Source organism: Ferribacterium limneticum (assembly GCF_020510625.1).
GTDB lineage: Bacteria > Pseudomonadota > Gammaproteobacteria > Burkholderiales > Rhodocyclaceae > Azonexus > Azonexus limneticus_A.
Map to the genome: position 1 here is coordinate 1,292,830 of NZ_CP075191.1, position 114,726 is coordinate 1,407,555.

Below are 114,726 nucleotides of genomic sequence, written 5' to 3' on the forward strand. Positions count from 1 at the left end.
TCTCTGACCAGGATGCACATATTGCCGATTTCATCGTGCAAAGTGGCCGTGCGCTGGTGGTTGCCGTCAACAAGTGGGATGGCCTTGATGCCTATACCCGCGAGCAGACGCGACAGATATTGCAGCGCAAGCTGAAATTCCTGGAGTTTGCCAAATTCCATTTCATTTCAGCACGCGACAACATTGGTCTTGGCAACATGTTCCGCTCGGTCGATTCCGCCTATGCGGCAGCGATGGCAAAGATGACTACGCCACGCCTGACCCGGGTGCTGATTGATGCGGTAGCCAAGCAGGCGCCAGCCAAGCATGGCCTTTTCCGCCCGAAGCCGCGTTATGCCCACCAAGGTGGCTCAAACCCGCCGATCATCGTGATTCACGGTAACGCGGTTGATCAGATCACCGATAGCTACCGTCGTTTCCTTGAGCATACGTTCCGTGAAGCCTTCAAATTGCAGGGAACGCCATTGCGCATCCAGTTCGTCTCAGCAAAGAACCCATTTGCCGACAAAGACAAGAAATAATCTGCAAATTTTTTCGCATCACCCCCCAAATTTGGGTACATTAGGACCCTCATAACAACTACCACCATGGAGTCCACACCATGAGCAACAAAGGGCAACTTTTACAAGACCCCTTCCTCAACGCTCTTCGTCGCGAGCATGTTCCCGTCTCTATTTACCTGGTAAACGGGATCAAATTGCAGGGCCAGGTTGAATCGTTCGACCAGTACGTCGTTTTACTAAAAAATACGGTTACCCAGATGGTGTACAAGCACGCTATCTCGACCGTGGTTCCGGCCCGTCCGGTCAACCTTCAGCAGGAACAGGCGGCGGAATAATCGCCTACTGTCCACAGGCCCGCCCAATCGGCGGGCTGACTTCCCAACACTTCAGGAATCGCCCATGATTGAACGACCCGCCGCCGGTGAACGCGCGGTGATCGTTCAGATTGACTTCGGCCAGCTTGATCTTGAAGATCAGCTGGAAGAGGTCAGGTTGCTGGCTGAATCAGCGGGGGGGCTGGTCGTGGCAGAAGTCGGCGGTCGCCGACAGAGTCCCGATCCAAAAACCTACGCCGGTAAAGGCAAGGTCGATGAAATTGCAGCGATGATTGCTGCTGCCGAGGCGGACTTGGTGATTTTCAATCATGAACTCTCGCCGGCGCAGCAGCGTAATCTGGAACGGGCATTGCAATGTCGGGTGATCGACCGTACCAGTCTGATTCTTGATATTTTTGCCTTGCGCGCGTCCAGTGCAGAAGGCAAGTTGCAGGTCGAACTGGCTCAACTCGAACATCTTTCGACCCGACTGGTTCGTGGCTGGACTCACCTGGAACGGCAACGCGGCGGTATCGGTATGCGTGGTCCCGGTGAAAAGCAGCTGGAAACCGATCGGCGTTTGCTGGGCAATCGCGTCAAATTGCTGAAGGAGAGGCTGGCTAAACTTTCCAGGCAACGCGGTGTTCAGCGCAAGGCTAGGATGCGTGGCGATGTTCTCAGTGTTTCGATGGTTGGCTATACCAATGCCGGCAAGTCGACCTTGTTCAATGCGCTGACCCATGCTGGCGTTTATGCTGCCAATCAGTTGTTTGCAACGCTCGATACCACTTCACGAAAGTTGTGGATCGAAGGCGCCGGTAATATTGTGATTTCCGATACCGTGGGGTTCATACGGAATCTGCCGCATTCGCTGGTTGATGCGTTTCACGCGACGCTGGAAGCGGCGACCGATGCTGATATTCTTTTGCACGTGGTTGATAGTGCCAGTCATGCTCGTGAAGAGCAGATGAGCGAGGTCAACAAGGTGCTTGAGGAAATTGGAGCAGATTGTGTCAGGCAGGTTATCGCCTGGAACAAGATCGATCTCACCGATGCCTCGCCGGGAGTTGAGCGGGACGAGTATGGTAATATCGCGCGCGTTCGCGTCAGTGCGCGTTCTGGAGACGGCCTCGATTTGCTGCGTGAATCGTTGGCCGAATATGCCCGAGCCAAGGCCCAGGCCCGTAAAAAGGCGTTGGCTGAGGCCGAACAAGAAGCACAACACGACTATATAAACTGAATCCCCGACACCCATGATTCCGACCCTAGGTATTTTCATGTCGCTCAACGACCCGCAGTGGGGCAACCGTGGCAGCAACGACGGTGACAAGTCCAACGGCAACGGTCCGCGCCGCCCCAACGATGGCCCGCCGGATCTCGAAGAGCTTTGGCGTGACTTCAATCGCAAATTGTCCGGCATGTTCGGTAATAAAGGCGGTGGAGGCGGCAATGGCGGTGGCGATGGCCCACGCATGCCGAACATCGATTTCAACCCGAAATTTCTGGGGGGTGGCCTGGGGCTTTTGGTCGGTCTGGCGGCCATCGTCTGGCTGGCATCGGGCTTCTATATTGTGGACGCCTCGCAGCGTGGCCTTGTGCTGCAGTTTGGCAGTTACAAGGAGTCGACCGAACCGGGCCTGCGCTGGCGTTTTCCGTACCCCTTCCAGTCGCATGAACTGGTGAATCTGTCCGGGGTGCGTACCCTCGAAATAGGCTATCGTGGAACAGAACGGAACAAGGTGCTGAAAGAGGCGCTGATGCTGACGGATGACGAAAATATCGTAAATATCCAGTTTGCCGTTCAGTACATCTTGAAAGATCCGGTCGAGTATCTCTTCAACAATCGTTCTACGGATGAGGCAGTGATGGGCGCTGCCGAGTCGGCGGTTCGAGAGATTGTTGGCAAGAGCGCGATGAACTTCGTGCTTTATGAAGGCCGTGAGCAGATCGCGACTCAGGCTGCCAAGTTGATGCAGGACATTCTTGATCGTTACAAGAGCGGCATTCTGGTTTCCAAGGTAACCATGCAGAATGCCCAGCCGCCCGAGCAGGTTCAGTCTGCGTTTGACGATGCCGTCAAGGCAGGCCAGGATCGTGAGCGCCAGAAAAACGAAGGCCAGGCCTACGCTAATGACGTGATCCCGAAGGCCAAAGGTACGGCGGCTCGTTTGCTGGAGGAGGCCAACGGCCACAAGCAACGTGTTATTTCGACGGCGGAAGGTGATGCTTCGCGCTTCAGGCAGGTTCAGGTCGAATATGCCAAGGCTCCGGAGGTCACCCGTCAGCGCCTGTATCTGGAAACCATGCAGCAGGTTTATGCGAATACCAGCAAGGTTCTGGTCGATGCCAAGGGGCAGGGCAATCTGCTCTACCTGCCGCTCGACAAGCTGATGCAGTCTGCTGCGGGAATGTCCGCAGCGCAGGTCGGCCCGGTTGAAACGCAGGGAGCTACCGGCACAGTAAAACCGTCGTCACAGGTTTCGTCCGAAGTGCCGCCGCAACTGGAGCGTACACCGCAGGTTGGTGGTGGATCTTATTCTGGAAGTTCGCGCGAAGGTTCGTTGCGCTCGCGTGATCGGGAGGGACGTTGATGAGTCCGCGTAGCAATTTGATCGGTGCAATTGTCGCCACCCTGCTGGTGGTCCTTGCAATGTCCATATTTACTGTCGATCAGCGCCAGTACGCGCTGGTTTTCCAACTGGGTGAAGTCAAGCGGGTGATCACCGAGCCGGGGCTGAATTTTAAGATTCCGCTGGTCCAGAATGTGCGCTATTTCGAAAAGCGCATCATCACGCTCGACAATAATGAACCGGAACGTTTCATTACCTCCGAGAAGAAAAACGTTCTCGTCGACTCTTACATCAAGTGGCGGATCATCGATCCTAATCTCTACTACATTTCGGTGAGTGGCGATGAAGTTCGCGCCAAGACGCGCCTCAATCAGACGGTTAACGCCGGCCTGCGCGAGGAGTTCGGCAAGCGGACCGTGCATGACGTGGTGTCCGGTGAGCGCGACAAGATCATGGAGCAGATGCGCCAAAAGGCCGACACCGATGCGCGCAAGATTGGCGTGCAGATTGTCGATGTTCGCCTGAAGCGCGTCGAGCTACCGACTGAGGTCAGTGAAGCCGTCTATCGTCGTATGGAGGCTGAGCGCAAGCGCGTCGCCAACGAACTACGTTCCGAAGGCTCTGCCGAGGCTGAGAAAATCCGGGCCGATGCCGATCGCCAGCGCGAAATCATCATCGCCGATGCTTATCGCGACGCCCAGAAGATCAAGGGTGAAGGCGATGCCAAGGCTTCGGCAACCTATGCCAGTGCGTTCAGCGCAAATCCGGAGTTCTATGCCTTCTATCGCAGTCTTGAAGCGTACCGTGGCAGTTTCAAGAACAAGAACGATGTGATGGTTATCGAGCCGAGTTCAGACTTCTTCAAATACATGAAGAGCGTCGGGCGCGGTAACGACAAGGGCAAATGACATCGACCATTCTGCTGGCCTTCGCGCTGATGCTGGTGCTCGAAGGCCTTATGCCTTTTATCGCCCCGGCGGCCTGGCGTGAAACCTTTCGCCGCCTCACTCAATTTTCGGATGGGCAGATTCGCTTTGTCGGCCTGACGTCGATGCTGATCGGCTTGATCCTACTGATACTTTTCTCATGAACTGGTTGTTACCTGAATATCTGGCCGATGCGCTGCCCGCCGAGGCAGCACGCATCGAACGCCTGCGCCGCGCCGTTCTTGATCATTTTCGCAGCCAAGGCTTCGAGTTGGTCATGCCGCCTATGCTCGAATATCTGGAGTCGTTGCTGACCGGTGCAGGGCAGGACCTGAAACTGCGCACCTTCAAACTGGTCGATCAGCTTTCCGGTCGGACCATGGGGGTGCGGGCCGACATCACGCCGCAGGCTGCTCGTATCGATGCCCATCTGCTCAACCATCAAGGTGTAACCCGTCTCTGCTACTGCGGCAGCGTCCTGCATACCTTGCCGGCAACGATATCTGCCGGTCGCGAGCCGCTACAGATTGGCGCTGAACTCTACGGCTATGCCGGAATTGCCGCCGACCTTGACGTCATTCGTCTGATGGCCGGAGCTTTCGGGCAGGTCAAATTGCCGATCAGTCGCATTGATCTCGGGCATGTCGGCATCTTCCGCGCGCTGGCCGAAGCGGCCGGTTTGCCGCAGGAGGCCGAAGACAACGTATTGAGCCTGTTGCAGGCCAAGGACGTACCGGGCCTGATCGAAGCTTGTGCCGATGTACCGTCACCTTATCGCGAAGCGCTGCAGCGTTTGCCGCAACTTTATGGCGGCGTCGAAGTGCTGGAGCGTGCTGCCACAGAATTGCCGCAACTGCCAGCCATCACTGCTGCGCTGGAAGGCTTGCGCCACCTGTTGGCCAGCGCCCCCGAGTTGCCATTTTCGATCGACCTTTCCGATCTGCGCGGCTACCACTATCACAACGGCGTGGTATTTGCGGCCTACTGCGACGGCTACCCCGCAGCGATTGCGCTTGGTGGCCGCTACGATGGTGCGGGCAAGGCGTTCGGTCGGGCCCGTCCGGCTACCGGCTTCTCGATGGATTTGCGAGAAGTAGCGCGTCTGGCGCCGGCAGGCAAGTCGAATGGTGCGATTCTGGCCCCACATGCCGGACCGGACAAGCGCCTAGCAGTGCATATTGCTGCGTTGCGCGAACAGGGTGAGATTGTCGTTGAACTTCTGCCTGGCGAGACCGCCTGCGAAGGTCCGCTCTGCGATCGCAAGTTGGCGCTGGTCGGCGAACACTGGATTATTGAAGCAATACAAGAGGATTAAAAAATGGCCAAGAATGTCATCGTGGTGGGCACCCAGTGGGGCGACGAAGGTAAGGGCAAGATCGTCGACTGGCTGACCGATCACGCCAAAGGCGTGGTTCGTTTCCAGGGCGGCCATAACGCCGGCCATACGCTGGTCGTCGGTGAAAATGTCTACAAGCTGAATCTGGTGCCCTCCGGCATCGTGCGTGATGGTGTCGAGTGCTATATCGGCAACGGTGTCGTGCTCGATATCCATCACCTGATTTCTGAAATTGCCGAACTGGAGAAGGGCGGTATCGATGTCCGTTCCCGCCTGAAAATCAGCCCGGGATGCCCGCTCATCCTGCCTTATCACTCGGCCATCGACAAGGCGCGCGAGGCGGCCAAAGCCGGCGACAAGAAAATTGGCACGACCGGCAAGGGTATTGGTCCGACCTACGAGGACAAGGTTTCCCGCCGCGGTCTGCGCGTCTATGATCTGTTCCACCCGGAGCGCTTTGCCGAAAAGCTGAAGGAAGTTCTCGAATATCACAACTTCGTGCTGACCCAGTATTTCAAGGCTGAGGCCGTCGATTTCCAGACGGTCTACGATCAGGCGATGGCCGATGCCGAAGTGATCCGTCCAATGGTCGTCGATGTGTCAGCTGCGCTGTATGACGCCAACAAAGCTGGCCACAACATGCTGTTCGAGGGTGCCCAGGGAACGTTGCTCGACATCGACCACGGCACCTACCCGTTTGTGACCTCATCCAACTGCGTGGCTGGTCAGGCCGCTGCTGGCGCCGGTATCGGCCCGGGAATGCTTCACTACGTTCTGGGAATTACCAAGGCCTACTGTACGCGCGTGGGTGGCGGACCGTTCCCGAGCGAACTGGATATCGATACCGAAGGTACGCCAGGTCACCAGATGTTCAGCGTTGGCAAGGAATTTGGCACCGTTACTGGTCGCAAGCGCCGCTGTGGCTGGTTCGATGCAGCTTTGCTGCGCCGCTCCGCCCGTATCAACGGCCTGACCGGTTTGTGCATCACCAAGCTCGATGTTCTGGACGGTTTGAAGGAAATCAAGATCTGCACAGGCTACCAGCTTGGTGACAAGATCGTTGATCTGCTGCCGATCGGCGCTGATGATGTTGCACGTTGTGTGCCTATCTATGAAACCATGCCGGGCTGGGAGGGGACAACCTTCCGCGTCAAGCGCTGGGAGGATCTCCCGGTAGCGGCGCAAGCCTACCTGAATCGCCTGGAGCAACTGTGTGAAGTGCCGATCGCCATCGTGTCGACCGGTCCGGAGCGCGATGAGACCATTCTCAAGCAGCATCCCTTCAATTAATCCGCAGCGACGCAGGTAAGAAAAGAGAACGGGCCCAATGGGCCCGTTCTCCATTTCAGCGTGCAGGTACGGCCTGCCAGCCTTCCGGGCAGGCATTGGTGTACGGATAGTACTGGCCGGAAGATCCGCAGTAATACCAGGTGCCGTAGCCAGGTTGTGGCATTGGGCGGGGCGGGGGGCTATAGACAGGGGCTGGGGCGTAGTAACTCTGCGAAGCGACAGCGGCGCCAACGGCCAAGCCGGTGATGGCCAGCACAGCTGCCGGGCCAACCCAGCCGGAACCACCGCGGTGATGCTGATGCCCGCGGTGATGGTGGCCGCCATGGCGGCCCCAGTCAGCCTGGGCCGAAGTGGTGGTGCTCAGGGCCAGGAGTGCGGCGATGCAGAGGGCGGAAAACTTTTTCATGGTTCGACTCGTGTTTGTCGTTTGGACAAGCCGAATAACGCATTGCCCTGCGCAAGCGATTACCTGTGGTGTGTACGCAAGTGTTAGCAATTGTTGCAGCGGGCTAGCCGTGGGCTGCCTGAAAGGCAGGTGCAGCGTTTGGCAGATGGCTATCTTGAGCGGCAGACAAATCTGGCTGTAGAAATGAAAAAAGGCCTTGTTTGAACAAGGCCTTCTATCAAAATCGCTGGTGCCCAGGAAGGGACTCGAACCCCCACGGAGTTACCCGCTAGTACCTGAAACTAGTGCGTCTACCAATTCCGCCACCTGGGCACAGGTGCGAAGAGCGCGCATTTTACATGAATTCCGGCAGCTGTAAATAGTTTTTGTGCCGAGATTACATTCGGGCTTTTTCTTGGCGCTGTGAGACAATTCGCGCAGTCGTTCGGCGGATGCCGAAAAGAAAAAAGGCTTCGATTGCTCGAAGCCTCTGATCCGAATCTTTGGTGCCCAGAAAGGGACTCGAACCCCCACGGAGTTACCCGCTAGTACCTGAAACTAGTGCGTCTACCAATTCCGCCACCTGGGCACAGGTGCGAAGAGTGCGAATTTTAGAGGAAATAAAGTAAATGTCAAGAAAGAAGCTGTCCAAAATCCGACGAGCCGACCCCTTTTTCGAGCGTGAATTAGCCCGCTACGAATTCCCTTTGCCGTCACGTGAATATGTATCGCAGGTGCTGACTGATGAGGGGCGGCCGCTTGAGTTTGCCGAGTTGATTGAATTGCTCGATATCACCAGCAGTGAACGCGAGATGTTCCAGCGCCGGCTTGGCGCCATGGAGCGTGAAGGTCAGTTGTTACGCAACCGCAAAGGGGCCTACATCCTGCCCGAGCGGGCCAGTCTGACGCCGGGACGGGTACAGGGACATCCGGATGGTTACGGTTTTCTGGTTCCGGATGATGGCAGCGCGGATATCTTCCTCGACCAGCACCAGATGGGCAAAGTGTTGCATGGTGACCGGGCATTGGTCCGGGTGACCGGTATCGACCGCAAGGGGCGCCCGGAAGGCGGCATTGTCGAGGTGACCGAGCGGGTCAATACCCGGGTCGTTGGCCGGGTGTTCGTCGAGCACGGTGTCGTCTTCGTGGTGCCCGAAAACAAGCGTATTTCGCAGGATATTCTGGTGCCGCCCGAGAAGAAAGCGAAGTTCAAGCCGGAGTCGGGCCAGGTGGTGATGGTCGAGATCATCGAGCAGCCGAGCAAGTACTCCAAACCCATCGGGCAGATTATCGAGACGCTGGGTAACTATGCCGATCCGGGCATGGAAATCGAGATTGCGCTGCGCAAGCACGATTTGCCCTTCGAGTTTTCGAAGGCTGCGCTCGACGAGAACAAGGCGCTGCCGGACAAGGTCAAGAAAGCCGATTTCGCTGGCCGGGAGGATTTGCGCGAGTTGCCCTTGGTCACCATTGACGGTGAAACGGCGCGCGATTTCGACGATGCTGTGTTCTGCAAGAAGAGGGGGCGCGGCTGGCGGCTGGTGGTGGCGATTGCCGACGTGTCGCACTACGTCAAGCCTGGCATGGCACTCGATAAGGAGGCCCTGGAGCGCGGTAACTCGGTCTATTTCCCGCGTCGGGTGATTCCGATGCTGCCGGAGAAGCTGTCGAACGGCATCTGCTCGCTGAACCCGGATGTCGAGCGGATGGCCATGGTCTGCGACATGGAGATCAGTGCGAGCGGCAAGATTGGCAAATACCGTTTTTACCCTGCAGTTTTCCGCTCGCATGCGCGATTGACCTACAACCTCGTCTGGTCGTGGCTTTCCGGCGAGAAAAAGCCGGAAACCGAGGGTCATCTCAGCGTTCTGCCGCACGTACAGAATCTCTATAAGCTCTTCGGCGCTTTGCATAAGGCACGCGGTCAGCGGGGGGCCATCGATTTCGAAACGACCGAAACCCAGATGCTGTTCAATGAGCAGGGCAAGATCGAGAACATCGTGCCGGTGGTGCGCAACGACGCCCATCGCATCATCGAGGAATGCATGCTGGCCGCGAACGTCTGCGCTTCGGATTTCCTGGCCGAGCACAAGCAGACTTGTCTCTATCGCATCCATGAATCGCCGTCCGAAGACAAGTTGAAGAATCTCCGCGCCTTCCTTGGCGAATTCGGACTCGCCCTTGGCGGGGGGGATGAACCTCGGGCCAAGGATTACGGCATCCTGCTTGAAAAGGTCAAGCAGCGTCCGGATTTCCAGCTATTGCAGACGGTGATGTTGCGTTCGCTCCGGCAGGCGATGTATAGCCCCGATAACGTCGGCCATTTCGGGCTGGCCTATGATCACTACACCCACTTCACCTCGCCGATCCGGCGCTATCCCGATCTGCTGGTGCATCGCGCCATCAAGGCGGTGCTGGCCGGCGAGAAATATGTGCCGTCACGCGAGTGGGACGACATTGGCCTGCAATGTTCGTCGACCGAGCGGCGGGCTGACGAGGCGACGCGCGATGTCGAAAACTGGCTGAAGTGCTTCTTCATGAAGGAGCGCATCGGCGAAGAGTTCGAGGGGACGATTTCGGCGGTAACGGCCTTTGGTTTCTTCGTGGCGCTCGATACCATCTATATCGAAGGCTTGGTGCATGTCTCAGAGCTGGGTTCCGATTACTTCCAGTTCGACAACATCAAGCACCAGATGCTTGGTGAGCGGACCGGGCAGCGGTTCCGCCTCGGCGACCGGGTGAAGGTCAGGCTGGTGCGGGCCGATCTTGAGTCGAACCGGATCGATTTTGTGCTAGCCGGGGATGACAATGCGGTTCGGGGCAGAAGACCGGCCGGCAAGCCAGCCGTCAAGGTGGGCGGCAAGCCGTCTCTGGCCAAGGTTCAGGTCAAAGTGCCGGCAAGGGAACCGGCCAAATCTGCACGGTCGCCTGTAGCATCAGCCAAGGCGCCTGCCAAGAGGCCTGCCAAGGCTCCGGTCAAGGCTCCGGTCAAGGCGGCAAATACCTCGGCCAAGCCGGCAGGAAAGAAGCCGTCTTCTGCCAAGGCCAAGGCAGGCGTCGCCAAGCCACCGCGAAAAGCGGCTGCCAAGCGGCGCTAACCGCAGCATTCGTCCTCAATGGTGGGTGGGATCGAGCAGATCGCCTGCCTTGAGGGCGATGTTTGCAACCTGTGTTGCATCGAGGCCGGGCAATTGCTCGGCCAGCCACTCCAGCGAGGCGCCGGGGATGATGTGCTTGGCTTCGGCAATATCCGACGGCAAGGCAGGATCGTCTGGGCCGCCCGAAGCCAGATGTCGTGCGGTATCGACGCAAAGGCGGGAGAGATTGGCCCGCGGGTTGTCGACGCCGCGAATCAGCTGGGTGAGTAGCGAGGGCAGATGCCAGATCGTGGCGCACTTCAGCGTCAGATCCTTGAAACGGAAGCCGCAGGTATCTAGCTGGGCCTGAGCGGAGCGTGAAGCACGACCGGAGTGTAGGGCTGCCTGGGCGGCTTCAGGCAGTTCGTGGGCAAACAGCCAGAGCAGCAGTTCGCCCAGTTCCGAGAGCAAGGCGGCCATGGCGACTTCGTCCGGGGAAATGTCGGCTCGGGCCGATCCCCAACGCAGGGCAAGGTGTCGGGCCAGATAGGCGCTGGCTTCACAACTCGCGAGGCCGATGTTGGTTTCATCGGTTTCCTGGCTGTTGAGCAGCAGCTTGCGAAAGGTGTCCGTACCGATTTGCATCACTGCGGCAAGCGGCGTGGTGGTTTCATGTCCCAGGCGTTGGACGCGCCGGTTTTCAGCCTCGCGCAGTACGCGCAGGCAGAGGAAGGGGTCGCCGGCCGCGATGTCGGCGAGTTCCCGGGCGGCCAGCTGTTCGCCCTGGCAGGCTTCCAGGGCCAGCAACATGGCTTTGGAGCGTGGCATGCAAGGGAGTTCGCGGCTACTCAGGTGAGCTGCCCATTGATCGACACCCCAGCGTTTTTGATGGTCGGACAGCAAATTTTTTCCTGGAACTGAGTTGATACTTCTTTAACGTCAGTATCACTCAGAAATGAATATGCGTCGTTCAGTTCAACAAAATCGTAATAAAATGCGGGCTACTACTACCTTGGAGTGGCAATGACGACACAGCGGATGGCTTCAATCCCGATTCACAGGGATGAGTCCGCCGATGCATTGTCCGGTATTGCCGCCCATTGGCTGATGACCGGAGAGTTGCCTCCGGAACTGGTTACCGGTCACAAGCTGATCGATTTCGAGCATCGATTTCTGGTTTCCGCCATCGCGAATCTGCGCAGGGTGTGCATTGATCACGAAGCACTTGTGAATTGCAAGGCTTGCGGGCGTGGCATCCGGGAGGCTTGTGAGAGCCAGCTGATTGGCATGCTCGGTGACGTTTTTGCCTTCATTCTCGATCATTTCAAGACCGAGGAAAGCATCATGCGTGATTCGCTGATGATCATGGTCGATCGCGATGTCTGCCAGGCGCACATGGAAGATCATGCCGAGATTGCCGCCAAGGTGCAGGAAATCGTCTCGTCGCTTGATTCATTGCATATCGTCTCGCGGATCCGTGAGCTCGACGCATTGTTGTCCCGCTGGATCACCAATCACATTGCCTTGCATGATCTCCTGTTGTCCCGCTGGATTTCCCGCGAGGACTCCCTGATCCAGGGGTTTTGAGTCTTTTTCGCAGGCTTGCCCGGTCATGGCCGGTTTCCGGCGCTGTTCGCCGGCACGTTAGAATCCTCCATCCTGAATCACGAAAGCAGTCATGTCTTCCCGCCTGATCTACGGTTTTCACGCCATCACCGCCAAACTTCGTCACGATCCGGGCTCGGTCAAGGAAATCCTGATCGATGCCACGCGCCAGGATGCGCGCGCTCGTGATCTGCTCAGTCATGCCGAGTTGCAGGGTATCAACGTGGTGGCCAGCGATGGCAAGCGCCTCGACGGCATGGCGCCGGGCGCCAGTCATCAGGGAGTGATTGCGCGCATCGAAGGCGGCCGCAAGGTGGCGCATCTCGATGATGTGCTCGATACGCTCGAAGAGCCGGCTTTCCTGCTGGTGCTCGATGGCATTACCGATCCGCGTAATCTCGGTGCCTGCCTGCGCGTTGCTGACGCGGCCGGGGTGCATGCGGTGATCGCGCCCAAGGATCGGGCTGTCGGCTTGACCGATGTCGCGGCCAAGACGGCATGCGGTGCGGCAGAAACGATCCCTTACGTGATGGTGACCAATCTCGCTCGTACCTTGCGCGAACTGCAGGAACGCGAGATCTGGGTGATCGGTACGGCGGGCGAGGCCGAGAGCGATCTCTATGCCGCCGAGTGGCCAAAAGCGACTGCCTGGGTGATGGGGGCCGAAGGCGAGGGCATGCGCCGCCTGACTCGCGAAAACTGCGACCAGCTGGTCAAGATTCCCATGTTTGGCACCGTCGAAAGCCTGAATGTGTCTGTGGCGGCTGGCGTCTGTTTGTTCGAGGCGCGTCGGCGCCTGGGGTAACTCAGGCTTTTGCTGTAGGCCAAGCTTGGGGCGGCAGCCGCTTGCCCCGATTGCCGCAGTGATCTTCTGTGGCCCGGGTTTTTCTCGCGTTCAAACTGGGTGGTGCGCCCACCCAAAAAATGTCAGGGTCAGCGGGAGCGCGCCAGATCGAGGTCGGCGCGGTTTTTCTCGTCGACATAGATCCCGCTGGCAGCCGGCTGGCTGCTGGCAAAACAGCTGACTTCGACATTGGCCAGTGCTTTTGCCTTGTGCAGCACGTCGACCGCGCAACGCCCGAACACGCTTTCGATGGTGCTCAGCAGATTACGGGCGTAGGGCGTTTCCAGCTTGCCATCGAGGATCAGGTTGGCGAGCAGCACACCCTCCGGTTTCAGCACGCGGCGCGTGCCGGCCCAGAATTCGCGAGTGACCAGGTGACTGGGGATCGAGGTGTGCGAACTGTAAACGTCGACGACGACGGCATCGAAGCGACGCTCGCTGGTGGCGATAAAGCGGCGGGCATCATCGACGATGAATTCGCCGCGGGACGGCTCTTTCAGGAAATGCTTTTCGGCGATGTCACGGATGGCCGGGTCGATATCGACATAGGTGTAGCGATTCAGCGGCTCACGATGCGACAGCGTGAAGCCGCCGGCACCGAGGACGAGGATTTCCTTGCCCTTGAAGCCGAGATCGTCGAGCAGGATCTGGCGCAGGTGTCTGATGTAGCGGGTGTAGTTGGGAGGCTCGCTGTCGTCGATCAATGAGGCGAGCGACTTGTTGACCATGAAGGCCCGCGGATCTTTCTGGCCGGCCAGTTCGGCCGGGCCGACGATGTATTCGGCGTAGGCCGTGTCCGCCGTCACGGTGTGCTGGCCATTGAAGCCGGCGGCGACGGCGACGATAGTGAAAGCGAGCAGGGCAAACTTGAGATTCCGTCCGGCCAGCAGCAGCGCGCCAATGACCAGCCCCAGCGTGCAGGCGAAGACGGCGGCCGATACGCTCAGCCATTGCATGACGATCAGCGACAGCGTCAGCGAGCCGAGGAAGGAACCGAGCGTCGACCAATAGAGTGCCATGCCGCTGGCTTCGCCAGTGCGTTCGGCCTGCATCAGGTTGGTCAGGATGGGCACGGTCTGGCCAAGCAGCCAGGCGAGCGGGCAAAGCACGCCGCCGATGAAGAAAAGGTAGGCAACCAACACGGGCTGGAGATGGGCAAACATCCAGTCGACACTGAGGCCGGCCAGTCCGAGTCCGGCCAGGGCGGCAGAAATCAGGAAGTTGCGGGCGACGATTCGTTTGTAATCGGCGGCGACCCGGGCTCCCGAGGCGTAACCAAGGGCCAGCGCGAGCAGGAAGAAGCCGATGGTCGGCGCCGTGATGATGATCGAACTGCCGACATGCGGGACAAGGCGGCGCAGGGCGATGACTTCGGCACCGAGCGAACAGAAGCCTTCGATGAAGACGATGGCGTAGATGAGCAGGCGTGACATCCGCGCATTATCGGCCAGATGGCGGCTGCCTGTCCTGCCGCCAAATCACTCGATGGCGCGCAGGGCGGGCTGGTTTTCGAGGATTGCGTCGAGGGTGGCCAGCGCGGTGGCAAAATCGTAGTCATCCACTTCGAGACGCAGGCGGGCGCCTTTTTGATCGCCGCTGCCCAGGCTGTGGCGCAGTTTCTCCGGGGCATCCTGGTGCGAACTGACGAACAGCTTCAGCAGTTCAAGCAGCAGTTCCGGCTTGCCGAGGGTGGCGCGCAGGCCGGTCTTCGTCGAAGGCGTTGGCGGTCAGGGCGACGATAGGGGTGCTGGCGTAATGCGCCATCCGGCGAATCCGCCGGACTGCTTCTTGGCCGTCCATCCGGGGCATCATGATGGCAAGCAGAATCAGGTCGGGAATCGATAGGGGAGCGAAAGCGGGGCGGCGTTTGCCAGGCTACCGCGCCTCAGGCTCGCTGACCGAAGCGCAACCAGCTGGCGCTGGTGAAGATCAGCAGGCCGATCCAGATCAGCGCGAAGCTGACCAGACGGGCTGGCTGCAACGGCTCGCCGAACAGATAGACGGCCGTTACGAATTGCATGGTCGGATTGATGTACATCAGCATGCCGACCATGGCCAGGTCGAGGCGCTGCGTTGCTGCGGCAAAGGCCATCAGCGGCAGGGCGGTGAGAAGGCCGGAGGCGATCAGCAGCAGGGTGGTCGTGTCGCCGGCCAGCGTGAAGACCGCATGGCCGTGCCAGCCCTGCCACGCTGCATAGGCCAGGCAGATGGGCAGCATGGCGAGCGTTTCGAGGCACAGCCCGGAAATGGCATCGACCGGCACCTGCTTGCGCAACAGGCCATAGCAGCCGAAGGTGGCGGCCAGGAACAGCGAGATCCACGGCAGGCTGCCGAGGGCGACCAGTTCGTTGCCAACAGCGACCATAGCCAGGCCGATCGCCAGCCATTCCCGGCGTGACAGGCGTTCCTTGAGAACGAGCAGGCCGAGCAGCACGTTGACCAGCGGGGTCAGGAAATAGCCGAGGCTGGAGGCGACGACCTGCTGGTGATCGACGGCCCACAGAAAGCCGAGCCAGTTGCTGCCGAGCAGCAGGGCGGCGACGCTCAGGCGGATGATGTGGTGCGGTGTGGCGAACAGGCCGACGACCTTGTCCCAGCGTTGCCGCAGGGTGAGCAGAATGACGACGAAGACGAAGGCCCATAGCGTGCGGTTGGACAGGATGTCCATCGGCGAAACATGGCCGAGCTGCCGGAAGAAAAGCGGGAAGAAGCCCCAGATGACGTAGGCAAGCAGGCCGTAGCCGATCCCGGCCAGCGGGAGCTTGGCGTTCATGCCTCAGGCCGGATCGCGCAGGATATGCAAGGCCGGCGACCGGTAATCGCGCCGGAAGAGCACGACCAGCACAACGATCGACAACAGGCTCAGCGCCATCGAATTGAGTAGCCAGCCCGAGGCGGCCAGCCCGAAGTAATAGGCGCGGATGCCTCGGTTGAAGTCGTCGCCGGCCAGGTTGTTGGCCCCGGCGACACGCTGAGCATAGACGTCGATGCCGGGCTCGCCAGCCTTGCCGAAGGGGGCGCCGCCAACCAGGATGGAGAGCAGGTTGAACTGGCGCAGCGACCAGGTGAACTTGAAATAGGCATAAACGAAACTGGCCAGTACCAGCATCAGTTTGATTTCGAGCAGCTCGCGGTTACCGGTATTGCCGAAGGGCAGGTCGGCGGTGAAGCTGACCAGCTTGTCGGAGGCGCCGAGGGCCGCCACCAGGCCGGCGATGATGTAGATGGTGGTGTTGGCGTAGAACGAAACGCTGGTCACCAGATTGCCGATCAGCGTCGAATCGGTCACCCGCACGTCGCGTTCGAGCATGCGGTAGGCCCATTGCAGGCGAAATTGCTGGGTGGTGCGGATCAGGCCATTGGCACCCCACTGGCTGTGTTCCGAATACCAGGCATAACCGGCCCAGCAGGCGAAGAACACCGCCAGTGACAGCCAATCGACAGCGCTAAGGTGGGGCAGGGCATGCATTCCCGCATATTGCCATAGAGCCTGCGCTTCGGATATTGGGGAAGAACCTCGCCATGCATGGGGGGGCGTTGCCCGCGCCCATGGGATGGCGCTCGACCAGCTGAAGGTGGCCTGGAAAGGACGCCTGCGTGCTCGGGACGGAGCAGCGAAGCCATAAAAATTCAGCTGGCTGCACCGGGTATTTACTGCTGAAACCAATTATTGGCCCTCAGGGGGCATCGAGTTTGTGTCTGATTGGACCCAGCCACCCAATGCACGGCAGCCGGTGGCGAGCAAAGAGCCCGCATCTTCGCTGCGCTGGCAACTTGATCCAGTGAGTGTCGATGTTCTTTACATTGACTGTTATTGGATCCAAGACCATTTCTTCAAGTGCCTGATCAATCGAGTTTAATTTTTTCTGGCACGTTCGATGCGTGATTTCTGTTACCTAAGTAATAGGTGGTGTCATCACTAATTTATTGTTACAGGGGGTAATCATGAGCAACCTAAATAAGCTGGCCATTGCGCTTGCTCTGGCTGGAACAAGCCTGACCGCTCAGGCCACTGTCGTGACCGAATGGTCCTATTCAACGCTGGCATCGTTCACTTCTGCTTCCTTTTCTTCTGGATCGGATGGGACAACTTATAACAGTCCCGCAGTCCTCTCCTGGGGAAACGGCTCGGTGAGTGCAACCACTCCGTCAAGCGGAGTCGATAGAAGCTATCTCACCATCGGTAACGGAGTGGGAGCAAATGGTCTTTACAACGGGGCTGCTGCGACAGGTAGCGTTTCCACCGATGGCGTGGCCGTAAAGGGCGATATCTTCACGCACTGGAACAACGCGATCAGCGGTGACTACGGCACGCTGACGGGTGGCATCGTCCATGACACCTTGACGCTCACGCCACTTCTTCCTTCTTCATCGTCGGTTTCTGTCGATGCGCCGACGCTGGATTTTTCGTTCCACTTCATCGAGACGCTCAATGGCACGCCATGTCCTGGCGGCAACGCAGGTAGCAGCACGATTTGCGGCGATCTATTCGGATTCCAGGGAACCCCGAATTTCAATCTGCCGTTCAGCTATGGTGACGATGCCGACTACGGTGATGGTAAGGACGAGCAGTACTACGCCAGTGTGATCGTGTTCGACCCGCGTAGCGAGTCGTCAATTCCGATTTATTGGCTGAATGACGGGCAATGTGCTGCGCTGGGCTTTGCTGATGGCTATTCCACTTTGGCAACTACCCGACACAATCTCTGCCAGGGCTTCATCACCAATGAGGGGCAAATCAATCAGGTTCAGTTCGGATTTGCCATTACCTCCGTGCCGATCACGGTTCCCGAACCGTCAATGCCGGCCGTCATCGGTGTTGCACTGTTTGCTTTGGGTTTGAGCCGTCGCGCCCTCCGCAAGGGCTAATGCGCATCATCCCGCTTGCCCCTTGATGCCGGAAGCGGGGCTGAGAAGCCTCCTGGATACACCAGGAGGCTTTTTCTTGGGTGCGCTCGGCAAGGTAAGAGTTAGCTGAACGGCAAGGGTGTCGTGGGTATCTGCGAATCTGGAAGCCCCGAAACTACGGATTGGCCAAGCGGCCTGAAACGGCTGGAAGGCAAGATTCGAGAAGTGCATCGGAAAAAAACCTTATCGCCCACGGCGACAGGGTCTATGCTATTGGTCATAACCGAGGAGCACTCTTTGATAGCGCTCCCGCTCCCCTCAGAGTGAAGTTCCTTCAAGGCGCGTTGAAGATGAACAGGATGCACCCGCTGACGCTCAGCTTTCATGACTCCGCGACGGAGCGCGCCTTTGCCCGGCATCGGCTGCCTCGCCTTCGCCTGCAAGGCCGGGCGGCGATCATTGTGGGCATCGTCGTCTATGTTTCGTATGCGGCACTGGAGCATCTGTTCATTCTTCCTGAGCAGATCGGGCAGGTCTGGATGATTCGCGTGCTGGCCCTGCTGGTTCCGGTCGGCGTGCTGGCATTTACCTATTCTCCGTGGTTCGAAAAAACCAACCAGTTGCCGCTCTCGCTGGTCGGATTTACCGCAGCGTTGGGGCTGATCGGCATGCTCTGGCATTTGCCCGTTGCCAGCAGCAACTACTATTACCCGGGCTTGATGCTGGCAACGTTCTACACCTACAACCTGATCGGGGCGCGTTTCATCCAGGCCCTGGTGGTCAATGTCCTGGTCCTGTTGCTCTACAACATTCTATTTGGGTATCTGCGGCAGTTCCCTGAAGCGATGTTGCTCAGCCAGAACTTCTTTATCGTTTCTGCCAACCTGATCGGCGGTGCGGCCGGTTACCTGGCTGAGTACCAGGGGCGCCGGCTTTTCCTGCGCGAATTGCAACTCGAAGACGAACGGCAGCTTCACCTTGATCGTTCCCTGCATGACCGGCTGACCGGCCTGCCCAACCGTGAATTGCTCGACGACCGGATCAATCAGGCCCTGGCCCTGGCCCGCCGTGATTCGGCGCTCCATGCCGGGTTTTTTGTCGATCTCGATGGCTTCAAGGATGTCAATGATCAGCTCGGACATGACCGCGGAGACATCGCCTTGCGTGAGGTGGCAAGGCGCCTGGCCTTGTCGATGCGCGAGACCGATACCGTTTCCCGGCTCGGCGGGGATGAATTCTTTCTGCTTGTTCACGACATCGGTTCCTGCGATAGCGCCGCCCATCTGGCCGAAAAGTTGATCTCCCTGATCGAACAGCCGGTACCCGGCTTGCCGGATGACCAGGCGCTCAGCGCCAGCATCGGCATTTGCCTGTTTCCCTGCGACGGCGGGCCGGCGACGCCCGAGGCGATTATTCGCTGCGCCGATCTGGCCATGTATCAAGCCAAGGCCGAGGGCAAGCGGCGATTCTGCTTCGCCGGGGACTGAGTCCATCGCAACGCCGAGGGGAAAAACTCCTGTATCCTGCCAGCCTTTGAAAATTGTGGGGAACTGACATGGGACAAGCTAAAAACCGCGGCACGCTGGCACAGCGTGTGGCTCAGGCTCAGGCTCAAGAGAAAATCGAGGCGACACGCCCGGAAAAGCTGGTCTGCAACAGCTGCAAAGCCGATGTGACGGCCATTCATCCGGTCAGCACCCGCGGTCTGCGCGGTATCGATGCGATCTGGGTCGGCCAGTGCGACTGTGGCCACACCACCTTTGCCGCCTCGGGCGAACCGAAAGCCGTTGAAGCCTTCTTCTTCGCGCTCAGCGAAAACACCGAGCTGACGCTGGGCAGCCAGAGCAAGGATGGCGCAGCGCACGAAACGGCCTGATTCCGGGCGGTTGGTGAGTTGGATCGGCGGGCCGCTGTTGCGGCCCGTTCCTTTTGCGCTGATCCGCCTGCTTCAATGCCTTGATTCACCCGAGCAGACGGCGCAGACTGAGCCCATCGTCCAGCCTGCAGAAGGAGGTTCGTCATGACCGATGCACAACTCAAGGAAGCCGTCCTCGGGCCTTGGCCCTTTTTCGGTGTCAGTTCGCGCGGCGAGGTATTTGCCCGCTACGTGCCCAGCGGGCCGGTGTTCCGCTGGAGCTGGAACCAGATGATTCCGATGCCGGTGCAGGGCAGCGACCTGGTCTGGCTACTCCATGCGCAGGGTGAGGAAGATCAGTCAAGCGACACCGAGGCGGCCAAACGGCCTGCCGGCAAAGCTAAATAAGCGCCTGGCCGGTTCGGGCGATCAGCTCAGCCAGAGCTTCTTCCAGCCCTCGTGGCCGAGGCGCTCCATCGTTTCGATATTGCGCTCGAAAATCGCTTCAGCATCGGGAAACGCCGCCACGGCGCGGTCGATGCTGCTTTCGCGCAGCAGGTGTAGCGTCGGGTAGGGCGAGCGGTTGGTGAAGTTGGCGATGTCGTCCGGTTCGCTGCCGGCAAATTCGTATTGCGGGTGCAGGCTGGCAATCTGGAAGACGCCGTCGTAGCCGAGGTTGCGGATCAGGGCATCGACTTCGCCGAGGAAGAAATGGAAGTCGAGGAAGTCCGTCATCACCTGCGGATGAATCAGCAGCGTGGTGTCCAGTTCGGCCGGGTCGGTTTCGGCCAGCCGGGTCAGTTCATGTTCCAGTTCAGCCAGCAGTTCATCGGCCGTGGTTGCGCCGGTCAGGGCATAGCGCACCTGCTTCTTGACGAACACACTCTTGGCGAAGGGGCAAAGGTTCAGGCCGATTACGGCACGCTCCAGCCAGTTCTGGGTGTTGGCAATGATTTCCTCGGCGGCGGATGCGTCGGCGAAGGGGCTGAGAACCTGGGACATGGCGTGAGTCTCTGAAGTGCGGTGCTTCGGTAGATAGAGATCCGGCCTGAGCCTAGATCAGGTCGCCGGCCAGACCGACGGTCAGTCGGGTCGATACGGCGTTCAAGGCAATCTTGTGCAGGATTTCGCTGACCGTTGTGCAGCAGTCGGCCAGCAGGCTGACCTTGTACTTATCGGCTGCCTTGGAAATGGCGGTATGGGTCACGCAGTTCTGGGTCATCATGCCGCAGACCAGCAGTTCATCGACGCCGAGTTGGGCCAGCGTTTCTTCCAGCGTGGTTTTATGGAAGCTGTCGGCAAACGACTTGATGACGATGGGCGCTTCGGGGGCGGCAGTGAGGATGCGCGGGTGGATATCGACGCCCGGCGTGCCGGTGTTGAAGAACGGCGCCACGCCCTTGCTGGCATCGGCGACGTGCTGCACGAGAATGACCGGCATGCCCTTGGTGTGTGCCTGGCCGATGGCCTGCTCAACCTTGGCCAGCGTGGCTTCGGCATTCCACAACGGAAACCGGCCCTCCGGGAAGTAGTCGTTCTGCAGGTCGATGACGATCAGGGCGGACTTGGGCATGGCGCTTTCTCCGGTGGATGGGGACTATTGGGCGGTGGATTCGAGTTTGGCCCCGCCGGCCGCCGAGTTCGTCGCTGCCGGCGAAGAGGCCGGAGAAGTCAGGGCGCGGGCGCAGTGGGCGTTGGCTGGTCGGCTTTCGCGATAACACGGCGCGGCACCAGATTTTCATCGAGCAGGCGCTCGATCCGGAAAAAGATCTCGTAGCGCGAGAAGGGCTTCTTCATGAAATCGTCGGCGCCGATCCGGGTGCCGAAGAACTGCTCCATGGCTTGCTCGTTGCCGCTCATCATGATGACGGGGATGTCGCGCAACTGCGGGTCGCGGCGAATCGTGCGCAGGGCGGCAAAGCCGTTCATGCCGGGCAGCACGATGTCGAGAAAGACCAGTTCCGGTCGCTGCTCCTGCATCAGGGCCAGGCCTGATTCGGCATCGAAAGCTTCGAGTGTCTCGTAGCCGGCCGAACGCAGGAATTTCTTGAGGGCGACGACGATGGTTTTGGAGTCGTCAATGATCAGGACCTTGGTGCCTTCACGGGCATTGACGCGTGCCCGCTTGCGGCGTTCGGCGACGCCAGGTTCGGGCTGCAGCGGCTCTTGCTCAGGCGGTGCCGGGGGCTGTGTTTGTGCCTGAGCCTCGCCCCCAAACAGGGCCTTGATTTTGTCGAATAGTCCCACCTGTTTTCCCTTGTGATGTCGGCTGCAAGCTGGCAGAGCGTTGCGAGCCGGTGAGTCGTTCCTGCACGCATTATTTTTGGACCACTTTTCTGTGTCGCGAAAGCGTTCTTGCTGTTTGCATACGGTGCCGCAGGATTGTACGGGAATGGCGGCCGGTGTTGCTCAGTGTGTCGCTTATCGAGCGCAATTCTTGTTGTTCGGCGGGCACATGATGATCGACGGGGCGGGCGAGGTGGCGGCAGGTTTGGGTGGCGGGGCCGGGTAATGCTGGTGTGGCCGGGCGGGTACGCCATAGATCGGTACGTAGACCGGCTGCTGCGTGTTTTCGGGCGGTCTGACCAGTCCGCGACATTCGGCTTCGAGCTGGGCGCGCTGCGAAGCTTCCAGCGCTTGCTGGCTGAGATCGCGCAGGCAGGCAGCTGGGTCGCCGTAGGTGCGGGGCGGGTTGCTGGCGGTGGCTTGGCGCTGGCTCGTACGTTCCTGGCGTTCGGCTGCTTCTTCCGCCCGTTGGCTGGCTTCGCGTTTCTCGACGTAAGTGCGCATCCGTTCGAGGTCGCGTTCGGCCTGCAGGCGTCTCGCTTCCGGTACCGATTCGTCCGGGCGTGCCGTGACGGTAGTGCCGCTGGTGCAGGGTGCGTTGGAAATCTCCATCTTGCCGTCGGGCAGACGGCATTTGTAGATTTCCGCGGTGGCCGGCTGGGCGAGCAGGGCGACAGCGAGAAGGATGAAAGGCGTTTTGCGCATGCTGTATTTATAGCCTAACGCGGCCGAAAGCGCTTCCGTTGTCCGGTCAGTTTGCCGTTGCAGTTTCGGGCGGCAGTTTTGACTTGTCGGTAAAGCGGTCGAGATACAGGTAGATGACCGGCGTCAGGTACAAAGTGAGCAACTGCGACAGCATCAGCCCGCCAACCACGGCCAGGCCGAGCGGCTGGCGCACTTCGGCCCCGGCACCGATGCCCAGCGCGATGGGCAGCGTGCCGACCAGCGCGGCCATGGTCGTCATCATGATCGGCCGGAAGCGGACCAGACTGGCCTGGAAAATCGCCTCGAACGGCGGCGCGCCTTCCTTGCGCTGCTTGTCGAGGGCGAAGTCGATCATCATGATGGCGTTCTTCTTGACGATGCCGATCAGCATGATGACGCCGACGAAGGCGTAGAGGCTGAGGTCGACCTTGAAGATGAGCAGGGTGATCAGGGCGCCGAGGCCGGCCGAGGGCAGGCCGGAGAGGATGGTCAGCGGGTGGATGAAGCTCTCGTAGAGCACGCCGAGGACCAGGTAGACGACCAGCACGGCGACCAGCAGCAGGATGCCGAGACCCTGCAGCGAGGACTGGAAGGCCTGGGCCGTGCCTTGCAGGCTGGTGGTCAGCGACACCGGGACGCGGATTTCCTGCTCCAGCGCCTTGATGCGATCGACGGCATCGCCCAGCGAGACGCCGGGCAGCAGGTTGAAGGAGATGGTCACCGACGGCAGTTGGCCCTGGTGATTGACGGTCAGCGCCTGCGTCTTGCGGGTAAAGCGGGCCACCGTATCGAGCGGGATCAGCTTGCCGCCACCGCGCACGTAGATGCGGGACAGGGCCTGCGGATCGGCCTGGAATTCCGGGGCGACTTCGAGGATGACCTGATACTGCGCCGTCGAACCATAGATGGTCGATACCTGGCGGGCGCTGAAGGCGCTCTGCAGGGCGTCCTCGACCTGGCCGAAAGTGAGGCCGAGCGAGGACAGTTTGTCGCGGTCGATATCAAGGCCGACGACCGGGCTCAGGTTGCTCAGGTTATTGGTCACATCGACGAAGCCGGGTAGCTGGCGGATCTTCTGGGTCAGCGTCGCCGTCCATTCATACAGTTCATCGAGATCGGTGTCTTGTAGTGTGTATTGGTATTGGGCGGCGGTGATCTGGCCGCCGATACGGATCACTGGCGGGTTTTGCATGTAGACCTTGATGCCGGGCACGGCCGCCAGCTTGGGGCGCAGGCGCTGGATGATCTGGTCCGGCGTCGATTTGCGCTCACTGAGCGGCTTGAGGATCATGAACACCGTGCCGGTATTGGCCGTTGGCCGGATGCCGCCGGCGCCGACTGCGGACATGAAGGAAGCGATGTCCGGCTCCTGGGCGACGATCTCGGCCACCGCCCGCTGATGGGCAACCATTGAAGCAAACGAGGCATCCTGCGCGCCTTCGGTGAAGGCGATGATCTGGCCCGAATCGCCGCTCGGGATGAAGTCCTTGGGAACCTGGGTGAACAAATAGCCGGTGAGCAGCAGCGTGGCGAAGAAGCTGGCCAGGATGGTTCTCGGGTGGCCCATGGCCAGTTTGAGCGTCTTTTCATAGGCGCCGAGCACGGCCTCGAAAAAATGTTCAAACATCTGGAAAACGCGGCCATGCGAATCCGGATCAGCGTGCTTGACGTAGCGGCTGCACAGCATCGGTGTCAGGGTCAGGGAGACGAAGCCGGAAACCAGGATGGCGACGCAGATGGTGACGGCAAATTCATGCAGCAGGCGGCCGACGATGCCCTGCATGAAGAGCACCGGAATGAAGACGGCGATCAGCGAAATGGTCATCGAAATGATCGTGAAGCCGATTTCCTTGGCTCCCTTGATCGCCGCCTCAAAGGGCGGTTCGCCGGCCTCGACGTGGCGGACGATGTTTTCCAGCATGACGATGGCGTCATCGACGACGAAGCCGACCGACAGCGTAAGGGCGAGCAGCGACAGGTTGTCCAGGCTGTAGCCGAGCACCGACATCATGGCGAAGGTGCCGACCACCGAAATCGGTAGCGCCAGGCTGGGGATGATGGTCGCCGACAGGTTGCGCAGGAAAAGCAGGATAACCATGATGACCAGGAAGCCGGACAGGATCAGCGTGAACTGGACATCATCGATGGCGTGGCGGATCGAGTTGCTGCGGTCGAACAGCACCTTCATCGTCACTGCCGCCGGCAGCTTGGCCTGGAAGGAGGGCAGGATGCGCTTGATGGCATCGACCGTCTCGATGGTGTTGGCCCCCGGCTGACGCTGGACGGCGAGCACGATGGCGCGTTTGTCCACGTTCCAGCTGGCGATGCGGGTGTTTTCGACGCTGTCGATCGGCGTCGCGACGTCTTCCAGGCGAATTGGCGCGCCATTGCGCCAGGTGACGATGAGCGGGCGGTAGGCGGCGGCATTGCTGAGCTGGCCATTGTCCTTGAGGGCAAAGGTCTGGCGGCTACCGTCGAGCTGGCCGACCGGCTGGTTGACGTTGCCCTGGGCGATGGCCTGCTGCAGTTCATCGATGCCGATGCCGCGCGCGGCCAGCTGGTCCGGGTTGGCCTGGACGCGGACAGCGAATTTCTGTGAGCCGTAGATCTGCACCTGGGCAACGCCGGGAATGGTCGAAAGCCGTTGGGCTAGCTGGGTTTCAGCGTATTCGTGAACGAGCGATAGCGGCAGGGTCGGCGACGACATCGCAATGTAGAAAATCGGCGAATCAGCCGGGTTCACCTTGCGGAACGACGGCGGCGTCGGCATGTTGGGTGGCAGCTTTCGCTGCGCGGCGGCGATGGCCGACTGGACGTCCTGGGCGGCGGCGTCGATGTTGCGGTCGAGCGCGAACTGCAGGGTGATGGTGGTCGAACCTTGGGCGCTGGTCGAAGTCATCGAATCCAGGCCGGCGATGGTCGAGAACTGGCCTTCGAGCGGTGTGGCGACGGCGGCAGCCATGGTTTCCGGCGAGGCGCCGGGCAGGTTGGCGGTGACCGAAATAGTCGGGAAATCGACGGCCGGCAGTTCGGAAACCGGCAGAGCGCGATAGCCGATGATGCCGAAGATCAGTAGCGCCACCATCATCAGGGTGGTCATCACCGGGCGGCGGATGCAGAGCTCGGGGAGGTTCATCGCCAGACCCTTAGCGTGCCGGAGCAGCTTGTTCGGTGGCCTTGGGCTTGGCGGCCTCGGCATTCGCCGGTTTTGCGCTGATCCTGGCGCCTGGCGTCAGACGGAGCTGGCCATCGGTGACCACGGATTCGCCGACTGCGACCCCTTTGGCGATGGCAGAGTTGCCCTGATGGCTGGCGATGATTTCGATCTTTCTCACTTCGACCGTGTCGTCGGCCTTCACCGCGTAAAGGAAATTGCCATCGGCCCCCTGCTGGATGGCCTCGTTGGGCACCAGCACGGCATCGCTCACCTGATCGAGCACCATGCTGACATTCAGGAACTGGCCGGGGGTCAGCCTGGCGCCCTTGTTGTCGAGCAGGGCCTTCATCTGGATGGTACCGGTCGTCGCATCGACCGCGTTGTCGATGAATTTCGCCTTGCCTTCGAAGCGGATTTCCTTGTTGCCGGGCAGGGCAACCTGTACGGGCATCGGCCCCTTGCTGACCGTCTGGCGCAAGCGTTGCAGGTGACGCTCGGGTACCGAGAAAGTCACGTAAAGCGGATCAACACGGTTGACGACGACGAGGGCCGTGTCATTGATCTTGACCGAGGAACCGGGGAAAACCAGTCGGGCGCCGACCACGCCGGCGAAGGGAGCGCGCACCGTGGTGTAGGAAAGCTGCAGGCGGGCGAGCGCCAGCGTCGCCTCGTCGGCCTTCAGCGTAGCGGCAGCAGCAGCTTCGTTGGTGCGGACTTCATTGACCTTCTCGTCGGAGACAAAACCACGCGCCTTGAGCCCGGAATAGCGTTCGACATCGGCATGGGCCTTGGCCAGTTGCGCCTGATCCTTGGCAACGATGGCTTCGGCCTGCGCCACTCTGGTATTGAAATCGGCCGGATCGAGCCTGACCAGTACATCGCCCTGCTTGACCGCCTGCCCCTCGGTGTAGGCCACGGCCAGGACCTGTCCATCCAGCCTCGATTTGACGGTGACGCCTTCGTAGGCTTCTGCTCGACCGACGACGTTCAGGAATACCGGCATCTCGCCGCTCTGCGCCTTGGCGACGGTGACTGGCACCGGCCCCGCAGCTTTGCTCGGAGCCGTGGCCGGGTGACGATTGCCGCTCCATATCCATAAACCGCCGCCGGCCAGAATGACGATGCCGACGACAAGGAGCGTGCTTTTGGTTTTGTTCATGATGGGAAATTCGGGCCGGGAGCAGGATGGAGCCACTGAACGACGAAAACTGTTCCAGTTCTTGAACAAAAGTGGCCGAAAAACCAGAAAACAGAATCCTACCATTGTTGCGCAGATCGTTTTGCGGCTGGGACTCCGCCTGAATGTCGCTGCGGCGGCTATTTGTTTTTACCCGGAATGCAACGGCAGTCGATAAGGCTGGCAAAATTCACCCCTTTGACATTATTGTCGTCGCGAGTGCCTTGCCGGGATTTGAACCCAACGGCGAGCGAACATTCGTGCCAACCAGCCATGAGCCTTCATTTCATCCGCTCCGCCAGCCTGCGCCCCAAGCCGAAGAGGGCCAGACCTTGACCGCCCACCGCACCGGTAAAACGGCCTGCCGGCAGCGCCGGTTTGCCAGCCACCTGAAAACCTTGCCGCTGCTGCTATGTCTGGCTTTGTCGGGGCACTCGGCGCTGGCCGAAGAAGGCGACGACCTTGCCGTAGTGCCCTTCGAGCAACTGGTGAAGCGCGAGGTCGTTTCCGGCTCGAAACTGGTCCGCCAGATCAGCGATTCGCCCTCTGCCGTCGCCATCGTCACCGCCGAAGACATCCGGGCCTATGGCTACCGGACCATCGCCGACGTGATCAACAGCATGCGCGGCCTGTACACGACTTCCGATCGTCGCTACCAGTACATGGGTGGCCGTGGCTTCGGCGCGCCGGGCGACTACACCGGGCGCATCATGGTCCTGATCGACGGCTACGTGACGCAGGACAGCCTGTTCAACCAGGCCTACATCGACGAATCCGGCTTGCTCGACCTGGCGCTGGTCGAGCGTGTCGAGTACGTGCCGGGTACCGGTTCGGTGACTTACGGCAACAACGCCATGCTCGGCATCATCAACATCGTCACCCGCAAGGGCAGCGATTTCAACGGACTGCAGATTTCCGGCGAAGCGGGTAGCCACGATACCTACCGCCAGCGGGCCACCTTCGGCAAGCGTTTCGACAATGGCGCCGACCTGCTGCTTTCTGCCTCGGCGCTGGATTCCCAGGGGCAGAACCTCTATTTCCCGGCCTACGACACCCCCGCCACCAATCATGGCTGGGCCAACGGCATCGACGATGAACGCAACAAGCGTTTCTTCGGCAAGTTCTCGCTGGACGGATTCAGCGTCGAGGCTGGCTACGTCGATCGCAGCAAGACGGTGCCGACCAAGCCAACCGAATTTGCCATATTCAATACGCCGTTCTCGACCTCCGACGAGAGCGCCTACCTCAACGCCAGCTATGAGACCGATATTGGCCTTCATTTGTACTCGTCATCGCGCTTCTACTACGGCACCTACGACTATGAGAACCGACGGGTGGTCGATGATCCGAATCCTTACGCCCGTCGGCAACATCAGGCGAAGTGGTGGGGCGTGGACCAGAAGTTCGTTGGCAAGTGGTTCGCCAACCACGCCATTCTGTTCGGCCTGGAGCATCGCGGCGACCACAGCCAGAACATGCGCTGGACCTACTACTCGCCGGCACAGGCGGTCGCAAGGGATGTCCAGCAGTCCTATTCCCGCAACACGACCAGCTTGTACATGGCCGATGAATTCCGCTTTCATGAGCGCTGGCGCCTGAATGTCGGGGCGCGCTATGACAAGGCCAGCGATCTCGAGGGCAACTGGAGCCCGCGCGTTGCCCTGATCTATCAGCCCAATTTCAAGACCACGCTGAAAGCCTCGTATAGCGAAGCTTTTCGCATGCCCAACGCCGACGACAGATCCAACTACCGCACGGGGGCCACGCCCGAATACGTCGCGGCCAAGGAACTCGTGCTCCAGCACGACCTGAATCGCCGCATGCGGATTACTGGCTCGCTCTATGAATATCGCCGCAGCAAGCAACAGGTTGATCTCACCGGACTGGGCGACTTTGCGGCAGTCGGGAGCAGCCGCACCAAGGGCGGCGAGCTGGAATTCGAGGCGCGCTGGGACAACGGCATCCGGGCCAAAACCAGTGGTGCCTGGCAGCACTCGCACGACACCAGCGGCCAGGACTCGATCAACTCCCCCAATCTGCTGGGCAAGTTCCAGCTGACCTCTCCCTTGCCCGGCGATTCGATTCGGGCCGGCCTGGAGGCCCAATATCTCGGCTCGCGTCTGACCACAGAGCGTCGCCGGCTGGGGGGCGTTGTACTGGCCAACCTGACCTTCTCCAGTGAGCGTAAATGGCATGGGCTATCGGCCTCATTCAGCATCCGCAACCTGTTCGACCGCAATTACGACGTGGTGTCGCCCTTTGACTGGGCGCCGGGCACAGGCATCGACGCCCTGCGCATGGATGGCCGGACCTACTGGTTCCAGCTCAACGTGGACCTCTGAGCCTCGACATGCGCGTCCTGACCCTTCTTTTCATGTTCTGCTTCAGCCTGGCGGCAAACGCCCAGGTGGTGGCCGAGCACGAGATGAAAGCGGCCTATCTGTACAACTTCGCCTACCTGTTCGACTGGCCCGAATCCAGGCGCGCCAATTTCCACATCTGCGTGCTTGGCGATGACGACGTGGGCACGGCAGTGCAGGCTTATTACGACCGCCGGGTCAACGGCCAGCGCATCGTGATCGCCCGCCTGACAACACCCACGCCCATCCGCGCCTGCGACATTCTCTATGTCGGCGCTGGCGAGGTGGTCAATCTGCCAAAAATCAGATCCATCCTCGGCAACCAGCCGACCCTGACAGTCACCGACAAAGGGGGCTTGCCGGCGGTAGGAATCATGTTGGCGCTGGAAGGCAAGCGGCTGATGTTCGACGTCAATCTGGAGCAATGCGAGCGGGCCAATCTGAAAGCCAAGCCCACCCTGCTGGAGCTGGCGCGCAGCGTGCGAAAATCGGCTGACGGGGATGCAAAAACGGCCGCTGCCGGAAGGTAATGCCGCTCACGGATAGAGGGGCGCTGCGGGCTAGCTGAAGACTTCAGAGCCTTTTGGTTCGTGACCGCAAATGGCGCTGCAGCCGCGACTGGCCGGCCAAATCTTTACGACATTTTTACGCCCTGATCGCCAGAATGGTCAGCGTTTTTACACGGCTTGTCCTAGGGGCTGTTAACAATTGGGTTTTTGGCGATCATGCCAGCCAGATATAGGCGGAAGCGAGGTTGAGCATGGACATGAAGTTCTGCGCTAGCTTCTCGTAGCGTGTGGCGATGCGCCTGAACTGCTTGAGTCGGCAGAAAAAGCGTTCGACGAGGTTGCGGTCTTTGTAAAGGTGACGATCATAGGCACGCTGAGTCAGGCGATTACCGCGTGGCGGAATCACCGCCTGTGCGCCCTGCGCTTCAATGGTGTCGACGAATGCGTTGGCATCGTAGCCCTTGTCGGCGATGACGCTCTGCGCCTCAATCCCCTCGATGAGAGCGGCTGCTTCGGTAATGTCGGCGATTTGCCCAGCGGTCAGGCGCAAACGCAAGGGATTACCCAGGGCCTCAACCGCCGCATGAATTTTGGTACTCAGTCCGCCCCGGCTACGCCCGATGGCTTGATCGCCCGCTTTTTTTGGGCGCCAGTCGCGTGTTGGTGGGCTCGCACGATGGTCGCGTCGACAAACAACTGCTCCAGATCGGCGTCGCTCTTGAGTGCTTCGGCCATCCGCGCCCAAACCCCTTTCTTGCTCCAGCGGGAAAAGCGCATGTACGTCGTGTGCCAAGCTCCGAAGTGCGTGGGCAGGTCGCGCCACGGCGAGCCCGTGCGGGCGATCCATAGCACCGCTTCGACAAAGAGTCGGTTGTCGCGCCCAGTTACCCCGCGCTCGTTGGCTCTGCCTGAGCACAGGGCTTCGATTCGCCGCCATTGGTCGTCTCGCAACATCTTCCGGTCCATCCTCGCAGACTCCAAAAAGCGAGAATGTACATAGTTTCGTCATTTGTGAACAGCCCCTAGTCTTTAGGCATCCCGTTATCGGAAACGCAAAATGTCATTCGAGACCTCTGTCAGCGACAAGAATTACAGCAGCACGCAACGCGTCATTCTGACCGTCGCTGCCTGCGCCGGCATGACATTGCTGGCGACACCGCTGCTGGGCTATCTCGACCTGGCCAACATCGTGATGCTTTTCCTGCTCACGGTCCTCATCGTCGCGGTCAAGCTGGGGCGAAATGCGGCAATCCTGGCGTCGGTGCTCAGCGTTCTCTGCTTCGACGTTTTTTTCGTGCCGCCGCGCTTCTCATTGGCGGTCAGCAATATCCAGTATCTCGTGACCTTTGCGGTGATGCTGGTCACGGCCCTGACGACCACGCATTTCACCTCGACTCTCCGCCAGCGGGCAGAGGAGGCCGTTCGACGGGAGCAGCGAACCCAGGCCCTCTATCAACTCGCCAAGCAACTGGCCGGGGCATTGGCCATCAAGCAGGTGGTCGAGATTACCGATGCTTTTGTCCGGTCGCAGTTGCATGCCAGTTGCGTGGTGCTGTTGCCCGATGAGGCCCGTAAAACACTGAATGCTGTTGTCCAATCAAGCAACTTGCCGTTTGAGGCGCATCTTGCTCATGTTGCCTTTGAAAGCGGCCAATTCGTGCGCAGCGACGAAATGCGCGGCATGGGCTTTGCGCCGCTGTATTTCCCGCTCAAGGCTTCCATGCGGACACGGGGCGTGCTGGCGGTGGCCTTTGAAGAACAGCCGGAAGAGCCCAGCGATGAAACCTTGTCCCTGCTCGATGCGCTCGCCTCGCTGGTGGCCGTTGCCCTGGAGCGCCTGCATTACGTTGAAATCGCCCAGGCCACTGAAGTAAAGATGCTGACGGAGCGGCTGCGCAGTTCCATCTTGTCTGCGCTTTCCCATGACCTGCGGACCCCGCTGACGGCCATGGTCGGTCTGGCCGACTCGCTGTTCCTGGTCAAGCCGGCCTTGCCTGCCGCTGCCCTCGAAACGGCGCAAGCCCTGCATGAACAAGCCGAACGCCTGGCTGGCCTGGTCGGCAACCTGCTGGACATGGCGCGGCTCAATGCCGGCGAAGTCACCCTGCGTCGCGAATGGCAGCCGCTTGAAGAGGTGGTCGGTGCCAGCATCAAGCTCCTGGGGGGCGCCCTGGCCGGGCATCCGGTCAAGGTGCTGCTCGACAAGGCGCTTCCCTTGCTGGAATTCGACGCCGTGCTGATCGAGCGCGTGCTGTGCAACCTCCTTGAAAATGCGGCCAAGTATTCGCCGGCGCAGACGGTGATCGAGTTGCAGGCCAAGCCGGTCGGCACGGTTGTTGAGGTGGCCGTTCTGGACCACGGGACCGGGTTCCCGAGTCATCGCCGGGATGAACTTTTCAACATGTTCGTGCGCGGGAATGCTCAGTCCGGCAAGCCGGGCACCGGCCTGGGGCTTGCCATCTCCAAGGCGATCGTTGAAGCGCACGGTGGAACGATTGAAGCGGATAACCGGCCGGAAGGCGGTGCCATGGTTCGCTTCACGCTGCCGGTCGGCAATCCGCCGAGTATCGAGGAGGAACTGGCATGACGACGCCGGCCAAGGTGCTCATCGTCGAAGACGAAAAGCAGATACGCCGCTTTGTCCGCGTTGCGGTGGAGGAAGAGGGCTGCCAGGTTTCCGAAGCCGAAACGATGGCTCAGGGCCTGCTTGAGGCCGGTGCCCGGCAACCCGACTTGCTGATCCTCGATCTTGGCTTGCCTGACGGGAATGGTATCGACCTGATTCGCGATCTGCGTGGCTGGTCCGACGTGCCGGTGCTGATTCTGTCAGCGCGCTCGCAGGAGAACGACAAGATTGATGCACTGGACGCCGGTGCCGACGACTACCTGACCAAACCGTTCAGTGTCGGCGAGTTGCGGGCACGGGTCAGGGCCTTGCTCAGGCGCCGTAGCCGGCATGCCGATTCTGCCTCGCCGATCATTGAATTCGGCCCGGTGGTGGTGGATTTGTCACGCAGGCTGGTGGTGCGTGCCGGCGAAGCCGTGCACCTGACCCCCATCGAATATCGCCTGCTGACGGTGCTGGTCGGGAACCCGGGCAAGGTGCTGACTCAGCGCAACCTGCTCCGGGAAATCTGGGGGCCGTCCTATATCGAGAGTAGCCATTACCTGCGGGTCTACGTCGGCCATCTCCGGCAAAAACTCGAAGACGACCCGACCCAACCCAAACACTTTCTGACTGAAACCGGCGTGGGCTATCGCTTCCAGCCGTAGGGGAGAATCATGCAATCCGAACAAGACAAGAAGCGTCTGGCGACGCTGACACTGGCCGCGCTCGGCATCGTTTATGGCGACATCGGCACCAGTCCGCTGTATTCCATCAAGGAAGTATTCGGCGGGGCGCACCATCCCGTGCCCATCACCCCGGAGAACGTACTGGGCATCCTGTCCCTGTTTTTCTGGTCGTTGATCATCGTGGTGACCATCAAGTACGTTGCCTTCATCATGCGCGCCAACAACAAAGGCGAGGGCGGCATCATCGCCCTGATGACGCTGGCGCTGCAAAAGGGGACACCGGGTACCTGGCAACAGAAATTGCTGGTCATGCTGGGCCTGTTCGGGGCGGCCCTGTTCTATGGCGACGGGGTGATAACGCCGGCCATTTCCGTTCTGTCGGCGGTCGAAGGACTGGAAATCATCACCCCTGCCTTCAAGCCTTACATCCTGCCTATCTCGCTGGCGATTCTGATTGGCCTGTTCGTTTTTCAACGCAAGGGAACTGCCAGCGTCGGGGCTCTGTTCGGCCCCGTCATGGTGCTGTGGTTCGCCGTGCTGGCGGCGTTTGGCGGGCTGGCTATCGTTGAAAATCCATCCGTCCTCGCGGCCATCAATCCGCTCCATGCCTACCGCTTCGTTCTCGGCAATTCAATGCTCGGCTTCTTCGCGCTCGGGGCTGTCGTCCTCTGCATCACCGGTGCCGAAGCGCTTTATGCCGACATGGGCCACTTTGGCGCCAAGCCGATTCAGTACGCCTGGCTGGGCTATGTCATGCCGGCGTTGCTCATCAACTATTTTGGGCAAGGCGCCTTGCTGCTGGCCGACCCCAGCGCCATCGAGAACCCGTTCTACCTGCTGGCCCCGGAATGGGCGCGCTATCCGCTGGTGATTCTGGCCACGGTGGCCACCGTGATTGCCTCGCAAGCGGTCATTTCCGGTGCTTTTTCCATCACCCAGCAGGCCATTCAGCTTGGCTACACGCCGCGCCTCGAAATCCAGCATACCTCGGAGAAAGAGATGGGGCAGATTTACCTGCCGGCCATCAACTGGCTGCTGCTTCTCTCCATCATCGCCCTGGTCATTGAGTTCGGTTCCTCGTCAAATCTGGCGGCCGCCTACGGCATTGCCGTTACCGGGACGATGCTGATTACCAATATCCTGGCGATTGCAGTTGCCGTGCGTCTCTGGAACTGGAGCCCGGCTCGCGCCATCCTGGGGGCCTTGCCATTCATCTGCATCGACCTCGGGTTTTTCCTCGCCAACTCGGTCAAAATTCCCGATGGGGGATGGTTCCCGCTCGTCTTTGGCCTGGGTGTCTTCATCCTGCTGACAACCTGGAAGCGCGGACGGGAGTTGCTCGGCCTGCGATTGGCCGCTGATGCCATGGAACTCAAACCCTTTGTTGCCAGCATCGTCGAGGGGGGCGTTGAGCGGGTGAACGGAACGGCGGTGTTCATGACGCCGAATCCGGAGAATGTCCCGCACGCCCTGCTGCACAGCCTGAAGCACTACAAGACGCTACACGAGCAGGTGGTGATCCTGAGTGTGCGGGTTTTCGATGTGCCCTACGTACCGGATGTGGACCGGGTTGAGGTGCGGCACCTCGATGGCAACTTCAGCCAGGTAACGGTTCAGTACGGCTTCAAGGATGAACCGGATATTCCGTTGGCGCTGGGGCTCTGCGCCGAAGCCGGGCTGCGGCTCGACATGATGGATACTTCGTTCTTCCTCGGTCGGGAAACCCTGATACCCAAACTGGGTTCGGACATGGCCTATTGGCGGGAACTGCTGTTCATCGCCATGTTCCGCAATGCCGGCAGTGCCACCGCGTTTTTCAAGATTCCTTCGAATCGCGTTGTCGAACTTGGGTCACAGGTCGTTTTGTAGGCGAGCGTGCCTGACTTCTGCAGCGGATTCCGGATAACCAACAAGAACGCCTCCCGGAGGAGGCGTTCTTTGGCTTAGGGGTCTGCGTTTAGATAATCATCCCGGCGCCGACGGTGTTGTTGCTCTCATTATTCGCCCTTGATGCGCTCGTAGGTTTCCTGCGAGTAATCGGCGAGGGCCATCTTGTTGATGGCGACGATCAGGTGCGGAATGCCGACCAGCGAGGCGAGCTTCGAGTGGCGACAGGTTTGCGTCAGGACGTCCTTGCGTGCATCGATCAGGATGATGGCGAGGTCGGCCGTGGAGGCGGCGGTGACCATGTTGCGGGTGTGCTGCTCGTGGCCCGGCGCGTCAGCGATGATGTACTTGCGCGTGCCGGTCGAGAAATAGCGGTAGGCGACGTCGATGGTGATGCCTTGCTCGCGCTCGGTCTGCAGGCCGTCGGTGAGCAGCGAGAGGTCAACCGCGCCCATGCCGCGTTTTTCCGAGGTGCGGTCGATGGCGGAGAGGGGGGTGACTTGTTTGTTGCGGTAGAGCGGGTTGATTGGCCTGGGGGCAGGGTCTTAAGGCGTGTTTTTGACGTAATTAGTTTACACGTAATTCAAAAACGAATAAATTCTCAATTGAATATATTTTCGAGGTGTTGTGATGAAACTAGGTAGCCCGGCAACAGGTTCGGATTTCTTCGGTCGCGCATTGGTGCTAGAAGACTTGTGGCGCTATCTTCTTGATGATCATCTCAAATTTCCTGGGGTGCGCCGTCTGGGAAAGACCTCAATTCTCAAGCGTTTATTGGAAGAGGCGCCGGATCACGGTGTGTTGGCAGAATGGCTGGATGTCTCCAATGTCGATTCGGCTGAAAGTTTTGTTGCCCTCTTGGATCGCGCTTTCCCCGAGAAAACCATCACCCGTTTTCTCTCTGACCGGGCGCAGCAAGTAAAAGACTGGTTCAAGCGTCTGCGCAAGATCGAAGCGACACTGCCGGATGCAGTCGGTGGTGGTGGACTTGGTGTCGAGCTTGATGGCGATGCTGCTCCCGCTTGGCTGGAAAAGGCAGAGACGGTGCGATCGCGGCTTGGCAAACAACCTTTGTTGATTCTGCTCGACGAATTCCCTGTCATGCTGCAGACGCTGATTCAAAAAGATCCCCGTGAAGCAAGGCAGCTTCTGGCCTGGTTACGCATCTGGCGGCAAACGCCGGGTGCCTGCCGTTTTGTGTTCACCGGCTCCATCGGCTTGCAATCCCTTCTCGAAAGGCATGGATTCGCCGACAGGATGAACGACTGTTTCGATTTCCCGCTTGGCCCCTTTCAACAAGCAGAGGCGCGCAAGATGTGGGCGCATTTTGCGCAAACACATAGTGAGCTTTGTTGGCAGGTTCCCGAGGCGACGCTCGACCATGCCATGGCGCGGATTGGCTGGCTTTCACCTTATTTTCTCTGCTTGATGCTTGACGCCACGATTAGGGCAGCGCGCGAGCGGCGGCAGGAGTGCTCGCCACCGAGCGATGTAGAGCCGGAAAATATTCTTGAAATCGACGATGTCGACGCTGCTTACGAAAATCTTCTCGCCGCACGCTCGCGTTTCATTCATTGGGAGAAGCGGCTCAGGGATGCTCTGCTACCTGAAGATTTGGAGTTTTGCTTTGCCTTGCTCACCGCGCTCTCCCGGCACGAGCAAGGGATGACGTTGAGTCAGCTAGGCAGCCGTCTCGCCAAACGCGAAACTGATGCTCAATGCCGCGCCCAGCGTTTGCAGGACTTGCTGGTGCGTTTGACCGATGAAGGCTATACCAGCACACCCGACGCTAACAAACGCGTCCAGTTTCTTTCTTTCCCGCTTCGCGATTGGTGGAATCGTAACCATGTCTGAAAGCCCTTCCGGTACCGCCTCGGTGTCCCATGCGCCGGCTGGCGGTTTTGCCGCCATTAGCAAGTACAATCCACATTTGTGGAGTGCCGAACAACTGCGTGCCATTTTCGTGACGCGCCAAAACGAGCTTGCTGACCTGAGACGTGCACTCAGAACTACGCCGGCTGATACGGTGGGTCAGCACGTTTTGCTGGTTGGCGCGCGTGGCATGGGTAAATCTACCCTGATGCAGCGTCTTGCCCTCGCGGTCGAAGATGAAGCAGACTTGCATCGCGCCTGGTTGCCGCTGCGTTTCCCCGAAGAGCAATACACGGTCAGCACCGTCGGCCAGTTCTGGGCCAATGTCCTCGATAGCTTGATTGATGCCTTGGAGCGTCAGGGGCAAGCGACTGCCGCGCTTGATGCCACGGCACAACGGATTGAGGCCTTGCCTGCTGCGGAGCAGGCGGCAGCCTGTCTCGAGGCCATCAATCACTGCGCGGACGAACGTGGACAACGCCTGCTTTTGTTGGTCGACAACACGGACCTGCTGCTGCATAACATCGGTCGCGATGCACATTGGGCCCTACGCGAGACACTGCAAAGCAATTCACGCCTGCTCTGGGTTGGCGGAAGCTATCAAAGCTTAGAAGCGGATAGCGACTACCACGACGCCTTTCTCGATTTTTTTCATACTGTCGAACTACGCCCCCTACGCCTGCCGGAAATGAAACAGGCGCTGCTTGCCCTGGCTGCCACCTTTGGCGGTGATGCAGCCAAACAGGCCATGCAACGACAACTGGCAGCCCATCCCGAACGCCTGCCGACCCTGCGTCAACTCTCGGGCGGCAATCCGCGCACGACAGTCATGCTCTACGAACTTTTTGCCAATGGACAGAAAAGCGATGTGCGTGGGGATCTCGAGGCGCTACTCGACAGCATGACCCCACTGTACAAGGCGCGTATGGATTCACTGGCCGACCTGCCGCGCAAACTGCTCGCCCACATTCTCGAACACTGGGCGCCAATCTCGCTGGGGCAACTGGCGGAAACATCGCAAGTAGTCAATACCAGCATCAGTCCGCAGCTGAAACGTCTGGAACTGGATGGCCTGATCCAGAAAACCAGGCTGCATGGCACCACACGCAGTGGTTATCAGGTGGCTGAGCGCTTCTTCAATATCTGGTATCTGATGCGTTTTTCCCCGCGCCGACAACGTGCACGTTTATCGTGGTTGGTTGAGTTTATGCGCCTGTGGTTCAGTAGCGACGAATTATGTGGCCTAGCTCAGCAACGCATGGGCGGTATTCACGGGCGTTTGCGCTGTGCGTATAACTGGGAATATGACCGTGCCTTGGCTGATGCTCTGCCACCGGAAGCCCGGGAGCGCCATGCCCTGCGCTGGGCGCTGCTTAAACAATTGAAAGAGAGTCGCGCCCAGTTGAGTGAGATCTTTGAGCTCGACGGCGAAGACGGGGACTTTAGAGATGCTGCCGATTACCTGCAACGCGCCACCCTCTTATCCAGTTTGTTGCGACGGTGTCCGCATGCGGTGTCCGAAGATGAGAAAACACGGTGGGTAGGAGCGGTGCTTGGCTCACTAAATTTGGGTTTGGAGGAAAAGGAGCAAATTGCAAAGGTAGCTGAGAGTTTGAGTAACTTGCAATACGAGGAATTGCTTAAGGTATCCTCGGAGGAGAGCCAGAACTTGGAGAAAGAACTTGGCGGCGAGGCTGCCCAAGTTCTTCGCAGCGCCGTATTGACCTACGACTTTTTTCCGGATGTTCCGGATTCTCATTTGGCTTACGAGCAGATTCGCTCTTGTTTTTGTCAGTACCCCGAAGCACTGCGTTTTGCCTGTAATCTGCTTTGTGACAAACATGAGGACGAGTGGTGCTTAAAAACTCTGGAATTGGCACAACTCGTATTGCCGCAGGATGCGCAAATAGCCTATCAACGTGCTTGGTTGTTACACCAGCGACTCGGACGCTACGATGATGCGGAGTCGGCTTATCGACAGGCGATTGCCTTTGATGGTAGCGATCCCTATTTTTGGGATGGTTTTGGTGATCTGTTGGGAGATTGTCTTGGTCGCTACGATGAGGCAGAAGCTGCTTATCGTCAGGCGATTGCTTTGGATGGCAAATTTGCTTTCGCTTGGATCAGTCTCGGCGAGCTACTTAAGGATCATCTTGATCGTCTGGATGAAGCGGAGGCCGCCTATCGCCAAGCTATTGCTCTGGATGACAAGTCTGCTTTCGCCTGGATCTGTTTGGGATATCTGTTACAGAAATACCCTGCTCGCTACGATGAGGCAGAAGCAGCTTATCGTCAGGCTATTGCTCTGGATGGCAAATTTGCTTTCGCTTGGATCAGTCTCGGCGAGCTACTTAAGGATCATCTTGATCGTCTGGATGAAGCGGAGGCCGCTTATCGCCAAGCTATTGCTCTGGATGACAAGTCTGCTTTCACCTGGATCTGTTTGGGCAACCTGTTGCAGGAGTATCCTGGTCGCTACGATGAAGCGGAGGTAGCTTATCGTCAGGCTATTGCTCTGGATAATCAGCCTGCGTTCGTTTGGGGTAGTTTGGGCAACCTGTTGCAGAAATATTCTAGTCGCTACGATGAGGCAGAGACAGCTTTTCGTCAGGCAATTGATCTGGATGAAAAACTAGCTTTCCCGCGGACTGGTTTGGGCAATTTATTGCAAGACCATCTGGGGCAGCATAGGGAAGCGGAGATTGCTTACCGCCAGGCGATTGAACTTGGTAATGAGAATGACTTTCCGAAAGCTAATCTCGCCCGTTTATTGTGGCGGCAGGGTAGGCAACAGGAGGCTGAAGTACTTTACCGCGAAGTAGCTGCCTTACCAGGGGCGGATAAGGCGGAGTTGCCATTGCAAGCCAATCTATGCCTTGGTAACCGCCAGTTGGCGGTTGATTCTCTGCATACGCTGGTTTTGTCTGCGCAGGAGGGGAAACAATTCGCTTTCTATCGCCTGAAAGAGCAGGTGTGGGAATGCCACGAGCTGGGGTTGGGGACGCGACTGGCAGAGTGGATGGCCGGTAGCGAACAGGCGATATTTTTGCTGCCCTTTATCCAGGCGCTGTACATGCTGGCTGGTGAGGAAGCGAAGTTGCAGGATTTGCCGCTTGAAATGCAGCAGATGGCTGACGAGGTGGTACGCATCGCCCGTGAGCGTGCTAGATGTTGGCCAAGCGTAAATGAGTTTACGGTCACCAAATCGACAACGCATGCGCACAAAGGGAAGCGCCGGAAAATGCGTCCTTAGTCAGAGAGTGCGGGGACATTTGCCTGTAATTCCCGGAGGTTTTAACCCTGCCTTCTCCGCAGCCCCCTCTCCCGCAAGCGGGCGAGGGGGCTGACTCAAAGAATCATTCCCGCCCCAACCGTGTTGTTGTTGCTCTCGTCAATGATGATGAACGCCCCGGTACCCCGGTTTTCCAGGTAAGGATCGGCGAACAGCGGTTGGGCCAGCTTGAAGGTGACTTGCGCGATGTCGTTCATGGCCAGCTTTTCGGCAGGGACTTTTTCCAGCGTATTCACGTCGAGGCGATGGTCGATGGCGGCCAGTTTGGCTTTCGAGTCGCGCGTCGTGTGGCGGATCAGGTAGGTGCGGGCGCGGTCCATCGGGGCTTCGGCCATCCAGCAAACGGTGGCTTCGATCTGCTTGACTGCGGCCGGGACTTCGCTCGACTTGACGATCATGTCGCCGCGCGAGGTGTCGATTTCATCGGCCAGCAACAGGGTGATGGATTGTTCGCAGAAGGCTTCGCCGATATCGACGCCGCCGATTTGCACCGCTTTCACCGTCGACTCGCGGCCGGAGGGCAGGACGGTGACGGCATCGCCGACCTTGATCGAGCCGGCTTCGACGCGACCCATGAAACCGCGGTAGTCGTGCAGGTCCGGATTGGCGGAATCCTGCGGGCGGCACACGTACTGGACCGGGAAGCGGAATTTTTCGGTGTGCTCGGTGTGCGCGGCCGGGGCCACTTCCAGCATTTCGAGCAGGGTCGGGCCTTCGTACCAGTTCAGCTTGTCGCCACGGTCCACGATCATGTCGCCGTTGAGCGCCGAGAGCGGGATGAAGCGGATGTCTTCGATGCCAACCTTGGCGGCAAATTCGAGGTATTCGCCCTTGATGCGCTCGTAGGTTTCCTGCGAGTAATCGGCCAGGTCCATCTTGTTGATGGCGACGATCAGGTGCGGGATGCCAACCAGCGAAGCGAGTTTCGAGTGACGCCGGGTCTGCGTCAGCACGCCCTTGCGCGCATCGATCAGGATGATGGCCAGGTTGGCGGTCGACGCGGCGGTGACCATGTTGCGGGTGTACTGCTCGTGGCCCGGCGCGTCGGCGATGATGTACTTGCGCGTGCCGGTCGAGAAATAGCGGTAGGCGACGTCGATGGTGATGCCTTGCTCGCGTTCGGCCTGCAGGCCGTCGGTGAGCAGGGACAGGTCAACCGCGCCCATGCCGCGCTTTTCGGAGGTCTTGGCGATGGCCGACAGGGTGTCGGCGAGGATGGTCTTGGTGTCGAACAGCAGGCGACCGATCAGGGTGCTCTTGCCGTCATCAACGCTGCCGCAGGTCAGAAAGCGCAGCAGGCCATGATCTTCAACTTGATGGGCGGTCATCAGAAGTAACCCTCTTTCTTGCGTTGTTCCATGGAGGCGTCGCTGGTCTGGTCGTCCAGACGCGTTGCGCCGCGCTCGGTGATGGTGGTGGTGGCGGTTTCGAAAACGATCTTGCTGACGTTGTCGGCGTCCGATTCGACCGGCGCCGTGCAGGAAATGTCGCCGACGGTGCGGAAACGCACCTGCAGGTCGATGATCTCTTCACCCGGCTTGGACGGATTGGCGACGCCGCCACCGACCAGCGGCACGTTGACCGGCACGATGGCGCCCTGGCGCATGGCGACCGGGCGGGTGTGGGCGAAATAAATGCTCGGCAGTTCCAGGCCTTCGCGCTCGATGTATTGCCAGACGTCCATTTCCGTCCAGTTCGAGATCGGGAAGGCGCGGATGTTCTCGCCCTTGTGGCTGCGGGCGTTGTACAGGCTCCACAGTTCCGGGCGCTGGTTCTTCGGGTCCCACTGGCCGAATTCGTCGCGGAAGCTGAAGATGCGTTCCTTGGCGCGGGCCTTTTCCTCGTCGCGGCGGGCGCCGCCGATGCAGGCGTCGAAGCCGAATTCCTCGATGGCTTCGAGCAGCGTCACCGACTGGTGCTTGTTGCGCGATTCGCCTTCATGCTTGAGGACGACGGTGCCGCGGGCCATGGAGTCTTCGACCGAACGGACGATCAGCCGCTCGCCGAGTTCGGCCGCACGCTTGTCGCGGAAAGCGACCACTTCCTTGTAATTGTGGCCGGTGTCGATGTGCATGAGCGGGAAGGGGAACTTACCCGGGCGGAAGGCCTTTTCGGCCAGGCGCAACATGCAGATCGAATCCTTGCCGCCGGAGAAGAGCAGCACCGGGTTGGAACACTGGCCGGCCACTTCGCGCATGATGTGGATGGCTTCGGCTTCGAGCCAGTCGAGATGAGAGAGGGTGGAACGTTGGGTCATTGCTTGGGTAATCCGCAGGGATTGTCGAATGGGCGCCATTGTAACAAAGCGCTTAATATTCTTTTAAGAACAAGTGCGCATCTTGTTATTTCCAATGGTTATAAAACACGGCGATTGATGGCAGGAACGTCTTGCCGCGCGGCAGGTCTGTTCAGGTATCCGCCAGTTGTGCGCGGCCCGTTCAAATCATTTGAAGGAGACAGCCATGCAATTGCATCCCGGATTCGCCCTGAGTGTTTTTTCCTCGCTTCTGCTGGTGGCCTGCGCCACACCCACTGCCGGGCCAATGGCTGGCGCTGACCTGCAAGCCCGTTCGGGCAGCATGGTGGCCGGCAAGGTCAGCTTTACCGAAAGCAACGGTCGGCTGCGGGTCGAGGCCCAGGTCAGCGGCCTGACGCCGGGTGAGCATGGCTTCCACGTGCATGAGGCGGGCGATTGCAGCGCACCGGATGCGAGCAGCGCCAAGGGCCACTTCAATCCCATGGCCAAAGCGCACGGCCACCATGCCAGCATGGAACGCCACGGCGGCGACATGCCGAATCTGGTTGCCAATGCGTCCGGCGAAGCGCGCTACAGCGCCGAAGTTGAAGGTCTGACCCTGAACGGCATGACCGGCGTTGTCGGCCGCAGTGTCGTAATCCACGCCGACCCGGACGACTATAAGTCGCAACCGGCCGGCAATTCCGGCAAGCGGATTGCCTGCGGCGTCATCGCGGCGCGCTGAGTATCGCCGGCGGCATTTCATTTTTGGCCGGAATTTCTCCCCCAAGGGAATTTCCTTCGGGGCGCGGTTGACCGTAGGGTTGAGCCGATTTGCCGAAATTGCTCGATCCGTCATTCCCGCGAAAGCGGGAATCCAGAAAACAAGCTCCTGGGTCCCCGCTTTTGCGGGGACGACGGAATGCATTAACACCCAATCACCCTGAACTCCACCCGGCGATCCAGTGCGTCGCTGGCATCGTCTCGGCCGTTGCCGACCATGGTCTGCCTTGAGCCGACGCCGTTGGCGATCATCCGCTTGTCCATCCCGGGCGAAGTCTGGGCCAGACGCGACTTGATGAATTCGGCCCGGAGCAGCGACAGCCGTTCGTTCAAAGGTTCCGGACCAGTCGGGCTGGTGTGGCCGGTGATTTCGAGGCATTTGCCGCTATCGCCGGTGCGCCGGGCGATGGTTTTCAGCCAGCTCGGATAGGCGCCGCTCAGTGCCGGATTCGCCATGAAAGCTGTCGAGCCGGGGCGGAACAGGAATTTGACGGCCAGCCGCTGGTGCTGGAGGCCGTAGTCGACCACCTTGGCAAAAGCCGCTTCGGCCGACTGCTGGCGGCCGAGTTTCCAGTTGGCGAGGTAAATGCCGTTATGCACGCGAAACTGGTCGCCGGACGGCATGGCCAGGGCGCTGGTGTAAAAGTCGAGGGCTTCGCGGTAGCGGCCGGCCTCATAGGCCTCGATGCCTTCGGCCACCACCGAGGCAGCCAGAATGCGGTCGAGATAGAGCGGGTTGATCGGATCGCCGGCCTTGGTGCCCTGGCAGGTCTTGATATAGCCCTCGGTGGCCGGGTCTTCCGACCAGGCCGGGGCATCGCGGAAGAAAGCCAGCGGCGTCGGGTCCACGCCATCAGGCAAGGCGAAGGCCAGCCCCTTGCTGACCAGCTTGCCGCTACGCAGGTCGGCCAGCGCGAAGCAGATGCGGTAGGCCTCGCGGCTGCCTGCCGTCTTGCGCTCGGCATTGACCCCGGTGAAGGTGCCGATCAGCACCAGCGGGCTCTTGGCGACATTGGCCGCCGAAAACTCCTGTACGTCGAACTGCGGGTAGCGTTCGCGCATCAGCGCGGCCAGGCGAATCCCCATCGACTTCGTCTGCACCGACTGGGCGCCGGTCATGCCGTCGATCAGCGGGTCGATCACCAGCGGGTACTTCGCCTGAGCCGGGCTACCCGCCGGCGGCAGCTTGGCATTGGTGAACAGGCTCGTCGCCGCGCTCAACACCGCCTTGTCGTAAAGCTGCGCCGGCGGTGGCGTGGCCGGCCCGGCAGGAGAGGCGGCTGCGGAAGACGTCGGTGGCGAGGACTTGGTGAATTCCTTGAGATTGTCGCAACCGCTAAGCAGCAGGGTGGCGAAAGCGACGGCGCACAAGGCCGAAGGCGAAAGGCAGGGGAATCGAGTTTTCATTGCCGGCACTCCTTGTCGAATCTTGCGTGGCTTGCCGCGGAAAGTGTTTCGCCGAGTTGGATGCGGGCCAGCAGATCAGTACAGCGGGGGCTGGAGACGCGCGTCGAATCGGAACGTTTGACGGCCGCGGAAGGCTCGGGCCGGGTACTACTGGGCGAAGGGCTTGCAGCCGATGCAGCCAATGCAGCATCTGAGGCACGGGGTTTTTCCGGCTGGATGCTTGCCGTTGGTAGCGGCGGCGCAGCCGGTGGCGCGCTGTGTTCCACTGGCCGATTGGCCGATACCGGGGCTGGCGCTAGCGGTCCGGCTGGCTGCCGCGACGACAGGCCGATGCCGGTCACGACAGCTGCCACCAGCAGACCGCCGGCCAAGGCCCAAAGTGGCCAGCGTGGTTTGGCCTCTGGCTTGGCTGGGTCCGAATAGCCGGGTAATTCAGTCGTGTCGTAGGGCAAGTCAGGATCGTTGCCGGCATCGGCCTGCCCGGCTGGGTTACGGCCAGCCGACGCTGCCTTGTCCGCAGCGCTCACCACGGGCTTTCCCAGCAGATTCTCAAGATCCGCCAGCAGCATGCGCAGACCATCGAAATCGGGCGAGCCATCCCAGCCGGTCAAATCGGCCGCCTGAATTTCGCGAAAACCAGCCGGTGGGCGCACGTTCTCGATCATCACCGGCACCAGCTTGCCCTGCCGGCGCCCCTCGCTGGCCTCTTCGTATACCCACTCGCTTTCAATCGACTTGGCCGACCACAAGACCACCATGCAGCGCATCTCTTCGAGCGCCTGCTCCAGCACGCTGCGCCAGGTTTCCCCGGCCGGAATCCGCCGGTCCCACCAGACGCTCCAGCCGGCCGAATCAAGCACCTCGGCAATCCGCCGCGCCGTGTCCCGGTCTCGTTCGGTATAGCTCAGGAAAATATCGGTCATTTCCTCCCCCGCTGAGGCCGGAAAAACCGGAAAACCCGTCGCTTCGCCAGCCTCACCCAGTCGACCGCAGAAACAATATTCCGTTCAATTAGTACGGGTGACTGGCGCTGCCGGGCGAGTCATCTCGGCCGGCACCACCCAGCGTTCGTAGTTCTCGGCCGAGACGTAGTCGAGTGCCAGTGCTGCCTGTTTCAGCGTCCCGCCCTGGTGGTGAGCCAGTTTGGCGATTTCGGCGGCCTTGTCGTAGCCGATGTGCGGGGTCAGTGCGGTGACCAGCATCAGCGAGCCTTCCATCAGCTCGGCGATGCGTGCCTTGTTGGCCGTGATGCCGCGCAGGCAGTGGCGTTCGAAACTGAGCATGCCGTCGCTCAGCAGGCGCACGCTCTGCAGGAAGTTGTGGGCAATCACCGGTTTGTAGACGTTCAGCTCGAAATTGCCGGAAGCGCCGGCAATGCCGATCGTCACGTCGTTACCGATGACCTGGCAGCAGAGCATGGTCAGCGCTTCGCACTGGGTCGGATTGACCTTGCCGGGCATGATCGAACTGCCCGGTTCATTTTCGGGCAGGATGATCTCGCCAAGGCCGGAGCGTGGCCCGGAGGCCAGCCAGCGAATGTCGTTGGCCATTTTCATCAGGGCCACGGCCAGCGTTTTCAGGCTGCCGTGGGCGGCCACCAGGCCATCATGCGCGGCCAGGGCGGCAAATTTGTTGGCCGCGCTGGTGAAGGGCAGGCCGGTCCGGATGGCGAGTTCGGCCGCGACACGGGGGCCGAATTCAGGGTGCGTGTTCAAGCCGGTGCCGACGGCAGTACCGCCCGCCGCCAGCGGGTAGAGCGAGGACAGGCCGGCGCTGATCAGTGTTTCGGCGTGCTGCAGTTGGGCCACGTAGCCGGAAAATTCCTGGCCCAGCGATAGCGGCGTGGCATCCTGCAGATGGGTGCGGCCGATCTTGATGATCTCGGCAAACTCGCCGGTTTTTTCTGCCAGCGTCGTGATCAGTTGCCGGATCGCCGGCAGCAGCTTCCGGGTAATGGAGATCACTGCGGCAACATGCATGGCCGTCGGGAAAATGTCGTTGGATGACTGGCCAAGATTGACGTCGTCGTTGGGGTGAACGAGGCGGGCGTTGCCGCGGGGGCCATTGAGCAGCTCTGAAGCGCGGTTGGCCAGCACCTCGTTCATGTTCATGTTGGTTTGTGTGCCGGACCCGGTTTGCCAGACCGGCAGCAAGAATTCGTCGTCATGGCGGCCATTGGCCACTTCGTTGGCGGCGATGACGATGGCCGCCGCCATGGCCGGCTTCATCAGGCCGAGTTCGCGATTGACGCTGGCGCAGGCAGCCTTGATCGTGGCCAGGGCATGGATCAGTTCGCCGGGCATGCGTTCGCTGGAAATGGCAAAGTTCTCGAATGCCCGCTGTGTTTGCGCGCCCCACAGGCGTTCGGCGGCGACCTCGATGTGGCCGAAGGAGTCGTTTTCAAGACGGGTTCCACTACCGGGTTCCATCGCATGCTCCTCGTCGGCTGGGCGGCATAATTCTTCCAGCCTGCAAATTAGAACCTTTTCGGCCCGCTAAGTTCGAGCAGCGCAACAGATAGGGCCGTACCTGCCATGCCGGCCACCAAAAAAAGGCCGGATCGCCGACGATAGTTTTTGCTACCTGCCGCGCGGCCTCGCTAAAATCACCCAATACGAACCCCGTCCTTATTCCCACCGGAGCCGCAGATTGATGTCGATGCTTGTCGAGTGTTGCGGTTGGCTCACATCCCGCCCGCCAGAAGGCGGCGTGGCCGGAATGCGGGGTAGCGCGCAATGAGGCGGGGTGTCTTTTATACGGTCATGGTTCTGCTGGCCTGCGGCATGGCTCTCGCTGCCTATGTTGCCGAGCGGATCAACGACGAGCGCTATGCCAGCACCGTCCGCAGTGAGGTTCAGCAATCTCTGACCCGGGCCCGGGATCGTCTCGACGGTAATCTCAATGGCGATATCCAACTGGTGCGCGGCCTGGTCGGGGTCGTGGCGCTGGAGCCCAATCTGGTTCAGGCGCGTTTTGAGCGGGCTGCCCAGCCCTTGTTTGCCGGCCGCACCCAATTGCGCAATATCGCCGTTGCCCCGGATATGGTGATTCGCCTGATTTACCCGCTGCAGGGCAATCAAAAGGCTATTGGTTTCGATTTCCGCAATAGTCCGGCGCAGTTCGCCACCGCCGACAAGGCCAGGCTGACTCGCCAGATTGTCCTGGCTGGCCCGCTGAATCTCGTTCAGGGCGGCGTCGGCATCGTTGCACGTCTGCCGGTTTACCTGCCGGATGTCGATGGGCAGGAGTATTTCTGGGGGGTGGTCAGCGCGGTCGTTGATGCCGAGCTGCTGTACCGCAACAGCGGCTTGCGGGATGAAAGTTCGCCGATCGAGATTGCGATCCGTGGTGCCGACGGGCAAGGGGCCGAAGGCGGCATCTTCTTCGGCCGGCCGGAATTGTTTGCCGAGTCGCCGGTGCTGGCCGAGATCAATCTGCCCCATGGCTCATGGCAACTGGCCGCGGTGCCGCGCGGCGGCTGGCCGGTCCGGGCGGATAACGTCTGGTCGTTACGCCTGGGCATGGCGGTGGTCGCGCTGCTCGTCCTCGGGGCCTTCATAGTGCTCGGGCGCGCTCTGGGTGAGGCCTCGCAGGCCAGGGAGCGGGCCGAATCCTCCGGCCGACAACTTTCGGCAACACTGGAGAACACGCCGGATGTGGCTGTCCAGTGGTACGACCAGCAGGGCCGAGTGGTCTATTGGAATCATGCCTCCGAACGACTCTATGGCTGGTCTGCCGAGGAAGCCGCCGGCAAGACGCTGGACCGGCTGATTTTTTCCCGGGAACAGGCGGCCGATTTCTTGCGCCGACTGGGCGAGGTGATTGTCACCGGCAAGCCCATCGAATCCACCGAATACGCCACCCGAACTCGCGATGATCGCTTGTGCTGGGTCGAGTCGACCATGTTCTCCATCCCCGGCGAAACGCCCGATACACCGATACTGGTTTGCATGGATGTCGATGTCACCGACCGCAAGCAGGCCGAAGAGAAGCTGGCGGAATTCAATCGGGATTTCGAGGCCTTCCTGAATCAGACCACCGATTTTGTCTATTTCAAGGATGCCAACAGCCGCTTCCGTTTTTGCAGCCAGACCCTGGCCGACATTACCGGGCACGCCAGTTGGCATGACATGATCGGCAAGCACGACCGCGAAGTCTTCCCGCCGGATACCGCCCGGATCTACGAGGAAGAGGAGTACCCGGTATTTACCGAAGGCCGGCCCCTGCTGAACAAGATCGATCCCTACTACGACACCCAAGGCGTGCGCGGTTACGTCCAGACCTACAAGTGGCCGCTCTATGACGAGCAAAAACAGGTCGTCGGCCTTTTTGGCGTCAGTCGGGATATTTCCGAGCAGGTCCGCAACCAGGAGGAACTGCAGCAGCACCGCCAGCATCTGGAAGAGCTGGTGACGGAGCGTACGGCGGAACTGGCTGTGGCGAAGGAAGCCGCCGAGCTGGCCTACGTGGCGAAAAGCGCCTTCCTGGCCAATATGTCGCACGAGATACGGACCCCGCTCAATGCAATTACCGGCATGGCCCACCTGATCCGGCGCGGCGGTCTGGCCCCCGATCAGATGGAAAGGCTGGACCGCCTGGAAGTTGCCAGTGAGCATCTGCTGGAGACGATCAACGCCATTCTCGACCTGTCGAAGATCGAGGCCGGGAAGTTTGCTGTCGAAGAAATGCCGCTCCGGGTGGCCGGCATTCTCGATAACGTCGTGGCCATCGTGCGCGATCGCGCCCAGGCGAAGCACCTGGAACTCCTGATCGACAGCGAGGTGTCGTTGCCGCCCCTGCTCGGCGACCCGATTCATTTGCAGCAGGCTTTGCTCAACTATGCGACCAACGCCGTCAAGTTCACCGAATCAGGCCGCGTCACCCTGCGGGCCAGGCGGGTCGAAGAGTCTGCCGACAGCGTGCTCTTGCGTTTCGAGGTCGAGGATACGGGGATAGGCATCGCTGGCGAGCATTTGCCCAGGCTCTTTTCGGCTTTCGAGCAGGCCGACAATTCGATCACCCGGCGCTATGGCGGCACAGGGCTGGGCTTGGCGATCACCCGGAAAATTGCCTGTTTGATGGGGGGCGATGCCGGTGCGACCAGCGTTCCGGGGCAGGGCAGCATTTTCTGGCTGACCGCCCGGCTGAAGAAAGGGGCGAACGATGCGACTGCGTTTGACGGCAGCGTATCGTTAGACGGCGCCGAGCAGATACTGCGCCGCGATTGTCCGGGATGCCGGATCCTGGTGGTCGAGGATGAGCCGATCAATCAGGAGATTGCGCTGGCCATGCTTGACGATGTCGGCCTGATCGCCGATGTGGCCGATGATGGCTGCGCCGCCATCGACATGCTCGAGCGCAACGGCTACGACCTGATCCTGATGGACATGCAGATGCCGCGGATGGATGGCCTGACGGCAACCCGGCTGATTCGTGAAAAGGCTGGCGGGGCCGATGTCGTCATTCTGGCCATGACGGCGAATGCCTTTGCCGAGGACAAGGCGCGCTGCCTTGAAGTGGGGATGAATGATTTCATCGCCAAGCCGGTCGATCCCGGCCTTCTCTACGCCACGCTGGCCAAGTGGCTGGTCAGGACGCAGTCCTGAGTCCTTGGCAGGGAGAGGCGAGCCAGCCTCTCCCTGCGTTTTGCTTCCTGCCGGTCAGGTGCCTTGAGCGGGACTGGCGTGCACCTTGGCGTATTCCTGCAGCAGGCGCTGGTGCAGATCACAACCGACGAGATCAAGGCCCGGTGAAACCAGCCCGAAGAAGCGCACTTCGCCATCGATCAGGTCGGTCGCCATGTCCAGCGTCTCCTCGCCGTAGAGGCTGACCAGCGCATCTTCGAAGATGTTCGGGTCTTCCATTTCGAGCAGGGTGGCGATGCACTGGTAAACGCGGCGGCGGCCGGCGTCGAGTTGTTCGAACTGGCGCACCCATTCGCAGCCTTCGAGCGTCGCATCGGTGTCGCCGACGGCCAGCGCCAGCATGGTCTTCAGCTCGCCGACGCGGAGGTCGGCCCACAGCGAGCCGGCGTCCGGGGCGAGGCCGATCAGGGCGGCGACCGGGCGTTCGTCGGCGATATTCAGCTCGTTCAGCGTGTCGAGCAACTGGCCGCACTGGTCTTCGTCGAGTTCGGCCAGATTGAGGATGGCCGGGCGAACGGCAGCGCCGTTGCTGTTGTTTTCCCATTCGAGATCGTCGATCGGGTAGATCTCCGACATGCCGGGCACCAGGATGCGGCAGGCGTAGACGCCGAGGTGATCGAAGTCGGCGACGTAGATGTCGTGGCCGTCGGCGTGGATGCGCTCGGCCAGCCAGGCGTAGTCGTCGGCCGTCTTGCCGTTTTCGAGGTCGTTGAAGTTCCAGTCGGCAAACTCGAAGTCCGGCGTCTCGCCGAAGTAGTTCCAGTGGACGATGCCGCTCGAATCGACGAAATGGATTTCGATGTTCGGCGCGCTGGCCACTTCATCGAGGTCGAAGCCGGGGGGCGGGAAGCCGTCGAGGGCTTCGAGGGCGCGGCCCTGCAGCAGTTCGGTCAGGGCGCGTTCGAGCGCGATCTCGAAGCGCGGGTGGGCGCCGAAACTGGCGAAGACGCCCTGGTCGCGCGGGTTGAGCATGGTCACGCACATCACCGGGTAGTTGCCGCCGAGCGAGGCGTCCTTGACCAGGATGCCGAAGCCGGCATCGCGCAAGCCCTGGATGCCGGCGGCGATGCTCGGGTAGCGGGCGATGACGTCTTCCGGCACGTCCGGCAGGCACAGGCCTTCGGCGATCACCTTGAACTTGACGTGGCGTTCGAGGATTTCCGACAGCGCCTGGGCGCGGGCCTCGGCCTGCGTGTTGCCGGCCGACATGCCGTTGCTGACATAGAGGTTGCTGATGATGTTGACCGGGATGAAGACCTCGGCGCCGTCGCGCTGGCGTACGTAAGGAATGGCGCAGATGCCGCGCTCGTAGTGGCCGGTGTTCATGTCGATCAGCGCTTCGGCCGGGATGCTGCCTTCCGGGTTGTAGAAGGCCTGCAGTTCCGGCGTCAGCAGTTCGCTCGGCCAGTCGGCGCCGGTGACCGGGAACCAGCGTTCGCGCGGGTAATGGGCGAATTCGCGGTTGGCGATGGCGTCACCGAGGTAATAGTGGTTCCAGAAGTAATTGCACGACAGGCGCTCGAAATACTCGCCCAGCGCACTGGCGTGGGCGGCCAGCTTGGTGGCGCCCTTGCCGTTGGTGAACATCAGGTGGCAGGCGCGATTGCGCACATGCACCGACCAGACGTTATCGACCGGATTGAGCCAGGAGCATTCTTCGATATCGAAGCCGCGGGCGGCCAGCTTGGCCTGCATCGAGGAAATGGAGTGTTCGAGCGAGGCGTCCTTGCCCGGAATGAAGTGTTCGTTTTGCATCGGGCGTCCTGCCAAAGGCGTCAAAGGTTAGGCAGCGGCGATGCTGCGGCCCGCAGTTTACGTCAAGGTGCCGAAAAGCCTCAGTGAAATGTGGCGCCCATGGGCAAGTGGTCAGCGCCGCAAAGGCAGGCAGGTGGGGCAAAAGTTTGGTCAGGAAAATTATGGATTTACAGAATTCGTTAACCGGTCGAGTATTGACGCCTTGTCGATTGTCGTGGATTAGCCATCCGGATCATGTTGTTTGCGAAATTCTCCTTGCGCAGCCGTCTTTGGCTGGTGCTGGCCATTGTCCTGCTGCCGCTGGTCGGGCTGACCCTCCGCGACTACCGCATCGAATTTGATCTGGCCACCGAGCAGATCGAGCGCGAAGGTCGCCTGATGATTCAGGGCTTGCAGATTGAAGAAGATGCTTCCCTGCGGGATGTCGGTCTTCTGCTGCGGACGATGGCGCTGGCGGACAACATGCGGGATCTGGACCCGGAGGAGTGCGATGGCCTGAGCCGCCGCCTGCTCAGCACCTTTGACGGATTTTCGAATCTCGGCGCGGCATTGCCCGATGGCGAGGTTTTCTGCGCTGCACTGACATCGGCATCGCCCGTCAGTGTCGCTGAGCGGCGCTGGTTTCAGGAGTCGCTGACCGCCAAGGGCCTGACCAAGGGGCAGTTCGTGACCGGGAAGATATCTGGCAAGCCGGGCGTCGTTTTCGGTTTTCCCCTCACCGATGCCCAGGGCAAGCTCCGGGCAACACTGTTCGCGGCGAGCGACATCAGCTGGTTCGACCGCTTTACCAAAAGCTACAACTTGCCGGCCGGCTGGATATCGGCCCTGTTTACGGTGGATGGCAAGGTGCTCTCCCGCTACCCGGATCCCGAACTTTGGCGGGACAAGGCCTTGAGCGAAGAAAGCCGGACACGCTTTGTCGCTGCCGTTCGTGAAGGCCGGAGCAGCGTCACCATGACCGGCCTGGATGGCACCGAGCGCCTGTATTTCCTGGCTCCGGTCAGAGTGGCTGATGAGCAACTGCTCATCAGCGTGGCAGCGCCGCTCAATGAAACGCTGAGCCGGCTCAGCGAGCACTTCTGGCTGCGTATCGGGTTACTGCTGGTGCTGAGCCTGTTCTCGATCCTGCTCGGTCGTTTTTACCTTTATCGCCTGATTGAAACCGGGCTTGAGCAAATGAAAAATGCCACGGCCAAGGTGGCCCTGGGTGAGTTCTCAACGCGGATTGCCGAAACCAGAATGCCCAGCGAGCTGGAAATCCTGATTCAGCGCTTCAACGAGATGACGGAAGCGCTGCAGTACAGAGAAAAACGGAATCTGGACAATCGTCAGGCCATCGAGTCGCTCAACCAGACGCTGGCGGCCAAGCTGGCCACCCTCCAGCTGGCCGAGGCGGATTTGCGTCGCCTGTCGACAGCGGTGGAGCAGAGTCCGGCCAGTATCGTGATCACCGATGTCAGTGCAAAAATCATTTTTGTTAACGAGGCATTCTTGCGGTCGAGTGGCTACACGGCCGAAGAAGTCATCGGGGCCAATCCGAGCATCCTGCACTCCGGCGAGACGCCAAGAGCCACCTATGAACAGCTCTGGCCGACCTTGCTGGCCGGGAAAACCTGGTCCGGCGAGTTCATCAACCAGCGCAAGGATGGTTCCCGTTATCTTGAACAGGCGACCATCTCGCCCGTCCGTGACGAACAGGGGGCGATCACTCACTACGTCGCCGTCAAGGAAGACATTTCCGAGCGGCGCCGCAATGAAGCCGAGTTGGCGGCCCACCGCCAGCATCTGGAGGAACTGGTCGAACAGCGGACCAGGGAACTGGCCATTGCCAAGGACACCGCAGAATCCGCCAATCGTTCGAAATCGGAATTCCTGGCCAATATGAGCCACGAAATCCGTACCCCGATGAATGCCATCATCGGGCTCAATTACCTGCTGCAGCAGAGTCCGCTCGACCCGGAGCAGCGCGAAAAACTGTTCAAGGTTTCGTCGGCCGCCAAGCATTTGCTGAAGATCATCAACGACATTCTCGATCTTTCGAAAATCGAGGCCGGCAAACTGGTTCTGGAGCGCAATGTCTTCTCGCCGTCCGAGCTGTTGCAGACGGTCGGGACATTGGTGCAGGACCAGGTGGCAGGCAAGGGGCTGCGCTTTGAAATCAGGGCCGAAAATCTGCCGGAGCGGGTGCTCGGTGACGCGACGCGTCTGCGTCAGGTGCTGCTCAATTTTGTCGGCAATGCGGTCAAGTTCACCGAGCATGGGTCGATCACGCTTTCTGGCAGCTTGCTGGGCAACGAGGGCGGCGAGATGATTTGCCGGTTCACGGTCAGCGATACCGGGATCGGCATTTCTGCCGACGATTGCAAGCGCCTGTTCAGTGCCTTTGAGCAACTTGACGGCTCGACGACCCGGCGCTTTGGCGGCACCGGTCTTGGCCTGGCCATCGCCCGGCATCTGGCGCAACTGATGGGCGGCGATGTGGGGGTCGAGAGCTCGCCCGGCGCCGGCAGCAGTTTCTGGATCACCACCCGGCTTGGCGCAACGGGCGATGATGCGGTCAGTGTGGAGCAAACACCTTCTGGCATCCAGGAAGCGAAGCCGCTGCGCGGGCATGTCCTGTTGGCAGAAGATGAGCCGATCAACCGTGAAATTGGCATTGAATTGCTTGGTGCCATCGGCTTGCAGGTTGAAACCGCCGAGAACGGTGTCGCTGCCGTCGATCAGTTCGCGCCGGGAAAATTCGACCTGATCCTGATGGATGTCCAGATGCCGGAACTCAGCGGTCTCGATGCGACCCGCCAGATCCGCCAACTACCCGGCGGCGCGGACATTCCCATCGTTGCGCTGACGGCCGATGCCTTCCTGGAGGACAAGGAAAAATGCTTCGCCGCCGGCATGACCGATTTCGTCTCGAAACCCGTGGACCCGGACATCCTCTACGCCGTCCTCGCCAAGTACCTGCCAGAAGCCGAAGTACCAGCCGTCTCGCCGGAGGATGGCGTTGCGCCGGCCGACGTCCTGCTCGTGGCCGAAGATCTGGCGCAGCTGGCCCGGCTTCTGGACACTGGCGATACCGAAGCTTCCCACCTCTTTACCCGCCTCAAGCCTGTCCTGAAAGCTCATTGGCCGGCCGAGTGTGAAATCCTCAGCCGTGAAATAAGTGCCTACAATTTCGAGGCAGCCTTGGTGCTGCTCGGAAAGATTCAGAAAAAGATTCAATAAAATTTTGCCGGGAGGCGCTGCTTCCCTTGTCGTGCCGAGCCAGTAGAGAGAAACTCGCACTAACAGGATATATGGCAAGGCGGCGAGAAATGATAAATCCGGCAGGTGGGGCGGCAGATGGCACAAGGCCTATTGTCCTGGTCGTCGATGATGTCCCGGTCAACCTGAACATTGTTTCCGAAATTGTTCGCGACATGGGCCTCAATGTCCGCGCCGCCAGCAACGGCCAGACCGCCTTGCGCTACGCCCGGCTCGACCCTCAGCCGGACCTCATCCTGCTCGATATCATGATGCCCGGCATGGATGGCCATGAAGTGCTCGCCCGACTGCGTGCCGACCCGGCAACCAGCAATATTCCGGTGATCTTCGTGACGGCGATCAACAACCCGGACGAGGAAGGGGCCGGGCTGCACGAAGGGGCGGTCGACTACATCACCAAGCCGATCCAGCCGGCCATCTTGCGGGCCCGGGTCGAAAGCCAGATTGAAATCAAGCGTTCCCGCGATCTGCTGGCCGGTCAAAAGGTTTGGCTGGAGCAGGAGGTCAGTCGCCGGGTGGCCGAAAACAAGCAACTTGATGCTCGCCTGCAGATGGCGATTTCAAGCTCCGCCTCCGGCATCTGGGAGCACGACCACCAAGCGGGAACCAGCCTGTGGAACGACTCCCTGGCCCGGATACTGGGCCGGGAACCGGGAGCGGCGCCCATTGCCGAGCACATGGCGCTGATCCATCCGGAGGATCGCGCCCGGACTGAAAACTATCTGGCCGAGGCACTGCTCAAGGGCGATGAAATTTTTATCGACGACATCCGAATGCAGCATCGGGATGGCCATTGGGTGTCCATGGAGGTGCGCGGCAAGGTGATTCGTCGCGACACCGAGGGCGCTCCCCTGCTGACGCTCGGTACCATGGTCGACATCAGCCAGCGCAAGGCGGCGGAAGCCGAGCAGCGTCTGGCCGCGGTCGTCTTCACCGGGATCAGCGACGGTATTTGCATTACCGATCCGGGTGGCAAAATTCTGCTGATCAATGCCGCCTTTTCCAAGGTGACCGGCTATTCCGCCAGTGAAGTGCTCAACCAGAACCCGAAGATACTTCGCTCGGGCATTCACGGCGCCGAGTTTTACCGCGACATGTGGGATTGCCTCAATCGCCACGACAACTGGCAGGGTGAAATCACCAATCGGCGCAAGAGCGGCGATCTGGTCACCGAATGGCTGAGCATTTCGGCCGTTCGCGATACCCAGGGCCGACTGATGCACTACGTCGGCCTCTTCAGCGACCTGTCCGAGCGTCAGGCGGCGGCGGAGCGCATCCAGTATCTTTCCAGCTACGATCCGCTGACCAACCTGCCCAATCGCAATCTGTTTGCTGACCGTCTCGGCCAGTCGCTGATTGCCGCGCACCGCTTCAAGCGGGAAACGGCGGTCATCCTGCTCGACCTCGATCGCTTTCGTTTCATCAATGACACCCTTGGCCCACCGGCCGGTGATGAAGTGCTGGTCGAGGTCGCCCGTCGCCTCAATCTGCAGGTCCGGGAAGGCGACACCATCGGCCGGCGCTCCGGCAACGAATTCGGTTTCGTCATGGCCAGCCTGGCGCAGGAAAGCGATGCCATTGCACTCGCCCAGCGCATGCTCGATGCGATTGCCGTTCCCTTCGAGATCAAGGGGCAATCGCTGGTCATGACCGCCAGCATCGGCATCAGCGTCGCCCCGCGCAACGGTGAAGAGGCGGATACGCTGCTGACCTGCGCCGACGCCGCCCTGTTGCGCGCCAAGAAGGGCGGGCGCGGCACTTTCCGCTTCTACTCGCCGGAAATGGACGCCAATGCGGCTCGCCGTCTGGGGCTGGAGGCGGCGCTGCGCGATGCCCTTGCGCGCAATGAGCTGGCGGTCCATTACCAGCCGCAGATCAGCCTTGAAAGCGGCAACATGATCGGCATGGAAGCCTTGCTGCGCTGGAACACCGCACAGTTCGGCCCGGTGTCGCCGGCTGAATTCATTCCGATTGCGGAGGAAACCGGCCTGATCCTGCCCATCGGCGAGTGGGTCTTGCGCACCGCCTGCGAGCAGACCAAGCGCTGGCTCGATCTCGGTCTGGCCAACCTGCGCGTTGCCGTCAATCTGTCGACGCGTCAGTTCCGCCAGCCCAACCTGGCTGGCCTCGTCCGTCAGGTGCTCGATGAAACCAGATTGCCGCCGGGCGCGCTGGAGCTGGAAATTACCGAAAGTGCCTTCATCGATGACATTGACGAAGCGATTGCCCAGTGCCATGCCTTGAAGACGCTCGGGACCAAGCTCTCGCTCGATGATTTCGGTACCGGTTATTCCTCGCTGGCCTATATTTCGCGCTTCCCGTTCGACAAGATCAAGATCGACCAGGGCTTCGTGCGCGACATTATCGAAAATCCGGTCAACGCGGCGATCGCCACGGCGGCCATCGTCATGGCCCGCAGCCTCAACCTGACCGTGCTCGCCGAAGGTGTGGAAACCGAAGCACAGGCCAGTTTCCTGCGCGGGCGACGCTGCGACTCGATGCAGGGCTATCTGTTCAGTCCCGCCCTGCCGGCCGGGCAATTCGAGCAGTTGCTGTCTGGCAACAAGCGTCTGGCCCTGGTCGATAAACCGACCGACAACGGCCAGACCTTGCTGGTCGTCGATGACGAACCCAATATTCTCTCGGCGCTGTCGCGCCTGCTGCGCCGCGAGGGCTTCCAGATCCTCACCGCGACCTCGCCGAATGATGCGTTCGAATTGCTGGCCAAGAATCCGGTGCAGGTCATTCTTTCCGACCAGCGCATGCCGGAAATGTCCGGGACCGAGTTTTTTGCCCGCGTCCGCCAGCTTTATCCGGAAACCATCCGCATTGTGCTGACCGGCTATACCGATCTCGATTCGGTCACCGATGCGATCAATCGCGGCGCGATCTATAAATTCCTGACCAAGCCCTGGGATGATGACCAACTGCGCGAACAGATCCGCGAAGCTTTCCGGATGACCAAGGATCATCAGCGCCACGCCTTTTTCGCTCAAGATGAACCCAAATAGTCCCAGCGTCGCATTTCTTCGGGTTTTCCTGCCGGCAGTCCTGCTGATTCTGGTCGGTATCTGGTTCTGGGCTGAGCAGGGACTCAGCCCCTGGGCCTTTTCGGTGCTGCTCATCGGGCTGGCCGCTTTGGGGGCGCGCCAGATCGTCAGGGGCAGAAGGGACGAGCGGAGAGCTGAACAAGAATTTCGTGCCATTTTCGACCATGCCATGGTCGGCATGGCGCGTTCCGATACGGCTCAGCGTTGTCTGGAAGTGAACCCCGCGCTTTGCCGCATCCTCGGGCGAAGCAACGACGAACTGGTCGGGAAAGCCTGGCCTGAGCTGACCCACCCGGATGACCTGGCGATGAGCCAGGCCAATTTCGAGCGGCTGATGGCTGGCCAGTCCGATGGCTACTCGATGGAGCAACGCTTCCTGAGAGCTGATGGCTCGGTGGTCGAAACCCATGTTTCCGTCCGTGCCATCCGCAGTGCCAGCGGGCGGAACAAATCTTTTGCCGTGGTCGTCCAGGACATCAGCAACTGGATTCTGGCCGAGCGGGAATGGGAACAGTCGGCAAAAACGCTGCAGCGCTTCATCGATCACTTTCCCGGAACGGCGTATGTCAAGGATGCCGACTCACGCATCCTGATTGCCAATCGTGGTTTCGTCCGACAACTGGGCCTGGCGCCCGCGGCAATGATCGGTCGCCGCTCGCAGGATTTTTTCCCGGGTGAGTTCGGCGAGAAGATTCTGGCCGACGATGCGCGAATCATGGCCAGCGGCCAAACCGAGGTCATCGAGGAAAGTTTTGGCGGTCGCCACTACCAGTCGACCAAGTTCGTCATTCCGCGCGGTGATGGCACGGCAGACCTGGGGGGCATCACCCTCGATGTTACCGAGCGAAGGATGGCCGAACAGCAGTTGTACCAGCGCGACCGGCGCTCGGCCGTTTTTCTTGAACTGCCGATCAAGGCCGAGGCGCTCCCTGAAAAGGACTTCATGCAATACGGCCTCGAATGCGCCGAGGAACTGACCGGGAGCGCTGTCGCTTTCATTCACTTGGTCAACGATGACGGCAATAGCATCGAACTGGTGGCCTGGTCGCGGAGCACGCTGGAAAAATACTGCACGGCCGCCTTCGACAAGCACTACCCGCTGGCCGAAGCGGGTATCTGGGCGGATGCGGTACGGCAAAAAATGCCTGTCGTCGTCAACGACTACGCGGCGGCTCCGGGCAAGCACGGGCTTCCGGAGGGGCATTCCGTGCTGCTGCGCTTTCTCAGCATTCCGGTCATGGATGGCGGGGCCGTCAGGATGGTGGCCGGCGTCGGGAACAAAGCGAGCGATTACACCGACTATGACGTCGAAACGCTGCAACTGATCGCCAACGAAACCTGGCGGATTGTCCGCCGGCAGCGGATAGAGAATGCCCTGCGGCTGGCCATGCAGGTGGTCAATGCCAGCCCGGTGGTCTGCTTCCGCTGGGCCGCCAGCGAGGGCTGGCCGGTGGTTTTTGTTTCGGAGAACGTCAAGCAATGGGGCTATACACCGGATGACCTGAAAGCCGGCAAGCCACCATTCAGCGAACTCGTTCATCCCGATGACCTGTCCCGTATTGCCGACGAGGTCAGCCGCAAGACTGCCGCCGGGCTGGATGGTTATGAACAGGAATACCGTCTGCTGACGGCTGAAAATCAGGTCATCTGGGTCGTCGACCGCACCATCGTGCGGCGCGACGCCGAGGGCAGGGCCCTCTTTTACGATGGCGTCCTGACCAACATCACGGAGCGCAAGACCCAGCAGCTGGCGGTCAGCGAAACCCTGGCCCAGCAGAAACTGCTGAACAAACGCCTTGAAGAGGCGCACAACCAGTTGTTGCAATCGGAAAAAATGGCGTCCATCGGCCAGCTGGCGGCCGGCGTCGCCCATGAACTGAATAATCCGATCGGTTTCGTGCATTCCAACCTCGGCACCCTGGATGGCTACCTGCATGACCTGATGGCCATCATCGAGGCCTACGACAAATTGGCCGGCGAGATGGGGACGTCGTTCCCCGCGCTGGAAAAAGTCCTCCGTCTGAAGGATGACTGTGATTTTGCTTTCCTCAAGGAAGACATTTTCAGCCTGTTGAGCGAGTCAAAGGATGGGCTAGGCCGGGTGCGGAAGATCGTCCAGGATCTGAAGAGTTTTTCGCGCGTCGGCGAGCAGGAGTGGCAGGAGGCCAATCTGCATCAGGGTATCGATTCGACCCTGAACATTGTCTGGAACGAGCTCAAATACAAGTGCAAGGTGATCAAGGAATATGGCGACATCCCGCCTGTTTTCTGCCTGATCTCGCAACTCAACCAGGTCTTCATGAACCTGCTGGTCAACGCGGGACATGCCATCGAAAATCAAGGTACGATCACCATCCGTACCTATCGCCGGGGCGACGATGCGGTCTGCGTTGAAGTCAGCGACAGCGGCGTCGGTATCGCTCCCGAAAACCTCAACCGCATCTTCGAACCCTTCTACACCACCAAGCCGGTTGGCCAGGGGACCGGTCTCGGACTTTCTCTGGCCTACAGCATTATCGAGAGACATCACGGCCACCTTGAGGTCGAGAGCAGCCTTGGCAAGGGAACGACATTCCGTGTCATCCTGCCTGTTCATCAAGGAAAGACAGCCGAAAGAGAATCTGTGGAGACATCATTGTGAGCGAGGAACAGAGCTTCCCGACCCTACTTTTCGTCGATGACGAGCCTGGCATCCTGTCCGCGCTGCGGCGGCTTTTCCGCCCGCACGGCTACCGCATCTTCATTGCCGAGAGCGGTGCGGCCGGGCTGGAAATACTCGCCAAAGAGTCGGTCGATCTGGTCATTTCCGACATGCGCATGCCGGAAATGGATGGTGCCGCCTTCCTCAAGGAAGTGCGGAACCGCTGGCCGCAGGTCATGCGCATCCTGCTGACCGGTTATGCCGATATCACGTCTACCGTGGCGGCGATCAATCAGGGGGAAATCTATCGTTACGTTTCCAAGCCCTGGGATGACAACGAGATCATCACCATCGTCCGCGAAGCAACCGAACGCCAGCGGCTCGAAACCGAAAACCAGCGTCTGAGCGCCCTGACCAAGGCCCAGAACGATGAATTGAAGCAACTGAACACCAGCCTGGAGCAGAAAGTTGCCGAGCGCACCGCTGAATTGCGCCAGGCGCTGAGCTTTGTCGAACAGGCGCACAGCGAGCTGAAAAAGTCCTTCCTGACCAGCGTCCAGGTGTTTGCCGGCGTCATCGAGTTGAGGGGCGGGCCGCTGGGTAGTCAGATGTCTGGCCACGGCCGGCGCGTCGCCGAGCAGGCGCGCAGCGTTGCCCAGCGCCTCGGGCTGCCCGATGCCGAGGTCCAGAACGTCATGCTGGCCGGCCTGTTGCACGACATCGGCAAGCTCGGCCTGCCCGACGAATTGCTGGCCAAGCCTTACAACATGTTGACGGCCGAGCAACGGAATCTGGTGATGAAACACCCGGCGGTCGGCCAGAACATCCTGATGGGCATCGACAAGTTCAAGGAGGCCGCCGTACTGGTGCGCCACCACCACGAATGTTTTGATGGCAGTGGCTATCCCGATCATCTGACCGGGATAGCCATCCCGCAGGGCAGCCGCATTCTGTGTGTCGTCAATGACTATGACGCCTTGCTCATCGGCACGCTGGCCCAGCGCCCGCTCAAGCCGGCTGAAGCGTTGAATTTCCTGATCGACAATCGGGGCAAGCGCTATGACCCGACGGTGGTCGATACTTTCGTCAAGCTCCTGGCCGAAACCAAAAAGACCGGTGCGGTCGAAGTGCCGCTGCGCACCATGCACCTCAAGCCGGGCATGGTGCTCTCCCGCGACCTGGAGCACCGTGACGGTTACATGCTGCTGGCCAAAGGGAGTGCGCTGACCGCCGAAATCATTGCCCAGCTGATCCGCATGGAATCGACTGAACAACACATGCTGACGCTCTACATCCGCCAGGAGGAAAAATGAGCCGTATCCTGATCGTTGATGACGAGGATTCCATCCTCAATTCCCTGAAGCGGGTATTGCGCCTGGCCCCGTGCGTTTACGGCAACAAACGGTATGCGCTGGAAGTGAGTGCCTTCAACTCGCCGCTGGCCGCACTGGAGGCGGCGCGCAGTGAAGACTTCGAGCTGTTCATGAGCGACTACCGGATGCCGGGCATGGATGGCATCGAGTTTCTCAAGGCGGCCAAGGCCATCCAGCCCGACGCCTCCCGCCTGATTCTTTCCGGTTATGCCGACCTCAATGCCCTGGTCCGGGCGGTCAACGAAGTCGGCATCGAGCGCTTCATCGGCAAGCCCTGGAACGATTACGACCTGATGTCGGCGATCGGCCAGGCGCTCGCGCACCGCGACCTGATGCTGGAAAACCGCCAGCTGGCCAACCTGGTGCGTCTGGAGATGGGCGATACCTCGCCGGAGCAACTGGAAGCCGAGCGCCTCGAACGCATTGAGCCGGGCATTACCGATGTGAATTGGGGGCCGGACGGTTCCGTCGTGCTTGACCCCGAGTTCCAGGCCAGGGACTAAAGCGCCAATGCCTGACAGCAATCCTGATTTCCTGACCTTCAAGCTCGTTTATTACGGGCCGGCGCAAAGCGGCAAGACGACCAATCTGCTGCGTCTGCATGACCTGCTCGCCCCGGCCATGAAGGGCGAGATCATGACGATGGAAACCAAGGATGACCGGACGCTTTTCTTCGATTTGCTGCCCCTCGGCTTTCGTGCCCCCTCCGGCCTGCTGATCAAGTTTCGCCTGTTTACCGTGCCCGGCCAGGTGGCCCATGACGGCACCCGCAAGGCGGTGTTGTCGCGGGCCGATGGCGTCGTCTTCGTGGCCGATGCCGACCGCGCTCAGGAAACCAACAACAGCGAATCCTTCCAGAGCCTGGCGGAAAACTGCGCCCGGGTCGGCATCGATTTCGAGCACTTGCCGCTGGTCGTCCAGTTCAACAAGTGTGACCTGCCCAATGCCACGCCGGAGGCAGAGGTTCGTGATCGCTGGTCAGCCGCGCCCTGGCCGTTGGTTTTCTCGGTAGCGCTGACCGGGCAGGGGATCGCGTCGACATTCGCCATCCTGTTGCGCAGCGTTTACCAGCGTTTCAACAGTGAATACGAGCTGGCAAGCCGGCACGGGCTGGATGAAGAAGCCTTCATCGCCGGCGCGCTGGGGCCACAGCCGTGAGCCAGGGTTTCGACCGTGAATGGCGGCTGGGCGAGCTGCTCGATGCGCCGCTGGTCGAAAAAATAGGGCCGGCCATGGCCGCCTTGCTCGGTGGCGATCTGGCCATCACCGACGAGGCTGGCACCGTCTTCTGGGGGCTGCCCGCGCCTGAAGCCCGCCGGGAGCCGCTGATTCTCGAATTGGAACCCGTTGCTTATCTGCTCAGCAGTTCGGCCGACACGCCGGCCCTGAAAGCGGCCAGCAATCTGCTGCTTGCCCTGCTGCGCTCGCAGGTCCGCTTCAAGATGGCATCGAGCCTGCATCTCGAAGCGGTGGCTGAAGACTTCGAATCGTTGCGCCGCGAACATGCCCGCCTGATGGAGTCTGAAACCCGTTACAAGACGCTGTCGGAAGAACTGGAAGAGCGGGTCAAGAAACAAACCGCCCAGCTCGAAGAGCGCCAGCAGATGCTCTACCAGGCCGAGAAACTCGCCTCGGTCGGCCAGCTGGCGGCGGGCATGGCGCATGAGATCAACAATCCGCTGGGCTTCGTTCGCAGCAATTTTTCCTCTTTCAGCAACTATCTGGACCAAATCGCCAAACTGAAAGCGCAACCCGGCACTGCCGAGCAGGCCTGGCAGGCCCTGGATCTCGATTTCGTCATTGAAGACTGCGCGGACCTGCTCAAGGAAAGCGCCTCCGGGCTGGAAAGAATCGCCCGCATCGTGGCCGACCTGAAGGGTTTTTCGAACGTGGACCGGGCCACCCAGGAATTCACCGACCTCAACGAGTGCCTGCATCAGGCGGTGAGCATGGCTGAAACCCAGAAGCCGGCGGGCATCAATTTCCGCCTCGAACTCTTGCCGCTGCCCAGAATCGTCTGCCTGCCGGGGCATATCAACCAGCTTTTCTTCAACGTCATCCGCAATGCCATGCAGGCTATCCAGGATGCCAAACGCCCGGGCGAGGTGAAGATTTCGTCGGAAGCCAATGAGGAAGGGATCGCCATCCGCATCCACGATAACGGCATCGGCATGACCGCGGCGCAGCTGGAGCACGTTTTCGAACCCTTCTACACGACCCGCCCGGTGGGGTCCGGGGTCGGCATTGGCCTGTCCACCGCCCGCAATATCGTGCTCGCCCACAGCGGCCGGATTGCGCTCGATAGCCAACCCGATGGCGGGACGACCGTCTCCCTTTTCTTCCCGGCTCCGAAATGACCGACTATTCCTCGCTCTTTACCGGCAAGACGGCTGCACCGCAGGCGCCGGCCACGCATCTGACGCCGCCGCGCTACCGCCTGCTTTTTGTCGATGACGAGCCGAGCATTGTCAAGGCGCTGAGTCGCGTTTTCCGCCAGGAGAACTACGAGGTCATTACCGCCTGGAGCGGCCAGGAGGGCCTGGATAAACTGGCCCAGGGGCCGGTGCATCTGGTGATCAGCGATTTCATGATGCCCGGCATGAACGGCGCCCAGTTTCTTCAGGAGGTCAAAAAACGCTCGCCGGACACTATCCGCATCATGCTCACCGGCCATGCCAATACCGATGCGGTGATGGGGGCGATCAACGAGGGGGCGGTCTATAAATTCATTCTCAAGCCGTGGAACGACGACGATCTGCGGGTGACCGTCGCCCTTGCCCTCGAACAATTCGACCTGATCACGCGCAACCGCAGCCTGAAGGCGGAAAACGTCGAGAAGTCGAAAGAAATTTCTGCCCTCTCCCGGCTGGCGGCCACTCACCGCAGTCGCCTGGGGATCATGCTGCACAAGCAGAGCCTGCTTACTTCCGCCCAATTGCAGGAACTGACCTTGCTGCAGCAAAAGCGCAAGGAACCGCTGATTGCGCTTTTGCTGGAGAAGGACTGGGTGCCGGAGCGCCGCATCCGCGAATTGCTCAAGCGCGAGATGATGATCGAGGAGGTGCAACTGCCGGAATTCCGGATCGATGCCGTGCTGGCCGATCTCATTCCGCGCAGCTTCTGCCAGCGCCAGCTGGTCTTGCCGCTCAAGCTGGAGGGCCGCCGGCTGATGCTGGCCATGGCCGATCCGCTGGATGAAGGGTTGATCGACGAGGTGCGCTTCACTGCCGGGCTCGACATCAATGCGGTGACGGCCGATGCCGCAGCGATTCGCAAAAAAATTGACGAGCTCTACGGCAATGGCGAGGTCGATTTCAAGGAGCTGGAAACCCTGGTTGGTGCGGTCGATCCCTACGAGGGGATAGAAATCGTCATCGAGGATGACGATGCGGCCAAGCTTGAAGACCTGCTGCGCGACACCGATTCGCCACCGGCCATCCGCCTGGCCAACGCGATCATTCTCGAAGCCATCCGCCTCGGGGCGTCCGACATCCACATCCAGCCGCGCACCAAGAGCGTCGTCGTGCGCTACCGTATCGACGGGGTGCTCTCGGACAAGATCAACATCCCGCATCATCTGCATCAGTCGCTGGTGTCGCGCCTGAAAATCATGTCGGAGCTCGACATTTCCGAGCGCCGTCGGCCGCAGGATGGGCGCATCACGGTCAAGACGCCGATGCGCATGGTCGACCTGCGAATTTCAACCCTGCCGACCATCAACGGCGAAAAGGTGGTGATGCGGATTCTCGACCGCAACTCGACGGTGCACTCGCTCGACAAACTCGGCTTCTCGCCGATTGATCTGCCACGGGTCACCAACATGGTGGCCAAGCCGCAGGGCATCATCCTGGCGACCGGCCCGACCGGCAGCGGCAAGACCACGACACTGTATTCGCTGCTCCAGCACGATGCGACGCCCGACAAGAACTACGTGACCATCGAAGATCCCGTCGAGTACTACCTTGACATGGCCGGGCAGGTGCTGGTTCGCGAGAAAATCGGCCTGACCTTCCCGGCCGTGCTGCGCGCCTTGCTTCGCCAGGACCCCGATGTCGTGCTGCTCGGTGAAATTCGTGACTTCGAGACGGCGGAAGTGGCTTTTCACGCGGCACTGACCGGCCATCTGGTGTACTCGACGCTGCACACCAATTCAGCCGTCGCCACCATCGCTCGCCTGTTCGACCTCGGCCTCAAACCCTATGTCGTCGCCACGGCGCTGGAAGGCATCATCGCCCAGCGCCTGGTCCGCCATGTCTGCCCCGATTGTTGCGAAACCGTCGCCGCCGATCCGGCTGTTCTTGCCCGGCTGGGCAGCGTTTTCAGTCAGATCGGGGAAGTCAGCCGGGGGCGTGGCTGCACTAGCTGCCATGGCAGCGGCTACAAGGGGCGGGTCGGCATCTATGAAATCCTGACGCTGGATGACGATCTGCGTGATCGTATCGGCAGCGGCGCCAGCGTGCTGGAAATCAGTCGCATGGTGCGCCAGAAAGGTCTGCGCAGCATTGCCTACCACGCGGCAGAGCGGGTCGTCGAAGGTGCGACCAGCCTGGAGGAAGTCCTCCGGGTGCTTGGCCCGATGGCCGGGGAAAACTGAACATGCAAACATTCATCTGGGATGCCCATTTCGAAACGGGTATCCAGCTGGTCGATACCCAGCATCGGCAGTTGGTCGAGATCATCAACGAGCTGGGGGATGCCCTGTCCGGGCATGATATTTCCGAGGAAAGGCTGGAGGCACTCTTTCATCAGCTGGCCAAATATGCCCAGCACCATTTCCATGATGAAGAGCAGTTGATGCACGACCTGGGGCTCGACCCGCGCCATAGCGAACGGCATGTCGCCCATCACCATCAATTCATCGATCAGGTCCAGGCGCTATGGCGATCGCGTGCGGCGATGGCCAAGCCGGCCGAAACCCTGCATGGCTTCCTCGCCGCCTGGCTGACCGTGCATATCCTGGGTGAAGACCAGGTCATGGCCCGCCAGATGCTTGCCATCAAGCAGGGGCGAACCGCCGCCGAGTCCTTCGATGCCGAGAAGAAATCAGCGGACAACGGCACCGTGGTTCTTCTTGAGGCGCTGGGGCGGCTTTATTCTCTCGTCTCCGAGCAGAACCGGAATCTTAACGAAGCCAATGTCAGGCTGGAGCAAGGGGTCGAAGAGCGAACCAATGCGCTGGCCGAAGCCAACCAGCGGCTGGCCAACGAACAGGCCGAGCTGACCGGTTTGTTGAGCAAGGTCGAAGAGGCCCAGCAACAATTGCTGCAATCCGAAAAAATGGCTGCCATCGGCCAGCTTGCGGCCGGGGTTGCCCACGAAATCAACAATCCGGTCGGCTTCGTCAATTCCAATCTCGGTACCCTGAAAACCTATGTCGGGCGTCTGCTCGAAGTCCTCGAAGCCTACGAGGGGGGTGACGCGGCGGTGATCGCGGCGACGCGAAAGGCCGCCGACCTCGAATTCCTGCGCGAAGATGTGCCCTCGCTCCTGGCCGAATCACAGGAAGGACTGAGCCGCGTCACCAAGATCGTTCAGGACCTCAAGGATTTCTCCCACGTCGATCATGCCGGGCATGAGCCCGCCGATCTCAACGCGGCGATGGAAAGTACCCTGAACGTTGTCTGGAATGAGCTGAAATACAAGGCAGTGGTTACCCGCGAACTGGGTGATATTCCGCTGGTCGATTGCATTCCGGCCCAGATCAACCAGGTCTTCATGAACCTGCTGGTCAATGCGGCACAAGCCATCCCGCAACAGGGCACGATTACCGTGCGTTCGGGACTGGAGAACTCGCATGTCTGGTTCGAGGTCGAGGATAGCGGGCTGGGGATGAGCGAAGAAGTTCGCCACCGGATTTTCGAGCCCTTCTTCACGACCAAGCCGGTCGGGAAAGGCACCGGGCTTGGCTTGTCGATTTCCTACGACATCATCGTCAAGAAACATGGCGGGCGTCTGGATGTCACCAGCACCCCCGGCAAGGGTACCTGCTTCCGCCTGTGGCTACCGGTGGCGTACCACGCGTCGGGCGTAAGCGACGAATCCGGCGCACTTTCCGGAGAGACCAAATGAATCGCGACGAACAATTCGAGCAAGGCCTGCTGATGCGCCAACGGGTGATGGGCGAGGCCTTCGTCGACAAGGCTTTCGCCAATGTCGACGCCTTTACCGCGCCGTTGCAGGAATTCGTCACCCGCAACGCTTGGGGCACGACCTGGTGCCGTGAAGGGCTGGACCTGAAAACCCGCAGCCTGCTCACCCTCTCGATGCTGACCGCCCTCGGTCGCGCTACTGAAATCAAAGGCCACGTCCGCGGCGCCATCAACAACGGCGCGACGATGCAGGAAATCCAGGAAACGCTACTCCATGCCGCCGTCTACTGCGGCTTCCCGCTGGCCATCGACGCCTTCCGCTCCGCGCACGAGGTGCTGAAGGAGATGGGGGTCGTTGAAGGCTGAGTTCCTTGGGCTGGCAGCGAAAGTTGCGGCGGTCTTAAAGAGGGAAAATATCAGCTGCGCTGGAAGGTAGCAGGGGAGGGGCGGCAGGCGGCCACAACCAGCCATCCAGTCGCCAATAAAGCCCCAAAAACGAACGTCCGCAGCCACACAAACAACCGGCACTCGCCCAAACCGGTGTCCACCTAAAGTCTTGATCCTGGTCCTGCCTGTTTCACCAATGCCAAATAGTTTGCCGGATTGCCATCGTCATACTAAAATCTCCATCCCTTAGGCATATTCGGTGCGCCAGATGTCAGTCATCTCCTCCCTCCTCGACACCCTGTTCACCCAGCATGCCCGCCTGCTCGAACTCAAGACCGCCCTGCCCGATGCCGCGCTGATCGTCGAGCGCTTCAACGGTCACGAAGCCATCTCTGAATCCTTCCGCTTCGAAATCGACTGCGTCTCGACCAACGCCCACTTCGATCTCAAGCCACTGATCGGTGAAGAAATCACCCTGCGCCTGTTGCAAGCCGATGGCAGCAAGCGTTCGTGGCATGGCTACGTCACGCAGGCCATGCAACTCGGTGCTGATGGCGGGCTGGCCCGTTACCGCCTGATCATGGAACCTTTCCTCGCCTTCCTCGCCCAGCGCCGGGATTGCTACCTGTTTCAGGACAAGACGGTCATCGACATCATCAGCCAGATCCTGGCCGACTACCCGGAAGCCCATTGGTCGAATCAAGTCACCCAGCCGCTGCGCACCTATAGCGTCGCAACCCAGTACAGAGAATCTGATTTCGAGTTCGTCCGTCGTTTGCTTTCTGAAGAAGGCCTCTCCTTCCGTTTCGAACACGACCAATCGGCATCCGCCGGGGATGAGGCCAGCCATGCCCGTCACCAGCTAATCATCTTCGACCGGGAGGCGGAACTCCCCGATGGCGCCCAGCCCAGTATCCGTTTCCACCGCAACAACGCCACCGAATACGCCGACACCCTGCAACAATGGCATGAAACCCGCGCCGTCCTCCCCAACGCCGTCTCTTTCGCCGGCTGGGATTACAAGACCCTGGTTGCGACCGGCGCCCAGGCCCAGAGCGGCCTCGACAACGGCGAACTCCCCCGTCTGGAAATCCACGACGCCTCCCGCCCCTACCGGTTTGAAGACAGTGCCGCCGCTCAATTGCGGACCGATCTGGCCCTCGCTGCCGTCGAAGCCCGCTATCGGCGCTTTACTGGCGAGAGCACCGTCCGCCAGATGGCTGAAGGCACCATCTTCACGCTGACCCAGCATGACGCCTATGTCGGTGATGACGCACAATTCAAGGTGCGATCAGTTGATCATCACGGTGCCAACAATCTGGGAGCCAGTGCCGCCGAGTTGCTGGGCAGTACCGACGTCGAAGCCGGCAGCTATCGCAATACGCTGCATGCCCAGCCAGCCTCAGCCCCGGTTGTCTCGGCCTCGCTGGCCAAGCCGGCGGCCCGGCCGCAAACCGCCCTGGTCGTCGGCCTACCCGATCAGGTCATCACCACCGAACGCGATCACCGGATCAAGATCCAGTTTCCCTGGCAACGGGGCGAAGCCCCCAACACCGGCGGTCTCGCCGAAACCGGCCCGAGCGGGCGCACCGCCGGCAAATCCGGCAACGCCCCGGGCAACGACCAATCCGGCACCTGGGTTCGGGTCGCCGAATGGCTGTCGGGGCCGAACTGGGGCAGTCACTTCCTGCCGCGCATCGGCAACGAAGTATTGGTCGATTTCCTCGATGGCGATATCGACCGCCCGGTCATCGTCGGCCAGAGCTATAACGGGGCAGACCTGCCTCCCTTCTCGGCTGGCCATGAGGCGAGTGCCAATCACCCCGGGGTGTTGTCGGGCTGGATGAGCCACAACCACGATGCAGGCCATAACCAGTGGGTGGTCGATGATGCGCCAGGGCAGCTACGCACCCGTCTGGCGACCAGCGAGAATGCCGGACAGTTGGGCTTGGGGCATCTGGTGCATCAAGCTCCGGAAAGCGCCAGCCGGGGCGCCTGGCGCGGCAGCGGCTTTGAACTGAGAACCGATGGCTGGCTAGCCGTACGAGCCGGGGAAGGCATCCTGATTTCAGCGACGGCTCGCCCGAATGCGCAAAGCACTCAGATGGATGTGGCGGAGACGGTGGCACAGCTGAAAGCCGCCCAGGAAACCGCCAAAGCCCTGTCCGATGCCGCAAGCCAGCAACAGGCCTTGCCCCTAAAAGCGAATGCCGCCCAAAGCCAGTTCATTACAGCCATTGATCCACAGCAGCAGGGAAAATTCTCCGGCAACATCGGCGGTCAGGCCGCCCAGAAGGCACAACCCGGCAGCCGCGAGCTGGGCGATCTGACCGAACGCTTCGCCGAGCCCTTCATCCTGGCAGAAGCACCGGGTGACATCGGCCTCGCCAGCCCAGCCAGTACACTCCTCTTCGCCGGCGCCAACCTGCATGCCACGGTGCAGCAGGATCTGCATATCGCCAGTGCGCATACCGTATCGACGGCCGCCGGCCACGGTGCCAGCTGGTTCAGCCACGCCGGTGGTATCAAGAGCATCGCCCAGGCCGGCACCCATACCATTCAGGCGAACACCGACCAGATGGAAATCCTGGCCGATCAGTCGCTGACCATCACCAGCAGCAACGACGAAATCCACATCCTGGCCAAGGACAAGATCGTCCTTCAGGCTGGGCAGTCCTCCGTCACCCTCGAAGGCGGCAATATCACCTTTGCTTGCCCGGGGAATTTCTCGGTCAAGGGGAGTGGGTGTGCTTTCTTGGGACCGGGGTCTAGTCCGGCTCAGAGTGAGGCGTTGCCGGATTCGAGGGTGAAGATGTACGACGAGCAGTTTCGGGCGGTCGACAAGGTTTCCAGCATGACGCTCGCCAACCAACCGTACCGCATAGAAACAGTGCAAGGCGATGTCTTCGAAGGAGTAACGGACGATCAAGGCAGAACCTTCCGTATCCCAACGACCGATCCCCAGAGCATCAAGCTTTACTGGACAAATACCACGGAAGTAACGGCGTGGCCCGATGATTCTCCGGAAATGGAATGCTAATCATGGCCAACACGCAAAACACCAAACCTGCAGCGAGCGCGACGACGAATGCAACGCCTGGCACTTGCGTCGACGCCAAGTGCGCGCAAAAGCACAAAATCACTTACCGCTTTGTAATTGCCTCCAAACCCGATTTGAACATGCCCTACGCGGTTGCCATCGGCGGCGCCGTCGACGCGGCGTTCAAAGATCGCGCCTTCGGGGTAGCATGCAAAAATGGCAAGATCGAGTTCTACGCCGAGAGCGGCAAAGAAGTGAAGCTTTACCTCAATAGCGATGCCAGTCCGGATTTTCGCAAGGAGCCGGTCTACGCGGTTAGCGTTGGCAATGGCCCGCTGGAGGTGACGATTACCGAAAAGACAGGCGAGCATGCCGACAAGGATGCGCCGACGTTGAAAGAAACCAGGATCAGCGAACCCGATAAAAACGGGACAACGGTAACAACGCAGTACTACACCGCATCGCTAACCGGCGATATCTGGCTCAAGGTTACGCACAAATACAGCATTGACGAGGCCAAAGCCAGGATTCCACCGACGACAGGGGCGGAGATCAAGGCAGCCGTATTGAAGTTTTACGATGGCAGCCTTTCCGACGCATCGCCCAAGTTAAGCGTGACTGTGCCAAAGCAAGGCAGCAACGGGACTCAAACCATCGTCATCGATCCGAATAAATCGGAATCGATGAGCAACGTCAGCGCCAACATTCAGGCCGCCACCGACTTGTACAAAGATGTGCTGCCTCGGGTGCATCCGGAAGGATTTGTGGCGCTGCTCGAAGCGGCGCAGGAGGCGGGAATCGAGACCCTCAAACTCACCTCGACTTGGCGCCCCATGATCGGGTCTATCGCCCATCGTGCGGGACTTGGTCTTGACGTAAACTACCTCGACAACGCACAACTCAACCGTGAGGAACTGCGAGGCAAGAAGCCGACTAAGGCCGCTGACGATAACGTGAGTGACGAAGAGAAACGACTCTTTGCCGAGAAGGAGAAGGCGGACAAGGAGGCAGACGAGGCTATAGCCAAACGGAAGGCGCTTGAGAAACAGCAGACGGAGCTGGATGGCCTCAAGAAAACCAATCCTGGCAAGGTCGATCCGCTCAAGGAAGCGGCACTGGCTAAAGCGCTTGAAGAAGCAACAGAAAATGCCAATAAGGCGCAGAAGGCCAAGAGGGAAACCAACGAAGCCTGGAACAAAGAACGCGACAAGAACGAACCCGCGAAGGTGAAGGGCTACCGGGCCAGCCTTTCAAAGTGCAAGTGCGTCAGCCAAATCTTCGATCCCTGGTTCATGGACGCCAACACGCAGGATCAGATTGCCGCCAAACCCAATGAGCAGCGTGACGCCAACGAGAAGCTTCACGCCCATCATCTGCACATCACCGTGCGTGAACCCAAGATCAGGAAGTAGAGAAATGCAGATTAGGAAAGTGCTGTCTTTGATTGGCTGTGGCGTAGCGCTTGTGACCGCATCGGAGCTTCATGCGGAAGACCAACTTCCCGTCAGTCAGAGGTGGATCGAGCGTCCCTGGGAGTTTAGATACTTCATCAATATCGATACTGCTCAACATATGAAATGGGGAATCAAGGACTGGCAAGAGAGTCTTCAAGCGGCAAAGGTCGGTGGATTGGCTACCTACGAAGGCATCTTTCCCTACAGCGAAGTTGCCAATGTGCGTCGAAATGAGTACGCCGATCTTGGAACCAAACCCCTTGCCAAACTCGTGATCGAATTCGACGAGTCCGGCAATATCAAAACGCTGCATACCGGCCCCAAAGGACTGGCTGGGCATCTGAATCACATATACAGCATCGTGCTTGCCGCCGGTTCAACGAAAAATGATTGGTGGTTTTTGCTCGGCTATTGGTACACCGGCCGAAGCGATGACGATTTAGTCTTTGCGCCGGCCATCTGCAGTTACGAGGATATGGGACTCAGTTCGACCTCAAAAGGGCGATACCAGAAGGGCTACGAAGCCGATATTGTCCAAGGCAATTTCGGTTGCCGCGAATGGGGCTACTACCTTAAAAGTGATGAGCACCCTTATATCGACATTACCTCCTACCAATGGGAGGATGATGAGACAAAACCAGCCAACAAGAAGGGGCGTCGGCCGAAGAAACTCGTTTCCTACGTTCATGAGACCACCGGCTGGGGCCGTTTCGATGTGCCGCCGAAGCCGGTGATCGGCAAGGCATTCGATACCTGGGTCTGTTTCCACGAATGTCCCAACGGCGAAATCCCAGGCATCATTCCCGACATCAAGGCATGGGCAAAGGCCAATGGTTGGCCAGTACCCAAACCACCCAAGAAACAACCGATGTTCCCCGACCGCGAATTCAAGCGCGGCGAGTTTGTCGATTGATTTCTGGCAGACAGCCCTGCAATCCGACCCCACCATTTGCATTCAGGCGATGATCAATCCAGACGAAAGCTTTGACCCGGCACACGCGATGTACGGTATTCGCCTGATGGCCCTGAAAGGTCGTGCCCCGGGCTATCTCGTAAAAATCGAGCGGCGTCATGTCGGATATACCCAATGGTTCGGCTTCGCCCTCTGTGGCGGTCAGGCGGCAGCCCTGATTGCAGCTCAAGCATGGCGCGATGAACAAACTCGCCGACTGGAACCACTGACCAAGCAAGAGTTTGTCTCGCAGATTCGGCCCAACAACACCTCTGGTGCCGCTGGCGTCGTGCGGACAACTCAACGCACCAAAAAGCGCTCGGGGCAGATCTGGTCAGCCGATTATTGGGTTGCCAGACCGCCTCGGGGAATCAAGGTCGGCGCCCGCTATTTCTCGATATCCAGGCATGGTGAGGAAGGCGCAAAAATGCTGGCCTTTGCCGCGCGCCAAGAGATGGAGACCTTGTGCAACGGATATCACGCTCCTCATGTGCCAGAAGCATTTCAGCTAGGCGCGGGCTAAAGGGCGCCGGCGATCCGAAACACGATAGATCGATAAATCATTGCTCAAGTTCGGGTGACTGACGTTCTCCATTCTGTTTTGGGAATGACGGTATTGGGCACGTTTGAGGCATTCACTGCGGGGATATCATCAGGCTGCAAAGGATCGTCTGGGGGGCATTGAAGCTCTTCACCATTCCCTGTCAGTGAGTCGAAACGAAAAAGGGGATGACCTTCCGGTTATCCCCTTGTTTTTGCCCGGCTCGTTGTGGCTCAGTGCCGGTTCTGGATCTCTTCGATATAACCCAGCATGCCGGTCTGGATATTGCCGGCATTGCCTTCGTCGGTGTCGATATGCATGGCCAGGCGGAAGCCCGGATTCACGCGGACGACGACATCGCCGAAGATCAGCTGGCGCTCGCCTTCGATGCGGACGCGGACGACGTAGTTGTCACGAACATGGAAGCGCATGGCGTCTTCCGGCGTCATGTGGATATGGCGCTGGGCGCAGATGACGCCGCGTTCAATCACCGTGCTGCCGTACGGGCCTTCCAGCGTCACGCCAGGCGTGCCGGTCAGGTCGCCGGACTGGCGGATCGGCGGCTGGACGCCGAGCTTGAACTGCTCGGTCATGGCGATTTCGACCTGGGTTTCCTTGCGGGTCGGGCCGAGGACACGAACCTTGGCGATCCGGCCCTTGGGGCCGACCAGATGGACTTGTTCCTCGCAGGCAAACTGGCCGGGCTGCGACAGTTCGTGCATCGGCGTCAGCTGGTGGCCGGGGCCGAACAGCTTTTCGACATCGCCTTGCGACAGGTGCACGTGGTGGGCCGAGATTTCCACAGGAATCGGTGCATCTTCGGCATTGGCGGCGACCAGCAGGGCGTTGCGCTCGATGGCGCGCAGCGTTTCCCAGGCGACCAGGCGCTCGTCGTCGTTGGCAACGACCAGGATGGTGACCGGCGAGTCGTCGGCCGAGATGATCGCGTAGCCATCGATGCGGCCGAGATTACGGTTCTTTTCCTCGTCGAGCTTGATGCCCATGAATTCGAGGCCCTGGCAGGCCAGGCTGCGCACGGCGGCACTGGTTTCACCGACATCGCCGGTGAAGGCGAGGACGTCGATGCCACCCATCGCCGCGACGTAGGCGCCAACGTTCTTGCGCACCTGATAGCAGTAGGCCTTGTGGGCGAGCAGGGCGCGGTGGTGGCCCTCAGCGGCGGCTGCCTCGATATCGTGAATGTCGCTGGAAATGCCCGAGATGCCCTTCAGGCCGCTCTCGCTGTTGATCAGCGTGGACAACTGCTCCGGTGACATCTTGTGCTGGTCCATCAGATGGATCATTACGGCCGGGTCGATGCTGCCCGAGCGGCTGGGCATGATCAGGCCATCGCTGGGGGTCATGCCCATCGTCGTGTCGACCGAACGGCCGTGATCGATGGCACACAGCGAGGCACCGATACCGAGATGGCAGGAAATGATTTCCAGTTCGCCGAGCGGGCGCTTCAGCACTTCGGCTGCCTTCAACGACACGTAGCGGTGCGAGGTGCCGTGGAAGCCGTAGCGGCGAATGCCGTGCTGCTTGTAGAGGTCGTAGGGCAGGCCGTAGAGGTAGGCGTAGGGCGGCAGCGTCTGATGGAAGGCGGTATCGAACACGGCGACCTGCGGCACGTTCGGGAACTGCTTCATCGCAACGCGGATGCCGGCCACGTTAACCGGGTTGTGCAAGGGCGCAAAAACGGCCAGTTCTTCGATTTCAGCAATCACGGCCGGAGTGATGACGACCGAGCTGGAGAACTTGTTGCCGCCATGGACGACGCGGTGGCCAACGGCGGTGACATCTTCCGGATGGAAGGTGAAAGCCTCGCCGAGCAGGGCCGTGGCTTCCTGCATGACCTTGAACAGGTCGGAAAGCTTGAACGGCGCGTGCTCCATCGTCTTCTGCTGCGGGCCGACCATGACGCTGATCAGCGTAACCTGCTGGTCGGCGTGGTCGATGATGCCATGGACGTCGGCGCCGCTTTCCTCGGTATCGTAGATGCCGAAATGAATCTGGCTGATGCCGACATTGAGGACGACGACCTTGCCTGGCTGGCTGGTGGTCAGCGACAGCGCATAGGGGTCGCTGGAGCGGGTGATGGCGTTGGCCTGGGCAGTGACCAGATCGACCGACATGGCGCGGGTGCGGTCGGCGAGCAGTCGGGAAAGATAACCGACGGCCTTGGGGTTGGTCAGGATGTGGGTATTGAAGACGTCCTGCGGAATCATCAGCACGAAGCAGCGGTTGCCGGCAATGACGTCGGCCACGATGCGATCACCGGTGAGCAAGGACATGACGCCGAAGACGTCGCCGACCCCCAGTTGGGTGATCACGGCGCGGGTGCCGGTGTTGTCGGTCATCGAAATCTCGGCGTGGCCGCTGATCATGACGCCGATGAAACGGCCTTCGTCGCCGGTTTCGAGGATGGCTTCGTTGCCCTCGTAAGTGGCCAGTCGGGACTTGATGACGATTTCCTCGACCTTGTCGGCCGGGAAGTTCTCGAACAGGCGCACCTGTTCCAGGAAGAAGCGTTTCAGATCGATTTCACTCATGCTGTTTCTCGCTTGGATCGCGTTATTTTATGCGCCAAAGACTACCATTTTGTTGCGCCGCAGCAAAGTGTGGTTTTCACGGAGAGCGGGCGCTCTTCGCCATTCCCTGCGGCCTCGACACACCCGGGACTCCGCTTCGCGGCGGGCGAGGCGGGAATCCAGGGGCTCTCTCTCAATCCGCAGCGGCGAGATACTTTTATGGATTCCCGCCTGCGCGGGAATGACAATTTCCCCTCAACCCTTGCATTTACCTTCCGCCGCAGGGCGATCGGCGACCAAAGGCCGTAGGGCCGGCTCCATTTCCTTGAGGATCTGTACCGCCAGCGCCGAGGTGAAGTCGTAATTGGCCGCTTTTGACCCTGGCACGAAGGCGGTAACGACCCCGTAGAAGCGGTCTCCGATGTAAAAGGCAAAGGTGGCGGCACGATTCATTACCTTGGCGCTGCGCACCCCGCCGTCGGCGCCGATCACCTTGGAGCGGTGATCGCCGGTGCCGGTCTTGCCACCCACGGCCAAGGGCTTTTCCTCTTCGTCGCGGTAGGTGTCCTTGATGCGTCGAGCGGTGCCGCTATTGACCACCCGCAGCAGGGCGCGCCGGGTGACTTGGGCGACCTCGGCCGGCATGACTCGTTCGCCGGCTTCGGGCTGGCGCTTGAGGCGAGTCTCGAAAGGGGTGTTGGCAGCGAACTGAAGCGCATCAATGCGCACTGTCGGGCGGCGGATGCCGTCATTGACTACGATGCCCATCAGTTCGGCCAGCGCTGCCGGGCGATCGGCCGAACTGCCGATCGAGGTGGCCAGCGAGGGCACCAGATGCTCGAAGGGGTAGCCCAAACGTCGCCACTCCTCGGCGATGCGCTCGAAGGCGGCAACTTCGACGACGATGTCGATGCGCACCTGCTGGGCATGCTTGAAACGTGTGGAGAATAGCCACTTCGAGGCATCGCGGCGGGCCTCGACGCTGGCGGGGACGATGTCTTTCAGTGTCGCTTTCGGCTGGTCCTGCAGATGGCGGACCAGCCACAATTCCAGCGGATGAACCCGGGCCAGATAGCCCTGGTCGGCCAGGTTGTACTGGCGAGTGGCGTGGGTATCGAACAGGCGGCGCAGGCCGGCGTCGGTGCCGGCCTTGTCGCCGAGCTGCTTGCGCATGAAGGCCTCGAAGCTGGCGAAATCGCTCTTCGGCAGCACGCTGAGGTAGGCGGCAGCCTGTGGCACGGGCCGGGAGGGAACCGAGTCGCTGAGTACTTCCAGCCGGTCTTCCGGCGTCACATCGCGGTACTTGTGCCAGTAGGTGCGCAGGAAGCCGAGGCCTTCGCGTTCGGCAAAACGGTTGAGGAAATTCTGGCGGGTTTCTTCGTCATCCTTGTCGCGCAGGCCGCGGGCCGGGGCGTCGACCGCTTCGTAGGCGTGATAGTGGGCGACATCGTGCATGATCCGGACAAAAACCAGATTGACCGACTGTTCAAGGGCGCCAGCGACCGTTGGCGTCTGGCCGTCGTCTTCGTGCTTGAAATTGCTGAAGCGGTGGATGCCGCCGCCGGTAAAGAAAGTCTCGCCGGGGCTGGCCGAATAACGGCGCTCCATGGCGGCTTCGAGCAGATCCTCCAGGGGCATTTCCGGCTTGGCGCGCAAGCTGTCGATGGCCCAGTTGCTCAGGCGGTCGGCCGGGTGGCGTGGCAGCTTGGCCAGTTCTTCCTGTGGCAGCTGGGCATAGCGCTTGTGCAGGTCGGCGACGACCAGCAGGTAGGAAACCAGGGTCCGGAACTTGGCGCTGGAGCCGAGATCGAGCTTGGTGCCGGCGTTGATGTCGAGCGGCTGGTTGAGGTTGTCGGCCTGGATACGCAGCACGTTGGCCGTCGGGGTGCGCTCGTAGAGGGTGAGGCTGTAATTGACCAGTTTCGGGTCGCCCTTGGCGAGCAGGCGTGCTTCCTTGAAGCCGGCGCAGGCGAGGAAGGCCGGGTCGGCCATGCGGTTCAGGATGCGCGTCACCGCTTGCTGGCTGGGGCCGTCCAGCGTGCTGTGCGCTTCCATGTCGTAGTGGTCGAGGGCGTAGAGATTTTCGATATCCAGGAGGTCGCCGAGCGTGCCGCGGATGTCGTTGACCGCTTTGCGCTCGACGAAAGACACCTCCTCGCCGGGCAGGGCGTGGCGGAGCGGGCTGATCTGCACCCTGAGGGCGGCCTCGCGCAGGTCGGCCGGGATCAGCTGGTCTTCGGCCAGCAGGCGGATATAGCTGTCGGTCAGGGCATTGAGGCGGCCCGTGGTATCGCCGAGCAGGCCGGACGGCCGGCGCTGGGCAACGAACAGCGAGAGCGCCTGCTTGAAGGCGGTTGCCCGCGCGGTTAGATCGGCCTTGGGATCGGCCAGCAACTGATTGATAGCGGCGAATTCCTGCCCATACCAGGCCCACAGGCCATCGCCCAGGCCATTGACCTCGCCGTAGCCCGGGATGCCGCCGAGCGGTACGGAATTGATGAAATCGAGCACGATGCGGCGGCGGGCCGGCATGTTTTCCTCGCCGTCCTGATAGGCGCGCAGGGCGGCCGACATCATCTGGTGATATTTGTCGTCGGTGTCATGCGTGCGGCCGCCGGGGGAATGGCGGAATTTTTCGATCTGCGTTGCCAGCGTGCTGCCCCCGGCGCGCCCGCCGCTGCCGAGGTTGGCGCTACGCAAGGCTTGCCCCGCGGCGACCCGGGCTAGCCGGCCCCAGTCGACGGCCGGATTGCGCTTCGGGGTGGCCGGGTCGAGCAGGTCGCGGTTCTCGATGAACAACAGCGCCTCGACCAGCACTGGCGGAATGGCTTCGAAATCGGCGTACTGCAGGCGCGGGTACTGGCTGTCGTAGAGTGGCTGGTCGTGGCGATCGAGGATACGCAGTCCGGCACGCGATTTTTCCCGATAAATGGGGAAATGCCCAAGCGCGACAATGTCGCGAAACCCCCGGGATTGGCGGGCCTGCGCGTCAATGGCGAAACCGGAATTAGTCAGGCGCGGCAGGAAAGTATTCAGTTGCGCATAGCCCAGGCGCTGCTCGTAAGGCCCGGCGTAAGGAAACCAGATGTCCTTGTTGGCGCCGGGCTCAACGGTCCACGTGGAGGTTTTCGCCAGCTCGTTGAAGTAGCGGGCCTGGAAATTCGATTCCTGCATTTCGATCCAGCCGACGGCACCTGCCGCGCCGCCCAGAACCAGAATGCCAAGGGAAAGATAAAGCTTCCAGCGCCGTGGCTGGGCGCCGGTTTGAGGGGTAAGGCTGGACATGAGTCGGGGTCGGGACTTCTGTGAATAATGGATGGGAATGCTTCACGGTGCGGGTGCCTTGGGCTATTTTGTAAATTTCAGACACCGTGAAGAGGGAAGCGATGTTAGGCATTCTGCATGAAAAGAGGACCGTTGAAAGCGACCATTTTGGTCGGCTTCCGGTGAGCATGTATTTTAATTTGAATATGCTGAACGTCCGTCAAATCAGTCCCTGCTGTGTCTATTTTTGAGACCAAGGGAGGCGGGTGATGAAGCTTTTTTCATGGACTGAATAAGAGTACTTGCCCGGATGTTTTGATATCGCTAACTGCTATGCAGTGTCGATATTTTTTACGGTTTTCGGCCATGGCTTTGTTGCTAATAAATAAAGCCAATGAAAATCATTGTGTTGTGAATTCAGGTGCTTATCTTGCTTGGTCTTTGACGGTGCTATACAGATGGAGAAAGATCATGTTTGCAAAGAAATTCAACAAATCGCTAAGCGTAGTGAATTGCATGATCGCAGCGATCGGGTTGTTTGCCAGCGTTTCCGCTCATGCAGAAATTTTCGGCAACGTAGATTTTCCCGGTGGCGCATCGTCATTTGCCGATGCTGTCGTGTCCTATGAGCCAACGTTTGGCGGTGCCTTAGGCCCCGAGGCGAGCGCTCGAGACTCGTCGCAGGCGCTCGGTATCCCAACCGGTAGTGATGGCACGAGCTTCGTTACGCTCGGTGATGGCGGCAGAATTACGCTCCGATTTACCGATAATTCGCTGACCGGCAGCGGTAGTTCTGCGCTGGATCTTTGGATATTCGAGGTCGGGCCGGATGTCGAGGATACCTTTGTCGAGATCAGTAAGGATGGTTCCACTTGGTTTAACGTTGGCAAAGTTGCAGGGGCCACCGCGGGAATTGATATTGATTTCTACGGTTACGGTACATCTGACTTTTTCTCGTTCGTGCGTCTGACTGACGACACGGACGAGGGAGAGCAGGGTAATGGCAGAACGGTCGGTGCCGACATTGATGCGGTTGGTGCCATCACCACGGCACCGCCGGTCAGTGTTCCTGAACCGGGGTCACTCGCGCTCCTGGGCGTGGCCTTGGCAATTGCTGGCTGGCAGCGGCGCAAGTCGAACAGCTAATTTGGCGAACTGCGAAAACAAGAATCCCGGCGTTTGAAGCCGGGATTTTTGTTTGTGTGGCTTTCGTCTGTTTGTCAGGGCATCCAGAACTTCGAACTTTCGGTGACCGAGACTTTTTCGTCGGCCACATCGGTAATGCTGAAACTGATCGGCGTCGCACCGGATTTCGTTGCGCCCGGCTCGGCGCTGACAATGGCGGTCTGGCTGCCGATCTCGCCCCCGGGGACGGTGATTTCGCTGTCGCCGTTCAGACGGGCGCCTTCGACCCCGGCAATGCTGATCCGGAACTTCCGCGTTTGGTCACCGGTATTCATGATCTGCAGGCGATAAGTGTTCTCGATCGAGCCATCGTCCGCTTCCCGTGACAGCACGTTGCGGTCCTTCAGGACATTGACCTTGAGCGGGACGCGGGTAGCCAGCGACCAGGCGGTAGCCCCCGTCAACGCGAGCAGGATGGCCGTGTAGATGATGACTCGCGGCCGGGCTGCCCGTTTGATGATTTCCAGCGTCGAATAACGCATGGTCACGGCATTTTCGGTCGAGTAGCGGATCAATCCGCGCGGGTAGTTCATCTTGTCCATGACCTGATCGCAAGCGTCGATACAGGCGGCGCAGCCGATGCATTCGTTCTGCAAGCCGTTGCGGATGTCGATGCCGGTCGGGCAGACCTGGACGCAGATGCCGCAATCGACGCAGTCGCCCAGGCCCATGGCCTTGGGGTCGGCCCCTTTGGCGCGCGGGCCGCGGGCATCGCCACGCGCCGTGTCGTAGGCGATGATCAGCGTGTCGGGGTCGAACATCACGAACTGGAAGCGGGCGTAGGGGCAGATCTGGCGGCACATCTGGTCGCGCAGGAAGCCGGCATTGCCATAGGTGGCGAAGGCGTAAAACACCACCCAGAAGGACGACCAGGCGCCGGGCGAGAGGGTGATCAGGTCATTGACCAGGTCGCGGATCGGCATGAAATAGCCGACGAAGGTGATCCCGGTCCACAGCGAAAAGACGATCCACGTCGCCTGTTTGGCGCTCTTGAGCGCCAGCTTGCGCGCCGACCACGGGGCGGCATCGAGCTTGATGCGTTGCGGCCGTTCGCCCTCGATCAGCTTTTCGAACCACAGGAAAATTTCCGTATAAACCGTTTGCGGGCAGGTATAGCCGCACCACAATCGCCCGGCGACGGCGGTAAACAGGAACAGGGTGAACGCCCCGAGAATCATCAGCAGCACGAGATAGATCGTGTCCTGCGGCCAGAGTACCAGGTCGAAGAAATAGAACTTGCGGGTGTCTATGTCGAACAGGATCGCCTGACGACCATGCCAGGGCAGCCAGCACAGGCCGTAGAAAATGATCTGGGTCAGCCAGACAAAGGCCCAGCGCCAGCGCGTGTAAGGTCCGCTGATCGAACGCGGATAAACCTTGGCGTCCGGATCGACGACTGGCTTGATTTCAAAGATTTTCTTTGCGGGCTGCTTGGCCATGACTATTCCGGCGATGACCACCCGGGCGAATTGCGCCGCTGGCTGGCATCAGATATAAAACAAATGAATCTTGATGCTATCAACCAAGATTGCCGTAAGCAATATTTAAAATATATCTTTCAAGTGACCATGCGACTGAGCGCCTTTTCCGACTACAGCCTGCGCGTCTTGATGTACCTCGGCGTGCAAACAGACCGGCTGGCAACGATCGCCGAAATCGCCGCCGCCCACGATATTTCAAAGAGCCACCTGATGAAGGTGGTTCATCAGCTCGGGCGTGGCGGCTATATCGAGACCGTGCGCGGCAAGGGCGGCGGTCTGCGCCTTGCCCACCAGCCAAGCGAGATTGTTGTCGGCGAGGTCATTCGCCATACCGAAAACGATTTCACGCTGGCCGAGTGCTTTGCCGACAGGTCCACCTGCCGGATTCAGGGGGGCTGCTGCCTGCCCGCAATCCTCAATGAAGCCCTGAAAGCCATGTTCCTCGTCCTTGACGGCTACACGCTAGCCGACCTGCTGCGGACGCCGGGCGGAGTGATGCCGCTGGCTGGCTGTGATCTGAGCAGTGGCCAGGGAAAAATGGCTGCTCCAATCAGAATGCGAAGCTGAAACCTTCGACTGCCGGGAGGAATTTCATTTCCGCCCATTTTTCCCGATTGTCCGTGGTAATCGCGTTTTTTGCCGAAAGCCTGCGCTCTGTCGAATATTCTGTCTTGGGCCCGCTTGGTGGGATGTTCTGGGGGGTGCTTGATGCCGGGTTCGCTACACGGACTACGCTGATCCAGCTTGTACATGTTTTCGGAAAGCGCAATATAACGCGCGTTAATTATTTTTGTGTATATTGAGCGCACTATTGTGCGCGTCCCAGAGTTTTGTATTGGTGATATAGTGCGTCAAAAGATGCGCGTAGTTGTCGAATATTAAAATTAAGCGCGCAATAGTGCGCCTTATGGAGCATCGATATGCAGACCAGCCATACGCTAGCCGAACTCGAAACAGTATTGGGTGAGCAGCTTAAAAAGCTCCGCTTGAGCCGAAACATTGACCAGACCCTGCTGGCCGAACGGGCCGGCATCAGTCGCCGGGCGCTGCAGAATCTGGAGGCGGGTACGGGCTCCAGTACCGCCAGCCTGCTTTCCGTGGTTCGCGCGCTCGGTCGGGAAGACTGGTTAATGCTCCTGGCGCCGACTGCCACCATCAATCCCTTGAACATGGTTCGCGCCCGCCGCGAGCGGCAGCGAGCTACATCAGTTCGGGTGAAGTCGTCCCCGGCAAAATAAAGCAAAGACAGCCATGGCTACTCCGCTCAAGCCCCGTCGTACCCGCGCTGCGCCGTACAAGCACGTCGACCGTGTCGAAGTCCATCTCTGGGGCCAACTCATGGGCGCGGTCGCCCTTGATCCCGCCTACGGCTTCTACGCCTTTGCCTACGCACCGAGCTTCATCGCCAAAGGGATTGAACCGGCCCCCCTGCGCATGCCGCTGCGCGAAGAGCCCTACATCTTTACCGATTTGCCGCGGGAAACCTACAAGGCGCTGCCGGCGCTACTGAGCGACGCCCTGCCGGACGATTTCGGCAACGCCCTGATCAACAAATACATGGCCGACCGCGGTATCCCGGCCAGCCAGGTGTCTGAAATCGACCGACTGGCCTACATGGGCAACCGCGCCATGGGGGCCATGGTTTTCAAGCCGGGCCGCGGCCCCATTCGCCAGAAACCGACGCCCATCGAACTGAGCGATCTGGTGAACGAAGCGCGCAAGGCCGTCGCCGGGACGATTGAAGACGATGAGCACACCGACGCCGCCCTGCGCAGCATCATCGACGTCGGCACCTCGGCCGGCGGCGCGCGCGCCAAGGCCGTCATCGCCTGGAACCGGACGACCAACGAGGTTCGCTCCGGTCAGTTCGAAGCCGGCGATGGCTTCGAGCACTGGCTGCTCAAGTTCGACGGCATCGGCAAAGACCTCGAACTCGGCGCCTCGGGTGGTTACGGCCGCATTGAGCAGGCGTACTACCTGATGGCCAGGACGGCCGGCATCGAGATGATGGAATGCCGGCTGCTCGAAGAAAACGGCCGGGCGCACTTCATGACGCGCCGCTTTGACCGCGAAGACGGCACCGTCCGCCACCACATGCAAACCCTGTGCGCCATGGATCACCTGGATTACAAGAAAAAAGGCACCAACGCCTACTCGCAGCTTTTCCTGGTCATGGACAAACTCGGGCTACCCTACGAGCAGAAGGAAGAGGCATTCCGGCGCATGGCCTTCAACGTCATGGCGCGTAATTGCGACGACCACACCAAGAACATCTCGTTCCGGCTAAAAGCCAACGAAACCTGGGCCCTGTCCCCCGCCTACGACATCACCTTCGCCCACAACCCGGCCGGCGAATGGACCCACCAGCACCTCATGTCGGTCAACGGAAAATTCAAGAACTTCAGCGAAGATGACCTGCTGGCAGAGGCCGACCGCTTCAAGATCGGCACTGCGCCGCGGGTGATCAGGAAGGTCAGGGAGGCGATCAGGAACTGGCCTGAGTTCGCGCGGGAAACCGGGGTGCCTGATGCGGAGATTGGGAAGATCGGAGGGCAGCATTTGCTGCTCGCCTAGATTTCATTCGAGCCCCATCTCTCCAATTAATGACGTGTGATAATCATGGTTGGACTCAGGGATGTTGGGACGCATGGATACTCGAATCGACGGAAAGCTGAAGACTTGGAACGACGAGAAGGGCTTCGGCTTCATAACCCCGACTAATGGTGGCCAAGATATTTTTGTTCATATTTCAAAGTATCCCCGCCAAGGTGGCAAACCGGTTATTGGCGAAGCACTAAGTTTTGAGGTGGCCCTCAATGCTGACGGCAAAAAGAATGCCGTGAATGTGCATCGTCCCGCTCAGACAAAACCAGCGAAATCTAAGCCGTCTCGCGGAACCCCTGCGAGAGGAAAAGGCTCCTTCTTCGGTACTATCCTTTCCGCCTGCTTCGTTGCTGGGTTGGGCTACATGGGCTATCTGACGTTGCAACCAAAGTCGAAAGCTTCGCAGGTGCAGGCCATACAGAGTTCGCCAGCCACGATTGCTGGTCGCTTCCGTTGCGATGGCAGACGTTTTTGCTCAGACATGACCTCCTGCGAGGAAGCCACGTACTTCCTGAGAAACTGCCCGAATACGGAGATGGATGGGGACGGGGATGGTATTCCCTGTGAGTCTCAGTGGTGCACGGGGCCTTTCGCCAAGTAGGCTGCTAGCCTTGATGTTGAAGGTCGCAAGGGCGCCGAGCCTCTTCATTTTTGCCCATTTTTCCGGTTGACCGTTGCTGTCCTGTTTTTGACTTCAATCCCCTATCTGGCCGACCATCCCGGCGCTGGCCAATAAAAACCCGGCCCGGAGCCCAGTTCTGTTCAGTTAAGCGGAAAACCCTTCGAATTAGTCGTTCCCGCGCAGGCGGGAACCCAGGGGGTTCAAAGTACTGGATTCCCGCCTGCGCGGCTTTTCACGCATATCCGGCGGAATGATCGGGGCATTTTCATACGCTTGGCCCAATCATTGGCCGTTCTGAAGACAACAACTGCCAGCGACTATCACCTTCTGTATATAATCGAATGCTTAAATACATTGGCTGCGGGGCCTTTGGAGAAGCAAGATGTTGAAATTGTTGTCGATGCTGTCGAAGCATCTGGTGCGCGCCATTCCCGCTGTCATGGTGGCCGGTTTCCTGTTCGGCCTGGCCGTGCCGGCCGGCTGGCTGAAGACCTTGATCGTGCCGCTGACTTTCCTGATGGTGTATCCGATGATGGTCAGCCTGAAGCTGGCCAAGGTGCTGGAGGGCGGCGACAGCAAGGCGCAGTTGCTGGCCCAGGTGATCAACTTCGGCATCGTGCCGTTTTTCGCCTTCGGCCTCGGTCGCTATTTCTTCCCAGAACAGCCGTACTACGCGATGGGTCTGCTGCTTGCCGCGCTATTGCCCACTTCGGGCATGACCATTTCGTGGACCGGCTTTGCCGGCGGCAACCTCGGGGCAGCGGTCAAGATGACGGTGCTCGGCCTGATCCTCGGCTCGCTGGCGACGCCTTTTTACGTGCAATGGCTGATGGGGGCGACGGTGCCGGTCGATCTGCTGGCGGTGTTTTCGCAGATCGCCTTCATCGTCTTCCTGCCCATGGTTGCCGGCCATTACACACAGGCCTACCTGCTCAGGAAGCACGGCCAGAAGGCCTTCCAGACCGAATGGGCGCCGCGTTTCCCGCCGTTCTCGACGCTTGGTGTTCTCGGCATCGTCTTCGTCGCGATGGCGCTCAAGGCCGAGCAACTGGCCGCCCGGCCGGCTGAATTGCTGCAACTGCTCGGCCCCTTGCTGGCGCTCTATGTCGGCAACTACCTGCTGAGCACCGTGGTCGCCAAGCTGCTGCTGCCGCGCGGCGACGCCATTGCGCTGGTCTATGGCACGGTGATGCGCAACCTGTCGATTGCCCTGGCCCTGGCCATGAACGCCTTCGGCAGCGCCAGTTCGGATGCGGCGCTGGTCATCACGCTGGCCTACATCATCCAGGTGCAGTCGGCGGCGTGGTACGTCAAGCTGACCGATACGCTGTTCGGCAAGAAGCCGGCCGCTTAAAGCCGGCTCTCAGGCGCTGGCTACCGCCTGGTCGGCGACGATGCGGCCGTCGACCAGTTCGATGATGCGGTCGCAGCGGGCCGCCAGGCGCGGGTCGTGGGTGACGATCAGGAAGGTGGTGTGCTGGCGGCGGTTGAATTCGCGGAGCAGGGCGAAGACGTCGTCGGCCGAATGGGTGTCGAGGTTGCCGGTCGGCTCGTCGGCCAGCACCAGCGACGGGTTGGTGACCAGGGCGCGGGCGATGGCGACGCGTTGCTGTTGGCCGCCGGACAGCCGGTTGGCCAGATACTGTTTGCGGTCGGCCAGGCCGACCTGATCGAGCAGCTGGCCGGCGCGTTCGAACATTTCCGCATCCGGCCGGCCCCGGGCGACGAGCAGCGGCATGGCGACGTTTTCCTCGGCGGTGAAGGCCGGGATCAGGTGGTGGTGCTGGAAGACGAAGCCGATGCGCTGGCCGCGCAGGCGGGTCAGGCCGGTGTCGTCGAGCTGGCCGCTGTCTTCGCCGTCGATGTGCAGATGGCCGCTGGTCGGCCGGTCGAGCAGACCGATCAGGTTGAGCAGGGTGCTTTTGCCGGAGCCGGACGGGCCGATCAGGGCGGCGAACTCGCCGCGCCGTAGCGTCAGGTCGATGCCGTGCAGGATCTCGCTCTCCACCTCGCCGCTGCCGTAGGACTTGCGGATGCCGGCCAGGTGCAGGACGCGGTCGTTGGATTCGGCCTTGGATTCAGCCACGGATCGCCACCACCGGGTCGAGTTGGGCCGCACGGCGGGCCGGCAGCAGGGCGGAGAGGATGCCGACCAGGCTGGCGCCGCCGGCCGCCAAGGCGACCAGGCCGGGTTCGACGCCGATGACGAACATCGGCGTGCCGTCCGGGTTGCGCGCCAGCAGTTGCCACAGCATCAGGAAGCTCCAGGCCAGTGCCGAGCCGAGCAGCGAGCCGAAAAAGCCGACGATGCCGCCCTGCAGCAGGAAGATGCGCCGCATCTGCGCCTGCGTCGCGCCCATGGCGCGCAGGATGCCGATTTCCTTGCCGCGCTGGATGACCGAAACGACCAGCACGCTGGCGATGCCGAAGGCGACCGAGAGCGCGATGAAGAAGCGGATGACATTGCTCGACACCCGCTGCGAGGTCAGCGCGGTGACGAACTGGGCGTTGGTCTTGATCCACGAATCGGCGGTCAGCCCGGTTTCGCCGGCGATGCGGCGGGCGAGTTGCTCGGCTAGGTCGAGGTCGTGCAGCGCCAGGTCGATGCTCGATACGCCGCCGACCAGATCGAGCAGGCTTTGCGCCGTGCGCAGGCCGACATAGACGTTGCGGGCATTGACGCCCTTGTTGCCGAGGTCGAACAGGCCGGTGATGGTCAGCGTGTCGCTGCGCCCGTCGGCCGCGCTCAGGCGCAGCTTGTCGCCGACCTCGGCGCCGAGATCCTTGGCCAGTTCGATGCCGATCACCGCCTCGCCGGCGCCGACCCGCAACTGCCCGGCAGTCAGCCGCTCGGCCAGGGAAATGACCCGGTTGTAGCGTTCCGGCTCGATGCCGACGACGGTAATCGCCTTGTTGGCCTCGCCGCGCACAGCGAAGGCCGGGCCGGAGGCGACCGGCGAGACGGCGGCGATTTCCGGCCAGGTTTCCAGGCGGTCGCGCAGCGTCTGCCACTGGTCGATGGCGCGCAGACGCTGGGCCTGTTTCTGCAGGCGCAGGGCAGTGCTGTCGGTGGCATGCTGCGGGCGGGCGATTTCCTCGGGCGGCAGCAGCGTGATATGGGCCTGCGAGGAGAGCGTGCGCTTGATCAGGTTGGCCTGCAGGCCGGAGAGCAGCGCCGACATGAAGACGATGACGGCGACGCCGACCCCGACGCCGACGATGATCAGCAAGGACTGCATCCGCCCCTCGCGCAGAAAGCGCACGGCGGCGATCCATTCGAAGGGCATCCAGGTTTTCAATGTTGGCCCTTATTTCCACTTGACCGCAGCCACCCGGCGGCCTTCGCCGAGCGTCGCGCTGGCCGGCAGCACAGCCTCGCCTTCGCTCAGGCCCTCGGCCACCTCGCAGCGCCCGGCGCCGCGCAGGCCGAGCTTGACCGGTTGGCGCACCGTGCGGCCGTCGCGCACCGCCATCACCCAAGGCTGGCCGCCGGCATCGCGCACGCTGTCGCAGGGCAGGCTCAGGGCATCCGGCCGGCGGGCGGCTTCGATGTCGATGGAGACGGTCATTTCGTGGCGCAGGGTGGCCGGCGGTTGGGCCACGGCCAGGCGGATTTCGACCGAGCCGCGCAGGGCGTCGATCGACGGCGCGATGTAGCTGAGCGTGGCCGGGAAATGCTCGCCCGGGTAGGCATCGGCCGACACCAGGGCGTTCTGGCCGAGGGCGAGCAGGCCGAAGTTCTTCTCGTCGATCTGCGCCGTCAGTTCGGTGTCGCCGTTCGGTGCCAGGGTGAGCAGGGCCTTGCCCGGTTGCGCCGTGTCGCCCGGCTCGACGCTGCGCGTCAGCACCCGGCCGGCGACCGGGGCGCGCAACGTGGCGTAGGCCAGGCGGGCTTCGGCCACGGCCAGTGCGGCGCGGGCCTGCTCGACATTGCTGCGGGCGACGCGCACCTCGCTACCCTGCGGCCGGTTGCTGGCCGCCTGGATCTGCGCCGCCTGCAACTGGCTGGCCGCTACGTCGCGGGCACGCTGCGCGTCGTCGAGCTGGGCCGGGCTGTAGAAGCCCTTGGCGACCAGTTCGCCGACCCGCTGGTACTGGCGCTCGGCCTGGCGGGCATTGGCCTCGGCCTGGCGCAGGCTCTGCTCGGCCAGCGGCAGGCTGGCTTCGCCGATCTGCTGCAGGCGGCTTTCGGCCTGGGCTAGGCTGGCCCTGGCCTGGGCGACGCTGGCCTGCCATTCGGCGGCGTCGAACTGGAGCAGCACCTGGCCGGCAGTGACCGCATCGCCCTCGCGCACCGCCACGCCGGTCACCCGGCCGGTGATCTGGCTGGCCACCTCGACCCGCTGCGGCGTGCGTACCCGGCCGCTGGCGACCACGGCCTGGCGCAGTTCGCCGCGTTCGACACGCGCCACCTCGGCCCGCTCGCCGCCCAGGCTGAAGTAGGCAACGGCAGCCAGGGCGGAACCGCCGAGCAGCAGGGCAAGGCGGCGCGGGCGGGGAAAGCGGGCGAGGATTCCGGTCATGGGGTCTCGGTGGGTTTCGTGGGGTTCGGCGGCAGTTTACGGGAAAGCGGCGTCATCGCGTCGACTGCCGAGAAGGCGGCTTCGTTGCGCCGCGCGGCATCGCCGCTCGTCCAGCGCAGCAGCGGGGCGGCGGCTTTGGCCGTGTTGACGGTGGTGCAGGCGTCGATGCACAGGCCGCATTGCGTGCAGGAGAACATCCAGCGCTTCAGGCTGCGCGGTTTCAGTCGCATCGGGCAGACGGCATCGCAGGCGCTGCCCTGGCCTTCCAGGCAGGTGGCGCATTCGGCCAGGCGCGAACGCTCGGTGCCGACGACCAGGGCGCGCCGGTTGCTCATCCAGGCCAGGCTTTGCAGGATGCCGACCGAGCAGCCGTAGCGGCAGAACAGGTGGCGGGCGAAAAGCAGCTCCAGGCTGAAGGCGACGGTGCCGGCGATCAGCAGCCAGACTTCGCCGGGCAGCAGGGTGCCGCGGAGCAGGCTGCCATAAACGTGGCGCGGCGGCATGATGTAAGTCAGCGCGGCCAGCGTGAAGATGAAGCCGCTGGCCGCGGCAATGGGTAGCATCGGCAGCCAGGCCCGCCAGTCGTGGACGCGGGGCTGGCCGTTCGGCTGAATGGGCGGCAGCGCCTTGCTTTCCCACAGCGTCGGCTTGCCGATGGCGCGGACGAACAGGCTGTTGAGCCATTCGACGACGCCGAAATGCGGGCACAGCCAACCGCAGTAAATCCGGCCCCAGCGCCGGGTGGTGTAGATGAAGACGATGATGGCGACGACCAGCGGCAGGATCAGGCGCAGCACGATGTTGAGCACGGCCTGGGCTGGTGGAATGCGCTTGGCCAGCAGGTCGTCGATGCCCAGCTGCCAGGGAAAGGTCAGGACATAGGCGTGCTTCTCGACCATGTCGTAGCGGAACAGGTCGAAGACCGGCGCCAGCACGAAGAGGGCGAAGAAGCCGAGTTGCGTCACCCGCCGCCAGGCTTGCTCGGTGGCGGGGCTCATCGGGCGAGCAGCTTCAACGCAGCGAAATCCAGTAGGCCAGCAGGATCAGCCCGGAAACCAGGATCAGCCAACCTTCGAGCAGCACCCGCCACATCCGCGGCGCCTCGCGCAGTTCCATGAAATCGAGAATGACCAGGCGGCCCTTGATGAAGGCGATGACCAGCATGGCGACGATGGCCGAGGTGCCGGCCGCGCCAACCTCGCCGAGATACCAGGTGATGACCGTGGCCACGATCAACACCAGCCAGGCCCGATGGGCGGGATTCTTCAGCATGACCATGATCAGCGCATCACATAAACGAGGGGGAAAAGGATGATCCACAACAGGTCGACCATGTGCCAGTACGCCGCGCCACTCTCCAGGCCGTGCGCGTCTTTTCTGGTGTAAGCCCCCTGGCGGGCATGCGTCCAGATCACGGCAAGGATCACCATGCCGAGAATGACGTGCATGAAATGGAAGAAGGTTAGCGAGATGTAGAACATGTAGAAGGTGTTGGTCGACATCGTGATGCCGGCGCCGAACTTGGCCGCGTACTCGATCACCTTGACCACCAGGAAACCGCCACCGCACAGGAAACCGAGCAGGATGTTGCGCGGCACTGCCGGCAGATCGTCGCGATGCGCCGCCTGCACGGCGCGCACCACGAACCACGAGCCGGTGATGAGCAGGAAGGTGTTCAGCGCGCCGAGGTCGCGATTCACCGTCTGCTGGAATTCGTTGAACAACTCGACATTCTTCGCCCGGGCGAAGGCATAGGCGGCAAAGAACACCGCGAAGACGAGCATTTCGGACAGGATGAAGACCCAGATGGCGAGGTCGCCGGGCAGGCGGCGTTGCCGAAGCGACAGGGATTCCAGGGCGAGGGTGGTCATGGCCGGGATTCAGGTTTAGGGGTAAAGGGCGGCACCGAGGGTCAGCCTGCGTGTTGTTTCGGGGCTGTCGTGCGCAATGGCCGGCAGCAGGCGCAGCCTTGGCCTGCCGCCAGCCGAACGTCCACCTTAGAAAACCAGGACCTTGCGCTGGGCTTCCAGCACGGTGCGGGCCATGGCGTCCGGCTTGGCCGGGGTGATGCCGTCCTTCAGCTTGTCGGGCGTGTTGCCGCTGTTGGGCAGGTAGAGCGCGCAGACGTTGGCGGTGGCGCCTTTCTTGATGGCGCCGTCGAGCAGTTGGGCCGGGGTGACGTCCTGCGGCTTGAGCTTGTCGCCGCCGGCCTCCTTGAGGGCGAGGTCGCCGGCCTTGTCGCAGAGCAGCACCTGCACCTGGGCGCCCTGGCCCTGCATCTGGTTGGCGAGGACGAGAGCGATGCCCTGGGTCATCGGGCTGGCCGAGTTGAGGATGATGGTGGCGGCCTGCGGGTCAGCGTGGGCGGCGGAGAAGGCGAGCAGGCTGGCGGCGGCGAAGAGGGATTTTTTCATGATGGTCCTTGGGATGGGTTGAAGGTCAGGCGTTGCGGAGGGCTTTGGTCCACGCTTCCATGGCCTGGTTGGCCGGCTGCATGGGGGCTTCGAGGAAGCTGATGACGTACTTGTCGCCCATGTCGGCGATGCCGATGGAGCGGGGACGCACGGCCAGCATCTGTGGGGTCGGGATGGCGAAGCCGAAGCAGAAGATGATGTCCACGGCGGCCGTCATGCCCTCGACGATGGGGCCTTCGATCTTGCGCGTGTGGGCGTAGTGGTCGAAAACGCCGATGAACTGGACCTTCGGGTTCTCGGCGATACGCGCCTGGTAGTAGGCAACCAGTTCATCGACGCTGCGATAGGTGGTTTCGTTCTTGCCGATTTCGGCAACGAAGATGGGGTATTTCTCTTGAAGCAGGGTTTGTTTCATCGTGGTTCTTCCGTAGTAAGAAATCAGTTCAGGTAATTGATGCGGATGCTGGCAACGAGGGCGGCGATCTGCGAACTGCGCAAGGCGTAGTAGGTGCGGGTGCCGACAATGCGCGAGCGCAGCACGCCGCGGTCGGCCAGTTTGTGCAGGTGCAGGGAGATGGTCGGCAGCGGCCGGCCAACGCGTTCCTGGATTTCGCCCACCGAGGCCTCGCCATCGGCCAGCAGGCACAGGATGCGCAGGCTGAGCGGATGGCCGAGGGCCTGCAGGCAGCGGGCTGCCGCGCCGAATTCCGTTTCGGCCTTTTGCAGACCGGCCTGGCTGCCGGTTGTCGAGTGGCGCGCCGACAGGCCGGTTTGAGAAGAATTGATCGCTGATTTTTCCATGGCTCAATACTTGATTTGAAGGTTGATCGGTGCCCCGTCGGCGCCCGGAAAATCGAAGGTGCTATCGTTGAAGCGCGGCGGGCCGACAACCTGCGGGTTGTTGGACAGGGCGTAGCCCTCCAGCGGAAACATGCCGAAACGCAGGTTCAGCTTGTTGTCGCCATTGGCATCGTGATAGGCCATCAGCGCGTAACGCCCGGGTGGGATGTCGTTGAACACCAGGCTGGTCTTGCCCTTTTTTGCCGGCTGGCTCAGCAGCTTGAAGGCCCGGTCTTCCTTGCGGAAGCTGTCCGATTCGCGATAGAGCGAAACGCGAAGATTGCCGCTGTCGTCGCGCAGGCCATCGATCTGAACCGTCAGTCTGGCGTTGTCGGCCAGGGCCGGTTGCGCACCGAGCAGGCCGGCCACCAACAGGCCGCTCAGGCCAAGCGGAGGGCAGCGCGGCTTAATGGGCGTGCCCATGGTCGTGCTCGTGCTCGTGGCAATGGTTGTTGGGCACGGACGGCAGGGCGGTCAGGGCGCCCGCCAGAAAGGCGCGCACTGCCTCGTCCGGGTTTTCCTCCGCCGTGACGACGGGCAGCACACCCTGATTCTTCAGGCGCAGGTAAAGCCCGTTGCCCATGCTGCCGGTTATCAGGACGTTGATGCTGGCCAGTGGCGCGGCGAACTGCTGGTGGCTGGCGTGAAAACTTTGCTCGATCGGCAACTCGACCAGTCGCTTGTCTCTGACCTGGCCTTGTTCGATGTCGTAGATCCAGAAGTTGCGGCACTTGCCGGCATGGCTGGTGATCGTCTTGCGATTCTGGCTGCTGATGGCGATTTGCATGGTGCTCTGTCGTTCAAGAGAAATGGAGGGGTTGGGGCGTAATACCGTTCAGTTAGGTGTCATTCCCGCGAAAGCGGGAATCCAGGCACCACGCATTTACTGGGTTCCCGCTTCGCCCGCCGCGAAGCGGAGTTCCGGGTGTGTCGAGGCCGCGGGAACGACAAACGCAAGAGTTATTCGACTAACTGAACCGCATTGAGGATTGGGGCAGTTATTCATGTTCAGGCCTTGTCCTGCTCGTCGCTGCCGATGAGCAGGCGCGTGTCGCTCAGGTACTTGTGGGGCGGCACTTCCAGGTTGGTCGGCGCCGGCTTGTTCTTGAACACGCGGCCGGCAAAGTCGAAGGTCGAGCCGTGGCAGGGGCAGAGGAAGCCGCCCGGCCAGTCTGCACCGAGCGCCGCTTCGCCCGGCGTGAAGGCGGGGGAAGGCGAGCAGCCGAGATGGGTGCAGATCCCGATGGTGACCAGCATCTCGGGGCGACGCGACCGGGTCTCGTTGGTGGCGTAGGCCGGTTGTTGATGCTTTTCCGAGGCCGGGTCAACCAGCATCGGCTCGGCCTTCTTCAGCGCGGCGAGCATTTCCGGCGTCCGGTTGAGAATCCACACCGGCTTGCCCTGCCACTCGACGATCAGCATCTCGCCCGGGGCCAGTTTTCCGATGTCGACCTCGACCGGCGCGCCGGCTGCCTTGGCCCGTTCGGAAGGCATCAGGCTGGAAACGAAGGGCACCACGGCAGCGATGGTCAGCACCCCGCCGGCACCGACGGTGGCCATCATCCATTGGCGGCGGGTAGGGCTGGCGCAGGTGGTGAAGGATTCACCCTGGCATAGGCATTCGGACATCGCTTGCTCCTCAGTGGCGGTCGGTGACGGGGATGAATTTGAGCAATTCGCGGAACTGTTCCCGGCTCAGCAAGGCCTGCATACGGTTGATGGTGGCGATCTGCGCTTCGGTTGCACCGCGCTTGAGTGCCGCCAGCTCGTCCAGCCGTGGCTGCAAGTCGGCGAGCGGCACCGCGTTGTCGAGCAGGTCGCGGGCGATGGCCTGCTCCAGCTTTTCCGCCTGCGACAGTCGGGAAAAGACCTTGAGCGGGGCTTCTGCCATCAACTCGCGCAGCACGTCGCGCTGGGCATCGTTCAGGCCCAGCACCTCGGCCTTGTCGAGCGAGGTGCGCAGCAAGTGGGGCAGGTTGGCGGGCAGGATCAGCGCGTAGTCGACGGTTTGCGGCGGCTGGTGCTGGGCGTGGTCATCAGCGCTGGCCGGCTGGACGGTGAGCAGGATGAGGCCAAGGGCGAGGATGAGCTTCTGCATGGTGCGTGTCCCGGAAGGCAAAATAGATGGAATGACCGCATTTACTTATCAATATGCGTGCCAGTCGGCTGGTGAAATTAATGTTCATAAAATCATTGGCTTAGGTTGTTTGAAAAAGGCTGCTGCGGGGCTTTGTGGCAGTAATCGTGGCAGTTATTTGGCGGTGGCAGTTAAAATGGCAGTTATCGCCTGAACGGAGATGCACAATGTCCAAGCCGGAGCAGCCCCCTCGCGAACTGGTGTCCTTTATCGAAAGCCTGAACGAGCCGCATATCCTGTGCGACCGCAATTACCGCATCCTGGCAGCCAACGAGGCCTATCGGGTCAAATGGGTCGGCCAGCGCGAGGTGGTCGGGCGCACCTGCTACGAGGTTTCCCATCGTTACTCGGTGCCGTGCGACCAGGCCGGCGAATCCTGCCCCTTGCAGCGCAGCCTGCGCTCCGGGCAGCGCGAACGGATCGTGCATTTGCACCATACGCACCTCGGTGAACAGTTCGAGAACATCGAGTTGACGCCCATCCGCGACGACACCGGCGAAATCGCCTACTACATCGAAAAGCTCGATCCGCTGCCGGTGCAGCGCAGCGAGGAACACGCCCGGGGCCTGCTCGGCCGTTCGCCGGCCTTTCTGGCAATGATGGAAATGGTGGCGCGCGTCGCACCGTCGGATGCCGCCGTGCTGCTGCAGGGCGAGTCGGGAACCGGCAAGGAACTGGTCGCCAACGCCATTCACCAGTTGAGCCGGCGCTCCGCCAAGCCTTTCGTTGCCGTCGATTGCTCGGGGCTGGCTGAAACCCTGTTCGAAAGCGAGCTGTTCGGGCACGAGCGGGGGGCTTTCACCGGTGCCGTGACGCGCAAGGTGGGGCTGGTCGAGGCCGCGGCTGGCGGCACGCTGTTCATCGACGAGGTGGGTGATATTCCGCTGACCATCCAGGTCAAGCTGCTGCGCCTGCTCGAAACCGGCACCTTCCGCCGGGTCGGCTCGACCGAGCTGCTCAAGGCCGATATTCGCGTGGTCTCGGCAACCCACCGGCCGCTGAGCGACATGGTGGCTGATGGGCGGTTTCGCCAGGATCTGTTCTATCGCCTGAACATCTTTCCCATTTACCTGCCGGCCCTGCGCGACCGGCGGGAAGACATTCTGCTGCTGGCCGAGGGCTTGCTGGCCCGGCTGGTTGCGGGGCGCAATCTCCGCTTTTCGCGCGAAGCCATCGCCTGGCTGCGCGATTACGCCTTCCCCGGCAACGTGCGCGAATTGCGCAATCTGCTGGAGCGCGCCTGCCTGCTCTGCGACGGCGACGAAATCGATCTCCGCCACCTGCCCAGTGCCGGCGAAATCCGCTCGTCGCGGGCGCCGGCCGGCCTGGCTGACCGGACGGCATTGACCGACCATGCTTTACTCGAATTCGCGCGCAGTTTTTCCGGCAATCGCAAGGCCCTGGCCCGCCAGCTTGGCCTGTCGGAACGTACCTTGTACCGGCGCTTGAAGGCCTTGGAGGGGTAATCTATTTCCGGCCGAACCGGGCGCTCAGCCAGGTCAGAACAATGGCCGCGAGCGGAATCAGCAGGGCAAACATGGGCTGGTCGAGCTTCTCGGGCGCCCAGACCAGCAAAATGCCAAGGCCGAACATCATCAGGCCGGAGAGCAGCTTGAGTAGCCGGCCCTCACGCTCGCTCAGCTTGCGGCTGCCCAGCGTGCGGACAAAGCCGATCACGATGAGCAGCAAGGGCAGGACGTAGATCAGGTTGTAGAGCAGCAGGTAGAGGTAGTGCTGGCCGGTACCTTGCTCGCGCAGGGTGAGCAGGCGGGTGAAGACCATCGGCAAGCCGGCCGTGCATAGCAATTCGTAGAAATTGGCGGCAATCGCCAGCAGCACGGTTGCCGCCAGCATGGTCGGCAACCGTTCGGCCTGCAGCAAACGCCGGCTGCGCTGAAACAGGTCGGCCTGGCGCGTGTCGCTGATCGACAGGGAAAGCCCCTGCTTGAAGGCGAAATAGTCCTTGATGTTGAGCACGCCGATCAGCACGGCGACGATACCTGCCGTTGCGGTGATCCACGGCAGGTTGCCGACCACCATGAAGACATTGAGCCAGGCCGCCATGAAGGCGAAATAAAGCAGGCCGGAGAAGGCCACGAAAACGCCGCCGATCAGCAACATGCGGCTGCGCTGGCGCTGGTGGGTCAGCAGCGAGAGCAGGAAGAGCAGCACGAAAAAGGCGCAGGGATTGAAGGCATCGAGACTGGCCAGCAAGATAGTCAGTACCGGCAGCGACAGGTCGCCCAGATCGATCGTGCCGAGCAGGGGCAAAGCCAGCGAGCGACCGGCGGCGGGGGAAAGCGGCTGCCCACCCTGACAGGCCTTGAGGCGGTCGAGCAATTGCGCGACATGGTCGGGGTCATCGCTCCAGCCGACGTCCATCTGGCCGCAATAGAACAGCGTGGGGACGGCCTGCGCGCTTTCGCCAAGTGCCTCGGCCATGTGCTGGAAGCGCTCCAGCGCAACGGCGGACTGGGTGATTTCGTGCGTCTGCAAATCCAGCCAGGGATGCTCGGCAGCCAGGGCTTTCAACTGCGGCAAGGCTTCCTGGCAGTGGGGGCAACTGAGCGACCAGAAGACATGCAACTCGACGCGATTCGCGCTCCATCCGGAGATCGGGATGATAGCCAGGAACAGGGCAAGGCAAATGACGCGGGAAATGACGCGGAAAAGGGCGCGGAAAAGGGCGCGGAATGGCATGGCTGGCGTTGGCTGGAATGAGGCTTCCAACACAGTTTAGTTCGCCTTCTGCGGCCTGGGCAGACAAAAAAATGGCGGGGGCAAGCCCCGCCGAAATTCACGCAAGTCTGTTTCCGCCAGGAGGGAGGATATTCATCGTCCATGGCGCATCGGGTGCATCTATATCAAGTTGCGTGCCAGCATGAGAAATCAATTAAATATAGAATAATCAGTGGCTTGCATTTGGAATAATGGCAGAAAAGACTGCCGTTTGGCATTCTGGCAGTGCCGTGGCAGTGTTTTCGGGAGGGCGATGTGAACAGGATTCAGGCCGGGAAAGGCAAAAAGGGTGACGCTGAATGGCGACCTGGCCGGATGATGGCCCGTTGTAAACGGAAGGCTGCGGATTGGCCTCCATGTCGGCGTTCGCCAATAGAAAAACCGGCCTTAAGCCGGTTTTTTGCGATCTTCAGGGCTGAATATTTGCCGCGCCAGTCAGGCTGCGACGAAATGCCGACTTAGGAGGTGGCTTTCAAATGAAGACCGCACTCCTTGGTTTCCGGATTTTCCCACCACCAGCGGCCGGCACGAACGTCCTCGCCTGGCGAAATGGCCCGGGTGCAGGGGGCGCAGCCGATGCTGGGGTAGAACTTGTCGTGCAGGCCGTTGTAGGGCACGGCGTTCTGCTTGATGTAGGTCCAGATTTCCTTCTCGGTCCAGTCTGACAGCGGATTGAATTTTTCCAGGCCGTTGCCTTCATCGTATTCACGGACGGCGAGGTCGCCGCGCGTCGCTGCCTGTTCGGCGCGCATGCCGGTGATCCAGGCGCGTTTGCCGGCCAGGGCGCGTTTCAGCGGTTCGACCTTGCGAGCGTAGCAGCAGGCCTTGCGCAGCGTGACCGACTCGTAGAAGGCGTTGATGCCATGGTTGCGCACGAAGCTTTCGACTTCTTCGGCCTGCGGGAAGTAGAGCTTCAGTTTCAGGCCGTAGTGCTTGTCGACTGCCGCAATCAGGTCGTAGGTTTCCAAGGGCAGGCGGCCGGTGTCGAGGCTGAAAATTTCGATCGGTAGCTTGGCCTTGACGATCAGGTCGGTCAGCACCATGTCCTCGGCGCCCAGGCTGTTGGCGAAAGTGGCCGGCGACCAGTTGGCGGCGATGTCGGCAAGCAGCGCCTTGACCGTCTTGGTCTTGGCGGCGACGCTGGCGGTCAGTTCGGGCGTGATGTTGAGCAGGCTGGGGGTCATGATGTTCCTTGGGAAGCGCTTTATCTATTTGGTCGTTCCCGCGCAGGCGGGAACCCAGAAGTGTCAGGGCTGGATCCCCGCTTGCGCGGGGATGACGAATATTTCCATGGTTTCCCTAGGCGCGGCGGCGGAAATAGGGTTGCGGTTGGCTGGTCGAGGCCTGGTAGGCATCGCTGAAGGGCTTGAAGCCGGCTTCGATGGCGTAGACGACATTCTTGCCGTCCTTCAGCACGTAGCTGTCGAAACCGACGCGCTGCATGAAGAACAACTGGTCGTGCAGCACATCGCCGACGGCGCGCAGTTCGCCCTGATAGGCGTAGCGCTGGCGCAGCAGGCTGGCCGTCGAGTAGCCGCGGCCATCGACGAATTTCGGGAAAGCGACGGCGATGACAATGAAGTAATCGAGATCGGCAGCGATGTCCTCGACGCGCTCATCCGGTTGGATCAGCAGGCCGATGCGCTTGTGGCAGGAGATGATTTCGGCCTTGCGGGCCTGCCAGACGGCGAGCGGGAAGATGACGTCACCGGCAGGCAGGGCAACGGTTTCCGGCGTTTCACCTTCGCCCAGTTGCAGCGTTTGCCAAGTGTCGACGGTCGCAGCGTTATTCTTGATCAGTTGAGCCATTATGCAGCCTCCTGCTGTGCAGCCTTGGCCTTGCCATGGGCGCGGCCTTCGTAAACGCGGTTCTTGAACGGGTCGATGCCGATGCGATCGAAAGTATCGAGGAAGCGCTCGTCGGGGTGACGGCTCTCGATATATACCTTGATGATCTTGTCGACCACGTCCGGCATTTCATCGGCCGCGAACGATGGGCCGATGACCTTGCCGAGCTTGGCCTCATTGCCCTGACGGCCGCCCAGCGTGACCTGGTAGAACTCGGAATCGTTCTTGTCGACACCGAGTACGCCGATGTGGCCGACGTGGTGGTGGCCACAGGCGTTCATGCAGCCAGAGATGTTGAGGTCGATCTCGCCGATGTCGAACAGATAGTCGAGGTCGTCAAAACGGGCCTGGATGGCGTTGGCGATAGGGATGGACTTGGCATTGGCCAGGTCGCAGAAGTCGCCGCCCGGGCAGCAGATGATGCCGGTCAGCAGGCCGATGTTCGGCGTCGCCAGGCCGGCGATCTTCGCTTTCTTCCAGACTTCATGCAGATCGGACTTCCTGACGTCGGCCAGGATGATGTTCTGTTCATGGCTGATGCGCAGTTCGCCAAAACTGTAGCGATCGGCAAGATCGGCAACGGCAATCATCTGTTCCGAAGTGATGTCGCCCGGTGCGATGCCGTGCTTCTTCAGCGATAGCGTGACGGCGGCGTAGCCAGGAACCTTGTGGGCATGGGTGTTGCGGGCCAGCCAGTTGTGGAAGGCCTTGTCGTCCGGCAAGGCGGCCTCGCCCAGCTTTTCGTAGGCGGGCGCGGTGAAATGCGCGGCAACGCGGTCGAATTCGGCTTGCGTGATGGTCGCCGGGCCGTCCTTGCCATGCGCCCATTCCTCTTCGACCAGTTGGGCAAAGGCTTCGACGCCCAGCGCCTGCACCAGAATCTTGATGCGCGCCTTGTAGGCGTTGTCGCGGCGGCCCTGGCGGTTATAGACGCGGAGGATCGCTTCGCAATAGGTCAGGATGTGCTGCCAGGGCAGGAATTCGCGCACGACCTGGCCGCGGATCGGCGTCCGGCCGAGGCCGCCACCGACGATGACGGTGAAGCCGACTTCGCCATCGACGACCTTGAGATGCAGGCCGATGTCGTGGAACCACGTCACGGCGCGGTCTTCCTTGGTGCCCGAAATGGCGATCTTGAACTTTCGGGGCAGGAAGGCGAATTCCGGGTGGAAAGTCGTCCATTGGCGAAGGATTTCGGCCAGCGGGCGTGGGTCGATCACTTCGTCGGCGGCGACGCCGGCGAACTGGTCGGTGGTGATGTTGCGCAGGCAGTTGCCCGAGGTCTGGATGGCGTGCATCTCGACTTCGGCGAGCTCGGCCAGTATCTCTGGCACATCCTCGATCTTCGGCCAGTTCAGTTGCAGATTGTGGCGCGTCGTGAAATGGCCGTAGCCACGGTCGTACTTGCGGGCGACGTGGGCCAGCGTGCGCAGTTGGGCGGAATTCATCATGCCGTAGGGCACGGCGATCCGGAACATCGGCGCATGGCGCTGGATGTAGAGGCCGTTCTGCAGGCGCAGCGGGCGGAATTCGTCGTCGCTCAGCTGACCGGCTTTCCATCGGCAAACCTGGTCGCGGAACTGTTCAACACGCTCGGTGACGAGCTGGCGGTCGATGGCATCGTATTTGTACATGAAACGTCCTTCGGGAAAACGTCAGGCAAAAACCAGCTTGGTGCCGATCAGCACCAGCATGGCGGCCAGAAGGCGGCGCAGGATGTGCTCCGGCACCTTGGCAGAAACTTGGGTACCCAGCCAGATGCCGGGCAGCGAACCGAGCAGCAGCGCGCCGAGCAGCGACCAGTCGACGCCACCAAGCAGCCAGTGGCCGAGGCCGGCAACCAGCGTCAGCGGCACGGCGTGGGCGACATCCGATCCGACAATCTTGACCGGCGAAAGTTTGGGGTAGAGGAAAAAGAGTGCGGCAACGCCGAGCGCACCGGCGCCCACCGACGAAATGGTGACCAGCACACCGAGCAGGGCGCCGACGGCGACGGTGATCTTGCCCAGGCAGCACTGGCGCAGCGGCGAATCTTCATGCTTGCTGGCGTAATCGCGTAGCTTGCGACCGAACAGGATGGCGATGGCCGTGAGCATCAGGGCAAAACCAAGGCCGTGCGAAATGAGCTGGCCGATGACATTGCTGCCCTTGGGCATCTGGGACAGTACCCAGAGGGTAATCGCGGCGGCGGGAATACTGCCGAGCGCCAGCCGGCCAGTGACTGCCCAGTCGATATGGCCTTTCCTGCCGTGTGCCACGGTGCCGCCGGCCTTGGTCATCGCGGCGTAAAGCAGATCGGTGCCGACGGCGGTGGCTGGTGGCACGCCGAACAGCAGCACGAGCAGCGGCGTCATCAGCGAGCCGCCGCCAACGCCGGTCAGGCCGACAATGGCGCCCACAGCAAAGCCGGAAAGGGTGTAGAGGTAATCCATGGCGCGCATGTTAACAGTGGCCATTTGAATCAAAAAGAATATTGGGTTAGATTGGTATAGCTTTTGGTTATTAGTCGCTAGTCGTTAGCGACTGGCTTTTGGCTAACAACTAGTGACTAGCGACTACCCATGAAACTCCAACAGCTGCGTTACATCGTCGAAATCCGGCGTCAGGGACTGAATGTCTCGGAGGCTGCCGAGTCGCTTTACACCTCGCAGCCCGGCATTTCCAAGCAGGTGAAACTGCTTGAAGACGAACTCGGTATCGCCATTTTCGAGCGCAGCGGCAAGCGTTTCACCGGCGTGACCGAACCGGGCAAGGTTGTTCTCGGCATTGCCGAACGCATCCTGCGCGAGGCGGAAAACCTGAAACGGGCGAGCGGCGAGTTCGCCTCGGGCGACACCGGCCGGCTGGTTCTGGCGGCAACGCACACCCAGGCCCGCTATGCCTTGCCCGTTGTGGTTCGCGATTTTGTCGCCCAGCATCCAGACGTCAAGCTGGAAATGCACCAGGGCAGCCCGATCCAGATTGCCGAATGGGTGGTGGCCGGCGAGGCCGACATCGGCATCGCCACCGAATCGCTTGACCAGTATCCGCAACTGATCACACTGCCGGTCCGCCAGTGGACGCATTGCGTCATTGCGCCGGAGGGGCATCCGATCCTGAAATCGCAGCCACTGTCGCTGAGCGAACTGGCGAAATGGCCGCTGATTACCTACGACACCGCCTTTACCGGCCGTTCGCGGATCAATCGAGCTTTCGAGCGGATTGGCGCGCAGCCCAATGTGGCGCTCACCGCCCTCGATGCCGACGTGATCAAGACCTATGTTAGCCTTGGCCTGGGCCTCGGCATCATTTCGGCGCTGGCTTTCGATGCCCAGCGCGATGCCGGGCTGGTGGCGATCGACGCCGCTCACCTGTTCGAATCCAACACCACCCGCCTGGCCTTGCGCCGTGGCACCTATCTCAGGCGCTACGACTACGATCTGATCACCCTGTTTGCCCCGCATTTGTCCAGGCACGTAGTCGAAATGGCTATGCAAGGTGGTGGTGATGAATATCAGCTATAACTTTAGTTATATTTTCAGCGGTGCTGTTCACGGGTAGTCTGCCGCCATCTGGAGGCTTTTCATGAACGCAGTCGCTGAAGAAGTGCAGTTGCAGAGCATGCTGAACGGGGTAGACATTCCCCCTTGTCCCGCCGTATTGATCGAACTCGATGCCGAGCTGAAAAAAGACATACCGGATCAACGGGAAATCGCCCGTCTGATCAGCCAGGATGTAGCGCTTTCCGGGCATGTGATGCTGATCGCCAATTCCCCGGCCTTCTCGACCGGGCGCAAACTGGTCTCCATCATGCAGGCAATCAACGTGCTGGGGATGCAGAGCATCTTCAGTCTGGTGGTCTCGCAGTTGCTGAAACTGGCGCTGGCCGGCGACCAGGATGCCGCGATGGATCGTTTCTGGGAGAGCTCGGCGCAGACGGCGCGCGTTTCGGCCGAGCTGGCCAAGCGCTTGCGCTGTGTTCGGCCCGATGTGGCCTATACCTTCGGCTTGTTCCACGATTGCGGCATTCCCTTGCTGATGAAGCGTTTTTCGCAGACCAGGGAAGTGCTGGCATCGGCCAACGCCGCCGAGGACCGCGGCTTCACCGATGTCGAAGACGCCATGATGGGAACCAACCATGCCGTCGTCGGCTACTTCCTGGCCAAGCGCTGGCACCTTGCCGATTTTGTCGCCGAGGGGGTGCTATATCACCACGATTACAGCGTGTTGGTCAAACCCGGCAGCGTTTCGGATACGGCGCGCGCCCTGATTGCCGTCTGTGTGCTGGCCGAGCACATCATCCGTTTGCACGGTAGCGGCAATGGCGAGCAGGAGTGGGACAAGGCCGCCTCGAACGCCTGCGCCTACTTCGATCTGTCGCTGGGTGCCGTCGACGACCTGATTGACGACCTGATCGACTGGCTAGGCTGAGTCTACTGATCGTCACCTCGCCCTGCTGAAGCTTCTCCTACGGCGATTTCAGCATGCGCGGCGCCGTATCGCGGAGGATCAGCGACGGTGACGAGAAGGGGGCCAGCCGTTCGAGAAAATCGAGCAACTCCAGAACGGGCGAGTTGCGGAAGAAGGTGGCGCTCGGCGTTTCGATCCACAGCCGGTCGGCGTAGGCGTGCAGCTCGTGTGGTTTGTCGCCGAAACCGTCACCGTCGAGGTCGAAGCCTTCGTAGGTATCCCAGTTGTTGCCCCACCAGGTATCGTTCATCGGGTCGCCATCGCCAATGATGGTGACCGGCCACAGGTTGCTCTTGAAGGTGTTGTTGATGGCGATGTGCCCACCCTTGGCGCCGTAGAAATAGATGCCGGTGATGTTGTGGGCGATCACATTGTTGATGAAGACGATGCGGTTGATCGCATCCATTGGCGAATCAGCCATGATGCCATGGGCGCAATGGACGATTTCGTTGTCCACGACCAGTGCCGCCGAGGTTTCCTTGAGGGCGATGCCGGCACCCGAGGCATCCATGGCGTGCAGGATGCGATTGTTGCGGATGATCAGGCCGTTCGAGTTCAGTGCGATGACGCCGGTCGAGTTCTTTTCCAGCAGGTTGCGTTCGATCAGGCTGCGATGCGAAAAAAGCAGATTGAAAGCCCGGCGACTGTCGCGGATGGTGTTGCCGGTATAGCGGTTTTGCGGCGAATTGCTGACCGTGATGTCGCGAATCTGGGCGATGTCGTTGTTCTCGATACGGTTGCCGGTGCTGTACCAGAGGCGCAGGCCATCGCCACGGTCGGCCGAATCGACGGGGCGGGAGCGGATGCGGTTATTGCGCACGATGCTGTCGGTCGTCCGGTGCAGTGAAATGCCGAATAGCACATCTTCGACGATGTTGTTTTCGATCAGCAGACCCTTGCCCTCCGCCACCATGATGCCGCCGTCGATGGCGTCGTGCGAGTCGCCGCTGCCGCGCAGGGTCAGGCCCCGCAAGGTCACCCGGTCGGCCTTGATGGTGAGGACGGTTCCCTTGCCGCCGGCGTCGATGATGACCTTGCCGTTGCCTTCCAGGGTCAAGGGTTTGTTGATCGTGGCCGGACCGCTGTAATTGCCGGGCGGCAGGCGCAGAACCGTACCGGGTAGCGCGGTATCGAGCCAGGCTTGCAGCGGTTGGCCGGCGAAGGCTGTGAGAGACAGACAGAGGCCAAACAGGGCGAGGACGAAACGGGGGCTCATTTGGCCGGATTAAGCCAGCACGGCAGGATTTTCGCCTCGACCTGCATCAAGTTTTCGGCAATATCGGGGGCGGATTATTCCCAGTATTCCGTGACTTCGCTGGCCCAGGCGGTGGCCGCCAGCAGGGCACGGTTGACACTGTCCGGATCGACGCCGGCAGCCCGGGCAGTACTTTCCATCAGCGGCGGGTCGAACGCCTCGCTGGCTTCAGCCACGGCCAGCAGCGCGGCGTAGGGCCCGCTGCGTTCAAGCAGGGCCTGGCGGATGTCCGCAGAAATCGGGATGTCGCTCAGGGTTTCGGCCAGCGGGCGGCGCAGCAGGCGATCGAGGCAGGAAAAAATGCCGGTCAGGAACAGCGCATCGTGCGCCTTTCCGGGCATGGCCTGTTCGCCCAGGACTTCCATCAGGCGGCCACGGGTCAGGGCGTTTTCGATCATCAGCCAGTCGCCCAGATGCGGGTCGCGTACCGAGAAGAGCAGGACAGCCACCCAGCGGCTCAGGCGCTGGCGGCCGAGAATGACCAGGGCCTGCTCCAGCGAGTCGATCTGGCGACTCAGGGCCAGCGCCGGGGAGTTCAGGTAACGCAGGATGCGGAAACTGAGCAGCGGGTCCTGTTTCATTGCCGCCGCAATTTCCACTGTCTCGGCATCGCCCTGGACCAGGCGCAACAGGTTGAGCAACTGTGCCTTGTGCGGATCGCCGCTCGTTTCGTTCGGGAGCTTGGGGGCGGATTCGGCAAACTTGCCGTGAAAATTTTCGAAATGCCACTGATGGCAGAAAAGGTGATCGTCGAAAGTGTCGATGTTGCAGGCAAATAGCCGGACCGGGCGTTCCCGATCACCGGAGCGGATGGCCGCGGAAAAGTCCCGGACGGCGTTGGCCTCGCTGCCAGCGACATCGATCGCCGCGTAGTCGACCTGCTGGATGACCCGGGCAAAGGCGCGATGCTTCGGTTGGCGGAAAACCCCGATCAGCAGGCCGCGCTGGCGTAGCTGGTCGATTGCCTCGCAGACCATGTCGGCTTCAGCATCGGCCGCCAGCTGGATGAGCAGCACGATGTTGGTCTTCTTCAGGCGATCAAGTGCCGGGAGGTCGAGGCTGGACGAACTGAGCGGGATGAAGGCGAGGCTGGTGTTCCAGGCCTCGGGACTGGCGTTCAGCGTGTCGAGTAGAGTCTGGTCGAAGTCGCGTTGTTTGCCATCGTCGACACTGGCGGGCACGGTCGATTGTTGCAGGCGAAAAAGATGGCCGGACAGACGGTTGCTGCGGTCGAAAACTGCCTCGCGGCGAAGAAAAGGCGTCTCCCTGACGGGGCGGCCGGGTTTGCCGCTTGATTCGGCTGAGGGTATGTCCTGGGTTTCTGGCTTCTTGCCGAACAGCTTTTTCAGACCGTTGAACACGAATCTCTCTCCCCCAAAAGAAAATGCCCACCGCAGGGTGGGCATTCTCGCATGCTCGGCGAAGGTTTAGTCGACCTTGGCCTTGCCGCGCAGTTCCTTGACCAGGTTCTCGACCTGCTGCTGGCTGGCGCGCTGTTGCAGTTGCGGCTTGACCTGATCGAACGGCGGCGGGGTCATCGGACGGGAGTCGTCGAGCTGGATGACGTGGTAGCCGAAATCGGACTTCACCGGGGTCTTGGTGTATTCGCCCTTCTTCAGCTTGCCCAGCGCTTCGCCAAACGGCTTGACGTAGGCGTTCGGGGAGCTCCAGCCGAGTTCGCCGCCCTTGTCCTTGGAACCGGGATCCTTGGAGGCCTTGGCCAGTTCGGAGAACTTCTCGCCCTTGTCGAGCTTGGCGATGATCGCCTTGGCATCATCTTCCTTCTCGACCAGCACGTGGCGAGCCTTGAATTCAGTGCTGCCCAGGTTGTTCTTGATCAGTTCGTATTCGGCCTTGAGCTGGGCTTCACTGATCGGGTTGGCCTTGACGTAGTCGGACAGGTAGGCGCGGATCAGCACGGCCTGCTTGGCCAAGTCGATCTGACCCTGGATGTTCGGGTTCTTGTCCAGGCCCTTCTTCTTGGCTTCCTGGGCGAGGATTTCGCGGCGAACCAGTTCTTCCTTGATGGCGCCTTGCAGTTCCGGCGAATCAGGGGCGCCCTGAGCCTTTTGCTCGGCGATGAAAGCGTTGTAGACGGTTTGGGAAATCGGCTGGCCATTGACGGTAGCGAAGGCCTTGGCCTTGTCGGCAGCGAGAACCGGAGCGGAAACGACGGCACCGGCGACAAGCAGGGCGGCCAGGCGGGAGAGTTTGAACATGTATCTATCCTTGGGTCTAGGGAATAACAGAAAAATTATACTTCGCCGGGCACTTCAGCGCAGATGCTGAGCGCATGAATCCGTCCGCGCATCAAATCACCTGCCGCATCATAAATCATGCGGTGACGGGCAATAGTACTTTTCCCGGCAAATGCCTGTGCAACAATTTGTAACTGGTAGTGACCACCGTCGCGGGCCCCGGCGTGGCCGGCATGGCGGTGCGAGTCATCAACGATGGCGATGGATTCGGGCTGCAGCACGGCCAAACGTTGGCGCAGCAGTTCGATGGTTTCAGGACTCACGCCGGCAAGGCTTTCTTGAACGGTTTGATGCTGACTTTCTCGTAAACCCCGGCGGCAATATAAGGGTCGGCATCGGCCCAGGTTTGGGCCGCAGCGAGGGAGGCAAATTCGGCGATGATGATGCTGCCGGAAAAGCCGGCCGGGCCGGGATCGGGCGAGTCGATGGCCGGGCAGGGGCCGGCCAGGATCAGGCGGGCTTCCGCCTGCAGGGCGAGCAGGCGCTCAATGTGGGCGGGGCGGGCGGCGAGGCGCTTGTCCAGCGTGCCGGCCTTGTCTTCAGCAATGATCGCGTAAAGCATTATTTTTCTTCCTCAACATATTTGGATAGCAGCATGCCCTGGCCGAGCACGAAGACGAGCATCAGGCCCATGCCGCCGAACAGTTTGAAATTGACCCAGATATCGGTCGGGAAATTGAAGGCGATGACCAGATTGAGCACGCCCATGACCAGGAAAAAGCCTATCCAGGCCAGGCTGAGCTTGCCCCAGATCGGTTCGGGCAAGGTCAGCTGTTCGCCGAGCATGGCCTTGATGGGGTTCTTTTTGAGGATCAGGGCGCTGAAGGCCATGCTGCCGGCGAATACCCAGTAAAGGATGGTCGGTTTCCACTTGATGAAGGCTTCGTTCTGGAAGGCCAGGGTCATGCCGCCGAAGACGACGACGAGGACCAGACTGATCCAGAGCATCTTGTCCACCTTGCCGTGGCGAAAGTGCACCCAGATGATCTGAGCGACGGTGGCGGCGATGACGACGACGGTAGCGAGCAGGATCGGCGCCATCTTGATGTCGTCGGGGACGAAGCCAAGCAGCGAGCCCATCCAGCTGGCCGCGAGTTCAGGGCTCTTTTCCGCGTACTTGAAAGTGGCGAAAAAGAGGATGACGGGGAAGAGGTCGAAGAGCAGTTTCATGGCGGGGCATTATATACTGCCGAAAACTACTGAACCGCAAGCAAGAGAGCTCATGCATACCGTCCTGATCATCGATGACAGTGACATCAACCTGACACTGATCAAGGCGCTGGTGCTCAAACTGGGCGACTGCAGCCCGATCCTTTTCGACAAGCCCATCGCCGCTCTTGAATGGTGCCGCGAGAATGTACCCGATCTGGTCATTGTCGATTACATGATGCCTGATATGGACGGCCTGCGTTTCATCAGTGCTTTCCGTGCCCTGCACGGGCGGAACGAGATTCCGGTGCTGATGATCACGGCCAACGATCAAAAGGACATTCGCTACGATGCCCTGCTCGGTGGCGCCAATGATTTCCTGACCAAGCCGATCGATCGCATCGAATTTTCGGCCCGGGCCCGCAACATGCTGTCGCTGCGCACCGGCCAGAAATTTCTGGCCGACCGCGCCGAGCATCTTTCGGCGCTGGTCGAGGCACGCACCGCAGAAATCCGCGAACGCGAAAAGGAGCTGATTTTCCGTATTTCGCGCGCTGCCGAATTTCGCGATCCGGAGACCGGGGCACACATCCAGCGCATGGCGCATTATTCGCAGATCATTGCCCAGGGCCTGGACCTTAGCCCCACCATCCAGAAACTGATGCTTGAAGCGGCGCCGATGCACGATGTGGGCAAGATCGGCATTCCGGACTACATCCTGCTCAAGCCGGGCAAGCTGACCCCGGAGGAGTTCGAGGTGATGAAGGGGCATTCGCGGATTGGCCATGAGCTGCTCAAGGACAGTCGTTCTGAAATCATGCGCGCCGGGGCGGAAGTGGCGATTTCACATCATGAGAAATATGATGGCAGCGGTTATCCATTGGGCCTGAAGGGCAACCAGATTCCGTTGTTCGGGCGCATTGTCGCCGTGGCCGATGTTTTCGATGCCCTGACTTCGGAGCGGCCGTATAAACGCGCCTGGTCGCTGGACGATGCCTGCAAGTTTCTTGAAGACGGGCGTGGCAAGCATTTCGACCCGTTGTGCATCGAAGCATTTCTGGCCGGTTGGGAACAAATTCTGGAAATTCGTCAGCGCTTCCGCGACGAGGAAATTCCGCAAATCTGAACGTATTGGCAACGAACTTTGCCTACGGCAACGGGCGTTGAATGGAGAAGAGGATGGCAACAGCTTTTGTTCTGGATCGAGCATCGATTCTCGAGCGCCTGGGTGGCGACGAGGATATTTATTCGATGATGGTCGACATGTATCTACAGGATGTGGACAACAACTGCACCGCCATCGCCTCGGCCTATGCTTCTGGTGACAGTCAGACCCTGCAGCGCGAAGCCCATACCATCAAGGGCTTGCTGGCGACTTTTTCGGATGAGGACGGAGCGGCTGAGGCCATGCTGGTCGAGAAGCAGGCAAGGAATGGCGAGATCGATGGTCTTGGCGATGCGGTGGCCGGCTTGCAACAGCGCTTGCGCGAAGTGGCGACGGTGCTAAGCGCCCGGTAATTGCAGGAAACCGGCGGCGCCGATGGCGCCTCCCTGCGGCCCATGCGGGACAACGCCGAGCAGTGGTGCCGCGATCAGTGTTTTTAAAGTGGCCAGGTTTTCATCGAAACGCGACATCTGCGGATCGATGCGGTTGGCCACCCAGCCGACCAGTTTCAGGCCCCGGTTGGCAATGGCTTCCGCCGTCAGTAGCGCATGGTTGATGCAGCCCAGCCGCATGCCGACGACCAGGATGACCGGCAGGGCAAGTTCGACCGCCAGATCGGCTGTGCCGTAGCCATCACCCAGCGGTACGCAAAATCCCCCGACGCCTTCGACAATGACCAGATCGGCTTGCTGTCGTGCCTGCTCGCAGGCCGCCTTGATCGGTTCGAATTCAATGCAGACATGCGCTTCTGCCGCCGCGATATGCGGGGCTATGGCCGGCTTGAAGCAATAAGGATTGATGATTTCACGCGGCAGTTCGATATTGCTGGCGGCGCGGATGGCTTCGACGTCATCGTTCAACCCCGCCGCATCGGTGCCGGCGGCAATCGGCTTCAGGCCGGCCGCCTTCAGGCCATCCAGCCCGGCTCGCTGGAGCAGGGCGCAGGTGATGAAGGTCTTGCCGATTTCGGTATCGGTGCCGGTTAGGAAGTAGGCTGGACTCATTTGCGGGCGTAGAGGTAAATCACATCGTAGGTTAGCGGCAGGCCGGCCGGAGTGCGGAGCTGTTCGCAGGCCGCCTCGGCTTGCTGGAAGCTGGAACGACTCATCAGGCTGGTGCGCCGGCCGTCGCCAAGCTGATTGGCCCCAATTGCCTTGACGGCACGGAGCAGCGTCTTGAAGTCGGCGTAGTGGGCGATTTCGGTGCTGCGTCTGATGTCGATGGCGGACAGCTCGGCGGCACTGGCCAGGCGCCGGATTTCGTCCGGGCTATGAAAGCTCAGGGTATGGCGGTGAGCGTCGACGTCGGCAAAGGCATGGCGCAATTCGTGGAAGGTGGCCGGGCCGAGGCTGGCCAGCGCAACAGCGCCATCAGGCCGCAAAGTGCGTCGCGCTTCATGCAGCGCAATCGCCAGATCGCACCATTGCACGGCGAGGCTGGACCAGTAGAGATCCAGGCTGTCGTCTGCCAGGGGCAGATGCTCCAGATCGCCGGCAACGCGACAGCAAGGGCTGGCCACGTGTTGCAGCATGCCCGGCGAGAGATCGAGGGCGACGGCATGGGCGTCCGGGAAGCGGGCCTGCAGGTCGGCCTGCGCATAGCCGGTGCCGCAGCCGGCATCGAGCAGACGGGCCGGGGTGATGTTCGGCAGGCCTTCAGCCAGTCGGGTGCAGATGCGGCGCTGGATGGCAGCGGCGTTATCGTAGGTCGGGGCGGCGCGTTCGAACGATTGCCGGATGCGCGCCTTGGAAGGTCGGGTTCCCGCCTTTGGTTTTATGGCACTAGTCATTCAGGAAGCGACGTACCGTGGCGAGGAAGTCGTCAGGTCGGGAGATGAAGGGGGCGTGGGCGCAGTCGTCGAAGACGGCCAGTTGGGCTCCGGGAATCAACGCTGCAAGTGCTTCGGCCGCACCGAGCGGCATCAGCGGGTCAGCTGCGCCATGGATGAGCAGGGTCGGCGCCTTGACCTGCGGGGCGATGTCGCGCAGATCGATGTCGCGTAGCCAGTTGAGGCCGGTGGCCAGGACCTCGGCGGCGGGGCGAGGATCAGCCAGCTGGAGCAGTTCGAGCGTGACGGCTTTGGCGCGGGCGTCGCCGCGATTGAAGCCACCGACGAAGCGCGGCAGCATGGCCTCGACATCGGCCGCGATGCCGGCGGCAAATTCGGCCAGCATCTCGGGGGCCATCGCATGCGGCCAGCCGTCGCGCTGGACGAAGGAAGTGGTGCCGGCCACCAGAACCAGCTTGCCAACCTTGTCCGGATGACGGGCCGCAACAGCCAGCGCCAGTTGGGCGCCGAGCGACCAGCCGGCCAGCGTTGTCCCGGGTTGCAGGCGAGCGGCAATGTCGTCAGCTGCGGCATAGAAATCAGCGATCAGCGGTGCGTTGCCATAACCGGGTAGGTCGAAGATCTCGCCCTCGAGGGCGTCGACGGTGGCTTTGACCGGCGTGCGGCCAACGCACCAGCCGGGCAGGAAAACAAGGGGAGCGCTCATGCGAGTTCTTTCAAGGCGGTGATCAATTGGGCGATGTCTGCTTCGGTATGGGCTGCGGACACTGAGATGCGCAGCCGGGCCGTACCTTTTGGGACCGTTGGCGGGCGAATGGCAGGCGCCCACAGACCGCGCTCCCACAAGGCTTTCGAGAGGGCAACAGCGGCGTCGTTGTCGCCGACGATCAGTGGCTGGATGGCGGTCAACGACGGCAGCAGTTTCAGTGGCAGGCCGGCCAAGCCGTCCCGTAGCTGCCCGATGCGGGCCATCAGGTTGGCGCGCAGGGCATCGCCGTTCCTGATCATCTGCAGACTTTTGGCGAGCGCACAGGCGATGGCCGGCGGCTGGGCGGTGGTGAAAATGTAGCTGCGACCCTTCTGCAGCAGGTATTCGATGGCCGTTTCGGAGCCGGCGACAAAAGCACCGCCGACGCCAGCCGCCTTGCCCAGCGTGCCCATCAACAGGATGCGCGGCGAGGCGGGCAGGTTGAAGTGGGCCAAACTGCCCTTGCCTTCGCGGCCGAGGACACCGAAACCGTGGGCGTCGTCGATGACCAGCCAGGCATCGTAGCGTTCGGCCAGCGCAAAGATCAGAGGCAGCGGCGCGAGGTCGCCATCCATGCTGAACACGGCATCGGTGACGATAATCTTGTGTGCTGCGGTGCTGGCGGCCAGCATCTTTTCCAGTGCCGCGACGTCGTTGTGCGGGTAGCGCTGGACATCGGCGCCATTCGCCTTGGCCAGTTGCATGGCGTCGATCAGTGAGGCGTGGTTCAGTTTGTCGGCAAACACTGCATCACCGCGGCCGGCCAGGGTCGGCGTTACGGCGAGGTTGGCCAGGTAGCCGGTGGAGAAGGTCAGGGCGCGCGGAAAACCGGTGAATTCGGCGATTTCCTTTTCAAGCTGCTCGTGCGGCCCGAGATGGCCGCTGACCAGATGCGAGGCACCGCTGCCAGCCCCCCATTTCAGGGCGCCGTCGGCCAGCGCCTGGGCGATGTCGGCATTGCCGGCCAGCCCGAGGTAGTCATTGCTGGCGAAATTCAGCACATTTTTGCCATCGACCGT

Annotated in this window: 100 protein-coding genes, 2 tRNA genes and 2 pseudogenes (2 of these 104 cut by a window edge); 51 read left to right on the plus strand and 53 right to left on the minus strand. The window is 60.8% G+C overall.

Translation table 11 applies throughout. From position 1 onward, the window contains the following. The 8 genes from der to KI617_RS06255 form a co-directional block, all read left to right on the plus strand. Positions 1 to 521, plus strand: partial view of a ribosome biogenesis GTPase Der gene (gene der, locus KI617_RS06220; protein WP_226451146.1) — the 3' end only. 811 nt of this gene lie to the left of the window's left edge; only the last 521 of its 1,332 coding nucleotides appear in the window; its start codon lies off the left edge, out of view; its stop codon occupies positions 519 to 521. Between the two features lie 80 nt (positions 522 to 601). Beyond that, complete coding sequence (hfq, locus tag KI617_RS06225; RefSeq protein ID WP_011288708.1) at positions 602 to 838, plus strand: RNA chaperone Hfq; 237 nt, start codon at positions 602 to 604, stop codon at positions 836 to 838. Between the two features lie 64 nt (positions 839 to 902). After that, the gene (hflX, locus tag KI617_RS06230; RefSeq protein ID WP_226451147.1) at positions 903 to 2,057 is read left to right on the plus strand and encodes a GTPase HflX; all 1,155 of its coding nucleotides are present in this window, start codon (positions 903 to 905) and stop codon (positions 2,055 to 2,057) included. A gap of 37 nt (positions 2,058 to 2,094) precedes the next feature. Further along, positions 2,095 to 3,408: an FtsH protease activity modulator HflK gene (gene hflK / locus KI617_RS06235; protein ID WP_226451148.1), complete on the plus strand. Its 1,314-nt coding sequence runs from the start codon at positions 2,095 to 2,097 to the stop codon at positions 3,406 to 3,408. Further along, positions 3,408 to 4,295: a protease modulator HflC gene (hflC, locus tag KI617_RS06240; protein WP_226451149.1), complete on the plus strand. Its 888-nt coding sequence runs from the start codon at positions 3,408 to 3,410 to the stop codon at positions 4,293 to 4,295. Before hflK ends, hflC begins: the two co-directional genes overlap by 1 nt. Continuing rightward, positions 4,292 to 4,477, plus strand: a complete 186-nt coding sequence (locus tag KI617_RS06245) for a DUF2065 domain-containing protein (protein WP_226451150.1) — start codon at positions 4,292 to 4,294, stop codon at positions 4,475 to 4,477. Before hflC ends, KI617_RS06245 begins: the two co-directional genes overlap by 4 nt. Then, positions 4,474 to 5,628, plus strand: a complete 1,155-nt coding sequence (locus KI617_RS06250) for an ATP phosphoribosyltransferase regulatory subunit (RefSeq protein ID WP_226451151.1) — start codon at positions 4,474 to 4,476, stop codon at positions 5,626 to 5,628. Before KI617_RS06245 ends, KI617_RS06250 begins: the two co-directional genes overlap by 4 nt. A 3-nt stretch (positions 5,629 to 5,631) precedes the next feature. Continuing rightward, complete coding sequence (locus KI617_RS06255) at positions 5,632 to 6,939, plus strand: adenylosuccinate synthase (protein ID WP_226451152.1); 1,308 nt, start codon at positions 5,632 to 5,634, stop codon at positions 6,937 to 6,939. A gap of 55 nt (positions 6,940 to 6,994) precedes the next feature. On the opposite strand, the gene KI617_RS06260 is transcribed toward KI617_RS06255, so the two are convergent. The 3 genes from KI617_RS06260 to KI617_RS06270 all read right to left on the minus strand — a co-directional run bounded on the left by KI617_RS06260 (position 6,995) and on the right by KI617_RS06270 (position 7,913). Further along, a complete protein-coding gene (locus KI617_RS06260; RefSeq protein ID WP_226451153.1) occupies positions 6,995 to 7,345 on the minus strand; it encodes a hypothetical protein in 351 nt (116 codons plus the stop codon). Between the two features lie 227 nt (positions 7,346 to 7,572). After that, positions 7,573 to 7,657 (minus strand) — tRNA-Leu (locus tag KI617_RS06265). A 171-nt stretch (positions 7,658 to 7,828) separates the two neighbouring features. Further along, positions 7,829 to 7,913: transfer RNA gene (locus KI617_RS06270), tRNA-Leu, on the minus strand. Positions 7,914 to 7,953: 40 nt separating this feature from the next. On the opposite strand from KI617_RS06270, the gene rnr reads away from it, so the two are divergent. After that, positions 7,954 to 10,422 (plus strand): ribonuclease R, encoded by a 2,469-nt coding sequence (gene rnr / locus KI617_RS06275; protein WP_226451154.1) that lies wholly within the window; start codon positions 7,954 to 7,956, stop codon positions 10,420 to 10,422. Between the two features lie 15 nt (positions 10,423 to 10,437). Here the strand turns inward: rnr and KI617_RS06280 are convergent, their stop codons facing one another. Next, positions 10,438 to 11,229, minus strand: coding sequence for an HDOD domain-containing protein (locus KI617_RS06280; protein WP_226451155.1), 792 nt, complete (start codon positions 11,227 to 11,229; stop codon positions 10,438 to 10,440). 195 nt (positions 11,230 to 11,424) lie between these two features. On the opposite strand from KI617_RS06280, the gene KI617_RS06285 reads away from it, so the two are divergent. After that, complete coding sequence (locus KI617_RS06285; protein ID WP_226451156.1) at positions 11,425 to 11,988, plus strand: bacteriohemerythrin; 564 nt, start codon at positions 11,425 to 11,427, stop codon at positions 11,986 to 11,988. Between the two features lie 91 nt (positions 11,989 to 12,079). Beyond that, positions 12,080 to 12,811, plus strand: a complete 732-nt coding sequence (rlmB, locus tag KI617_RS06290) for a 23S rRNA (guanosine(2251)-2'-O)-methyltransferase RlmB (RefSeq protein WP_226451157.1) — start codon at positions 12,080 to 12,082, stop codon at positions 12,809 to 12,811. 128 nt (positions 12,812 to 12,939) lie between these two features. Here the strand turns inward: rlmB and KI617_RS06295 are convergent, their stop codons facing one another. Continuing rightward, positions 12,940 to 14,283, minus strand: coding sequence for a fused MFS/spermidine synthase (locus KI617_RS06295; RefSeq protein WP_226451158.1), 1,344 nt, complete (start codon positions 14,281 to 14,283; stop codon positions 12,940 to 12,942). An 18-nt stretch (positions 14,284 to 14,301) separates the two neighbouring features. Between KI617_RS06295 and KI617_RS06300 the strand changes: the two genes are divergently transcribed. Continuing rightward, positions 14,302 to 14,592, plus strand: coding sequence for a hypothetical protein (locus KI617_RS06300; protein WP_226451159.1), 291 nt, complete (start codon positions 14,302 to 14,304; stop codon positions 14,590 to 14,592). Positions 14,593 to 14,614: 22 nt separating this feature from the next. Here KI617_RS06300 and KI617_RS20515 read toward each other — a convergent pair. The 3 genes and pseudogenes from KI617_RS20515 to KI617_RS06315 form a co-directional block, all read right to left on the minus strand. Further along, positions 14,615 to 14,662, minus strand: a pseudogene (locus KI617_RS20515) (hypothetical protein); the annotation flags it as partial. A gap of 73 nt (positions 14,663 to 14,735) precedes the next feature. Then, positions 14,736 to 15,623, minus strand: coding sequence for an EamA family transporter RarD (rarD, locus tag KI617_RS06310; RefSeq protein ID WP_226451160.1), 888 nt, complete (start codon positions 15,621 to 15,623; stop codon positions 14,736 to 14,738). A gap of 3 nt (positions 15,624 to 15,626) precedes the next feature. Then, the gene (locus KI617_RS06315; RefSeq protein ID WP_226451161.1) at positions 15,627 to 16,319 is read right to left on the minus strand and encodes a DUF599 domain-containing protein; all 693 of its coding nucleotides are present in this window, start codon (positions 16,317 to 16,319) and stop codon (positions 15,627 to 15,629) included. 476 nt (positions 16,320 to 16,795) lie between these two features. Between KI617_RS06315 and KI617_RS06320 the strand changes: the two genes are divergently transcribed. The 4 genes from KI617_RS06320 to KI617_RS06335 all read left to right on the plus strand — a co-directional run bounded on the left by KI617_RS06320 (position 16,796) and on the right by KI617_RS06335 (position 19,961). Beyond that, the gene (locus KI617_RS06320; RefSeq protein WP_226451162.1) at positions 16,796 to 17,719 is read left to right on the plus strand and encodes a THxN family PEP-CTERM protein; all 924 of its coding nucleotides are present in this window, start codon (positions 16,796 to 16,798) and stop codon (positions 17,717 to 17,719) included. 329 nt (positions 17,720 to 18,048) lie between these two features. Next, positions 18,049 to 19,185: a GGDEF domain-containing protein gene (locus KI617_RS06325; protein ID WP_226451163.1), complete on the plus strand. Its 1,137-nt coding sequence runs from the start codon at positions 18,049 to 18,051 to the stop codon at positions 19,183 to 19,185. Between the two features lie 68 nt (positions 19,186 to 19,253). Continuing rightward, positions 19,254 to 19,574: a hypothetical protein gene (locus KI617_RS06330; protein WP_226451164.1), complete on the plus strand. Its 321-nt coding sequence runs from the start codon at positions 19,254 to 19,256 to the stop codon at positions 19,572 to 19,574. A gap of 144 nt (positions 19,575 to 19,718) precedes the next feature. Beyond that, complete coding sequence (locus tag KI617_RS06335; RefSeq protein ID WP_226451165.1) at positions 19,719 to 19,961, plus strand: hypothetical protein; 243 nt, start codon at positions 19,719 to 19,721, stop codon at positions 19,959 to 19,961. A 21-nt stretch (positions 19,962 to 19,982) separates the two neighbouring features. On the opposite strand, the gene KI617_RS06340 is transcribed toward KI617_RS06335, so the two are convergent. The 6 genes from KI617_RS06340 to KI617_RS06365 all read right to left on the minus strand — a co-directional run bounded on the left by KI617_RS06340 (position 19,983) and on the right by KI617_RS06365 (position 26,860). After that, positions 19,983 to 20,555 (minus strand): DUF1415 domain-containing protein, encoded by a 573-nt coding sequence (locus KI617_RS06340; RefSeq protein WP_226451166.1) that lies wholly within the window; start codon positions 20,553 to 20,555, stop codon positions 19,983 to 19,985. A 52-nt stretch (positions 20,556 to 20,607) separates the two neighbouring features. Continuing rightward, positions 20,608 to 21,126, minus strand: a complete 519-nt coding sequence (locus tag KI617_RS06345) for a cysteine hydrolase family protein (RefSeq protein ID WP_226451167.1) — start codon at positions 21,124 to 21,126, stop codon at positions 20,608 to 20,610. A gap of 98 nt (positions 21,127 to 21,224) precedes the next feature. Next, positions 21,225 to 21,800 (minus strand): response regulator, encoded by a 576-nt coding sequence (locus KI617_RS06350; RefSeq protein ID WP_226451168.1) that lies wholly within the window; start codon positions 21,798 to 21,800, stop codon positions 21,225 to 21,227. 174 nt (positions 21,801 to 21,974) lie between these two features. Continuing rightward, a complete protein-coding gene (locus KI617_RS06355; RefSeq protein WP_226451169.1) occupies positions 21,975 to 22,544 on the minus strand; it encodes a DUF4124 domain-containing protein in 570 nt (189 codons plus the stop codon). A gap of 46 nt (positions 22,545 to 22,590) precedes the next feature. Next, positions 22,591 to 25,680, minus strand: a complete 3,090-nt coding sequence (locus KI617_RS06360) for an efflux RND transporter permease subunit (RefSeq protein ID WP_226451170.1) — start codon at positions 25,678 to 25,680, stop codon at positions 22,591 to 22,593. A gap of 10 nt (positions 25,681 to 25,690) precedes the next feature. Next, positions 25,691 to 26,860: an efflux RND transporter periplasmic adaptor subunit gene (locus tag KI617_RS06365; protein ID WP_226451171.1), complete on the minus strand. Its 1,170-nt coding sequence runs from the start codon at positions 26,858 to 26,860 to the stop codon at positions 25,691 to 25,693. Between the two features lie 278 nt (positions 26,861 to 27,138). On the opposite strand from KI617_RS06365, the gene KI617_RS06370 reads away from it, so the two are divergent. Together KI617_RS06370 and KI617_RS06375 are read left to right on the plus strand one after the other, a co-directional pair. Further along, complete coding sequence (locus KI617_RS06370) at positions 27,139 to 29,220, plus strand: TonB-dependent receptor plug domain-containing protein (RefSeq protein WP_226451172.1); 2,082 nt, start codon at positions 27,139 to 27,141, stop codon at positions 29,218 to 29,220. An 8-nt stretch (positions 29,221 to 29,228) separates the two neighbouring features. After that, entirely contained in the window at positions 29,229 to 29,768 is a 540-nt protein-coding gene (locus KI617_RS06375; protein ID WP_226451173.1) for a YfiR family protein, read from the plus strand. Between the two features lie 193 nt (positions 29,769 to 29,961). Here the strand turns inward: KI617_RS06375 and KI617_RS06380 are convergent. Further along, a protein-coding gene (locus tag KI617_RS06380) for an IS5 family transposase (RefSeq protein WP_226445962.1) occupies positions 29,962 to 30,713 on the minus strand; the annotation gives its coding sequence in 2 pieces (ribosomal slippage) (positions 29,962 to 30,386 and positions 30,386 to 30,713; 753 coding nt in all). A gap of 91 nt (positions 30,714 to 30,804) precedes the next feature. Between KI617_RS06380 and KI617_RS06385 the strand changes: the two genes are divergently transcribed. The 3 genes from KI617_RS06385 to KI617_RS06395 are packed head-to-tail and all read left to right on the plus strand — an operon-like array spanning position 30,805 to position 34,910. After that, positions 30,805 to 32,334, plus strand: coding sequence for a DUF4118 domain-containing protein (locus KI617_RS06385; protein WP_226451174.1), 1,530 nt, complete (start codon positions 30,805 to 30,807; stop codon positions 32,332 to 32,334). Beyond that, positions 32,331 to 33,020 (plus strand): two-component system response regulator KdpE, encoded by a 690-nt coding sequence (kdpE, locus tag KI617_RS06390; protein ID WP_226451175.1) that lies wholly within the window; start codon positions 32,331 to 32,333, stop codon positions 33,018 to 33,020. Before KI617_RS06385 ends, kdpE begins: the two co-directional genes overlap by 4 nt. 9 nt (positions 33,021 to 33,029) lie before the next feature. Continuing rightward, positions 33,030 to 34,910, plus strand: coding sequence for a potassium transporter Kup (locus tag KI617_RS06395; protein WP_226451176.1), 1,881 nt, complete (start codon positions 33,030 to 33,032; stop codon positions 34,908 to 34,910). Between the two features lie 131 nt (positions 34,911 to 35,041). On the opposite strand, the pseudogene KI617_RS06400 reads toward KI617_RS06395, so the two are convergent. Beyond that, positions 35,042 to 35,419, minus strand: a pseudogene (locus tag KI617_RS06400) (GTP-binding protein); the annotation flags it as partial. 139 nt (positions 35,420 to 35,558) lie between these two features. Here KI617_RS06400 and KI617_RS06405 point away from each other — a divergent pair. Beyond that, positions 35,559 to 36,782, plus strand: a complete 1,224-nt coding sequence (locus KI617_RS06405) for an ATP-binding protein (RefSeq protein WP_226451177.1) — start codon at positions 35,559 to 35,561, stop codon at positions 36,780 to 36,782. Next, complete coding sequence (locus tag KI617_RS06410) at positions 36,775 to 40,053, plus strand: AAA family ATPase (protein WP_226451178.1); 3,279 nt, start codon at positions 36,775 to 36,777, stop codon at positions 40,051 to 40,053. Before KI617_RS06405 ends, KI617_RS06410 begins: the two co-directional genes overlap by 8 nt. 95 nt (positions 40,054 to 40,148) lie before the next feature. Here KI617_RS06410 and cysN read toward each other — a convergent pair whose 3' ends face one another. Both cysN and cysD read right to left on the minus strand, forming a co-directional pair. Next, positions 40,149 to 41,420: a sulfate adenylyltransferase subunit CysN gene (gene cysN, locus KI617_RS06415; protein ID WP_226451179.1), complete on the minus strand. Its 1,272-nt coding sequence runs from the start codon at positions 41,418 to 41,420 to the stop codon at positions 40,149 to 40,151. Beyond that, a complete protein-coding gene (gene cysD, locus KI617_RS06420) occupies positions 41,420 to 42,349 on the minus strand; it encodes a sulfate adenylyltransferase subunit CysD (protein WP_404826796.1) in 930 nt (309 codons plus the stop codon). Before cysD ends, cysN begins: the two co-directional genes overlap by 1 nt. 205 nt (positions 42,350 to 42,554) lie before the next feature. Here cysD and KI617_RS06425 point away from each other — a divergent pair, with 205 nt between their 5' ends. Then, on the plus strand, positions 42,555 to 43,073 hold the full coding sequence (locus tag KI617_RS06425; RefSeq protein ID WP_226451181.1) for a superoxide dismutase family protein: 519 nt from the start codon (positions 42,555 to 42,557) through the stop codon (positions 43,071 to 43,073). Between the two features lie 182 nt (positions 43,074 to 43,255). Here KI617_RS06425 and KI617_RS06430 read toward each other — a convergent pair whose 3' ends face one another. From KI617_RS06430 to fumC, 3 genes are all read right to left on the minus strand, one after another. Further along, complete coding sequence (locus tag KI617_RS06430) at positions 43,256 to 44,518, minus strand: OmpA family protein (RefSeq protein ID WP_226451182.1); 1,263 nt, start codon at positions 44,516 to 44,518, stop codon at positions 43,256 to 43,258. Next, a complete protein-coding gene (locus KI617_RS06435) occupies positions 44,515 to 45,441 on the minus strand; it encodes a toll/interleukin-1 receptor domain-containing protein (RefSeq protein WP_226451183.1) in 927 nt (308 codons plus the stop codon). The genes KI617_RS06430 and KI617_RS06435 overlap by 4 nt, the downstream gene beginning before the upstream one ends. A gap of 84 nt (positions 45,442 to 45,525) precedes the next feature. Beyond that, entirely contained in the window at positions 45,526 to 46,947 is a 1,422-nt protein-coding gene (gene fumC / locus KI617_RS06440) for a class II fumarate hydratase (RefSeq protein ID WP_226451184.1), read from the minus strand. Between the two features lie 306 nt (positions 46,948 to 47,253). Between fumC and KI617_RS06445 the strand changes: the two genes are divergently transcribed. Then, complete coding sequence (locus KI617_RS06445) at positions 47,254 to 50,124, plus strand: PAS domain S-box protein (protein ID WP_226451185.1); 2,871 nt, start codon at positions 47,254 to 47,256, stop codon at positions 50,122 to 50,124. A gap of 54 nt (positions 50,125 to 50,178) precedes the next feature. Here KI617_RS06445 and ycaO read toward each other — a convergent pair whose 3' ends face one another. Then, positions 50,179 to 51,918, minus strand: a complete 1,740-nt coding sequence (ycaO, locus tag KI617_RS06450) for a 30S ribosomal protein S12 methylthiotransferase accessory factor YcaO (protein ID WP_226451186.1) — start codon at positions 51,916 to 51,918, stop codon at positions 50,179 to 50,181. Positions 51,919 to 52,152: 234 nt separating this feature from the next. Between ycaO and KI617_RS06455 the strand changes: the two genes are divergently transcribed. The 14 genes from KI617_RS06455 to KI617_RS06520 all read left to right on the plus strand — a co-directional run bounded on the left by KI617_RS06455 (position 52,153) and on the right by KI617_RS06520 (position 74,688). Further along, a complete protein-coding gene (locus KI617_RS06455) occupies positions 52,153 to 55,140 on the plus strand; it encodes an ATP-binding protein (RefSeq protein WP_226451187.1) in 2,988 nt (995 codons plus the stop codon). Positions 55,141 to 55,229: 89 nt separating this feature from the next. Next, positions 55,230 to 58,190 (plus strand): EAL domain-containing protein, encoded by a 2,961-nt coding sequence (locus KI617_RS06460; protein ID WP_226451188.1) that lies wholly within the window; start codon positions 55,230 to 55,232, stop codon positions 58,188 to 58,190. Next, positions 58,177 to 60,870, plus strand: coding sequence for a PAS domain S-box protein (locus tag KI617_RS06465; protein ID WP_226451189.1), 2,694 nt, complete (start codon positions 58,177 to 58,179; stop codon positions 60,868 to 60,870). Before KI617_RS06460 ends, KI617_RS06465 begins: the two co-directional genes overlap by 14 nt. Further along, a complete protein-coding gene (locus KI617_RS06470) occupies positions 60,867 to 62,183 on the plus strand; it encodes an HD domain-containing phosphohydrolase (protein ID WP_226451190.1) in 1,317 nt (438 codons plus the stop codon). Before KI617_RS06465 ends, KI617_RS06470 begins: the two co-directional genes overlap by 4 nt. Further along, positions 62,180 to 62,746: a response regulator gene (locus tag KI617_RS06475; protein ID WP_226451191.1), complete on the plus strand. Its 567-nt coding sequence runs from the start codon at positions 62,180 to 62,182 to the stop codon at positions 62,744 to 62,746. Before KI617_RS06470 ends, KI617_RS06475 begins: the two co-directional genes overlap by 4 nt. 7 nt (positions 62,747 to 62,753) lie before the next feature. Continuing rightward, positions 62,754 to 63,401 (plus strand): GTP-binding protein, encoded by a 648-nt coding sequence (locus KI617_RS06480; RefSeq protein ID WP_226451192.1) that lies wholly within the window; start codon positions 62,754 to 62,756, stop codon positions 63,399 to 63,401. Beyond that, entirely contained in the window at positions 63,398 to 64,600 is a 1,203-nt protein-coding gene (locus KI617_RS06485) for a sensor histidine kinase (protein ID WP_226451193.1), read from the plus strand. Before KI617_RS06480 ends, KI617_RS06485 begins: the two co-directional genes overlap by 4 nt. After that, entirely contained in the window at positions 64,597 to 66,837 is a 2,241-nt protein-coding gene (locus KI617_RS06490; RefSeq protein ID WP_226451194.1) for an ATPase, T2SS/T4P/T4SS family, read from the plus strand. The genes KI617_RS06485 and KI617_RS06490 overlap by 4 nt, the downstream gene beginning before the upstream one ends. A 2-nt stretch (positions 66,838 to 66,839) precedes the next feature. Next, positions 66,840 to 68,312: a bacteriohemerythrin gene (locus KI617_RS06495; protein ID WP_226451195.1), complete on the plus strand. Its 1,473-nt coding sequence runs from the start codon at positions 66,840 to 66,842 to the stop codon at positions 68,310 to 68,312. Further along, positions 68,309 to 68,698 carry a carboxymuconolactone decarboxylase family protein gene (locus tag KI617_RS06500; RefSeq protein WP_226451196.1) on the plus strand — a complete coding sequence of 130 codons (390 nt, stop codon included), beginning with the start codon at positions 68,309 to 68,311 and terminating at the stop codon, positions 68,696 to 68,698. Before KI617_RS06495 ends, KI617_RS06500 begins: the two co-directional genes overlap by 4 nt. A 289-nt stretch (positions 68,699 to 68,987) precedes the next feature. Next, entirely contained in the window at positions 68,988 to 71,759 is a 2,772-nt protein-coding gene (locus tag KI617_RS06505; RefSeq protein ID WP_226451197.1) for a type VI secretion system Vgr family protein, read from the plus strand. 2 nt (positions 71,760 to 71,761) lie between these two features. Then, complete coding sequence (locus tag KI617_RS06510) at positions 71,762 to 73,171, plus strand: HAD family hydrolase (RefSeq protein WP_226451198.1); 1,410 nt, start codon at positions 71,762 to 71,764, stop codon at positions 73,169 to 73,171. A gap of 4 nt (positions 73,172 to 73,175) precedes the next feature. Then, positions 73,176 to 74,126: a hypothetical protein gene (locus tag KI617_RS06515; RefSeq protein ID WP_226451199.1), complete on the plus strand. Its 951-nt coding sequence runs from the start codon at positions 73,176 to 73,178 to the stop codon at positions 74,124 to 74,126. Then, positions 74,116 to 74,688 carry an AP2/ERF family transcription factor gene (locus KI617_RS06520; RefSeq protein ID WP_226451200.1) on the plus strand — a complete coding sequence of 191 codons (573 nt, stop codon included), beginning with the start codon at positions 74,116 to 74,118 and terminating at the stop codon, positions 74,686 to 74,688. Before KI617_RS06515 ends, KI617_RS06520 begins: the two co-directional genes overlap by 11 nt. A 251-nt stretch (positions 74,689 to 74,939) precedes the next feature. Here KI617_RS06520 and KI617_RS06525 read toward each other — a convergent pair whose 3' ends face one another. Next, a complete protein-coding gene (locus tag KI617_RS06525) occupies positions 74,940 to 77,258 on the minus strand; it encodes an acetate/propionate family kinase (RefSeq protein ID WP_226451201.1) in 2,319 nt (772 codons plus the stop codon). A 234-nt stretch (positions 77,259 to 77,492) separates the two neighbouring features. Further along, a complete protein-coding gene (locus tag KI617_RS06530) occupies positions 77,493 to 80,522 on the minus strand; it encodes a transglycosylase domain-containing protein (protein ID WP_226451202.1) in 3,030 nt (1,009 codons plus the stop codon). A gap of 450 nt (positions 80,523 to 80,972) precedes the next feature. Between KI617_RS06530 and KI617_RS06535 the strand changes: the two genes are divergently transcribed. Continuing rightward, positions 80,973 to 81,647, plus strand: coding sequence for a PEP-CTERM sorting domain-containing protein (locus KI617_RS06535; RefSeq protein WP_226451203.1), 675 nt, complete (start codon positions 80,973 to 80,975; stop codon positions 81,645 to 81,647). 74 nt (positions 81,648 to 81,721) lie between these two features. On the opposite strand, the gene ccoG is transcribed toward KI617_RS06535, so the two are convergent. Continuing rightward, positions 81,722 to 83,125, minus strand: coding sequence for a cytochrome c oxidase accessory protein CcoG (ccoG, locus tag KI617_RS06540; protein WP_226451204.1), 1,404 nt, complete (start codon positions 83,123 to 83,125; stop codon positions 81,722 to 81,724). Between the two features lie 30 nt (positions 83,126 to 83,155). Here ccoG and KI617_RS06545 point away from each other — a divergent pair, with 30 nt between their 5' ends. The 5 genes from KI617_RS06545 to KI617_RS06565 all read left to right on the plus strand — a co-directional run bounded on the left by KI617_RS06545 (position 83,156) and on the right by KI617_RS06565 (position 87,747). After that, positions 83,156 to 83,734: an RrF2 family transcriptional regulator gene (locus KI617_RS06545; RefSeq protein ID WP_319004140.1), complete on the plus strand. Its 579-nt coding sequence runs from the start codon at positions 83,156 to 83,158 to the stop codon at positions 83,732 to 83,734. Positions 83,735 to 84,087: 353 nt separating this feature from the next. Continuing rightward, a complete protein-coding gene (locus tag KI617_RS06550) occupies positions 84,088 to 84,405 on the plus strand; it encodes a helix-turn-helix domain-containing protein (RefSeq protein WP_226451205.1) in 318 nt (105 codons plus the stop codon). A 13-nt stretch (positions 84,406 to 84,418) separates the two neighbouring features. Further along, positions 84,419 to 85,741: a type II toxin-antitoxin system HipA family toxin gene (locus tag KI617_RS06555; protein WP_226451206.1), complete on the plus strand. Its 1,323-nt coding sequence runs from the start codon at positions 84,419 to 84,421 to the stop codon at positions 85,739 to 85,741. Between the two features lie 73 nt (positions 85,742 to 85,814). Continuing rightward, positions 85,815 to 86,372: a cold shock domain-containing protein gene (locus KI617_RS06560; RefSeq protein ID WP_226451207.1), complete on the plus strand. Its 558-nt coding sequence runs from the start codon at positions 85,815 to 85,817 to the stop codon at positions 86,370 to 86,372. Positions 86,373 to 86,775: 403 nt separating this feature from the next. Further along, the gene (locus KI617_RS06565; protein WP_226451208.1) at positions 86,776 to 87,747 is read left to right on the plus strand and encodes an arsenic resistance protein; all 972 of its coding nucleotides are present in this window, start codon (positions 86,776 to 86,778) and stop codon (positions 87,745 to 87,747) included. Between the two features lie 9 nt (positions 87,748 to 87,756). Here KI617_RS06565 and KI617_RS06570 read toward each other — a convergent pair whose 3' ends face one another. The 13 genes from KI617_RS06570 to KI617_RS06630 all read right to left on the minus strand — a co-directional run bounded on the left by KI617_RS06570 (position 87,757) and on the right by KI617_RS06630 (position 96,268). Beyond that, the gene (locus KI617_RS06570) at positions 87,757 to 88,479 is read right to left on the minus strand and encodes an ABC transporter ATP-binding protein (RefSeq protein WP_226451209.1); all 723 of its coding nucleotides are present in this window, start codon (positions 88,477 to 88,479) and stop codon (positions 87,757 to 87,759) included. Beyond that, positions 88,472 to 89,680: an ABC transporter permease gene (locus tag KI617_RS06575; RefSeq protein WP_226451210.1), complete on the minus strand. Its 1,209-nt coding sequence runs from the start codon at positions 89,678 to 89,680 to the stop codon at positions 88,472 to 88,474. The genes KI617_RS06570 and KI617_RS06575 overlap by 8 nt, the downstream gene beginning before the upstream one ends. 21 nt (positions 89,681 to 89,701) lie before the next feature. Further along, positions 89,702 to 90,916, minus strand: a complete 1,215-nt coding sequence (locus tag KI617_RS06580; protein ID WP_226451211.1) for an efflux RND transporter periplasmic adaptor subunit — start codon at positions 90,914 to 90,916, stop codon at positions 89,702 to 89,704. Then, positions 90,913 to 91,914 carry a 4Fe-4S binding protein gene (locus tag KI617_RS06585; RefSeq protein WP_226451212.1) on the minus strand — a complete coding sequence of 334 codons (1,002 nt, stop codon included), beginning with the start codon at positions 91,912 to 91,914 and terminating at the stop codon, positions 90,913 to 90,915. The genes KI617_RS06580 and KI617_RS06585 overlap by 4 nt, the downstream gene beginning before the upstream one ends. Positions 91,915 to 91,927: 13 nt before the next feature. Next, positions 91,928 to 92,188: a cytochrome C oxidase subunit IV family protein gene (locus tag KI617_RS06590; protein WP_319004141.1), complete on the minus strand. Its 261-nt coding sequence runs from the start codon at positions 92,186 to 92,188 to the stop codon at positions 91,928 to 91,930. Between the two features lie 8 nt (positions 92,189 to 92,196). Next, positions 92,197 to 92,787, minus strand: a complete 591-nt coding sequence (locus KI617_RS06595) for a cytochrome c oxidase subunit 3 family protein (protein WP_226451214.1) — start codon at positions 92,785 to 92,787, stop codon at positions 92,197 to 92,199. Between the two features lie 126 nt (positions 92,788 to 92,913). Beyond that, positions 92,914 to 93,330, minus strand: coding sequence for a hypothetical protein (locus KI617_RS06600; protein ID WP_226451215.1), 417 nt, complete (start codon positions 93,328 to 93,330; stop codon positions 92,914 to 92,916). Between the two features lie 25 nt (positions 93,331 to 93,355). Then, positions 93,356 to 93,745 (minus strand): DUF6858 family protein, encoded by a 390-nt coding sequence (locus tag KI617_RS06605; RefSeq protein WP_226451216.1) that lies wholly within the window; start codon positions 93,743 to 93,745, stop codon positions 93,356 to 93,358. 23 nt (positions 93,746 to 93,768) lie between these two features. Then, positions 93,769 to 94,131, minus strand: a complete 363-nt coding sequence (locus KI617_RS06610) for an ArsR/SmtB family transcription factor (protein WP_226451217.1) — start codon at positions 94,129 to 94,131, stop codon at positions 93,769 to 93,771. Between the two features lie 3 nt (positions 94,132 to 94,134). Next, on the minus strand, positions 94,135 to 94,593 hold the full coding sequence (locus tag KI617_RS06615; RefSeq protein WP_226451218.1) for a DUF2141 domain-containing protein: 459 nt from the start codon (positions 94,591 to 94,593) through the stop codon (positions 94,135 to 94,137). Then, positions 94,577 to 94,957: a NifB/NifX family molybdenum-iron cluster-binding protein gene (locus tag KI617_RS06620; protein WP_226451219.1), complete on the minus strand. Its 381-nt coding sequence runs from the start codon at positions 94,955 to 94,957 to the stop codon at positions 94,577 to 94,579. Before KI617_RS06620 ends, KI617_RS06615 begins: the two co-directional genes overlap by 17 nt. A gap of 221 nt (positions 94,958 to 95,178) precedes the next feature. Next, on the minus strand, positions 95,179 to 95,799 hold the full coding sequence (gene petA, locus KI617_RS06625) for a ubiquinol-cytochrome c reductase iron-sulfur subunit (protein ID WP_226451220.1): 621 nt from the start codon (positions 95,797 to 95,799) through the stop codon (positions 95,179 to 95,181). A 10-nt stretch (positions 95,800 to 95,809) separates the two neighbouring features. Next, entirely contained in the window at positions 95,810 to 96,268 is a 459-nt protein-coding gene (locus KI617_RS06630; RefSeq protein ID WP_226451221.1) for a hypothetical protein, read from the minus strand. Between KI617_RS06630 and KI617_RS06635 the strand changes: the two genes are divergently transcribed. Together KI617_RS06635 and KI617_RS06640 are read left to right on the plus strand one after the other, a co-directional pair. Next, entirely contained in the window at positions 96,267 to 96,461 is a 195-nt protein-coding gene (locus tag KI617_RS06635) for a hypothetical protein (RefSeq protein ID WP_226451222.1), read from the plus strand. The two genes, KI617_RS06630 and KI617_RS06635, sit on opposite strands and share 2 nt — an antisense overlap. 13 nt (positions 96,462 to 96,474) lie before the next feature. Next, positions 96,475 to 97,773, plus strand: a complete 1,299-nt coding sequence (locus KI617_RS06640; RefSeq protein ID WP_226451223.1) for a sigma-54 interaction domain-containing protein — start codon at positions 96,475 to 96,477, stop codon at positions 97,771 to 97,773. Between the two features lies 1 nt (position 97,774). On the opposite strand, the gene KI617_RS06645 is transcribed toward KI617_RS06640, so the two are convergent. The 5 genes from KI617_RS06645 to KI617_RS06665 all read right to left on the minus strand — a co-directional run bounded on the left by KI617_RS06645 (position 97,775) and on the right by KI617_RS06665 (position 103,326). Further along, positions 97,775 to 99,040: a TlpA family protein disulfide reductase gene (locus tag KI617_RS06645; RefSeq protein ID WP_226451224.1), complete on the minus strand. Its 1,266-nt coding sequence runs from the start codon at positions 99,038 to 99,040 to the stop codon at positions 97,775 to 97,777. Positions 99,041 to 99,504: 464 nt separating this feature from the next. Further along, positions 99,505 to 100,230 carry a phosphoadenylyl-sulfate reductase gene (locus tag KI617_RS06650; protein ID WP_226451225.1) on the minus strand — a complete coding sequence of 242 codons (726 nt, stop codon included), beginning with the start codon at positions 100,228 to 100,230 and terminating at the stop codon, positions 99,505 to 99,507. 115 nt (positions 100,231 to 100,345) lie between these two features. Next, a complete protein-coding gene (locus KI617_RS06655; RefSeq protein ID WP_226451226.1) occupies positions 100,346 to 100,855 on the minus strand; it encodes a DUF934 domain-containing protein in 510 nt (169 codons plus the stop codon). Continuing rightward, positions 100,855 to 102,528: a nitrite/sulfite reductase gene (locus KI617_RS06660; RefSeq protein ID WP_226451227.1), complete on the minus strand. Its 1,674-nt coding sequence runs from the start codon at positions 102,526 to 102,528 to the stop codon at positions 100,855 to 100,857. The genes KI617_RS06655 and KI617_RS06660 overlap by 1 nt, the downstream gene beginning before the upstream one ends. A 21-nt stretch (positions 102,529 to 102,549) precedes the next feature. Continuing rightward, positions 102,550 to 103,326: a sulfite exporter TauE/SafE family protein gene (locus tag KI617_RS06665; RefSeq protein WP_226451851.1), complete on the minus strand. Its 777-nt coding sequence runs from the start codon at positions 103,324 to 103,326 to the stop codon at positions 102,550 to 102,552. 129 nt (positions 103,327 to 103,455) lie between these two features. On the opposite strand from KI617_RS06665, the gene KI617_RS06670 reads away from it, so the two are divergent. Beyond that, positions 103,456 to 104,397 carry a CysB family HTH-type transcriptional regulator gene (locus KI617_RS06670; protein WP_226451228.1) on the plus strand — a complete coding sequence of 314 codons (942 nt, stop codon included), beginning with the start codon at positions 103,456 to 103,458 and terminating at the stop codon, positions 104,395 to 104,397. Between the two features lie 61 nt (positions 104,398 to 104,458). Beyond that, positions 104,459 to 105,304 carry an HDOD domain-containing protein gene (locus tag KI617_RS06675; RefSeq protein WP_226451229.1) on the plus strand — a complete coding sequence of 282 codons (846 nt, stop codon included), beginning with the start codon at positions 104,459 to 104,461 and terminating at the stop codon, positions 105,302 to 105,304. A gap of 37 nt (positions 105,305 to 105,341) precedes the next feature. Here the strand turns inward: KI617_RS06675 and nosD are convergent, their stop codons facing one another. The 6 genes from nosD to KI617_RS06705 form a co-directional block, all read right to left on the minus strand. Then, a complete protein-coding gene (gene nosD / locus KI617_RS06680) occupies positions 105,342 to 106,559 on the minus strand; it encodes a nitrous oxide reductase family maturation protein NosD (protein WP_226451230.1) in 1,218 nt (405 codons plus the stop codon). Positions 106,560 to 106,633: 74 nt separating this feature from the next. Then, positions 106,634 to 107,959, minus strand: a complete 1,326-nt coding sequence (locus tag KI617_RS06685; RefSeq protein ID WP_226451231.1) for an EAL and HDOD domain-containing protein — start codon at positions 107,957 to 107,959, stop codon at positions 106,634 to 106,636. Positions 107,960 to 108,025: 66 nt separating this feature from the next. After that, positions 108,026 to 108,817, minus strand: a complete 792-nt coding sequence (locus tag KI617_RS06690) for a peptidylprolyl isomerase (RefSeq protein ID WP_226451232.1) — start codon at positions 108,815 to 108,817, stop codon at positions 108,026 to 108,028. A gap of 35 nt (positions 108,818 to 108,852) precedes the next feature. Then, positions 108,853 to 109,119 (minus strand): BolA family protein, encoded by a 267-nt coding sequence (locus tag KI617_RS06695; protein WP_226451233.1) that lies wholly within the window; start codon positions 109,117 to 109,119, stop codon positions 108,853 to 108,855. Continuing rightward, entirely contained in the window at positions 109,116 to 109,418 is a 303-nt protein-coding gene (locus tag KI617_RS06700; protein ID WP_226451234.1) for a YciI family protein, read from the minus strand. Before KI617_RS06700 ends, KI617_RS06695 begins: the two co-directional genes overlap by 4 nt. Continuing rightward, complete coding sequence (locus tag KI617_RS06705) at positions 109,418 to 110,026, minus strand: septation protein A (protein WP_226451235.1); 609 nt, start codon at positions 110,024 to 110,026, stop codon at positions 109,418 to 109,420. Before KI617_RS06705 ends, KI617_RS06700 begins: the two co-directional genes overlap by 1 nt. Positions 110,027 to 110,078: 52 nt before the next feature. On the opposite strand from KI617_RS06705, the gene KI617_RS06710 reads away from it, so the two are divergent. Both KI617_RS06710 and KI617_RS06715 read left to right on the plus strand, forming a co-directional pair. Then, positions 110,079 to 111,131: an HD domain-containing phosphohydrolase gene (locus KI617_RS06710; protein ID WP_226451236.1), complete on the plus strand. Its 1,053-nt coding sequence runs from the start codon at positions 110,079 to 110,081 to the stop codon at positions 111,129 to 111,131. A gap of 53 nt (positions 111,132 to 111,184) precedes the next feature. Next, positions 111,185 to 111,523, plus strand: coding sequence for an Hpt domain-containing protein (locus KI617_RS06715; RefSeq protein WP_226451237.1), 339 nt, complete (start codon positions 111,185 to 111,187; stop codon positions 111,521 to 111,523). Here the strand turns inward: KI617_RS06715 and bioD are convergent. The 4 genes in view from bioD to bioF are tightly spaced (each overlapping or abutting the next) and all read right to left on the minus strand, a layout consistent with a single transcriptional unit that may run on beyond the window. Next, complete coding sequence (gene bioD, locus KI617_RS06720) at positions 111,509 to 112,174, minus strand: dethiobiotin synthase (protein WP_226451238.1); 666 nt, start codon at positions 112,172 to 112,174, stop codon at positions 111,509 to 111,511. The two genes, KI617_RS06715 and bioD, sit on opposite strands and share 15 nt — an antisense overlap. Then, positions 112,171 to 112,959, minus strand: a complete 789-nt coding sequence (gene bioC, locus KI617_RS06725; protein ID WP_226451239.1) for a malonyl-ACP O-methyltransferase BioC — start codon at positions 112,957 to 112,959, stop codon at positions 112,171 to 112,173. The genes bioD and bioC overlap by 4 nt, the downstream gene beginning before the upstream one ends. Further along, positions 112,952 to 113,665: an alpha/beta fold hydrolase gene (locus KI617_RS06730; protein WP_226451240.1), complete on the minus strand. Its 714-nt coding sequence runs from the start codon at positions 113,663 to 113,665 to the stop codon at positions 112,952 to 112,954. The genes bioC and KI617_RS06730 overlap by 8 nt, the downstream gene beginning before the upstream one ends. After that, positions 113,662 to 114,726 carry the 3' portion of an 8-amino-7-oxononanoate synthase gene (gene bioF, locus KI617_RS06735; protein ID WP_226451241.1) on the minus strand. The gene runs 102 nt beyond the window's last position, so 1,065 of the gene's 1,167 nt are visible here — the last part of the coding sequence; its start codon lies beyond the right edge, outside the window; it ends in the stop codon at positions 113,662 to 113,664. Before bioF ends, KI617_RS06730 begins: the two co-directional genes overlap by 4 nt.

Bases quoted from the DNA above. Each gene is read 5' to 3' on its own strand.
- KI617_RS06325 (WP_226451163.1), top strand. From the start codon at position 18,049: ATGAACAGGATGCACCCGCTGACGCTCAGCTTTCATGACTCCGCGACG.
- hflX (WP_226451147.1), top strand. From the start codon at position 903: ATGATTGAACGACCCGCCGCCGGTGAACGCGCGGTGATCGTTCAGATT.
- KI617_RS06555 (WP_226451206.1), top strand. From the start codon at position 84,419: ATGGCTACTCCGCTCAAGCCCCGTCGTACCCGCGCTGCGCCGTACAAG.
- KI617_RS06580 (WP_226451211.1), bottom strand. From the start codon at position 90,916: ATGACCGGAATCCTCGCCCGCTTTCCCCGCCCGCGCCGCCTTGCCCTG.
- KI617_RS06600 (WP_226451215.1), bottom strand. From the start codon at position 93,330: ATGAAAAAATCCCTCTTCGCCGCCGCCAGCCTGCTCGCCTTCTCCGCC.
- KI617_RS06360 (WP_226451170.1), bottom strand. From the start codon at position 25,680: ATGAACCTCCCCGAGCTCTGCATCCGCCGCCCGGTGATGACCACCCTG.
- hflC (WP_226451149.1), top strand. From the start codon at position 3,408: ATGAGTCCGCGTAGCAATTTGATCGGTGCAATTGTCGCCACCCTGCTG.
- kdpE (WP_226451175.1), top strand. From the start codon at position 32,331: ATGACGACGCCGGCCAAGGTGCTCATCGTCGAAGACGAAAAGCAGATA.
- KI617_RS06675 (WP_226451229.1), top strand. From the start codon at position 104,459: ATGAACGCAGTCGCTGAAGAAGTGCAGTTGCAGAGCATGCTGAACGGG.
- KI617_RS06375 (WP_226451173.1), top strand. From the start codon at position 29,229: ATGCGCGTCCTGACCCTTCTTTTCATGTTCTGCTTCAGCCTGGCGGCA.
- KI617_RS06500 (WP_226451196.1), top strand. From the start codon at position 68,309: ATGAATCGCGACGAACAATTCGAGCAAGGCCTGCTGATGCGCCAACGG.
- KI617_RS06595 (WP_226451214.1), bottom strand. From the start codon at position 92,787: ATGACCACCCTCGCCCTGGAATCCCTGTCGCTTCGGCAACGCCGCCTG.
- KI617_RS06425 (WP_226451181.1), top strand. From the start codon at position 42,555: ATGCAATTGCATCCCGGATTCGCCCTGAGTGTTTTTTCCTCGCTTCTG.
- KI617_RS06505 (WP_226451197.1), top strand. From the start codon at position 68,988: ATGTCAGTCATCTCCTCCCTCCTCGACACCCTGTTCACCCAGCATGCC.
- KI617_RS06435 (WP_226451183.1), bottom strand. From the start codon at position 45,441: ATGACCGATATTTTCCTGAGCTATACCGAACGAGACCGGGACACGGCG.
- KI617_RS06700 (WP_226451234.1), bottom strand. From the start codon at position 109,418: ATGCTTTACGCGATCATTGCTGAAGACAAGGCCGGCACGCTGGACAAG.
- KI617_RS06295 (WP_226451158.1), bottom strand. From the start codon at position 14,283: ATGTCACGCCTGCTCATCTACGCCATCGTCTTCATCGAAGGCTTCTGT.
- KI617_RS06495 (WP_226451195.1), top strand. From the start codon at position 66,840: ATGCAAACATTCATCTGGGATGCCCATTTCGAAACGGGTATCCAGCTG.
- KI617_RS06285 (WP_226451156.1), top strand. From the start codon at position 11,425: ATGACGACACAGCGGATGGCTTCAATCCCGATTCACAGGGATGAGTCC.
- KI617_RS06280 (WP_226451155.1), bottom strand. From the start codon at position 11,229: ATGCCACGCTCCAAAGCCATGTTGCTGGCCCTGGAAGCCTGCCAGGGC.
- ycaO (WP_226451186.1), bottom strand. From the start codon at position 51,918: ATGCAAAACGAACACTTCATTCCGGGCAAGGACGCCTCGCTCGAACAC.
- KI617_RS06510 (WP_226451198.1), top strand. From the start codon at position 71,762: ATGGCCAACACGCAAAACACCAAACCTGCAGCGAGCGCGACGACGAAT.
- KI617_RS06530 (WP_226451202.1), bottom strand. From the start codon at position 80,522: ATGTCCAGCCTTACCCCTCAAACCGGCGCCCAGCCACGGCGCTGGAAG.
- bioC (WP_226451239.1), bottom strand. From the start codon at position 112,959: ATGACTAGTGCCATAAAACCAAAGGCGGGAACCCGACCTTCCAAGGCG.
- KI617_RS06255 (WP_226451152.1), top strand. From the start codon at position 5,632: ATGGCCAAGAATGTCATCGTGGTGGGCACCCAGTGGGGCGACGAAGGT.
- KI617_RS06465 (WP_226451189.1), top strand. From the start codon at position 58,177: ATGAACCCAAATAGTCCCAGCGTCGCATTTCTTCGGGTTTTCCTGCCG.
- hflK (WP_226451148.1), top strand. From the start codon at position 2,095: ATGTCGCTCAACGACCCGCAGTGGGGCAACCGTGGCAGCAACGACGGT.
- KI617_RS06330 (WP_226451164.1), top strand. From the start codon at position 19,254: ATGGGACAAGCTAAAAACCGCGGCACGCTGGCACAGCGTGTGGCTCAG.
- KI617_RS06590 (WP_319004141.1), bottom strand. From the start codon at position 92,188: ATGCTGAAGAATCCCGCCCATCGGGCCTGGCTGGTGTTGATCGTGGCC.
- nosD (WP_226451230.1), bottom strand. From the start codon at position 106,559: ATGAGCCCCCGTTTCGTCCTCGCCCTGTTTGGCCTCTGTCTGTCTCTC.
- KI617_RS06355 (WP_226451169.1), bottom strand. From the start codon at position 22,544: ATGCGCAAAACGCCTTTCATCCTTCTCGCTGTCGCCCTGCTCGCCCAG.
- KI617_RS06300 (WP_226451159.1), top strand. From the start codon at position 14,302: ATGGCGGCTGCCTGTCCTGCCGCCAAATCACTCGATGGCGCGCAGGGC.
- KI617_RS06320 (WP_226451162.1), top strand. From the start codon at position 16,796: ATGAGCAACCTAAATAAGCTGGCCATTGCGCTTGCTCTGGCTGGAACA.
- KI617_RS06690 (WP_226451232.1), bottom strand. From the start codon at position 108,817: ATGTTCAAACTCTCCCGCCTGGCCGCCCTGCTTGTCGCCGGTGCCGTC.
- KI617_RS06615 (WP_226451218.1), bottom strand. From the start codon at position 94,593: ATGGGCACGCCCATTAAGCCGCGCTGCCCTCCGCTTGGCCTGAGCGGC.
- KI617_RS06630 (WP_226451221.1), bottom strand. From the start codon at position 96,268: ATGCAGAAGCTCATCCTCGCCCTTGGCCTCATCCTGCTCACCGTCCAG.
- KI617_RS06455 (WP_226451187.1), top strand. From the start codon at position 52,153: ATGTTGTTTGCGAAATTCTCCTTGCGCAGCCGTCTTTGGCTGGTGCTG.
- KI617_RS06715 (WP_226451237.1), top strand. From the start codon at position 111,185: ATGGCAACAGCTTTTGTTCTGGATCGAGCATCGATTCTCGAGCGCCTG.
- rarD (WP_226451160.1), bottom strand. From the start codon at position 15,623: ATGAACGCCAAGCTCCCGCTGGCCGGGATCGGCTACGGCCTGCTTGCC.
- bioD (WP_226451238.1), bottom strand. From the start codon at position 112,174: ATGAGTCCAGCCTACTTCCTAACCGGCACCGATACCGAAATCGGCAAG.
- KI617_RS06730 (WP_226451240.1), bottom strand. From the start codon at position 113,665: ATGAGCGCTCCCCTTGTTTTCCTGCCCGGCTGGTGCGTTGGCCGCACG.
- KI617_RS06405 (WP_226451177.1), top strand. From the start codon at position 35,559: ATGAAACTAGGTAGCCCGGCAACAGGTTCGGATTTCTTCGGTCGCGCA.
- KI617_RS06665 (WP_226451851.1), bottom strand. From the start codon at position 103,326: ATGGATTACCTCTACACCCTTTCCGGCTTTGCTGTGGGCGCCATTGTC.
- KI617_RS06640 (WP_226451223.1), top strand. From the start codon at position 96,475: ATGTCCAAGCCGGAGCAGCCCCCTCGCGAACTGGTGTCCTTTATCGAA.
- KI617_RS06535 (WP_226451203.1), top strand. From the start codon at position 80,973: ATGTTTGCAAAGAAATTCAACAAATCGCTAAGCGTAGTGAATTGCATG.
- cysD (WP_404826796.1), bottom strand. From the start codon at position 42,349: ATGACCCAACGTTCCACCCTCTCTCATCTCGACTGGCTCGAAGCCGAA.
- KI617_RS06260 (WP_226451153.1), bottom strand. From the start codon at position 7,345: ATGAAAAAGTTTTCCGCCCTCTGCATCGCCGCACTCCTGGCCCTGAGC.
- KI617_RS06565 (WP_226451208.1), top strand. From the start codon at position 86,776: ATGTTGAAATTGTTGTCGATGCTGTCGAAGCATCTGGTGCGCGCCATT.
- KI617_RS06410 (WP_226451178.1), top strand. From the start codon at position 36,775: ATGTCTGAAAGCCCTTCCGGTACCGCCTCGGTGTCCCATGCGCCGGCT.
- KI617_RS06655 (WP_226451226.1), bottom strand. From the start codon at position 100,855: ATGGCTCAACTGATCAAGAATAACGCTGCGACCGTCGACACTTGGCAA.
- KI617_RS06515 (WP_226451199.1), top strand. From the start codon at position 73,176: ATGCAGATTAGGAAAGTGCTGTCTTTGATTGGCTGTGGCGTAGCGCTT.
- KI617_RS06670 (WP_226451228.1), top strand. From the start codon at position 103,456: ATGAAACTCCAACAGCTGCGTTACATCGTCGAAATCCGGCGTCAGGGA.
- KI617_RS06575 (WP_226451210.1), bottom strand. From the start codon at position 89,680: ATGCCCTTCGAATGGATCGCCGCCGTGCGCTTTCTGCGCGAGGGGCGG.
- petA (WP_226451220.1), bottom strand. From the start codon at position 95,799: ATGTCCGAATGCCTATGCCAGGGTGAATCCTTCACCACCTGCGCCAGC.
- KI617_RS06475 (WP_226451191.1), top strand. From the start codon at position 62,180: ATGAGCCGTATCCTGATCGTTGATGACGAGGATTCCATCCTCAATTCC.
- KI617_RS06245 (WP_226451150.1), top strand. From the start codon at position 4,292: ATGACATCGACCATTCTGCTGGCCTTCGCGCTGATGCTGGTGCTCGAA.
- KI617_RS06430 (WP_226451182.1), bottom strand. From the start codon at position 44,518: ATGAAAACTCGATTCCCCTGCCTTTCGCCTTCGGCCTTGTGCGCCGTC.
- KI617_RS06620 (WP_226451219.1), bottom strand. From the start codon at position 94,957: ATGCAAATCGCCATCAGCAGCCAGAATCGCAAGACGATCACCAGCCAT.
- ccoG (WP_226451204.1), bottom strand. From the start codon at position 83,125: ATGGCCAAGCAGCCCGCAAAGAAAATCTTTGAAATCAAGCCAGTCGTC.
- KI617_RS06550 (WP_226451205.1), top strand. From the start codon at position 84,088: ATGCAGACCAGCCATACGCTAGCCGAACTCGAAACAGTATTGGGTGAG.
- KI617_RS06660 (WP_226451227.1), bottom strand. From the start codon at position 102,528: ATGTACAAATACGATGCCATCGACCGCCAGCTCGTCACCGAGCGTGTT.
- KI617_RS06345 (WP_226451167.1), bottom strand. From the start codon at position 21,126: ATGCCCAAGTCCGCCCTGATCGTCATCGACCTGCAGAACGACTACTTC.
- KI617_RS06605 (WP_226451216.1), bottom strand. From the start codon at position 93,745: ATGAAACAAACCCTGCTTCAAGAGAAATACCCCATCTTCGTTGCCGAA.
- KI617_RS06490 (WP_226451194.1), top strand. From the start codon at position 64,597: ATGACCGACTATTCCTCGCTCTTTACCGGCAAGACGGCTGCACCGCAG.
- KI617_RS06445 (WP_226451185.1), top strand. From the start codon at position 47,254: ATGAGGCGGGGTGTCTTTTATACGGTCATGGTTCTGCTGGCCTGCGGC.
- KI617_RS06480 (WP_226451192.1), top strand. From the start codon at position 62,754: ATGCCTGACAGCAATCCTGATTTCCTGACCTTCAAGCTCGTTTATTAC.
- rnr (WP_226451154.1), top strand. From the start codon at position 7,954: ATGTCAAGAAAGAAGCTGTCCAAAATCCGACGAGCCGACCCCTTTTTC.
- KI617_RS06560 (WP_226451207.1), top strand. From the start codon at position 85,815: ATGGATACTCGAATCGACGGAAAGCTGAAGACTTGGAACGACGAGAAG.
- KI617_RS06385 (WP_226451174.1), top strand. From the start codon at position 30,805: ATGTCATTCGAGACCTCTGTCAGCGACAAGAATTACAGCAGCACGCAA.
- KI617_RS06340 (WP_226451166.1), bottom strand. From the start codon at position 20,555: ATGTCCCAGGTTCTCAGCCCCTTCGCCGACGCATCCGCCGCCGAGGAA.
- KI617_RS06710 (WP_226451236.1), top strand. From the start codon at position 110,079: ATGCATACCGTCCTGATCATCGATGACAGTGACATCAACCTGACACTG.
- hfq (WP_011288708.1), top strand. From the start codon at position 602: ATGAGCAACAAAGGGCAACTTTTACAAGACCCCTTCCTCAACGCTCTT.
- cysN (WP_226451179.1), bottom strand. From the start codon at position 41,420: ATGACCGCCCATCAAGTTGAAGATCATGGCCTGCTGCGCTTTCTGACC.
- KI617_RS06365 (WP_226451171.1), bottom strand. From the start codon at position 26,860: ATGAACAAAACCAAAAGCACGCTCCTTGTCGTCGGCATCGTCATTCTG.
- KI617_RS06705 (WP_226451235.1), bottom strand. From the start codon at position 110,026: ATGAAACTGCTCTTCGACCTCTTCCCCGTCATCCTCTTTTTCGCCACT.
- KI617_RS06650 (WP_226451225.1), bottom strand. From the start codon at position 100,230: ATGACCCCCAGCCTGCTCAACATCACGCCCGAACTGACCGCCAGCGTC.
- rlmB (WP_226451157.1), top strand. From the start codon at position 12,080: ATGTCTTCCCGCCTGATCTACGGTTTTCACGCCATCACCGCCAAACTT.
- KI617_RS06315 (WP_226451161.1), bottom strand. From the start codon at position 16,319: ATGCATGCCCTGCCCCACCTTAGCGCTGTCGATTGGCTGTCACTGGCG.
- KI617_RS06585 (WP_226451212.1), bottom strand. From the start codon at position 91,914: ATGAGCCCCGCCACCGAGCAAGCCTGGCGGCGGGTGACGCAACTCGGC.
- KI617_RS06460 (WP_226451188.1), top strand. From the start codon at position 55,230: ATGATAAATCCGGCAGGTGGGGCGGCAGATGGCACAAGGCCTATTGTC.
- fumC (WP_226451184.1), bottom strand. From the start codon at position 46,947: ATGGAACCCGGTAGTGGAACCCGTCTTGAAAACGACTCCTTCGGCCAC.
- KI617_RS06395 (WP_226451176.1), top strand. From the start codon at position 33,030: ATGCAATCCGAACAAGACAAGAAGCGTCTGGCGACGCTGACACTGGCC.
- KI617_RS06610 (WP_226451217.1), bottom strand. From the start codon at position 94,131: ATGGAAAAATCAGCGATCAATTCTTCTCAAACCGGCCTGTCGGCGCGC.
- KI617_RS06335 (WP_226451165.1), top strand. From the start codon at position 19,719: ATGACCGATGCACAACTCAAGGAAGCCGTCCTCGGGCCTTGGCCCTTT.
- KI617_RS06525 (WP_226451201.1), bottom strand. From the start codon at position 77,258: ATGAGTGAAATCGATCTGAAACGCTTCTTCCTGGAACAGGTGCGCCTG.
- KI617_RS06250 (WP_226451151.1), top strand. From the start codon at position 4,474: ATGAACTGGTTGTTACCTGAATATCTGGCCGATGCGCTGCCCGCCGAG.
- KI617_RS06635 (WP_226451222.1), top strand. From the start codon at position 96,267: ATGGTGCGTGTCCCGGAAGGCAAAATAGATGGAATGACCGCATTTACT.